General features: G+C 50.9%; 98 protein-coding genes and 1 tRNA gene (1 of these 99 cut by a window edge). 41 read left to right on the top strand and 58 right to left on the bottom strand.

Annotated elements, in window-relative coordinates:
* The 6 genes from H7U12_RS07910 to H7U12_RS07885 all read left to right on the top strand — a co-directional run.
* Positions 1–180: the 3' end of an ABC transporter permease gene (locus H7U12_RS07910; protein WP_186635577.1), read on the top strand. Its footprint begins 2,232 nt before the window's first position; 180 of the gene's 2,412 nt are visible here — the last part of the coding sequence; its start codon lies beyond the left edge, outside the window; its stop codon occupies positions 178–180.
* A gap of 309 nt (positions 181–489) precedes the next feature.
* Positions 490–1,377 (top strand): STAS domain-containing protein, encoded by an 888-nt coding sequence (locus H7U12_RS07905; protein WP_186635574.1) that lies wholly within the window; start codon positions 490–492, stop codon positions 1,375–1,377.
* 15 nt (positions 1,378–1,392) lie between these two features.
* Positions 1,393–1,791, top strand: coding sequence for an STAS domain-containing protein (locus tag H7U12_RS07900; RefSeq protein ID WP_186635571.1), 399 nt, complete (start codon positions 1,393–1,395; stop codon positions 1,789–1,791).
* On the top strand, positions 1,775–2,188 hold the full coding sequence (locus H7U12_RS07895) for an anti-sigma regulatory factor (protein WP_186635568.1): 414 nt from the start codon (positions 1,775–1,777) through the stop codon (positions 2,186–2,188). Before H7U12_RS07900 ends, H7U12_RS07895 begins: the two co-directional genes overlap by 17 nt.
* A complete protein-coding gene (locus H7U12_RS07890) occupies positions 2,178–3,221 on the top strand; it encodes an ATP-binding protein (RefSeq protein ID WP_186635565.1) in 1,044 nt (347 codons plus the stop codon). The genes H7U12_RS07895 and H7U12_RS07890 overlap by 11 nt, the downstream gene beginning before the upstream one ends.
* Before the next feature lie 7 nt (positions 3,222–3,228).
* Positions 3,229–4,593 (top strand): sensor histidine kinase, encoded by a 1,365-nt coding sequence (locus tag H7U12_RS07885; protein ID WP_186635562.1) that lies wholly within the window; start codon positions 3,229–3,231, stop codon positions 4,591–4,593.
* 70 nt (positions 4,594–4,663) lie between these two features.
* On the opposite strand, the gene H7U12_RS07880 is transcribed toward H7U12_RS07885, so the two are convergent.
* Positions 4,664–5,086: a response regulator gene (locus H7U12_RS07880; protein ID WP_186635559.1), complete on the bottom strand. Its 423-nt coding sequence runs from the start codon at positions 5,084–5,086 to the stop codon at positions 4,664–4,666.
* A gap of 493 nt (positions 5,087–5,579) precedes the next feature.
* Here H7U12_RS07880 and H7U12_RS07875 point away from each other — a divergent pair, with 493 nt between their 5' ends.
* Positions 5,580–5,984, top strand: coding sequence for a hypothetical protein (locus H7U12_RS07875; protein ID WP_186635556.1), 405 nt, complete (start codon positions 5,580–5,582; stop codon positions 5,982–5,984).
* Positions 5,985–6,028: 44 nt separating this feature from the next.
* Here H7U12_RS07875 and H7U12_RS07870 read toward each other — a convergent pair whose 3' ends face one another.
* The gene (locus tag H7U12_RS07870) at positions 6,029–6,322 is read right to left on the bottom strand and encodes a hypothetical protein (protein WP_186635553.1); all 294 of its coding nucleotides are present in this window, start codon (positions 6,320–6,322) and stop codon (positions 6,029–6,031) included.
* A 190-nt stretch (positions 6,323–6,512) separates the two neighbouring features.
* On the opposite strand from H7U12_RS07870, the gene H7U12_RS07865 reads away from it, so the two are divergent.
* The 3 genes from H7U12_RS07865 (at position 6,513) to H7U12_RS07860 (ending at position 8,446) form a co-directional block, all read left to right on the top strand.
* Positions 6,513–6,686, top strand: a complete 174-nt coding sequence (locus H7U12_RS07865; RefSeq protein WP_186635550.1) for a hypothetical protein — start codon at positions 6,513–6,515, stop codon at positions 6,684–6,686.
* Positions 6,687–7,323: 637 nt separating this feature from the next.
* Positions 7,324–7,452 (top strand): hypothetical protein, encoded by a 129-nt coding sequence (locus tag H7U12_RS22795; protein ID WP_255897315.1) that lies wholly within the window; start codon positions 7,324–7,326, stop codon positions 7,450–7,452.
* Between the two features lie 325 nt (positions 7,453–7,777).
* Positions 7,778–8,446 carry a hypothetical protein gene (locus tag H7U12_RS07860; RefSeq protein ID WP_186635547.1) on the top strand — a complete coding sequence of 223 codons (669 nt, stop codon included), beginning with the start codon at positions 7,778–7,780 and terminating at the stop codon, positions 8,444–8,446.
* Positions 8,447–8,509: 63 nt separating this feature from the next.
* Here H7U12_RS07860 and H7U12_RS07855 read toward each other — a convergent pair whose 3' ends face one another.
* The 4 genes from H7U12_RS07855 to H7U12_RS07840 form a co-directional block, all read right to left on the bottom strand.
* Entirely contained in the window at positions 8,510–9,034 is a 525-nt protein-coding gene (locus H7U12_RS07855) for a GyrI-like domain-containing protein (protein WP_186635545.1), read from the bottom strand.
* A gap of 126 nt (positions 9,035–9,160) precedes the next feature.
* Positions 9,161–10,927 (bottom strand): ABC transporter ATP-binding protein, encoded by a 1,767-nt coding sequence (locus H7U12_RS07850; protein ID WP_186635542.1) that lies wholly within the window; start codon positions 10,925–10,927, stop codon positions 9,161–9,163.
* 327 nt (positions 10,928–11,254) lie between these two features.
* Complete coding sequence (gene truA, locus H7U12_RS07845) at positions 11,255–12,055, bottom strand: tRNA pseudouridine(38-40) synthase TruA (protein WP_186635539.1); 801 nt, start codon at positions 12,053–12,055, stop codon at positions 11,255–11,257.
* Between the two features lie 163 nt (positions 12,056–12,218).
* Positions 12,219–12,674 carry a hypothetical protein gene (locus H7U12_RS07840; RefSeq protein WP_186635536.1) on the bottom strand — a complete coding sequence of 152 codons (456 nt, stop codon included), beginning with the start codon at positions 12,672–12,674 and terminating at the stop codon, positions 12,219–12,221.
* Between the two features lie 260 nt (positions 12,675–12,934).
* On the opposite strand from H7U12_RS07840, the gene H7U12_RS07835 reads away from it, so the two are divergent.
* On the top strand, positions 12,935–13,411 hold the full coding sequence (locus tag H7U12_RS07835; RefSeq protein ID WP_186635533.1) for a DUF4293 domain-containing protein: 477 nt from the start codon (positions 12,935–12,937) through the stop codon (positions 13,409–13,411).
* Positions 13,412–13,639: 228 nt separating this feature from the next.
* Here H7U12_RS07835 and H7U12_RS07830 read toward each other — a convergent pair whose 3' ends face one another.
* From H7U12_RS07830 to H7U12_RS07805, 6 genes are all read right to left on the bottom strand, one after another.
* Positions 13,640–14,329, bottom strand: coding sequence for a DUF4476 domain-containing protein (locus H7U12_RS07830; protein WP_186635530.1), 690 nt, complete (start codon positions 14,327–14,329; stop codon positions 13,640–13,642).
* Between the two features lie 149 nt (positions 14,330–14,478).
* Entirely contained in the window at positions 14,479–15,648 is a 1,170-nt protein-coding gene (locus tag H7U12_RS07825; protein WP_186635829.1) for an AIR synthase related protein, read from the bottom strand.
* A 286-nt stretch (positions 15,649–15,934) separates the two neighbouring features.
* Positions 15,935–17,854, bottom strand: coding sequence for an OmpA family protein (locus tag H7U12_RS07820; RefSeq protein ID WP_241749223.1), 1,920 nt, complete (start codon positions 17,852–17,854; stop codon positions 15,935–15,937).
* Positions 17,855–17,869: 15 nt separating this feature from the next.
* Complete coding sequence (locus tag H7U12_RS07815; protein ID WP_186635527.1) at positions 17,870–18,361, bottom strand: hypothetical protein; 492 nt, start codon at positions 18,359–18,361, stop codon at positions 17,870–17,872.
* 436 nt (positions 18,362–18,797) lie between these two features.
* Positions 18,798–19,604 (bottom strand): (Fe-S)-binding protein, encoded by an 807-nt coding sequence (locus tag H7U12_RS07810; protein ID WP_241749222.1) that lies wholly within the window; start codon positions 19,602–19,604, stop codon positions 18,798–18,800.
* A 97-nt stretch (positions 19,605–19,701) separates the two neighbouring features.
* Complete coding sequence (locus tag H7U12_RS07805; protein ID WP_186635524.1) at positions 19,702–21,054, bottom strand: 4Fe-4S dicluster domain-containing protein; 1,353 nt, start codon at positions 21,052–21,054, stop codon at positions 19,702–19,704.
* Between the two features lie 183 nt (positions 21,055–21,237).
* Here H7U12_RS07805 and H7U12_RS07800 point away from each other — a divergent pair.
* The 4 genes from H7U12_RS07800 to H7U12_RS07785 all read left to right on the top strand — a co-directional run bounded on the left by H7U12_RS07800 (position 21,238) and on the right by H7U12_RS07785 (position 28,215).
* Positions 21,238–21,313, top strand: a tRNA-Phe gene (locus tag H7U12_RS07800).
* A 220-nt stretch (positions 21,314–21,533) separates the two neighbouring features.
* Positions 21,534–22,640: a Fic family protein gene (locus H7U12_RS07795; protein ID WP_186635521.1), complete on the top strand. Its 1,107-nt coding sequence runs from the start codon at positions 21,534–21,536 to the stop codon at positions 22,638–22,640.
* 323 nt (positions 22,641–22,963) lie between these two features.
* Positions 22,964–23,830, top strand: a complete 867-nt coding sequence (locus H7U12_RS07790) for a DUF5694 domain-containing protein (RefSeq protein WP_186635519.1) — start codon at positions 22,964–22,966, stop codon at positions 23,828–23,830.
* A 104-nt stretch (positions 23,831–23,934) separates the two neighbouring features.
* On the top strand, positions 23,935–28,215 hold the full coding sequence (locus tag H7U12_RS07785; RefSeq protein WP_186635516.1) for a sacsin N-terminal ATP-binding-like domain-containing protein: 4,281 nt from the start codon (positions 23,935–23,937) through the stop codon (positions 28,213–28,215).
* Positions 28,216–28,529: 314 nt separating this feature from the next.
* Here H7U12_RS07785 and H7U12_RS07780 read toward each other — a convergent pair whose 3' ends face one another.
* The 10 genes from H7U12_RS07780 to H7U12_RS07735 form a co-directional block, all read right to left on the bottom strand.
* The gene (locus tag H7U12_RS07780; RefSeq protein ID WP_186635513.1) at positions 28,530–29,639 is read right to left on the bottom strand and encodes a response regulator; all 1,110 of its coding nucleotides are present in this window, start codon (positions 29,637–29,639) and stop codon (positions 28,530–28,532) included.
* Positions 29,632–31,836, bottom strand: a complete 2,205-nt coding sequence (locus H7U12_RS07775; RefSeq protein ID WP_186635512.1) for a sensor histidine kinase — start codon at positions 31,834–31,836, stop codon at positions 29,632–29,634. The genes H7U12_RS07780 and H7U12_RS07775 overlap by 8 nt, the downstream gene beginning before the upstream one ends.
* Positions 31,837–31,927: 91 nt before the next feature.
* Positions 31,928–32,695, bottom strand: a complete 768-nt coding sequence (locus H7U12_RS22865; RefSeq protein WP_186635509.1) for a DUF3883 domain-containing protein — start codon at positions 32,693–32,695, stop codon at positions 31,928–31,930.
* Between the two features lie 75 nt (positions 32,696–32,770).
* Complete coding sequence (locus tag H7U12_RS07765) at positions 32,771–35,236, bottom strand: AIPR family protein (protein WP_186635506.1); 2,466 nt, start codon at positions 35,234–35,236, stop codon at positions 32,771–32,773.
* Position 35,237: 1 nt separating this feature from the next.
* Entirely contained in the window at positions 35,238–36,233 is a 996-nt protein-coding gene (locus H7U12_RS07760; RefSeq protein WP_186635503.1) for a PD-(D/E)XK motif protein, read from the bottom strand.
* Entirely contained in the window at positions 36,226–39,123 is a 2,898-nt protein-coding gene (locus tag H7U12_RS07755; RefSeq protein ID WP_186635500.1) for a Z1 domain-containing protein, read from the bottom strand. Before H7U12_RS07755 ends, H7U12_RS07760 begins: the two co-directional genes overlap by 8 nt.
* Before the next feature lie 33 nt (positions 39,124–39,156).
* Entirely contained in the window at positions 39,157–40,626 is a 1,470-nt protein-coding gene (locus H7U12_RS07750) for an ATP-binding protein (protein ID WP_186635497.1), read from the bottom strand.
* Positions 40,626–42,272: a DNA cytosine methyltransferase gene (locus H7U12_RS07745; protein ID WP_186635494.1), complete on the bottom strand. Its 1,647-nt coding sequence runs from the start codon at positions 42,270–42,272 to the stop codon at positions 40,626–40,628. Before H7U12_RS07745 ends, H7U12_RS07750 begins: the two co-directional genes overlap by 1 nt.
* A complete protein-coding gene (locus H7U12_RS07740) occupies positions 42,245–42,679 on the bottom strand; it encodes a very short patch repair endonuclease (protein WP_186635491.1) in 435 nt (144 codons plus the stop codon). The genes H7U12_RS07745 and H7U12_RS07740 overlap by 28 nt, the downstream gene beginning before the upstream one ends.
* 28 nt (positions 42,680–42,707) lie before the next feature.
* Entirely contained in the window at positions 42,708–43,850 is a 1,143-nt protein-coding gene (locus tag H7U12_RS07735) for a putative sensor domain DACNV-containing protein (RefSeq protein WP_186635488.1), read from the bottom strand.
* A 399-nt stretch (positions 43,851–44,249) separates the two neighbouring features.
* On the opposite strand from H7U12_RS07735, the gene H7U12_RS07730 reads away from it, so the two are divergent.
* Positions 44,250–45,116: a DNA/RNA non-specific endonuclease gene (locus tag H7U12_RS07730; protein ID WP_255897308.1), complete on the top strand. Its 867-nt coding sequence runs from the start codon at positions 44,250–44,252 to the stop codon at positions 45,114–45,116.
* A 149-nt stretch (positions 45,117–45,265) separates the two neighbouring features.
* A complete protein-coding gene (locus tag H7U12_RS07725; protein ID WP_186635485.1) occupies positions 45,266–45,661 on the top strand; it encodes a nuclease A inhibitor family protein in 396 nt (131 codons plus the stop codon).
* A gap of 1 nt (position 45,662) precedes the next feature.
* Here H7U12_RS07725 and H7U12_RS07720 read toward each other — a convergent pair whose 3' ends face one another.
* Positions 45,663–45,938, bottom strand: coding sequence for a hypothetical protein (locus H7U12_RS07720; protein ID WP_186635482.1), 276 nt, complete (start codon positions 45,936–45,938; stop codon positions 45,663–45,665).
* A 439-nt stretch (positions 45,939–46,377) separates the two neighbouring features.
* Positions 46,378–47,511: a tetratricopeptide repeat protein gene (locus tag H7U12_RS22860; protein WP_186635479.1), complete on the bottom strand. Its 1,134-nt coding sequence runs from the start codon at positions 47,509–47,511 to the stop codon at positions 46,378–46,380.
* A 236-nt stretch (positions 47,512–47,747) separates the two neighbouring features.
* Between H7U12_RS22860 and H7U12_RS07710 the strand changes: the two genes are divergently transcribed.
* The 5 genes from H7U12_RS07710 (at position 47,748) to H7U12_RS07690 (ending at position 50,946) form a co-directional block, all read left to right on the top strand.
* A complete protein-coding gene (locus H7U12_RS07710) occupies positions 47,748–48,119 on the top strand; it encodes a phage holin family protein (protein WP_186635476.1) in 372 nt (123 codons plus the stop codon).
* A 14-nt stretch (positions 48,120–48,133) separates the two neighbouring features.
* Positions 48,134–48,790: a hypothetical protein gene (locus H7U12_RS07705; RefSeq protein WP_186635474.1), complete on the top strand. Its 657-nt coding sequence runs from the start codon at positions 48,134–48,136 to the stop codon at positions 48,788–48,790.
* A complete protein-coding gene (locus H7U12_RS07700; RefSeq protein ID WP_186635471.1) occupies positions 48,750–49,529 on the top strand; it encodes a geranylgeranylglyceryl/heptaprenylglyceryl phosphate synthase in 780 nt (259 codons plus the stop codon). The genes H7U12_RS07705 and H7U12_RS07700 overlap by 41 nt, the downstream gene beginning before the upstream one ends.
* 412 nt (positions 49,530–49,941) lie before the next feature.
* Positions 49,942–50,346: a nucleoside diphosphate kinase regulator gene (rnk, locus tag H7U12_RS07695; protein ID WP_186635468.1), complete on the top strand. Its 405-nt coding sequence runs from the start codon at positions 49,942–49,944 to the stop codon at positions 50,344–50,346.
* A gap of 156 nt (positions 50,347–50,502) precedes the next feature.
* Entirely contained in the window at positions 50,503–50,946 is a 444-nt protein-coding gene (locus tag H7U12_RS07690; protein ID WP_186635465.1) for an STAS/SEC14 domain-containing protein, read from the top strand.
* Positions 50,947–51,083: 137 nt separating this feature from the next.
* On the opposite strand, the gene H7U12_RS07685 is transcribed toward H7U12_RS07690, so the two are convergent.
* The 7 genes from H7U12_RS07685 to panC all read right to left on the bottom strand — a co-directional run bounded on the left by H7U12_RS07685 (position 51,084) and on the right by panC (position 57,133).
* Positions 51,084–52,004, bottom strand: coding sequence for a helix-turn-helix domain-containing protein (locus H7U12_RS07685; RefSeq protein ID WP_123126937.1), 921 nt, complete (start codon positions 52,002–52,004; stop codon positions 51,084–51,086).
* A gap of 168 nt (positions 52,005–52,172) precedes the next feature.
* Positions 52,173–53,312, bottom strand: a complete 1,140-nt coding sequence (locus tag H7U12_RS07680; protein WP_186635462.1) for an acyl-CoA dehydrogenase — start codon at positions 53,310–53,312, stop codon at positions 52,173–52,175.
* 223 nt (positions 53,313–53,535) lie between these two features.
* On the bottom strand, positions 53,536–54,216 hold the full coding sequence (locus tag H7U12_RS07675) for a zinc metallopeptidase (protein WP_241749220.1): 681 nt from the start codon (positions 54,214–54,216) through the stop codon (positions 53,536–53,538).
* A 19-nt stretch (positions 54,217–54,235) separates the two neighbouring features.
* Positions 54,236–54,727 carry a D-glycero-beta-D-manno-heptose 1-phosphate adenylyltransferase gene (gene rfaE2 / locus H7U12_RS07670; protein ID WP_186635458.1) on the bottom strand — a complete coding sequence of 164 codons (492 nt, stop codon included), beginning with the start codon at positions 54,725–54,727 and terminating at the stop codon, positions 54,236–54,238.
* A gap of 113 nt (positions 54,728–54,840) precedes the next feature.
* Positions 54,841–55,857 (bottom strand): lysylphosphatidylglycerol synthase transmembrane domain-containing protein, encoded by a 1,017-nt coding sequence (locus H7U12_RS07665; RefSeq protein ID WP_186635454.1) that lies wholly within the window; start codon positions 55,855–55,857, stop codon positions 54,841–54,843.
* Positions 55,858–55,869: 12 nt separating this feature from the next.
* Positions 55,870–56,217 carry an aspartate 1-decarboxylase gene (panD, locus tag H7U12_RS07660; RefSeq protein ID WP_186635451.1) on the bottom strand — a complete coding sequence of 116 codons (348 nt, stop codon included), beginning with the start codon at positions 56,215–56,217 and terminating at the stop codon, positions 55,870–55,872.
* Positions 56,218–56,293: 76 nt separating this feature from the next.
* Entirely contained in the window at positions 56,294–57,133 is an 840-nt protein-coding gene (panC, locus tag H7U12_RS07655; RefSeq protein ID WP_186635448.1) for a pantoate--beta-alanine ligase, read from the bottom strand.
* Between the two features lie 142 nt (positions 57,134–57,275).
* Here panC and H7U12_RS07650 point away from each other — a divergent pair, with 142 nt between their 5' ends.
* From H7U12_RS07650 to H7U12_RS07630, 5 genes are all read left to right on the top strand, one after another.
* Positions 57,276–58,088 carry a glycogen/starch synthase gene (locus H7U12_RS07650; RefSeq protein WP_186635444.1) on the top strand — a complete coding sequence of 271 codons (813 nt, stop codon included), beginning with the start codon at positions 57,276–57,278 and terminating at the stop codon, positions 58,086–58,088.
* Positions 58,072–59,481, top strand: a complete 1,410-nt coding sequence (locus H7U12_RS07645) for a DUF4270 family protein (protein ID WP_186635441.1) — start codon at positions 58,072–58,074, stop codon at positions 59,479–59,481. Before H7U12_RS07650 ends, H7U12_RS07645 begins: the two co-directional genes overlap by 17 nt.
* Positions 59,482–59,542: 61 nt before the next feature.
* Positions 59,543–61,381, top strand: a complete 1,839-nt coding sequence (glmS, locus tag H7U12_RS07640; protein WP_186635438.1) for a glutamine--fructose-6-phosphate transaminase (isomerizing) — start codon at positions 59,543–59,545, stop codon at positions 61,379–61,381.
* Between the two features lie 579 nt (positions 61,382–61,960).
* A complete protein-coding gene (locus H7U12_RS07635) occupies positions 61,961–63,961 on the top strand; it encodes a DUF1800 domain-containing protein (RefSeq protein WP_186635435.1) in 2,001 nt (666 codons plus the stop codon).
* A 25-nt stretch (positions 63,962–63,986) separates the two neighbouring features.
* Positions 63,987–65,252 (top strand): DUF1501 domain-containing protein, encoded by a 1,266-nt coding sequence (locus H7U12_RS07630; RefSeq protein WP_186635432.1) that lies wholly within the window; start codon positions 63,987–63,989, stop codon positions 65,250–65,252.
* Positions 65,253–65,689: 437 nt separating this feature from the next.
* Here H7U12_RS07630 and H7U12_RS07625 read toward each other — a convergent pair whose 3' ends face one another.
* A complete protein-coding gene (locus H7U12_RS07625; protein WP_186635429.1) occupies positions 65,690–66,103 on the bottom strand; it encodes a hypothetical protein in 414 nt (137 codons plus the stop codon).
* A 48-nt stretch (positions 66,104–66,151) separates the two neighbouring features.
* On the opposite strand from H7U12_RS07625, the gene H7U12_RS07620 reads away from it, so the two are divergent.
* Positions 66,152–66,535: a RidA family protein gene (locus H7U12_RS07620; protein WP_186635427.1), complete on the top strand. Its 384-nt coding sequence runs from the start codon at positions 66,152–66,154 to the stop codon at positions 66,533–66,535.
* A gap of 99 nt (positions 66,536–66,634) precedes the next feature.
* Here the strand turns inward: H7U12_RS07620 and H7U12_RS07615 are convergent, their stop codons facing one another.
* Positions 66,635–67,627: a YihY/virulence factor BrkB family protein gene (locus H7U12_RS07615; protein ID WP_241749218.1), complete on the bottom strand. Its 993-nt coding sequence runs from the start codon at positions 67,625–67,627 to the stop codon at positions 66,635–66,637.
* Between the two features lie 186 nt (positions 67,628–67,813).
* Between H7U12_RS07615 and gltX the strand changes: the two genes are divergently transcribed.
* From gltX to H7U12_RS07600, 3 genes are all read left to right on the top strand, one after another.
* Positions 67,814–69,352, top strand: coding sequence for a glutamate--tRNA ligase (gltX, locus tag H7U12_RS07610; RefSeq protein ID WP_186635424.1), 1,539 nt, complete (start codon positions 67,814–67,816; stop codon positions 69,350–69,352).
* Positions 69,353–69,564: 212 nt separating this feature from the next.
* Complete coding sequence (locus H7U12_RS07605; protein ID WP_186635421.1) at positions 69,565–69,930, top strand: hypothetical protein; 366 nt, start codon at positions 69,565–69,567, stop codon at positions 69,928–69,930.
* A gap of 14 nt (positions 69,931–69,944) precedes the next feature.
* Positions 69,945–70,706 (top strand): TIGR00266 family protein, encoded by a 762-nt coding sequence (locus tag H7U12_RS07600; RefSeq protein WP_186635418.1) that lies wholly within the window; start codon positions 69,945–69,947, stop codon positions 70,704–70,706.
* A 368-nt stretch (positions 70,707–71,074) separates the two neighbouring features.
* Here the strand turns inward: H7U12_RS07600 and H7U12_RS07595 are convergent, their stop codons facing one another.
* Both H7U12_RS07595 and lptB read right to left on the bottom strand, forming a co-directional pair.
* A complete protein-coding gene (locus H7U12_RS07595; protein ID WP_186635415.1) occupies positions 71,075–72,562 on the bottom strand; it encodes a GH3 auxin-responsive promoter family protein in 1,488 nt (495 codons plus the stop codon).
* A gap of 304 nt (positions 72,563–72,866) precedes the next feature.
* Positions 72,867–73,598 carry an LPS export ABC transporter ATP-binding protein gene (gene lptB / locus H7U12_RS07590; RefSeq protein WP_186635413.1) on the bottom strand — a complete coding sequence of 244 codons (732 nt, stop codon included), beginning with the start codon at positions 73,596–73,598 and terminating at the stop codon, positions 72,867–72,869.
* Between the two features lie 182 nt (positions 73,599–73,780).
* Between lptB and H7U12_RS07585 the strand changes: the two genes are divergently transcribed.
* Positions 73,781–74,539: a glycoside hydrolase family 25 protein gene (locus H7U12_RS07585; protein WP_186635410.1), complete on the top strand. Its 759-nt coding sequence runs from the start codon at positions 73,781–73,783 to the stop codon at positions 74,537–74,539.
* 95 nt (positions 74,540–74,634) lie between these two features.
* Here H7U12_RS07585 and H7U12_RS07580 read toward each other — a convergent pair whose 3' ends face one another.
* The 3 genes from H7U12_RS07580 to recJ form a co-directional block, all read right to left on the bottom strand.
* Positions 74,635–75,006: a spore germination protein GerW family protein gene (locus H7U12_RS07580; RefSeq protein WP_186635407.1), complete on the bottom strand. Its 372-nt coding sequence runs from the start codon at positions 75,004–75,006 to the stop codon at positions 74,635–74,637.
* 166 nt (positions 75,007–75,172) lie between these two features.
* Positions 75,173–78,106 (bottom strand): S9 family peptidase, encoded by a 2,934-nt coding sequence (locus tag H7U12_RS07575; protein WP_186635404.1) that lies wholly within the window; start codon positions 78,104–78,106, stop codon positions 75,173–75,175.
* 709 nt (positions 78,107–78,815) lie between these two features.
* Positions 78,816–80,522: a single-stranded-DNA-specific exonuclease RecJ gene (gene recJ, locus H7U12_RS07570; RefSeq protein WP_186635401.1), complete on the bottom strand. Its 1,707-nt coding sequence runs from the start codon at positions 80,520–80,522 to the stop codon at positions 78,816–78,818.
* 336 nt (positions 80,523–80,858) lie between these two features.
* Here recJ and H7U12_RS07565 point away from each other — a divergent pair, with 336 nt between their 5' ends.
* Positions 80,859–81,296, top strand: coding sequence for a PH domain-containing protein (locus H7U12_RS07565; RefSeq protein ID WP_186635398.1), 438 nt, complete (start codon positions 80,859–80,861; stop codon positions 81,294–81,296).
* Positions 81,297–81,379: 83 nt separating this feature from the next.
* Here H7U12_RS07565 and H7U12_RS07560 read toward each other — a convergent pair whose 3' ends face one another.
* The 10 genes from H7U12_RS07560 to H7U12_RS07515 form a co-directional block, all read right to left on the bottom strand.
* Positions 81,380–83,200 (bottom strand): tetratricopeptide repeat protein, encoded by a 1,821-nt coding sequence (locus H7U12_RS07560; RefSeq protein ID WP_186635395.1) that lies wholly within the window; start codon positions 83,198–83,200, stop codon positions 81,380–81,382.
* 161 nt (positions 83,201–83,361) lie between these two features.
* A complete protein-coding gene (locus H7U12_RS07555) occupies positions 83,362–85,467 on the bottom strand; it encodes a peptidylprolyl isomerase (protein ID WP_186635392.1) in 2,106 nt (701 codons plus the stop codon).
* Between the two features lie 83 nt (positions 85,468–85,550).
* On the bottom strand, positions 85,551–86,816 hold the full coding sequence (locus H7U12_RS07550) for a hemolysin family protein (RefSeq protein ID WP_186635388.1): 1,266 nt from the start codon (positions 86,814–86,816) through the stop codon (positions 85,551–85,553).
* Positions 86,817–86,829: 13 nt separating this feature from the next.
* Positions 86,830–86,988: a hypothetical protein gene (locus H7U12_RS07545; protein WP_186635385.1), complete on the bottom strand. Its 159-nt coding sequence runs from the start codon at positions 86,986–86,988 to the stop codon at positions 86,830–86,832.
* A complete protein-coding gene (lptC, locus tag H7U12_RS07540) occupies positions 86,985–87,551 on the bottom strand; it encodes an LPS export ABC transporter periplasmic protein LptC (protein WP_186635383.1) in 567 nt (188 codons plus the stop codon). Before lptC ends, H7U12_RS07545 begins: the two co-directional genes overlap by 4 nt.
* Before the next feature lie 98 nt (positions 87,552–87,649).
* Positions 87,650–88,990, bottom strand: a complete 1,341-nt coding sequence (locus H7U12_RS07535) for a hypothetical protein (RefSeq protein ID WP_186635380.1) — start codon at positions 88,988–88,990, stop codon at positions 87,650–87,652.
* Positions 88,983–89,699, bottom strand: coding sequence for a type III pantothenate kinase (locus H7U12_RS07530; protein ID WP_186635377.1), 717 nt, complete (start codon positions 89,697–89,699; stop codon positions 88,983–88,985). The genes H7U12_RS07535 and H7U12_RS07530 overlap by 8 nt, the downstream gene beginning before the upstream one ends.
* A 15-nt stretch (positions 89,700–89,714) precedes the next feature.
* Complete coding sequence (locus tag H7U12_RS07525; protein ID WP_186635373.1) at positions 89,715–91,565, bottom strand: pseudouridine synthase; 1,851 nt, start codon at positions 91,563–91,565, stop codon at positions 89,715–89,717.
* Positions 91,566–91,618: 53 nt separating this feature from the next.
* Positions 91,619–92,182 (bottom strand): SMC-Scp complex subunit ScpB, encoded by a 564-nt coding sequence (gene scpB / locus H7U12_RS07520; RefSeq protein ID WP_186635370.1) that lies wholly within the window; start codon positions 92,180–92,182, stop codon positions 91,619–91,621.
* 16 nt (positions 92,183–92,198) lie between these two features.
* Entirely contained in the window at positions 92,199–92,582 is a 384-nt protein-coding gene (locus H7U12_RS07515; RefSeq protein ID WP_186635367.1) for a TraR/DksA family transcriptional regulator, read from the bottom strand.
* A 310-nt stretch (positions 92,583–92,892) separates the two neighbouring features.
* On the opposite strand from H7U12_RS07515, the gene H7U12_RS07510 reads away from it, so the two are divergent.
* A complete protein-coding gene (locus H7U12_RS07510) occupies positions 92,893–93,426 on the top strand; it encodes a DUF3575 domain-containing protein (protein ID WP_186635364.1) in 534 nt (177 codons plus the stop codon).
* Positions 93,427–93,688: 262 nt separating this feature from the next.
* On the opposite strand, the gene ribH is transcribed toward H7U12_RS07510, so the two are convergent.
* The 3 genes from ribH to pdhA form a co-directional block, all read right to left on the bottom strand.
* Positions 93,689–94,171: a 6,7-dimethyl-8-ribityllumazine synthase gene (gene ribH / locus H7U12_RS07505; protein ID WP_186635361.1), complete on the bottom strand. Its 483-nt coding sequence runs from the start codon at positions 94,169–94,171 to the stop codon at positions 93,689–93,691.
* Positions 94,172–94,333: 162 nt separating this feature from the next.
* Positions 94,334–95,056, bottom strand: a complete 723-nt coding sequence (locus H7U12_RS07500; RefSeq protein WP_186635358.1) for a tetratricopeptide repeat protein — start codon at positions 95,054–95,056, stop codon at positions 94,334–94,336.
* Positions 95,057–95,152: 96 nt separating this feature from the next.
* Positions 95,153–96,199: a pyruvate dehydrogenase (acetyl-transferring) E1 component subunit alpha gene (pdhA, locus tag H7U12_RS07495; RefSeq protein WP_186635355.1), complete on the bottom strand. Its 1,047-nt coding sequence runs from the start codon at positions 96,197–96,199 to the stop codon at positions 95,153–95,155.
* Positions 96,200–96,339: 140 nt separating this feature from the next.
* On the opposite strand from pdhA, the gene recF reads away from it, so the two are divergent.
* From recF to H7U12_RS07475, 4 genes are all read left to right on the top strand, one after another.
* Positions 96,340–97,458, top strand: coding sequence for a DNA replication/repair protein RecF (gene recF, locus H7U12_RS07490; RefSeq protein WP_186635352.1), 1,119 nt, complete (start codon positions 96,340–96,342; stop codon positions 97,456–97,458).
* A gap of 487 nt (positions 97,459–97,945) precedes the next feature.
* The gene (locus tag H7U12_RS07485; protein ID WP_241749215.1) at positions 97,946–98,272 is read left to right on the top strand and encodes a DUF721 domain-containing protein; all 327 of its coding nucleotides are present in this window, start codon (positions 97,946–97,948) and stop codon (positions 98,270–98,272) included.
* 55 nt (positions 98,273–98,327) lie between these two features.
* Complete coding sequence (locus tag H7U12_RS07480; protein ID WP_186635349.1) at positions 98,328–98,861, top strand: hypothetical protein; 534 nt, start codon at positions 98,328–98,330, stop codon at positions 98,859–98,861.
* 71 nt (positions 98,862–98,932) lie between these two features.
* The gene (locus H7U12_RS07475) at positions 98,933–99,508 is read left to right on the top strand and encodes an acyl-CoA thioesterase (RefSeq protein WP_186635346.1); all 576 of its coding nucleotides are present in this window, start codon (positions 98,933–98,935) and stop codon (positions 99,506–99,508) included.
* A 60-nt stretch (positions 99,509–99,568) separates the two neighbouring features.
* Here the strand turns inward: H7U12_RS07475 and cls are convergent, their stop codons facing one another.
* The 7 genes from cls to H7U12_RS07440 all read right to left on the bottom strand — a co-directional run bounded on the left by cls (position 99,569) and on the right by H7U12_RS07440 (position 109,329).
* On the bottom strand, positions 99,569–101,041 hold the full coding sequence (cls, locus tag H7U12_RS07470) for a cardiolipin synthase (RefSeq protein WP_255897302.1): 1,473 nt from the start codon (positions 101,039–101,041) through the stop codon (positions 99,569–99,571).
* Positions 101,042–101,146: 105 nt separating this feature from the next.
* Positions 101,147–102,199 (bottom strand): metal-dependent hydrolase, encoded by a 1,053-nt coding sequence (locus H7U12_RS07465; protein ID WP_186635343.1) that lies wholly within the window; start codon positions 102,197–102,199, stop codon positions 101,147–101,149.
* Between the two features lie 477 nt (positions 102,200–102,676).
* Positions 102,677–103,369 (bottom strand): ABC transporter ATP-binding protein, encoded by a 693-nt coding sequence (locus tag H7U12_RS07460; protein WP_186635340.1) that lies wholly within the window; start codon positions 103,367–103,369, stop codon positions 102,677–102,679.
* A 38-nt stretch (positions 103,370–103,407) separates the two neighbouring features.
* Positions 103,408–104,895 carry a DUF5687 family protein gene (locus H7U12_RS07455; RefSeq protein WP_186635337.1) on the bottom strand — a complete coding sequence of 496 codons (1,488 nt, stop codon included), beginning with the start codon at positions 104,893–104,895 and terminating at the stop codon, positions 103,408–103,410.
* Between the two features lie 823 nt (positions 104,896–105,718).
* Positions 105,719–106,357 (bottom strand): hypothetical protein, encoded by a 639-nt coding sequence (locus tag H7U12_RS07450; RefSeq protein ID WP_186635334.1) that lies wholly within the window; start codon positions 106,355–106,357, stop codon positions 105,719–105,721.
* The gene (locus H7U12_RS07445) at positions 106,341–106,829 is read right to left on the bottom strand and encodes an RNA polymerase sigma factor (protein WP_255897301.1); all 489 of its coding nucleotides are present in this window, start codon (positions 106,827–106,829) and stop codon (positions 106,341–106,343) included. Before H7U12_RS07445 ends, H7U12_RS07450 begins: the two co-directional genes overlap by 17 nt.
* Positions 106,830–107,904: 1,075 nt before the next feature.
* Positions 107,905–109,329, bottom strand: a complete 1,425-nt coding sequence (locus H7U12_RS07440; protein WP_186635328.1) for a Glu/Leu/Phe/Val family dehydrogenase — start codon at positions 109,327–109,329, stop codon at positions 107,905–107,907.
* A 226-nt stretch (positions 109,330–109,555) separates the two neighbouring features.
* Here H7U12_RS07440 and H7U12_RS07435 point away from each other — a divergent pair, with 226 nt between their 5' ends.
* The 3 genes from H7U12_RS07435 (at position 109,556) to H7U12_RS07425 (ending at position 115,064) form a co-directional block, all read left to right on the top strand.
* Positions 109,556–110,932, top strand: coding sequence for a M20/M25/M40 family metallo-hydrolase (locus H7U12_RS07435; protein WP_206683896.1), 1,377 nt, complete (start codon positions 109,556–109,558; stop codon positions 110,930–110,932).
* A gap of 166 nt (positions 110,933–111,098) precedes the next feature.
* Positions 111,099–112,451: an HTTM domain-containing protein gene (locus H7U12_RS07430; protein WP_186635325.1), complete on the top strand. Its 1,353-nt coding sequence runs from the start codon at positions 111,099–111,101 to the stop codon at positions 112,449–112,451.
* A 297-nt stretch (positions 112,452–112,748) separates the two neighbouring features.
* Positions 112,749–115,064, top strand: coding sequence for a patatin-like phospholipase family protein (locus H7U12_RS07425; protein ID WP_186635322.1), 2,316 nt, complete (start codon positions 112,749–112,751; stop codon positions 115,062–115,064).
* Positions 115,065–115,343 lie beyond the last annotated feature (279 nt).

Raw genomic sequence — 115,343 nt, 5'->3', positions numbered from 1 at the left:
CCTATTTCCTACTATTTCATGGACAAATGGCTGCAGGATTTCACGTACCGCATCAACATTGGGTACTGGGTGTTTCTGGCGGCGGGCGCGTTAACCCTGCTGATTGCCTTGACCACGGTAAGCGTACAGGCGCTGCGGGCCGCGTTCTCTAACCCGGTGCGGGCCCTCAAAACCGAGTAGGCCCCGCACCAGGCGTTTTGGGGCTCTTTTCCCAGAAACGGCCTTGAAACGGACGCGGGGTGCTGACCGCCTGCTTTTTCTCTTCCAGACAACTTCTAATCTGCTCCCCGCCGGTGTTCCGGCGGGGATTTTTCATGCACGCATTACGGGGTAAAAATGCGCTTAACGTAAAAACAACTTATGAATTCACCAGTATCGCCACATTATTTCTTACTTTTACCGCGTGCCTCGTACCCTCTCGTTTTTGGGTTGTTTTCTTAAAAAGAGGCAAAAAACGTAATCTGTCTTCTAAACCTGACAACTCCCTCTATGAACAAAGAAAGCGCCGCTGCCCTGAAAGGAAAGAAAAAACAAATACTGGAGAATTGGATGGCCAATCAGCTGAAAGACGCGGCCCTTCGGGATGATCTCATGAGTGTTTCAGAGTTGCAGCAGCAATCAGAAGAATTCCTTTCCACGTTACTCAAAGCCTTTGCCTCTCCCAATGCGGAAGACACAGACTCTGCCGGATATGAATCCATCCACGACATCCTGAGCGAAATCTCCATTACCAGAGCCCGCCAGGGATTCTCTCCCCGTGAAACCAGCGCCTACATCCTCAGCCTGAAAGAGGTATTGAGCCAGGTACTGGAAGACCGCTTCAAAGACGAGACCGCCATTCTGTACCGCGAGATCATCTCCATGAACAAGATCATGGACAGCCTGAGCCTGGTTACCATGGAAACGTACATCAAAGGCCGCGAGGAAGTGATCCTGCGCCAGACCAATGAAATGAGCGAGATCTCCACGCCGGTAATCCGCGTGTGGGAAGGTATTCTGGCCTTGCCCATCATTGGTACCCTGGACAGCGCCCGCACCCAGGTGGTGATGGAAGCGTTGCTGGAGGAGATTGTGGCCACCGGCAGCCGCATTGCCATTCTGGACATCTCCGGCGTGCCCACCGTTGACTCACTGGTAGCCCAGCATTTGATTAAAACCGTAAGTGCCGCCCGCCTGATGGGGGCCGAGTGCATCATCAGCGGCATCCGCGCCGAGATTGCCCAGACCATTGTGCACCTGGGCATTGACCTGACCAACATCTACACCAAAGCCACCCTGGCCAGCGCCCTGAAGATGTCTTTCTCTATGCTGAGCATCCAGGTGTCAAAAGCGGCCCAGAACGGCCCGGTAGGTTCTAAACAAAACTTCGGGTTTTAATTACGTAACGCTGCCATGGAAAGAATTCCTATTTTAAAAATGGGCCCCTTCCTGCTGGTTACCATCCAAGTGGATTTGTATGACCGGCTGGCCCTCACCCTGGAAAACGACCTCATCAACATGGTGAGCAAGACCGAAGCCAAAGGGGTATTGATTGATATTTCTGCCGTAAGTATCGTGGACTCCTTCATGGGCCGCATCTTGGGCAACATTGCGTCTATGTCTAAAATCATGGATGCCGCCACCGTGGTGGTAGGCATGCAGCCAGCGGTAGCCATTACGCTGGTAGAACTGGGCCTTACCCTCTCGGGCGTACATACCGCCTTAGACGTGGAACAAGGCATGGAACTCCTGCGCACAAAAATTGGCCAACTAGACACTGACGAAGAAGGCCTCTATGATAGTTATATCTAAAGAGAAGCTGACCATACAGAAAGAGCAGGACGTAGTTTTGTTCCGGAACCGGATAAAGGAACTGGCTACCAAGATTGGCATGAGCCTGGTGAACCAAACCAAGCTGATTACCGCAGCAAGTGAATTGGTCCGGAACATGCTGCGCTACGGCGGCGGCGGCATCACCCACCTGGAGATTGTGAGCAAGAACAGCATCCCGGGGGTACGCCTGATCTTTGTGGATGAAGGGCCCGGCATCAAAGACATAACTTTAGCGATGAAAGATGGTTATTCTACCGGAAAGAGTTTAGGCCTGGGCTTACCGGGGGCCAAGCGCCTCGTGAATGAGTTTGATCTCAAAAGCGAACCCGGTAAAGGCACCACGGTCACCATAATCCGGTGGAAAAATGGACTTTAATTTTTCAGAACATCAATCGTTCATACTCTCAGACCGCACGTTTCTAAACATCGTCCGGCGCGACATTGGGAAACTAGCCGAAGCAGCCGGTTTCACCGAAACAGAAGTGGGTCGGGTGAGCCTGGTAGTCACCGAGATGTCCACCAACCTGGTCAAGCATGCCGGCTCCCAGGGCGGTGAGCTTCTGGTGAAAACCATTTGCCAGGAAAACGGGGTAACCTGCGGCATTGAGCTGCTCTGCCTGGACAACGGCCCCGGCATGAGCGATCCGCAGCGCATGATGGAAGACGGCGTCTCTACCTTCGGGAGCATGGGACAAGGTTTGGGAGCCATCAAGCGCCAGTCAGACTTCTTTGACATCTATTCGCAACGCGGGGTGGGTACGGTGATCCTGTCCCACATTTACCGGAAAGGCAAAGCTCCCAAATCGGCGGCCCGAAGTGAGCAGAGGTTTCAGATTGGCAGCGTATTAGTGCCCAAACCCGGTGAAAAGGTAAGCGGTGACGGCTGGGGCCTGCGTTTGTCGCACCAAGGCGCCTACCTGCTGGTGCTGGACGGGCTAGGCCACGGAGAACACGCCCATGACGCGGCCCGGGTGGCGCTACAGGCCTTTGGGCAACAGCCTAAACAAGTTCCTTCTGAGATGTTGCGAGGCATCCATAATACCATTAGAAGAACCCGGGGTGCTGTGGGGGCACTGGCCCACTGGAATGCCGAGGCCAGCACCTTGTCATTCTGCGGAATAGGCAACATTTCCGGCCGATTACTGGCCCCAGACAAGTCCAAGAGCCTACTTTCTTACAATGGTACGTTGGGCATGAGCGTGCCCAATACCATCAATGACCAACAATATTCCTGGGAACGCGGCAACCTAATGATCTTACACTCAGACGGTCTTAAAAGCCGGTGGGATTTAAGCAAGTACCCGGAACTGAGCAGGCATGATCCTACGTTGATAGCAGCAGTACTGTATAAAGACAATACCCGTACCACCGATGACACCTTGGTGGTAGTGGTACGCGCTACTGAATAAACCGGCCATGGATCAACCTATCACCACCATTAAGCTACAGAACGAACTGGATGTGGTACTCGCGTACAAGCGGGCCATGCAGCTTTCTGAGTTTTCTGGTATTCCTATCGCTTCGCAGACCAAGTTTGCCACTGCCGTGTCTGAGATTTGCCGCAATGTGCTGGAACACGTGGGAGACGGTACCATCCGGTTCAGCATGATAGAGAACCGGGGCATCCTGTCACTGGAGGCGTACGTGACCGACCGCGGCCGGGGCATTCCCAACGTGGAGGACCTCCTGGACAGAAAATACACCCCCTCGGGCGGCAAAGGCCAGGGCATTTACAGCTCCCGCAAGCTGGTGGACTTCTTCCATATTGAGAGCGATTTTGAGAAAGGAACCCGGGTGCGGCTGCAGAAGCGTATCCCGGGCAACCATCCGCCCATCAACAAAGCCATCATTCAGGGTTGGGCCGATTATTTCAACGTGGAGTCCGAGATTTCTCCTTACGCGGAGATCAAGCGGCAGAACATGCAGCTCATTGAGCTGATGGAGCAGCTACGGGTGCGCACCATTGAGGCCGAGTACCAACTGCAGGAAATTCAGCACCTGAACCAGGAGCTGCAAACCTCTAACCATGAGATCAACGTCCTCTTGCAGGAGCGGGAGAAAAAGAACCAGCAGCTGGAGAAGGTGAACAAGACCCTGGATGAGTTTGCCCACACCATCACCCATGACCTGAAAGCCCCCCTACAGAACATTCTGGGTTTAAGCGATGCCGTCACTGATTTTCTGCTGGAAGGCGAAATAGAAAGAGCCCAGGAAGTCATGCCTATGATTCAGCAGCAGACCCAACGGATGGAGCACCTCATCACCGATGTGCTGGCTTACTCCTTGACCGGGCGGCAGCAGGTCCAATCAAAACCGGTTTCCGTGGGGCAATTGGTCAACGCGGTCATCAGCACCCTCACCGTTCCGGAGGGCATCCGCATCCATGTTCCGGACAACCTGCCGGTGCTGGAAGCCGAGGAGATTTACCTGCAACAGGTGTTCGGTAACCTGTTGACCAACGCCATCAAGTACCATGACCAGCCCACCGGCAACATCTGGATCAAGGTGTCGCAGCAAGGCGGCTATTGGGAGTTTGTGGTGGAAGACGACGGCCCGGGCATTCCGGCCCAAAACCAGGAGAAGGTCTTTGAGCTGTTTGAAACGACTAGTGACGTAAACCACCCAGACAGCACCGGCATCGGGCTGGCCATTGTTAGAAAGATCATGCAGGAAAAGGAAGGACGCGTGTGGGTGAAATCCAACGGTCGCGGAACCGCCATGCACTTTACCTGGCCCTCAGTCGCAGACCCGTTGACCCAACTGGCAAGTTCCATCGTCTAACGGCATTTCCTTTTAAAACAGAAAGGCGCAGTAGATAACTGCGCCTTTCTGTTTTAAGAACTAAATTAACTTAGTGCTTCTGATAATAATCTATGAGAATCTCTTTCACGTCATTCTCCGTCAATGCCTTGGAGAAGTGTTTTTTCACCGAGGTGTACCCTTTCAGGCGCTCCAGGTCATAGAAACTCGCCGACGAAGTGAGCATGAGGATGATCATGCTGCCGTTCTCAAACAAAGCCTGGTTGTGGTACTCGTCCAGAAAGCTGAACCCATCCATGACCGGCATCTTGATGTCCAGGAAAATAAGGTCTGGGTACGCGACACCCTCCTGCGCTGATTTCTGGAGGTACTCCAGGGCCTCCGCTCCGTTTTTCTTGATCAGTACCTCCTTCGCTGCTCCCAGTTTCGTCAGCAAGCGTTTATTCACGAAATTGGTGGTGTCATCATCGTCTACCAACATGATCAAATCCAACGGCTCTAACTGGGTCTTCATGCAATAATATATCTTTGGGAAGTGGCTTAACTATTTTCCTTTAAACAATCGGCAAATATAGCAAAACTAAAGCAATTCTGTTTTTAACTTGTTTTACCAAACTTAAGTCCAATACTGCAACAAATCAAAAACGTTGGGGTTTGGGATAAATTAAATTAATTTTCAGCTAGTTAAGAACCAACTTTCTCCTCAAAGGTTTTGCCTGTGCCCAGGATTCTTGTGCCGTAGTTTTTGATGGTTCTCTCAAGGCAGAGAACATGGCGGTGATTAAACTGGAGAGACCTGTATCCTGTTTACGGGCCGTTTTGGGAAAACACGGCCTAAACCCAACCAGGCGCACCCAAGGCTTTCTGGCCGGCCCAAACCGGCTTTAACACAAAACCGGTGAATTGCGTATGAGGAGTTGGATTGACATCGCTCTCCTCGTACGGTTTCCCTTTGGTACAAAGATCTGGATGCACCCGTTTACCCGTATCTCTAAAACATTCTGAACATGGCCATAAATCTACAGCAAACCAGCGCCCGACTCAATTTCTACATGCGCATCAAAGAGCTGGATGTCTACCAACTCAGCGTGATGACCCAAACGCCTCCGGATGTGGTGGGCTGTATTCTACAAGGCGAAGATTACTGCATGGATGATCTGGTCGCGTTGCTCAAGCAATTGCCAGACCTTAACTCCAGGTGGGTCATCTACGGCGAAGGCAATGTGTTCAAAGCCGAAGGGAAAGAGGGAGAACACGCCCTGCCCAGCGGCCTGAAGAAAGATCGGTCTGCGTACCTGGCCGAGATGCAGGCGCTGCTGCACCAGCTGGAAGAGATAGAAAAACAGAAGCAACAGGAAAACCACCTGGATCAGTTGCGCAGCAAAATCAGGAACCTCACCAAACACATTTGATCCCGTTTCTGGCACAGTTTTGGCAAACTTGCCTCTAAACGATGTTACTCATGAACCGGCGTAGTGGAGGGAAGTCTGCTGGCCCCTTTGTCGGTGATATCGCGGTACAGCTGAAACCCAAACAGGCCCAGGGCCAACACGATGCAAAACAGCACCAGGAACTGCCTGGGCGTTTTGGGAGCCCTTTGCCCGGCGGGAGGCCGTTCCCCGGACAAGGCAACCGCCAACCCGAGGCTGGCCCATGCGGCAGCCGGCACAAATTCACGGGAGAGCACCTGCAGCAATGCCACCCCCAGAATGAGTGTGACCGCCAGTATCCGTCCGGTTTTAGTTTTCATGGAAATATTAGCTTGGGTGTACGCCCGGTTGAAAGCTTGGGTGTACGCCCGGTTGAAAGCTTGGGTGTACGCCCGGTTGAAGACAAATGTACGAGCTCACCCTGGGTTTTAGAATAAATTTGAAAAAGTAACGTGTTTAGGTAGGGGTAAGGCCCCATGTTTCAATCTTTATACTAGGAGGAAATAGATCATGGCACAACACCGTAAACTGGAATTGCCCAAGGAGTTGCACTACTGCAACCGCAACCGCTGGGGTTTTGTCTCCACCCATAACCCCCCGCTGGTGCTGCACCAAACCCTGCCACCAGTAGCTCCGCTCGCTGAAATCTATAACTTCTGCGGTTATACGTTTTCAGACAATTGATTTAACTCACGAAGTAGCTCCCCAAGCACTGCGCTGCCCATGGCACTGGTGCTTGGGTTTCTTTCCTCTCCCCTCTTTTCTGCACAGCGGCTATCCCCTACTCACCTGCCACCAGTAGGCTCCTTTTCTAGCCATGCTCTTTGCCCGCTCAGTTATAGCCAGCCCATTTCCAGTACTTTTCTCCGCGATGTCGCCACTTCGCTCCTAGTTCTTCATAAACAGGCCAATAATTGCACTTTATCAGGTATTTACTAGAGAATCCCAAAGCAGATAAGCTATAATAGTTTAAAGAACTTGAACGTGGCTGGGCAGTTCCCTCCCATTGCGGGCATCTTTTTTATAAAACTCAGAAAAAGCCTAAACAAAACCTCTACTTATCAGTTTAAACAGTAGCAAAATACGCCAAATAAGGCAATTACGGAATAATCAACTGAAACCAGAATATTAAGAATGCAATTTACTTCTGCTTTTCATACAGTAACCTGGGGCTCTATTTCCAAGTATAACTACTCTACAAACTCTTGAAGGAGAGGAGGTAGAGGATATGATGCAGAAATGGAGGCGAATTAAATTGGAACTGTATAATCTAAAGACGCAAGCTCGCAAGATTTTCAGACGTGGTTATGAAGACTTAACCATGTTGATTTACTACCATGACCTGAAAAAGCAGTTTCAGTTACTGATAGTGAACACGAACAATCTGCTGCTGCTGAAAAAAGAGATCACGAGAGCCGAAGCGTTCCGGATCATGAACACCCGCAGTTAACCGAAACTGTACCCCTACACGGGGATGATCTATAATAAATAAGGCGCAAGCCACGCGTAAACGAAAGGACCAGCCGCAGAAAGCTGGTCCTTCTTTTTTTGCAGAAAAAACAGTTACGTCCCTCTCCTCTCTGCCTCTGCCTTGATTCAAGCTTGCCTCCTTTAAGAATTCTTCATTAATATACCTTTTTCAAAATATATTCTAATTTCCTCCGTTACCTAGATGCTCTTATATAATTGTAATATCCTATATAGAAGACCTATATTTAAATCCCGTTATCAGTTAACCCACTGCCACCTATTTATTAATCTATAACTTAATCTCCATGAAAAAAACGTTGATTATTCTCTCTCTTTGCTGTATCTCGGTCTTAGTACAGGCTCAAGATTTTGGAAAAACCCTTATTACCGGATCTATTGGCTATTCTACCTATAAGGCTGAAAGTACTATTTCTTCAAACTCAGGTTCAGAAAACAGCAGATTTTCGTTCTATCCCAAGATTGGCTTCTTTGTAAGCCCCAGAGTAGCAGTTGGGCTTGCCGCCGGTTTAGAGACTTACTCGTCTCCTCAGAATGTAGGCATTATCGTAAATGGGCAATATGAATCAATTACGTTAGACCAGAAATCACGCTCCTATGATGTAGGGCCCTTTGTGCGTGTCTACCAGGCGCTGGGAAGCAAAGCCGCTTTCTTTGGTCAGGCAAATGCCTATTATAGATATGGCAAGTCAGAGTATGAGGATGCACCCAACGCCCCCGGCCTATCTTCCACTTCCAAAGGTGGCGGGGTAAATCTATCTCCGGGGTTTGTTTTCTTCCCAACCGATAAAATCGGGTTGGAATTTACGATGGGAACCATTGGCTACTCGCAATTAAAATCAGAATCAGAGGGATCAAGTGCAGAATACAAAAGCAAATCCTTTGACGCGAACCTTGGATTAAGCAGTGTGACGTTAGGCGTCTCCCTATATTTAGGCCGTACGGCAGCTGAGTAATTTTCTCCGCAGAGCTGCGTTTTGGGGCTGTATTCAGAAAAACGGCCTTAAAACGCAGCTCTGCTATTTACCAGCCAGCTCTACCTCAATGACGGCGGGCTTGCCTTCGGGGAAGCGCTCTACGTAGAACTCGCGCAGGGTAAGGTTCTGCTCCTTGGCGTAGTCAAACAGCTCCCCGTAAATGCGTTTCGGGGCGATGATGATGTTGGCGTCCACTTCTCCGCGCAGCACCTTTCTACCGGCCGGCACCACCCGTATGGTAAACCCGGCGGGCAAAGCACCCGTGGTGTCCTGCACGGCTACCCCAATGAAGGCTTTAATGGTTTTAGAATCCTTGCCGGGGTTGTTGTAATAAATACCCGCAAAATCGCCGGTGAGCTGCTTCTGCTCCACGGCTTTGCCGGTTTGCTGGTAAATCTGGCCCAATGCATCAGAGTTGGTGTTGCCTTCATAGTACTGGCCGGCAATGAAGAGCGGTGTGGAGACCGTTTGGGAGACTCTTACCTCGGCAAAGCCGCCCAGGAAAGTATAAATGACCAAGCCCACTCCCACTACTATCGCCAAGAAAATCAAAAACTTGTTGCGCATCTGGTTCTATCTTGTTGCTCTTAGAGCAGGCAAAGGTAGGGCACGTACGTTACAATGCCTTACCTGGGAAGTAAAATGTCGTTTCAGGGCTATTTTCATAGAAACAGCCCCAAAACAGAGATTCCGTTACACGAAGTTCTTGTACTGCATCTCGTGGAGTTGGGCGTAGTATCCGCCGCTCTGGATCAGTTCCTCGTGGCGGCCGCTTTCCTTGATCTCGCCGCGGTCCAGCACAATGATGTTATCGGCTTTCTGGATGGTGGAGAGGCGGTGGGCGATCACGATAGAAGTCCGGCCCTGCATCAGCTGCCCGATGGCGAACTGAATCAGTTCCTCGGTCTCAGAATCCACGCTGGAGGTAGCTTCGTCCAGGATGATGATCTTGGGATTGTACACCATGGCGCGCACAAACGAGATCAGCTGCCGCTGACCTACCGACAAAGTCGCGCCGCGCTCCATCACGTTGTAGTGCAGACCGCCGGGCAAACGCTCAATGAATTTATCGGCGCCTACCAGGCGGGCGGCTTCCCACATCTGGTCCTCGGTGATGTCTTTGTTGCCCAGGCTGATGTTATCGGCGATGGTGCCGGAGAACAGGAACACATCCTGGAGCACCACGCCAATCTGGCGGCGCAGCAAATCCAGGTCGTAGTCGCGCACATCGTGGCCGTCTACCCTAATGGTGCCTTTGTTGATCTCGTAGAAGCGGCTGAGCAGGTTGATGATGGACGTTTTACCGGCTCCCGTCGCGCCCACCAAGGCTACCGTCTGGCCGGCGTACACATCGAAGGAAACGCCGCGGAGCACCCAGTTTTCATCGTTGTAGGCAAACCAGACATCCTCAAACTGCACATCACCGCGCATTTCCTTGGGCGCGTAGGTGCCCGAGTCTGAGATCATCTCCTGACTTTCCAGCAGTTTCATGATCCGCTCAGAACTCACCACCCCCAATTGCAAGGTATTGAACCGATCGGCGATCTGCCGGATAGGCCGAAAGAACATGGCGATGTACATGATGAACGCGATGAGCGAGCCCAGCGTCACGGTGTCCTGGATCACGCCTTTGGCTCCGTACCACACCAGCAGACCCGTTCCTGCTGCGCCGATGACCTCGGCCACCGGAAAATAGATGGAGTAATACAGCACCGATTTAATGTTGGCGCGGGTGTGCTCCTTGTTGATGGCCTGGAACTTCTTCATCTCGCGCTCCTCGTTGTTGAAGATCTGCACCACCATCATGCCCGTGATGTGTTCCTGCACAAAGGCGTTGAGCTTGGCCACCGCGCCGCGCACCTCCTGGAACGAGGCCTTCACTTTCTCCTTGAAGATGTACGTGCTGATGATGAGCAGCGGGAACATGGAAAGGCTCACCAGCGTGAGTTTCCAGTCAATCCAGAACATGTAGCCCAGAATGAAAAGCAGTTGCAGCACATCACCAATCATGGCCGCCAAGCCTTCGGAGAACACATCGGAAAGGGTTTCCACGTCGCTCACGTTACGGGTCACCAGCGTCCCGATGGGCGTGCGGTCATAGAATTTGAGCCGCAGTTTGAGGATGTGTTCGTAGAGTTTCACCCGGATGTCGCGCACCACGTACTGGCCCAGCCACCCCGCAAAGTAGGTGTGGAAGTACGAGACCGCGGTATGGGCCACCAGCAGCACAATGAGCCAGATGAACATGCGGTTCACGCCTTGCCAGTCATACTGCAGAATCTGCTTGTCCACCATTTCCTGGATGAGGAACGGCCGGATGGTGGCCAGCACCGCCGAGGCCACCGTTAAAAAAATCACCAGATAGAATACCTTCTGGTACGGTTTCACAAACCGGAATATCTTCCGCAGCACCTCCCAGTCAAACGCGCTCCCGGTTTTGCTGCCTCCTATTTCACTCATGTATACAGATGTCGCTAATGATGAACTGTGCCGCTTTGCTATCTGCTAACGGATAACCAACCGATGCAGGTGCAGCCCAGCGCCTTCCCAAACTGTTTGGGGGCTAGATTTGGTAAAACGGCCAGTAAACGGCCTTTGTTTTGCCTTTGCAAAAGTACGCAATAAACCACGGAAAAAGGCACCTCCTTCGTTGCCTGACCCTTACCTCCAGCGCCCCTACAGGATACCGCCCTAACTCAATGGCAAGAGGGTTTGGATCAGCGCGAGGAAGAAACCTGTTTTCTCCCTGTTTTCTGGAAATCAGGCCCTAAACAAGACTGTCAGAAGTTAGTCGTTTTCCCGTGGAACCAAGGCGGCGGCCTCCTCAAACAGAACCAGCTGCTGCGCGAAGTACCCCTCAGGATATTCCACGCGGTGCAGGAACAGCCCCTCGGCGGGAGCCGCGCCGCTGGCCAGTTTGCGGTCCTGCCGCTCTATGGCTTCCCGGAACTGGCGTACGGTTAGCTTGCCCTTGCCCACATCCAGGAGCGTGCCCACCACTAAACGCACCATGCCGCGTAGAAACCGGTTGGCTTTGATGGTAAAGATCAATTGGTCTCCCTCCTCGCGCCAATATGCCTGGGTGATGGTGCAGCGGTAGTGCTTGGTGTCGCCTTTCACTTTGGAGAAGGTGGTAAAATCTTCCAGTTGCAGCAGCGCCTGCGCCGCCTCGTTCATGCGGGCCACATCGGGTTTGCGGGACAGGTAATAGGCGTGCCGGACCAGAAAAGGGTTCTTCTGCAGGCTGATGCGGTATTCATACGTGCGGGAGACGGCGTCAAAGCGGGTATGCGCCTCGGGCCCCACGGGCAGCACCTGACCTACCGCGATATCGGGCGGCAGAATTCGGTTGAGTTTATGCTGGATTTCATCGCCGGACAGCACCTGCGGCAACTCCACGTGCACCCACTGCTGGGTGGCGTGCACGCCGGTATCGGTGCGGCCGCTGCCTACCGTCTCCACCTGGGCCACCCTGAACACCTTCCGCAGGCAATCGTCCAGCACTTCCTGCACCGTGAGGGCATTGGGCTGCGTCTGCCACCCGTGGAACCGGGTGCCGTCATACGCCACTTCTAAAAAATACCGCATGGGGCAAAGATACGGAATTGCGCCCGTAGTCTCAGGCAATGTCTTTGGCAACAACGCTTGGGGCAGCTTTCCGCTTTGGGCCTGTTTTTAAAAAAAACAGGCCCAAAGCGGAAAGCTGCTTTAAACAAAGAAACGGCCTCCAAAGAGAGGCCGTTTTGTAAATCTAAAAGGGGTTGGCGAAGCTGTTGCCGTTGGTCACATTCCGTTCGGCTTGCCAGGCGGCCTGACGGGCGTCGCGCTGGCGTTCGTATTTTTCCTGGAGGGCCTGTTTGTCGTTTTCATAGTCCACTTTCAGTTTGGCCAGTTCCTGCTCAAAGCTGGAGGCGCTGTTGTTGGACTTGGCGAAATGGTCATTCAACCGATGCTGCCGCCGGTTGTATTCCTCTTTCAGGTTGGCCTGGTCGCGCTCGTATTTGGCTTTGGCCTTGGCCATGGCCTGCTGGTATTTCTCATCGCGGCGGGCGGCTTTGGCCAGTAGCTTGGTTCGCTTCTTTTCAGCTTTGACAGATTCTTTGTCTCGTACAACCACTTGGTAGTTGGTTTCGGCCGGTTTTGCCCAGGCTGCTTCACTTCCTAGTAACAGCAACCCAACTAAACTGAATAGTGCGAATCGTTTCATAATCTGGGGGTTTAGATATAGCTATGGTTTGCAACGTTCATGCCAACAGAGGCAATTTAGTTTCTTTGCCCAGATGTAAAAATATTTTCTTTGCACACTTGCCTGTGGAAAACCCCTCTGAACGTTTATAACTATTCAAAGCCGTTCTTCTTCAACATCTTACCAAACCACCTTCCGGCACAAACGAATGTGCCCTGCGCAGGTATAGGCGATAGAAAAGTTTTATGTAGTTTTGTAAAAGTTATAGAAACCAAACCGATATGATACAGAGAGTCCAGAGCGTTTTCCTGTTTTTGATTGTAGTTGCCATGGTGACCATGTTCTTCGTGCCGATCTGGGCCAAGACCAACCCCGCTGACAACCAGGAATACGCCTTAACCGCTTTTTCTTTAGCCCCTGTGAACGGAGCGGCAGACGCTGCCTCCACCAACACCATCTTCATCGCGATTCTGGCGGGTGCCGCCGCGCTGATTGCTCTCTATGAGATTTTCCAGTACAAAAGCCGCCTGACCCAGATGAAACTGGGTTTGCTGAACTCGCTGGTGATGGCCGCCTTGATGTTCTGCGCCTTCTACTTCTCTTCTTACGTGGGCGAAGACCTGGTGAAAACCCAAACCAGAGGCGAATACCTGACGGGCTTTTACCTGCCAGCCTTCGGCTTACTGATGAACGTGCTGGCTAACCGCTTCATCAAACGTGACGAGGACCTGGTTCGCTCCATGGACCGCCTACGTTAACAGTAGAAGACGCTAGATAGTAGATGTTAGATCATAGACGTTTGACATAAGACATTTACTTACCTGAGGTTAAGCTTTTCAATACCCTATACATGCCCATAAACAGAACGGCTCCGTTTTTCTAAACGGAGCCGTTCTGTTTATGGGCCTCTTTCCGGAAAAGGCCAGAAAACGCAGAGACATCGTCAAACATCTAATGTCTACAATCTAGCGTCTAACTTCCAGCGTCTACTTTATCTTATACAGGAAGTCCTGCAGCTCGCGGCGGTTGCTGCTGAATTCCAGGGCGTCTAGCACGCGGCTGAACCGGTTGCGGTCACACACATAATCATAGGCGAATTTGGCCAGTGCCACCCGTCGGTCTTCAAAGCTGAGGGCTTTCATGAGCAGGTACAAGTCATCACTCATGATGCCTCCGGCCAATTTTATTTCGCCCTTGGCGATTTCCAGCCGACGGTCATCAAAGCCTTCGTCTTTCATAAATCGGAGAACGCGGTCTACATCCTCCCCTTCCATCACGTACCGGCAGCTCTCGTTTCCGGTGGCGGGAGGTACCGCCCGGGCCAAAGGCACCTCGTCTACTTTGCGCAACACCAGCGGGAAAGTTCTATTGGGCACGGTAGGCACCAGTTCGTACACACTTTCAAAGCCGCTGTTTAGCACAATCTCAGCGGTAATGTTCTGGGCTCTCCTTCCCCGGCCCAACACCCGGAGGTGCAGAATATGGCGACCCGCCGGCAAGTCACCTACCGCTACCCTGGTTAAAGGAGCCGCATTGATCAGTCGGCCGCCAATGGTCAAGTGAAAGAATTCACCGCGCCGGGTTTCCACCAGCAGAGCGGCATCCAGCTTGGGCTGGGCGGGCAGCACCGGCACCAAGAAGAGCAAAAACAGACCGAGTAAATATAGACGTTTCATGATTGTATAGGATAAGAGACTAAAAGACCTTATTCCAATATTATGCCAAACCTATATTTAAAACAGAATTCCTCTCCTGTTTTGGGGCTGATTCTGACAAAACAGCCCTAAAACAGGAGAGGAATCCCTGATGCTACGCTGGCGGGTGGTTAGCCTTCGTAGTGATACTGCCCGTAGGGGCTCTGGATCGTCAATTCATTTTTCTCGCTGGCCTCTACCCGGCCAATGATCTGGGCATCCAGGTTGAACGACCGGCTGATGCTGATCAGGTCCTGCGCGATGGCCTCGGGTACGTACAGCTCCAGGCGGTGGCCCATGTTGAATACTTTGTACATCTCCTGCCAGCTGGTGTTGCTCTGCTCCTGAATAAGCCTGAACAGCGGCGGCACCGGCAACAGGTTGTCTTTGATGATATGAACGTTCTGGGTGAAGTGCAGCACCTTGGTCTGGGCTCCGCCGCTGCAATGCACCATGCCGTGCAATTGGCTGCGGTAGTCTTTCAAAATAGCCTGCACCAGCGGCGCGTACGTTCTGGTAGGCGACAAGACCAGTTTGCCCACGGTAAGGCCGGTCTCCTCGTTCACATCGGTGAGTTTACAGTTGCCGGAGTACACCAGGTCAGACGGAACGGCGGGGTCAAAGCTCTCAGGATAGCTCTTGGCCAGGTAATTGGCGAACACATCATGACGGGCCGAGGTTAAACCGTTGCTGCCCATGCCGCCGTTGTACTCGCTCTCGTAGGTGGTCTGGCCCGAAGAAGAAAAGCCCACAATCACATCACCGGGTTGGATGGTGTGGTTAGAGATGACTTCGCTGCGTTTCATGCGGGCGGTCACGGTGCTGTCCACGATGATAGTACGCACCAGATCGCCCACATCGGCGGTTTCGCCACCGGTGCTGTAGATCCCGATGCCGTTGTCACGGAGCATCTGCAAAACTTCCTCGGTACCGTTGATAATGGCGGCAATCACCTCGCCGGGTACCAGGTTCTTGTTTCTGCCTATGGTAGAAGACAGCAAAATATTATCCGTGGCCCCCACGCAGAGCAGGTCATCGGTGTTCATGACAATGGCGTCCTGGGCGATGCCTTTCCAGACGGAAATATCGCCAGTCTCGCGCCAGTACAGGTAGGCCAGCGCTGACTTGGTGCCGGCCCCGTCGGCGTGCATGATGTTGCAGAACTCGGGGTCCCCCACCAGCAGATCCGGGATGATTTTGCAGAATGCCTTGGGGAACAAGCCCTTGTCAATGTTCTTGATGGCATTGTGCACATCTTCTTTGGAGGCGGAGACGCCGCGCTGCAGATACCGGTTTTCCATGGTGGCCGTAAGTAAAGTGAGATCCCCTTTGGGGGCTGATTTCGCCAAAACAGCCCTAAAACGCTGCTCTAGTCTTTGATGAGGCAAAAATAAGAAAGCCTCCCGGTTCTGGGAGGCTTTTCTTTTGGTATTTCAAATTGAGTAGTGATCACAGGCTGTGGTCGCTGGCGCGAGCCTCCGGCTCGTGTCCGCACGCATTGCTGATTAGTGGTTGCTGAGACGAAAAAGAGGATCAGTTATCTTGCGGACACGAGCCAGAGGCTCGCGCCAGCGGTTCCACTTATGGTTATTCGTCAATGCGGGTCACCTTGAACTCGGTGCGGCGGTTTTGCTGGTGCTGGGCCTCGGTTTTGGCGTTGCGCACCACTGGCCTGGACTCACCATAACCGCGGGCCGTGATGCGTCTGGCGTCAATGCCTTTGGAGATGATGTAATCTACGGCACTCTGGGCCCGGCGCTGCGACAGGTCCTGGTTGTAGATGTCCTTACCGCGGCTATCGGTGTGGGAACTCAGCTCAATGGTGATGGTGGGGTTATCCACCAGGGTCTGCACCAACTTGTCCAGCTCCACGGCGGCATCCGGACGGATGTTGGCTTTGTCATAGTCGTAGAAGATGTTCTCCACCACAATGGCTTTGTTCTTCACGATTTTGGAGAGCGTGAGCGTTGTGGTGAGCCGAATATCGGTGACAGGTTTGGTCAGTTGGTCCTGCGGCGGGGTTTTGCCCTGCGTGATGACCGGCTGTCGGGCCGCAAAATAACCTGCCCGCTCCGCGATGACCGAGTACACGCTGGCGGTATCCAATTTGAAGGTGAAGTTCCCGCTGGCATCTGAGGTGGCATCGGCTACTTTCTGGCCTTGGGCGTTCTGCAGCGTCACCCGCGTGCCCAGCATAGGCGTGGTGGCGTTGGTTTTCTCGTTCCGCTCCAGCACCCGGCCATCCACGAAGAAGTTGACCAGTTTGGGCTGGCGTTTCACGAAGGAATACAGGTCATCGCCGCCTTGCCCGCCGGCGCGGTTAGAAGCGAAAAAGCCCTGGTCCTGCCCGGTGATCAGGATAGAAAAATCGTCACCGATAGAGTTGATGGGCGGGCCCATGTTGATCACCGAGTCGCCGTTGATCCGGAAGACATCCAAGCCACCCAAACCCGCGTGCCCGTCTGAGGCGATGTACAGCGTACCGTCGGCGGCCACGTACGGGAACGACTCATTGCCCGGCGTATTGATGGTGGAGCCCAGGTTCTCGGGGCGGGAGAAACGGCCGCCTTCGTCCAGCACGGTTTTCCAGATATCGCGCCCGCCCTGGCCACCGCGGCGGTCAGAGGAGAAGTACAGGGTGCGGCCATCGGGGGCAAACGCCGGCGAGGAATCCCAGGCCAGCGGATCGTTGAAACTCGCCAGGCGGGGCTCAGACCACTCGCCGGTCTTGTATTGAGAGATATAGAGGTCTACGTTGGCGGTGCCGTTCTTCTTGCCGGTATTGCTCCGGGCGAACACCATGGTGCGGCCTTCGTTCGTGAACGCCGGAGACGCATCGTGCACCTCGGGGGCGTTCAGCTGCGCCGAGAAAGGCCGCACAGGAGCGGCGGTGTTGCCGGTATCGGCTACGGGCACTACGTACAGGTTCAGGAAGCCCTCGCCGTTACCTTTGTATTTGATGTCTTCGCGGGAAGAGGAGAAAATCACCTCGTTGTTCAGAATGACCGGCGAAAACTCAGAGGCCGCGGTATTGGCCGCCGGCACCGGTTTCACGATCTTGTAAGTAGGGGTATTGGCAATGGAGGCTACCTGTTTCAGGTTCTCCACCTCGCGCTGGGCCAACCGGATGAAGTTCTTGTTGGAGGCTACCGCCAGGTAACTCTGCAGCTGCGTGGCGGCTTCTTCGTACTTGCCGTTGGCTTTAAGGGCCATGCCGTACCGGAACATGCTTTCCTCGCTCTTGCGGGCACTTAATGCGGCTTTGTAGAACTCCTCGGCCTGGGGCAGGCGGTTAGACAGACGGTACGCCTCGGCCAGCTTGAAATTCACCTCTGCCCCGGTGCGGCCTTTCTTCAAAGCCGCCTGGTAGTGGTCAATGGCCAATTGGTATTCTTCTTTCTCAAAGCTCTTATTGCCTTTTTGCACGGAGCTACGGAAAGGTCCGCAAGCCGTCACCGCCAAAGACAAGGCCACTCCCAGTACAAGGGTTCTGTTCTGTCGCATCATGTGCATTCGTACGCGTTATTGGCCCTGGAAATACCGAGCCAGCCAAGTATCTTTTGCCGGTTTGGGCCACTGTTCCTGCAGCGCCCCCACCGTTGGAATCAAAGTATCGAAATAAAGCGAGTCCGGGGATAAAGCCCCGGCCGCTACCTGGGCTTTCATTTCGGTCATCGGAACGGTTTGCACGCCCGCTTGCGTCTTGAAAGCCAGTTGAGTACGGTCAAATAATTGAACGTTGAACTCCTGCTCTAATTGCCTTAAGAAGGCGACTGATTTATCGATGGAACACCCACTGGCCGAGGCCACTTCTTCATTGGTGGCCAGAAACAGAAAGTGGTGTTCTTTGATGCTAAACGAGGCCTGTAAATCGCGTCCGTGGCTGCTCCACTCCGTTACGAAATCCTGTAACAGCTGGTTCATGCGCCCTTCTTCCTCTTCGGTAAGCGGACGGCTCATCTGGTACACCCACACCCGGCTATACGGCGGTAATTGTTCAAAAGGAACGTACATTTTTTGTAATATGCTAATTTTAATTAGACTTAGCTAGACGCAAGTATCGGGTATCAGGTAGCAAGACGCAAGCGAGCCTCTGTGTTTTCTCGCCGTTTTCCTGAAAACAGCCCCAAAACGGTTATCTCCCTACACCTTCTATCGGCCTTGTGCTTGTTGGTGATAACACCCACCAGGGCGGAAAGGCTAGTTTCCGTTTAGAGGCCGATTTCTGAAAAACGAGCCTGAAACGCTTTCCCCTGCTGCATCACCTCGTTACAGGGTAACTAGGCTACATTTCCAGATTTTGTAGCGACGTTACCCTGTAACGTCGTACGCATTACCCCTTAACCCGAGGCGATGGTGTTATAACTAACCACCACTTCCTCTGGCGCTTACAAACGCACACGCAACAAAAGAATCTTACTACGCGATACGTGCTACTTGCTACGCAAACTTAGGCGTTAATGCCCTCCGCTTGCGCGATGAGTTCGGCGATGTCAAACACCTGCACAGAGTCTTCTTTGTTCTGGCTTTTCACGCCATCGGCCATCATGGTCATGCAGAACGGGCAGGCAGAGGCAATGATGGTAGCCCCGGTGCCAATGGCTTCCTCGGCGCGCTCCACGTTGATGTCTTTGTTGCCCGGCTCCGGTTCTTTCCACATCTGGGCCCCTCCGGCACCGCAGCACAGACCGTTGGCGCGGCTGCGTTTCATCTCCACCAGATCAGCATCTAAGGCCGCCAATACCTCGCGAGGCGCTTCGTAGATGTTGTTGGCGCGGCCCAGGTAACAGGAGTCATGGAAGGTGATGCGCTTGCCTTTGAACTCGCCGCCGCCGGCAATCTTCACCTTGCCTTCGTTGATGAGGTTCTGCAAAAACGTGGAGTGGTGAATCACCTCGTAGTTTCCGCCCAGGGCCGGGTATTCGTTCTTGATGGTGTTGAAGCAATGCGGGCAGGCGGTCACAATGGTTTTCACCCCATAGCCGTCAAACGTGGCGATGTTGGTCATAGCCTGCATCTGGAACAGGAACTCGTTGCCAGCGCGCTTGGCGGGATCACCGGTGCAGGTTTCCTCCATGCCCAGCACGGCGTATTTGGTGCCCACGTGCTCCAGAATGCGCACGAAGGCGCGGGTAACGTTTTTATAGCGGTCGTCAAAAGCGCCGGCGCAGCCCACCCAGAACAATACTTCGGGGGTTTCGCCACGGGCAGCCAGATCGGCCATTACAGGAACTTGTATCTGTTTTTTCTCTGACATCTCAGGTAGGGTGCTAATTAGAACATGTGCTCATCTGCTAATTTATTCGGCATGCCGCACAAATACTAATGGGCGTTAGGTTAATTCTGTTTTGAGGCTAGTTTTTGGAACCGGTGTACAAATCATCGGCCCAGTTGAAACGGTCGCTCGGCGAGAAGGCCCACGGCGCGCCGTTGTTCTCAATGTTGTTGAACATGGTGTTCAACGAGGCCGGCGCCGCCGATTCTTCCAGCACCAAGTAGCGGCGCAGGTCAATGATGGTAGACAGCTGGTTGATGTTCACGGGGCAGGACTCCACGCAGGCGTTGCAGGTGGTGCAGGCCCACAGTTCCTCCGGGGTCACGTAGCCGCGAAGCAAGGTGCGTTCCTCGGTGGCTTTCACCCGTTCAGATTCCTCGGTGTACTTGGCCGGGTCAAAGATGAGCGGCGACTCGCCTTTCTCCTCCATCCGGTCACGGGTATCCATCACAATCTTGCGGGGCGAGAGCAGCTTGCCGGTAAGGTTGGCCGGGCACACGCTGGTACAGCGGCCGCACTCAGTGCAGGTGTACGAATCCAGTAGTTGCTTCCAGGTGAGGTCCTCCACGTCTTTGGCCCCAAATTTCTGCGGATCGGCTCCCTCTGGGGCGGGCGGCACCACGTAGCTGGGGTCCAGCATGGCTTTGATCTCGTGCGTGATGCTCTCCACGTTACTGAACTGGCCTTTCGGTTCCAGCTTGGAGTAGTACACGTTGGGGAAAGAGGTGATGATGTGGAAGTGCTTGGAGCTGGGCAGGTAGTTCATGAACGCCAGAATCCCTACAATGTGCACCCACCAGCCAACAGTGGCAATTACCTGCAAGGTGTTCACATCGCTCCCGAACAAATCTACCATCAGGCCACTGACCGGGAAAGCGCCCGGCAACTGATGTCCGCCCAATTGCGCCAGTTTCTGGTCGGCGATGTTGAAGGCGAACAAGGCTAGCATGAGCACGATCTCGGTAATCAGAATCACGTTCGCGTCCATCTTCGGCCAGGCGCGCATCTCGGGTCCGCGGGTGAGGCGCGGCACTTTGGTCAGGTTCCGACGGGCCAGGAAGATCACACAGGCGATGATCACCAGCAGCCCCAACACCTCGTTGATGGCCATGAGCACGCTGTACACCGGCCCCAGCACCCCCAGAATGCGGTGCGTCCCGAAGACGCCGTCAATCAGAATCTCAATCAACTCCACGTTAATCACGATGAATCCGATGTACACGAACAGGTGCAACACCGCCGGAAGCGGCCGCTTAAACATTTTTTGTTGGCCAAAAGCGACCAGCAAAAGGGTATTGATGCGCTCTGAAACATTACCGGAGATGGTCTTATCACGACCCATGTTGATGTTGCGCACAATCTTACGGATCTGCCACACAAACAGGCCGATACCTACCAACGCCACCAACAAAAAGAGTATATTACTGATCACAGAAAGGAAGTTTTAGACATGGAAACTGCTTCTACTACGAACGAATTTAACAAAGTATTCTGAAAAGGGCATAAAAGATTTTTTTGCGAGAAGTTTTGCAAATCCGCGCAGGCTCCTTACATTTGCATACTTTTTAACCAGAACGGCAGCGAAACACCTCCCGGAAAGGTTCTAAAAGATGCTGGTGATGTAGCTCAGTTGGTAGAGCAAAGGACTGAAAATCCTTGTGTCGTTGGTTCGATTCCAATCATCACCACCAGCAGAAAAGAGAATCCCGCTTCAGATACTGGAGCGGGATTTTTGTTTTGGGGGTGTTTTGGGGAAAGGAGGCTCAAAGGAGGAGTTACTACTTTGCCAGGAAAGGAGTGCCTAGTTTCATTGATCTTCTAACGGCACCATCGTGGTACACGTGTCAAGGTTCATGCACCATTGTGGTACACGAACCTTGACACGTGTACCATTTTTGTTATTTTTGTCTCATGACTGATGTAATTAGGGATTTAGAAGTAGACAAGCCTTATAACCACTTGCCTTTGTTACCACCTCCTGTTGAGCAAATGGAGTCTATTGCTATCTTAAAGCAAGAGAGCAAAGCGGCAGTAGCAGTGGCTGAGTTGAAAGGACTGGCTAAGACATTACCTAACCAGGGAATTCTTATCAATGCTATTGTCTTGAAAGAGGCTCAGGCCAGTTCTGAGATAGAGAATATCATCACCACCCATGATAGGCTTTATCAAGCCATAGCAGCTACATCGGTACAGCCAGATCCAGCTACCAAAGAAGTGCTGCGGTACCGCGAAGCGCTGTTACATGGGTTCAGGGAAATAAAAGAACGAGGATTCCTAAACACCAACAGCATCTGCCGAATACAGGCTATTCTGGAGGAAAATGAGGCTGGCATCCGCCAACTACCGGGCACCGCCCTTAAAAACGATGCCACCGGAACTACTATTTACACTCCTCCCGATGACAAAGAAGCACTCACAAAACTGATGCGGAACCTGGAGGAATACCTTAATGAGGGACCTGCGGATATCTCCCCTTTCATTAGAATGGCTATTCAGCATTATCAATTTGAGAGTATCCATCCGTTCTATGATGGCAACGGAAGAACAGGAAGAATTCTGAACGTGCTTTACCTCATATTGCATCAACAGCTGGACATTCCTATTCTCTTCCTGAGCGGCTACATCATTGCACATAAGGCCGCTTATTACCGGCTGCTGCAGGAGGTAAGAACAACGGGGAACTGGGAAGCTTGGATTCTATATATGTTACAAGCAACGGAGAAAACCGCCCGAAAAACCATTGAGCAAATCAACGCTATCCACCTATTATTTGAACAAATACAGCAGAAGGTAAAGCAAGAAGCGCCAAAGATTTACTCCAAAGATCTGATAGAACAGCTTTTTGTGCACCCTTACACAAAGATTGAATACATCACCAATGGTTTGAGCGTAGAACGGAAAGCAGCTTCCAGGTACTTAAAAACATTGCAGCAAACAGGAGTACTTTCCTTGAGAACAATTGGCAAGGAGAACATCTATATCAACGATGCACTGTATAGCATACTCCGTAATAGTTAGTAAGCTAAAGAATGTACATTAGCACCAGACTGCCTTATTTGTGGACGCACCTTTCACTATAACTGACGAAACTGCCTCCAGAAAGCTGCCGCTGAACTTTTCAGTTAGCAGAGCAAAGGACTGAAAACCCTTGTGTCATCGGCTTAATACCAATCACCACCACCATCAGAAAAGAGAATCCCGCTTCAGATATTGGAGCGGGATTCTTGTTTTTGGGGTGTTGTTGGAAAAAGAGCCTGAAAGCGATCTTCCTTTTCCTGCAGCAGCCTCCAACAAGGTTTGTCCTCCCGCTTGCTTGGGTTACCGAATAAAATATGGTAATTATGGGAAACCAATCTACCATGCGCCTCACCATTCTCTTCGCGCTCCTCGCCCTGGGGTTAGTCTTTTCTGCCGCCGCGCAAATCGGCAGAACTAAAATTGCTGTCATGGCCTCAGACCATCTGGCCCAGATCTACAGAAAAGACAATCCGCATACGGATGTACTCACCCCATCGGGCCAGAAGGCCATGAAGGAACTCACCGCTTTGGCGGCCAAATTCGCGCCCGATATGATTCTGGTGGAAGTGCTGCCCGAGCGACAGCAGGAGATAGACAGCCTGTACGCGCTCTACCGGCAAGACAAACTAAATCTGGAAACCTTGGAGAATGGCCGTAGCGAGGTATACCAGATTGCCTTCAGGCTGGGAAAACAACTGAACCTGAAACGCATTGTGTGCGCCAATGCCCCTGGCGGCACCTCGCAAAGCATTCTCGCCAACGGCGAAAACATAGAACTGTACCACAATGAAATAGCCGCCTTGCGTAAGGAAGTAAGCAAACTGAGCACCGGCTTGCAGAATGGCACACTTTCCCTCAAAGAGTATCAGGTTGCCTTGAACCAGCCCGCGCTCTACAACCTAGTTTACCGCGTGCGGTACATTGTGCCCGCCCGGGTGGTGAACGGCACCTTCAAAAACCCAGACGCCATGGTAGACACAGCCTTTGTGAACCCTAAGTACATTGGTGCCGAACTTACCTCGGTGTTCAAAAACCGCGACTACAAGATTTACTCCAACCTGGCCACCGCCCAACTCAAAGAGAAGCCCAAACGCATGCTCCTCCTTATAGGCGCCGCTCATATTGGCTCCCTGCACAGCATCCTGCAAGACGATGCCGCTTTTGAATTGGTGCCTGCGAATACATTTTAGGGGAAGAAGAAATAGTTATTTCTTCTTTATAGGCATCTTCTCAGATACATAGGTATTTCTATTAAACATCCTCTATATTTATTATTCATAATTAAAGATACACCATGACTCTCTCCTACACAGAAGCTGAACGAACTACAACCATATTCAATGCCCATCATAACTATTATCTGAATGTAGGAATAGAAACTATTAAGCAGCAGGCCGGACAGGTAGAGCAGGTAAGCGCTGATTACCAAGGGAGGGTGATCTATGAGCTCTTACAGAATGCTTTTGATAAGGCTGAGGGCAGGATTCTGGTAACTGCTAAAGATCATTGCCTCTATATAGCGAATGATGGCACACCTTTCACCTATCAGGTTGATTTTGATTATAAAACCGGAACTTCAAAAAGGGCAGATTTTCAGTCTCTATGTTCTATCTCCACTTCTACTAAATCAGCTGATACCAGCATTGGTAACAAAGGCGTGGGTTTTAAGTCTGCCTTTTCCATTGCCCGGGACAATTATGTACAGGTTCATACTCAAGGTGAAATAGTACAGGAAGCCGGTGATACTTGGCCTGCAAATATCAGCTTCCAGATTTATGACAGCTTTAAGGATCCTGAGAAGTTGCCGGAAACATTAACTATTGATATCCGGGAAACTATAAAGGAACAGATACAGGCTGTTCAGAAGGAAAATTCAGGAAGAGGTGTACCTGGTTTCTATTTCCCTATTCAGGAGCGGGAGCAGGATGACTACGTTCAATCGCTTTTTCAGAATGGATTTGTTACTATTATTCAGATCCCATTTGCGGTCAATAAGGAAGAAGAAGTAAAAAAGCTTTTTTCCGAAATAAAAGGAATTCATTTTGAGTTCGTTCAGCTGCGGATTACAAAACCCATTACTATTCACTTTCAATATGAAGAAAATGAAAACCTTAATTTTACAAAAAAGTCGGGGAGTTATGAAGGGGAAACAGCCATTGTAAAATGCTACTTAAAGGATGAAGTAAAACAGCTGGCAGCTAAAGCCGGCATTAACGTTTCTAACCCTCAGATTGCTTTTTACTTAAAACAACCAGAGCAATCAAAAGATAACGCAGGGGTCTTATACAATTACCTGCCAACAAAATTCCCTTCTCCATTTAAGAACGTAGATTTTCATGCCGATTTTCATACAACCGTAGACCGGACCGCAATTAATTTTAATGGCAACATTGGGGAGTATAATAAAGCGTTATTCAGGGCATGTCTGGAGCTTTACTTTTCCTACTTGAATGGCTATAACAAAAGTGGAACTGCCCCTCAGCTTAGATTAAAGTTTATAAAGGAGGTGAATTCTGCAGATACTATTCTGGCACCATTTAAATGGAGCTACTTGCAATTACATTCACCTTGGTCAGCATTTGATCATGTTAGAGACATTCTGCAAATCTGGAATCATAATTATGCCACTGGGAGTGATTTTCTGAGTTCATTAGCGAAAGAGTTTTTCCAAGAGTCCAGGACTAAAACAGAACATGATAATTTCTTTGGACATACTACTGCCTTCATTACGTATTTCAGCCGGGATGATGGTCAGGAGAGAAAATGGACAAATTACTTCTATACTGAATTCGCTCGGCAACTTAAAAAGAAAAATGCAGCCGTTATCTATGCTCACGATGGCCTAGGAATATCAGTTTCTGAAAGTATTGAGTTTATTTATAGGGAACAGAATGAAGAGTTGCAATCTTTTGTGCCTTCATTTGCAGGATTGAGCCTTATAAACTACAAGGTTGAAAATCAAGAATTAAGGCAGGATTTAGGAATCAGAGAGTTTAAAGATAGAAATGAAATCCTGAAACATTACCGGCAGGTTTCTCCTACCGGGCGGCACCATGGCCCTGAAAATCAAATAACAGAAGAACAACAGCGGGACTTACTTAGAAGCATTAGTACGTTGATGGGCAAAACAGGAGAAAATATTCTGCCTACCCACCGGTACAATAACTTTATCACGCGCAGAAACAGCGAAGACAACACAACGGCCAATCTGGCTGACTTTAGTTTATCTACCGTATTCCTGAAAACTATTTCAGGCAAGTATAAGCCCGCCCAGCTTTGCAGAGAGAAAGATCTGGACCTTTCTTTTCTTCCGGAGATGCCAAAAGGAATTAGCCAGAAGACCTTCCTTCAGTATTTAGGGGTATCCTTCCATACTTCTTACCGATTTGTTGATCTGTCTATCTGGGAGTCATTGAAAGAAGGTCTGGATTATATTCCTGCGTTATGGAAAGGGAGCAGTGGCAATCAGGAGGATCAGTTAAGACACTCTATGATTGTTGATGGTATCAGGGTGGTAGCAAATGACAAAGCCATTCCTCCGGCCCTGATCAATGACAATGAATATTCCTTTCTGGAAAAGCTGAGAATAGCTGAATTCAAAGATGATGCTCACTCACTGCTGATAAAGAAGTACAATGACTTTCCAAAAGAATATCTCCAACAACTGGTGACTATCTGCCAGAATAATCTGCACCGGCAAGAACAAATTATCCGGCTTTACCAGAAAATATTTGAGCCGTTAGCCAAAAGGCTTCAGAAGTACCTAGTATTCGGACAGAAAGAACTGGCATTTGTCTATCATACAGACTTTTATATTGTACAGAATGAGAGTGAGTTTAAGTTGGCCGCAAGTATTCCTGATCTGGACAAACCGGTACTGGCCTATCATAAAAGCAAAGTTGATCCGGAAGCCTACCATTTTAAAGGTAAGGTTTTGAAAATTACTGAAGCTGCTATTGTGGCCCATAATCAGGTAGATAAAACTGAACTCTATCTTCAGAAGCTTTTGCCCAAACTAGTGTATGTCCTGCTAGAAATCAGCCAGTCAACTTTATCTGAAACAGATTACTTTGAAGAACCGGAAAAAATTGCTGAACTATCCAAAAGGCTGCAACAGCTCAGGTTCTATGAGGCAGATAAACTAACCAGAGATATTCAGATAGGGAACATCTGTAAAACAGTAGAAAGAAGTTTTGACACTAATGAAGAGGCATTATTTCTTTCTAAAGGTCTACCTGTTCACCAGCAAGCCGAAGCTATTGCAAAAGGCGTTTTCAACAACACCCGGATAGCAAAAGCACTGGAACTCATTGTCTTTCATAAAGAGGAAGAGGTCCTCAGGGAAGAATATCAGGCGCAACTCAAGATTAATCAGGATATATTTAGGCGGTATTGGATCAGTGATTATGACACCAAGTTCAAAGCTTTCTCCAAAGAAATATTTTCTTATTTTAACCAGGAGCAGTTAGCAGAAGATAGCCGCTGGCATGTGTATAACGCAAACCACCAAAGTCGCTTTCTGGAATATGTCTTCCGCAGAGATTGTTTAAATGAATTGGAGTTGGTGATTCACAGAACCAAGGCAGAGTTTAGTGATGGTATTTTTGCAGACTTCAACCTTGACATTGATTTAGACTTATACCACGAACGTCTGGCGAAACTACGTTTAAGGCTAGAGCAAGCAGACCCAGAAACCAGTAAGGAGTTCCAGAGCCGCCTTCAGGCATTATTTGGTAAAATGGGCATAGCAAAGGACCTAGAGAGGCTGGAAGCAGATATTGAGCTGGCGTTCCCGGAGCAGGTAGCAAAACCATCATCTTCGGGTCAGCTGGCAGATGCAACCCGTGAAGTCTCTGTTCTTTCCCGGATTGAAAGGATATTTCAGGGCATGAGCCATCATCCGGCAAAAACATTGGCGGGTTTCCAGCCCAGCGCAGCTGTAAGCTCTTCAGAAATTCCGGTCAAAACAAAAAAAGTGATTTACAAAGGAAACTCCTTACCGGCAACTGATGCTGAAGTGACAGGAGCCAATGGTGAGGAAGAAGTTTTGGGCTATCTCATCAGATATTTTCTGCAAATGGAACAACCAGAGGACAGAAAGCATGCTATTAATGAAGTTTTCAACCTAATCTGTACTGTCTTAGGCAAAGACGAACCAGCTTTAGAGAAACATAGAAATTTATATCAGACCTGCCTCGATTATATAGAGGATGAAGTAGCACTTGCCAAAGCCCTTATTCCATTCTTCTACCTAACCCTGCACTATAAATTTGCTTTCACAGATCTGGTTGCCTGGCATGAAGGGCAGGCGGTTTTGGTAGAAGTAAAAACTACTCAAAACCCAAGGAATAATAATTTCAGGATCTCAGGGAGCGAGATCAATATTGCCAAATCAAGGAAAAATTACCTGATTGTTAGAGTAACACCTGACGAGATGATCTTTATGGGCAACCCCATTTATGGTGTGCTGAATAAAATTGAGGAAATACGGGGAGAAAACTTCAGAATTCAACCTTACGGCTACACTTTTGAATTTGATAAACAGATATTGATTGCGGATACAAGTTTTAACTGACAATGATATTCCTTCATATCCAGCCTACTACCTAGGATTTCATTATGAATCTAGCTTTGCCCCTAATTATCCTTCATATCCAGAGTTGCAAACCTCTTGAGTGGGTTTAGTTTGTTGTAATACCTACCTGTTTTCTGCTCCTTTTCTGTTAAAAATTAAAACTAAAATCATTAGCTATACTACTGACTTCAAGTTAATTGTCATGTCCAGCTACAGAGGTGTAGTTTGTAACTATACCTCTGTAGCTGGACATGACTCCTTTTGCATTAGATAGATCTTAAATTACAACAAATTAGGCCTTGTGTAAAAATAGTTTAACTGGTATGCTTTTTAAGCAGCTTGTCGAAATCGAAGTCAGGAGAACCTTGACGAGAATAGTAATAAGAGAATCGCGCAATTATATCCTTACCAAACGAAGATGTTACAGAAGCAATTTGACTATAAGCTTCAGCCCCTTCATGGGTTATAGTTTGAATATTTTGGAAGTTAATTAGTCCGCCATCAAAATAATTACAATCAGGCAAGAAATGATATTTATGCGCATAATTATTAGTAAAAATCTCTCTCAAAACTGCTTTAGCTTGTTCTCTTTTAGCATAGTCTTTAGCGTATTCATCTGGTTTAAGGTCAGGCTTAATAGGTCTTCTTAAAATATTTTTCTGATCTTCTATAAGCGGCGTATTAAGGGGTTCTATTCTCGCTAAAAGCACCTGCTTAGTCTTTCCAAAATGAGCCAAATCACAAGCTGGTGACAAAACAATAGAAAGCTCTTTATCTTTGTTCTCTAAAATGGAACCGGTGAAAATAAAAGGCTTTATAGGTGGTTTAATATATACTTCGGCAGGATTATAATTTACAAAGCTTCCCTTTTCATTAATTTCCAAATATTCAATTACATGAGTTAATGCATGTCGAAGTAAAGTTTTTTCATTTTTTTCATCCATCCAATATTCTAAAGTTCCAGATAGATGAGTCCAAAATACCTTGTCTAAATACTCTTGCAATATTCCCCGCTTCCCTAAAATTCTTGTCACTCCAGTTTTGAAGATATCAGCAAAGCTTTTTAATAGAATATTAAAATCCATTGATTTCTCGTAGACCTGAAAAAAGATGCTTTTGGGAATAGTTGGATCTAAATCTCCTACAAAGCCTGAATAAATAAAAATTGGGAAACGTTTTAAATCTACAATACTCCTGATTATTTCGTTTCCAGAGGCTTCCGAAGAAGTGTTATTTAAGCGTAAGTCCAAAATAGCACCATCAAAAGTATCTTCTGACACTGCCTTTAATGCATCTTCGAGATTATTAACTACTTCTGCTATAATCTTTACAGAACTTTTTTTATTAAAATTATCTATTGTATCCAGATAAGAGATCTTTTGAGGCTCCTCATTTTCAACAATCAAAATTTTTGCGTTATTCATCTATTTGTGTTTTTAAGGTAATTATAAAATGAACCCCATTGTCATCATATATTGCTGTTAACTTTCCATTATTTCTTGCCATTGCTTCACCTGCAATAGCCATTCCTAAGCCATGCCCTTGACCTGCTGGTTTAGAGGTAAAGCCTGGTTCAAATATTGATTCTTCCTCAATAAATTTCTTTTCTATTCCTGGACCGTTGTCCCTATAATGAATAGTAATCTCTTCATTATTATCGTTTTCTTGATTTATAGAAATTAGAATTCTTTTATCAGACTTCTGTTCAGGAGACAGCCAGTAAATACTATTATCTATAAGATTTATAAATGTAGCCAAGAAGTCCTCAGGCCAACCCTTTACTTTTAAGTTAGTATCTCCCTCTAGCCTCAGGGTAATATTACTTTCCTTTAGTTTACTTTCAAGAACTGCTTCTGCTTGCTTTATTGGATTAGCTAATAAAAAAAGATCCGCCTTTTTCCTTCTGTTAGCGGCTAATGGAGTTAACCTAGAAAATAAATTTAAGAAAACTTGAGCCTGCTCTTTAAGCAATAATAATCGATTAGAAATTTTATCAAGTAACTCTGGGGTTGGCTCTTGCTTCAACTCAGAAATCCAATCTATAATATTGGGTATTTGCCGAGAAATAAATCCAACAGGATTATTGCCTTCATGTAACACAACTTTCAAAATACTACCTAAAGTAGCTTGACCTTGATAATCTGCAATTGCTAATTTAACATCCTCTATTATTTTAGTCTTTTCATTCAAATTATTGTCAATTAAATTAAAAATGCGATTTTTAACATCATTATTGACCCCGATTTTATTCAGTTCCTTCTCTAAACTTACCTTTAAGTCAGAAGAATCTATAACTTTATCTAACTTAGAGGTTATATTACGCTTAGATTTAGCTTTGCCGGTTTTGATTTTAAATGAATACCTTATTCTTTCTAATGTATTAATTACCAATTTAGCTGTTTCAACGAGCCCCCAATAGTATTTATCTTCTTTTAAACCTTCTCTACTCGAACGCTCTACTAAATGTGATTTCTCTTCGGGTTCAATTTGTATAAATCCAATAACTTGGTTACTTCCTATATGAAAGGACGGATCTTGCACCCGAGCCCGGTCCAGTTCTAACCAATCATAACCTGGATCACCATGGGGCCTAATCCGGAACCCTTCTCTATATACCCCAATACCATTAACTTCGTCTAATAACTTACGAGCCTCATTTTTACCTAACCTGTTTCCTGTTTTTGGATCGGATAAACCCCTATTGATTAAGTTTTCAATTGCTTGGGGGTCTCTATCAAAAACTCTGAAATCGCAATAAATAACACCACAATTTTTTGCTCGAGGTGAAATCCGTGCTTCAAATTCAACTTTCTCATTAGGTATTCCTTTGATACTGTTATTTTCAAATAATAGAGTCCCCTTTCCTAATTCATCAATAGTTCCAGAAATTCTATAATCAAATAAATCTACAATTGGATACGGTTCAATCTTAATTAACCTATTATTATATTTCTCTACTGGAAAATCCTTAAATGAAAGGTTTATCTCGAAGTTTAATGTTTCTTTTTCATGGACTGGGGATAAAAGCTTTCTTAATTCATTTATTAAATTGTCAATTTGCCATTGATCCCATTCAATAAGTTTGCTTTCATTTCCTACAATTTCAAAGTGGGTTCCATTTGGTTTATTATCACGAGCTGCTTCTATCAAGATATCGATCTCATCTAAGTACTTATATTCGGGCTTCAGGTATTCATCCCAATCAATTAGTAAGGTTGTTGTTATTCCATCCTTTGTAGTTTCCATTAGTAGTTCATTACCCAAAATTGCAACAGCATATCTTCCAATTCCTTTTCTTCCCTGCATTGGCCGTTTCATGTATGGGCTAAACCTTCTTTCTTGTTTATCCTCAGTGGAAGGAACCATCCAGATGTTTGTAACTGTGTCAAAACTCATTCCATGCCCATTGTCAGTAAAATTTATAATTAAAGAGTTAGTTTCTCCCTCATTCTTAGCAGAGAATTCAATTGCTACTTTTTCAGCATCAGCATCATATGAGTTTTTCACTAATTCTACCAAAGCAGAATAAGAATCCTTTATTAAGCCCTCACCTATAGTAAAGACGTGACGTGCGGCAGGCCTGATTTTAAACTTACCAACAGCATTTGCATTTTCAATCATCTGATAATATAATTATTAAAGCCTTTACTCCTTGGGAAGGGAGGTTATAATACCAGCTTTATCATTAAAAGCTAATAGTACTATTCCGTACTTAAGAAGATATTAGTTTTAGTTCCTTAGGAGAAACTATCCATTGTATTTGTATAGAAGTATAAATACTTTTCTGTGATTTTAAGGCTATAAAAGGATTTTGAACAATAGTTACTTCCGGAGTTTTATTTAAATTTCTAATAAAAATTAAATAATAATGTTCCCCATTCTTTTTTGCAGTACTCCATTCTTTATTTGTAAAAACTAAACCACCATCTTCTCCTGAGAGACCTTTAACTTCTATAAATACCCTTTGAATATCATTCACAACTTCAAAATCATAACCACAGCCATTATCACGACAATCAATTAAAGTGCCTTCAAATGGCGAACTATCTGAATAAAAAAAATTTATAAAGAATTCCTCAGCCTTTTTACCTGTTGGCCCTCTAAGCACAAAGTTCTTCTCGATTTGTGATTCTTCCGGTATAACATTCAAAAGCTTTATCTTCTCGTCATCATCCGTTTGCCCAAAGAGTATATCAGAAATAATTAGTCTTACTTCAGATTCATCTAAATCCTGTAAGGCCTCAACCACCCGAACTCTTGAGGGTGAAAGCTTTCTTTGATACCACCCAACACGATGCCCATGTAGAGGGTCGAACTCGTCTCTCCAATTCTTAACTGTATGAGGGTTTACTTTTAGTTTTTCCCCTATTTTATTATGGGTTTCTGCTTGGTTTCCAAAACCAAGATTCTCATATGCTTTTTTATCAAATCTGGACAAATAATACGAAACAAATAAGCCAAGCTTATGATTTTCTTCCACTGAATTAATGAATTAAATAATGTCAGGATAATAAATTAATAATTTAATCACAGAATATTCAAATTGAAACTTATTCTATTTTCTCTTCCACCAAGCATTCTTTTTAGCTGCATAAGTATAACCGGGTAGTTCAACCGTACTCCAGTAACATATGGAAGTTTCCCATCGAGCATCCTCAGCTGTTCCTACTTCACTTGCAGCTACGCCAAACCCAAACCTTTTTACTTTGTTCATTATTTTTGAAACAAAACCTAGGTTCCGATCAGAAAGTGGCCGTTTACCCTCTGCTAGAAGCACAAGGAACTTGTACTCAGGGTCAGATAGCTTTCTATGCTTCTTTTCCCATTTCACAACTTCCTTAAGCTGATCGGTAGTAACTGCAGTTAAGGTTTTGGTAGCAGTTCCAGTTTCATCCGAGTATTCCTCCATATTCAGAAATAACTCCGGTGCTTCCTCTATCGCAAGGTCCAGAATCTTCTGTCCGTTACTTAATTCAGTATCACTGAATAGTTTCTTTCTTAGAACAGCAGAACTGATGGTAGTTGTCATGGTACGCTGGTAAGGAGATAACTTCCCGGTAGCTCTTCCCCATTCTTCGATATCTGCCCATGTTTTTGGGTGAACTGATTTCAATCTTTCCTGAAGAGCTATTACTTCTGCCTGCAAGGTATCTTCTTCCGTAAGTCGTACTCTTTTAGATCTCTTACTATCAGACTCCAGATCATACTTCAGGCTTTCAAGCGAAAGGTTAAAATCCTGCTGTTTAACCGCTTCCCAGCATTCCTCTTTTTTAGCATACTCTCCATAAAGTGAACCTGGAGCCTTTTTCTTAATGAAGGCTTCCATCTTCACCATTATCTCCCTCAGTTTCTCCTTCAGAGGCTCACTTATACCCTGAGCTTTCCAGATTTTGTAAAGATCCAGTTTGTAATTAAGCTTATACCCGAGCCAGGCCACTGTGTAGGGAACAGTTATATAGCGCATATCGCCAATGGAGTTAGGCTTTACCCCATACACCTTTTCAGCTGCCCTGAATAGGATAGCCTTTGCAATAGCATCTTCAAAATAGATGTTGTCTGGTTTACTGTCAAAATTGTAGTTGATAAACTGAACATAGTTTTTCTGGTTTCCCCTAACTACAAAATGTGGCCCCACTACCAGTTTTTTACCTTCATATACTTGTTGCCAGGAGTTCACATACTTGGCAATATCTTCTTTTGTTAAGACCTGCACTTTAGGGTTCTTCAGTTCAAAAGCCTTTCGTTTTGCCTGCGTGAACCCTTCTTTTAGAATTGCATTCTTATACTGCCCTCTGGCACGCTCGTAGAACCAACGCGTCTGTTGAGTTTTGCCCTGTATAGGTGGTGCCCAGATAGTGCGGGAAAGTTTTTCCAGCATAATATGGTTCTCACTATTAGAGCTGAGATCAGAAGCAGAAATCTTGTTCTGAGTATTGGCATACTCTGCAATTCTGGCTACCACATTGGTAAAGTTGGTTTTATTTTTTACCACAGAAAGCTTTACCTGCACAAATATCCTAGAGATATCTGCCTTGTCTTTTTTCCAGGTGTGGTAAATAGATGCCGTAGTCTGACCTCCGTTTACTATCTGCAGGTCCTTCACCCGGGCAATTGATTGCCCATAGCCGTCTGGGGAGGAGACTAGTTGCACTTCTTCTGCCGTAGCTGCCAAACCATTATTAAAGGCAAGAAACATATGTGATTCTTCCAGAATAGTTTTCCGGATGCCCTTATTTATTTTTCCGGAAAACTGCAGAAAAGACCTGACGTTCTGCTCTAAAAGGCGTGAACCAAACCTTTCATATATATTGACCAGTGCAGCTCCCGGAATAATAGCCAGATAGGACTGGTATTCCTCATTATCAGAGGGGGTAAAGATGCAAGGTATAGTATAACCGTCTGCCTGAAAATCTATCTCAATGGGTACATGCGCCTTTTCAGAGATGTTATATAAGTAATTTAGATCTATTACCCGAGAGTAAATCTTATACCCAGAAATAATCTGCTCCTGTAATGTTTCACCCGGATATACTCCGTCTGTTAAAATCATTACATTCACCCGCACAAGGTTATTCTTTAGCTCTTTAGACTCACTTAGAGTATGGGCTAAGTCAAATATCTCTGAGGCCTCTTCTATTTCCTGTACATACGTATTATACACTGCATTCCGGAAGAAGGCAGTGATTCTCTTTGCAGCTTTATCTACCTCCTCTTTAAAAGCTCTGGCAGGTTCATCTGTCCCTTTGAAAATAGTAATGAACAGATCCAGCGTCTCGTAGTTGTCAGAAAGAGCATAGCCATTAATCTTATGCTGAACACTACCGGCTTTGTTTACTTTTTCATCATAACAGGCTCGTGCATTCTCCGTTTCCCCAGCGTCTGCTAATAGACCAATTGCATATTGGGTAAAGATTTGCTCTAATGCACCACCATCATCTTCTGATAACTGTGTAGCCCTTATTTCCTGCTGAACGTTTGCACAAAATTTATTTAACTCCAGATTCTCCAGCGTTTCTGCCATGCTAGTTTAAGGTATTGAAGACCACCTGTTCATCTACCAGGTAATCACTATAATTACTTAATATGATTGAATATTTAATATCACCTACTCCTTCCCGTACTTCATTTTCCTGTATTCTGGGGAAGTCTCCTTTTACTTCGTAGAAAGATTCCTGCCGGACTTTATAACTCTTAATTGCATAAAGGTGCTGATGGCTTTGGTAATAGCCTGCCTGCAAAAGCTTTTCCTGAAATACAGTATATAAATTAAAATCATGGATTAGAAGCGCCTTTACAGATTCTACTAAACTGGACAGAGCTTCTCCTGCATTTTGCTGTACATCCAAAGACAAATGAAAAAGAAACAGATAATCTAATGTGGTGACATCCAGTTGTCTTTCACTGCTAATCTGAATCTTTTGATGGTTATTGCCTTTAGTGGTTTTCACTTCCAGAGCAGCACCACCATATTCAAAGTCCCTGACGGCAAGCTCTGGACCAACCCATGCCTGCAGACATTTAGCTTTGTCTTTAGCAACGTCAAGCCACTTTCTCAAAAAATATAGTTCTCCAAACAAACCCCTCTGGGCTTCCGGTGGCAAACCTTCTGAGGCTGCTTTTTCAAAAAGTGCCTGCCACTTATCTATTCTGTTCAGGAACTCCCGTGCAATGATGCCTTCGTTGTCTAAGTTGATGATATGCCTGATTATATCCAAAATAAGGCTATCAAAAATATCAGAGAACCTGTTATCCAGCAGAATCAGATTAAGAAAGCCTCTTGTGCTATGCTGTGAATCATCTACCTTTTCTAATCTCAACCCCCTCAGCTTCCGGTCAGAATTGATTTTGTTGATAACACTTATAGGTAGTCCCAAAATCAAACAGGACGAGTTCTCAGGTAATTTAATACCCAAGTAAAGGTCACAGTATGAGGATTCTGAATACCGGATTTTGGCTAGCCCGCTCAGAAAGTCGGGCTGCTTTTTTAGTTCGGTCCAGATTTCTTTTATCCTATTCATGCACTAACTCTTCTGCATCTAACTCCTCTGAGTAGTCATACTCTTGAATGAATTGCTCATTGACAGCGTATTCTATTTTTTCATCATTAGGTATATTAGGAAAGCTGATAGCAAACCCCATTATAGGCACATCTGAATAATTTCTTCTCTCAATGTTATACACTTTATTTTCAGGAGTACTGGTTTCAGACAACCACCGGTGTACCGGAGAACAATGTAACGGATATAAAAGCAGTAAACCTTTGGTAGAAGATCTGACTCTCTTTATTCTGAAGCCACTTGGCAGTGTCGGCTCATTTTTTTTCTTGTCCTGTTCCCAATCCTGCTTTGTGAGCTTCAAGGCATCTTCAATTTGCTGGTCTGATAGGTCAATTAATTCATGATTAGGAGAAATAATCATGGCTTTGTTGATAGAGTAGGTTTTAACAATCTCATCTGGCCGGGTAAGGCTGATACTCCGGTCGGTCATTCCAACCTTCTTAGTTTCATTGTTGATTTCAAATGGGTATGTATCTGATTCTTTTGCCGTCGAGTTCTGTATCAACACAATAGTCCAGTCAGTCAAATTATTTTGCCGTACCTGGGCCTGAATATAGTCAGCCATCTTTTGAACATCCAATACTTCCCGGCCAATACTATAACTATTGAGGAATTTGATAATCAGATTGCTATTGTTCTTTCCACTCCAGATGAAAGGCTGTGTTTTTACCTCATTATTCAAAGGCTGTTCTACTTGCTTACCAAGTGTGTTAATCAGTTCAACTGTTGCCTCATAATTACGCCTGAAGATATGCTGATCAATTTTAAGTTTATAGGTTTGCTCAAGCTCTCCCGAATAACTCAGCAACATGATCTGCTTGTGGCGGAATTTGTTTGCTGCTGTGATTTTCAAAGCTCCGGGATGTGTTCTAACTTTTAGCCCGTAATTTTTTGGCGTCTCATTAAGCAGGAACATATAATCAAAATCAGCCCGCATTTCCTCTGAAGCAATGGTGATATGCTCAAACCAATCAATAAGATCGCTGGTAGTAAACAGCCTGCACAGATCAGCGTACCCTGGTCTGTAACCAAACCATCGGCCCATCTGCATTAGGGTATCATACATCTTAGAGGCTCTCAGGTAATAGCTTACAGATAAACCCTCAAGCGTTAATCCTCTTGAAAGCTTATCACCCCCTACTGCAATCACCGACAGATAAGTACCCTGCTGCTCAGACATGAAGTAATCCAGAGGGGAAATATTATGATAGGATAAACCCGCTTCATTTTTGTCTCCATGAATAGCTCTTACATCTATTCTGGCACTGGCATTGAATAACTCATTTTCAATCTCACTCCAAGAAACAGGAACAATGCCTGGATCTTGGTAGATATGATCCTGCATCAGAATCAGGTTAGTCTTAGGCTCAAATTCAGTCTTCCAAGTTTCCCTTAATTCTTTAAGAATAGATCCCTGATTGAATTCGATCTGCTTTTGATAATGCTTTAGTTCAGCGTCTACCAGCATGGCAATTCTATCCTGCCAAACCACGTATCTGGAAACGTGAATAAGCATAGAATTATGAACATCAATCTGTTTTCTAACCCTCCTGGCTGCACAGGAAAGAACAAAACATTTTATAGCAAAACGCAGACTGGCAGGAAGCTCTTCCGGAAGTGGTGTATCCTTCTTGTGCTTATCAGGCACAAAAGCTTCATAATCAAAGACAGGGACGGCTATAGGTAAGGGTTCCTCTGCTGATTCTGAAGAGGAAGAAGCTGGCAATCCAAATACTTTTGTTGGGCCTATGTAATTAGATGGTGCCGGAATATTAACAATGAAATCTTTAGGAAATAGATCTTGGCCTACCGTAAACTCAAAATCCTTTATGGTCAGATTCAACCCTTTGGTGTCTTCCTCTGATAGTAAGGGAATAAAAATGTTGGCAAAAGGGGTTGCAGTATACCCAACATAGGCGCTTTGCTCAAACAAAGATAGCAGCGCCCGGATACTGCCATTAATAGTTGATACTTTTTTAGGATTAACATTAATGGAAGCATTGTCTGCCTCATCATCAATAAGCAGAAAGGGTAGCTCCCGTATAATAATGTTTCCTTCTGGTGTTTTATCTCCCCTGGTTGCAAGCCAGGCTACCAAGTTTTTCAGGATAGAGGCATTCTTTTTTATAACCAGGATAATAGGATCTGTTCCCCTGATATTCACTCCGGAAGCCTGTGCTACCGGACCTTTAAAATCACCGTTAAGCCTACTGGTGGTTAAAGCATGAGCAGGTAAATCTTTATTAAACAGACCCACCCCTATTCTATTACCGGCATTAGTAAAGTTCATGGCCGTCTGAGTATTAAATCCCAGAAAACCCTCATCAATCCTTACCTGTGTTTGACTTCTAAGACTATCATGAAGTCCTGCCAGGACAATAATTAACTTATATCCGGCATCAGCAGCTTTATTAATCAAACCGGTGTAGTTACTGGTTTTACCAGATTGTACCTGCCCTACTACCATTCCTCTTTTGTCCCAAGGTCCTTTGGTCTTCGGGTCAATAAGCCTGTCCAGAATATCGTCAGTTAGATTGTCCAGTTTGTTTAAAGTAGGTGGGGCTATTTTCTTCTGCTGAAACATCAGGTAACGATTCCAGAAATTCCATCTGATTTCTGATTTCTTATTTTTCAGCCACGGGACATACGTTTCTGTATCAGACAGAATTTTATAGGTATCAGAAAAAACTGAAAATTGGGCCTCCAAATATTTATATAATGTTTTTCTTTCTTCCTCTTCAATTTGAAAGATTTTCTGGACGTTATTTATGGCCTCATCAATGTCAGAAGCAGTGATAGTGGATTTACTCTGTAGTAAGGTTATACAAATTTGTTTTGCCTGCTCTAGCATAATAAAATATTGAATTAAATAGATTAAGAATTATTAGATAGACTCAATAAGTTGGGGATAAAGATTAAAAGGCTCCATGTTCAGGATCATCGTACGTGCCAGATCATCCTGTATGCCTTGTGATATGTAGGATGAATGTATAAGCTTCATCATACTTAGGAGCGCATCATGATTGACTCCTTCAAATGGCTGCCCTTGAATATCAGGCTGTTCGCTCTCCTTGATGGTAATGAGCGGAACGGGAACAGTTTCCTCTATAAGATTAAGTAATTTCTTTAGTTCAGAATTCTTTCCTGAAAACTGTGAAAGCAAATGAGAGACAAAAGGATGCTCCTGATTAATTTCATAGAATCGTTTGCCGTGCCGGAGCTTTTCCACCCAGACAGGCTGATACTGCGTTGAACCATATTTTCGCTGTAAAACTTTGCCTTTGTGTCTGTACACATCAACTGCCTGTGCTCTTATTTTACTAGCGTAGGCTTTCAATTGATCCCGAAGGATTAAAGGAGGTCTGGCTACTGACTTTTTGATGTCTATCTGCCAAGAGGCATCTAAATTATTTGGAAGATCAACTGAAATACGTGCCAATTTAAAATGCTCCTCTTTTCGGAACATACCCAACCAATCGCCAGCTAATAAAAGACGATCCTTGCGGTAGATATAGAAGCCTTGGTGAGCGTTCCAGCCTTTAGGACCTTCTGCTTCCCGGAATTTTGTATCAGTTAATTTGGACTTATGAGGAAGAACGTAACCACGTAACTTTACTTTCCCATTCTGAAGCGGATCTTCCGGAAATTTCTGGGTTGAAGGTTCACTCATCAGAAAAGGATCCCAAGGCTTTACTTCTCTTGTCTGGAACCAGATTTTAACTTTCTTACTTTCAATATATCTGTGAAAGATCATGGCTAGGTGCCTTTTCACATGATCCATGATCTGTAAGAACTTTTCCAAACCAACTTTATCGTCTGAATGGAGGGACTGAACAATTCTGTCAAGATTATTCCAAATAACAAAGGTTCCTGATGTCAGGCTGTTTATTTGTGACAAAACATCTTCACCCGGATCATACTTGATCAGGTTCCATTTACGAGCTTCTGCAACATAATCAAGATCCCAGGTCCAGTAAACTGGCGTAGAGTTCTTATATTTTGAAATGACTGTTAACTTCCGGCATTGAGAAAAGGATGCTGTTTTTAATCCAAGACCAAACCGCCCCAGATCCTGCGCAGCTCTTTCTTCATTAGGATTTTTTGATCCCGGCCGCATCGCTTTGATTAATTCCTCATTGTCCATCCCATGGCCATCATCTTTAATAGCCAGCCAGGTGGAAGCTCCTTTATAGTCAAAATCAATCCAAATATTTTTAGCGCCAGCAGAAATGGAGTTATCAATTATATCAGCAATAGCAGTTTCCAGATTATACCCAATGGCCCGGAAAGTTTCAATCATAGAAACTGCTTCAGGTTCTGCTGAAGCAGTTTCAAATTGAGTATAGTCAATCATCAGGAACGCTCCGCTACAAGTTCATCTTTAAACTGGACCTGAGCATCATGCTCTTTAACCTCTTGTTCCTCTATTTTCAGGAATAAATCTTTAACTATATCCCCAATCTGTTTAGCCAGATAAGGAGGAACAGCATTACCAACTTGATGAAATTGGCTGGTTCGCCCACCCCAGAAAAGATAATTATCTGGAAAGGTCTGTATTCTGGCTGCTTCACGTACCGTTAGGCTTCTGCATTGTTTTGGATCATAATGAATAAAGTAATGTCCATCTTTTGAGATGTGACTGGTAACTGTGGTGGCAGTATCATTAGGTAATTGCACTCTGAACCTATCTACAAACTTTCCTGTGCTCGCACTCTGATGATCAGGAAGAAGCTCTTTATCATACTTTGCATAATCTGCCAGACGCGGAAATTTGTTATTATGCTTTGAATACAGGCTGGCAAATAAGTAACGCTTTATGTCTTGTAATAAGTGGGACCGCGACTCATGATTCACCACCCCTCCTAACTTAGAGTCAGAGTACCATGCATAAAGAGGATGCTCCTTTGCAATTGTATCAGTGCATTCAATAAACTCTGCCCCAATACCATTTTCAAATAGAACCTTGTCGCTCAGTTCTTTTTCAACTCCAAATTCATTTTTGGCTAAAAGTTGCTCCCTGAATATTTTCACCTTTTCATTCCATAGCTCCTCAGCATCTTCCAGTTTCTCATACTTCCTTTTCTTCTTTCCATCAACCATTTCGCTTTCAACAAACTCTCTGCTGAGTGCGCTCCTTAAAGGTGGTAAATCACCTATGATAGATTTAAGAGTAATCTTGTCTGTTGCTTTTAAAGTCCTTGGCTTAATATTGATATCTTCCCTTATCCCGATTAAAATTACTCTGTGCCGCTTCTGAGGAATAGAATAGTTCTCTGCTTTAATCAAATAATCTTTATGATCCTTTATTTTAGTTTTTGCTAAAGAGTAAATGGTATACTTAGAAGAATTTGAACTTTCAAAAACAGAGGCTGGATCTTTGAGGTCTCTCAACATCCATTCAAAGACTTTCTCTCCGTTTACCTGCGCAGAGAGTAATCCTTTTACATTTTCCATAATAAAAACGGAAGGCTGGTGCTCAGCAATTATTCTTAGATACTCTTTGTATAAATATACCCTATGATCAGCTTCATGCACTCCCCCTACCCTAGATCTACCCACAAGGGAAAAGGCTTGACAGGGAGGCCCACCAATTAGAACCCAATGTTTATTATCTTTGCCAAGTGCATTCTTAATAAGCGCATCTACATATAAAGGAGGAATCTCTTTTGACCCTAACTCAATTCTACGCGCTTCAGCCTCTGCCTCTTTTGCTACTTCCCAGTATTGAGCATACAAATTCTTAAGCAACTTTTCACGCTTTTTAAGGCTTGGCTCTCTTAGAAGATTATAATACTCTTTTGGCACATCAAGACCATTATGTAAGAACTTCCTGTAAAAGCTTCTCAACTTTAGGGTAGTTTGTGCAACAGGGTCTTTCTCTATCGAGAGCTTTATATCAAAAAAATATTTATCATTATTCTTTACACTTGAAAAACCTTCACCTAATCCCCCAGGCCCTGCAAACAAATCAATTACCGGGATTGATTTAAACTCCTCCATAACTCCTCTTCTATCTTTACTAACGTTTCTTCTTTTGTCTTACTTTTCAATTCACACTCCCAAACAGTCAAGACTTTCCAACCCTGCTCTGCAAGCAGCTTTTCATTCTGAAGGTCTTTATTCTTATTAGTCAGAAGCTTATTGGCCCACCAGTCTGTTCTGGTTTTAGGTAACACAAAATATTTACAGCCGTCATGAGAATGCCAGAAGCAACCATGCACAAATATGACGGTCTTATATTTTGGCAATATTATATCCGGCTTCCCGGGAAGCTTTTTGTCATGCAATCGGTAACGGAACCCTTTTGAAAATAAGAACTTTCTGACCAGAACTTCAGGCTTTGTGTTCTTCCCTCTGATCCGGGACATATTAAAGCTCCGAACCTCTTTGCTATGCACATCAGCCATCCTTCTTGCTAAAGGTAAAAATACAAATCTACAACAGCAACGTATCTACCCGGTGCGCGTGGACCATGTTCTCGCAGGGTGACCAGCTGAAGATGGTGAAACGGCCATCCTGAGAGGCGACCAGGGCAATGGAATCTCGCTGGTCATGGACGAACTGGGCGGCGGAGAGGTGGCGAGTGCCGCCGTTCTGTGTGGGATGGAGGATGACCGGCTCGTTGCCCACCACCGGCTCGGTGAGCACAATCTGTTCGGCCAGTTCATTGCCGTCTGCCCGGATGATTTTGGCCCCGAAGGCCAGGAGCTCGTGCCGGTCGTTGATGATGGTGGCGCCGTCTACCGCGGTCAGGCCCGCCAGGCCGTCAATCTCGCGGCGCATGGCTCCCTGCCACAGGCTCAGGTCCTTGTTCTCCTTCTCTTGCTGGATCAGCTCGGTAAGGGCCGAGAAAGCCGGCGCGATGGCGTAGGGCAACGGATGGATGATGGATTGCTGCCACTTTTCAGAACCGGTGGGCACCACCAACAGCATGCCTCCGCGGCCGTGCGCCCGCATGGACACCGCCAACTGCACCAGCACGTTCACGGAATCATTCCAGGAGGCCGGCGCGGTGAAGCCCAGCATGGAGGAGACCACCGCCGGACAGTCTGGCAAGCTATCGCTGTCCTCGTCAATGATTTTCACCACATCGCCCTTGAGTACCGCCACGTTGGCAAATTTCCCGTAACCGGTAGACCGCCGGTGTTTGACTACCAGCAGCCCCGGTTCAGAGACATCCAGCACAAAGCAGAAACTGAGAATCTCGCGGGTGGTGCCCCACATGTACAGCTCGCCGTGCTCTTTCCAGACACCAATGTGAATCCCGGCCCGCTCTACGCCGGGCGCCAGCTTGGTGAGGTTGTGGGAGGTTAACGGCAGGCGCTGCGCGAACAGGAGCGGCTTGCCCGCTTGCTCCGGCGGCAGAAACGCCAGGGAGATTTTGGGCGATTGCCCTTCCTCTTTTCTGAGGCTCGCCCAGAAGGCCGCATCAATCAGCGCCTCTACCACTTTCATGGAAGGCGCGGGGGCCACGTTCAAAGCACCCTTCTGCCGCGCATCATTCTGATGTTGGGCAAAATGGCTTTCTATGGTAGCGGCAACGGTTCTGGCGGCCGCGTAAGTGGTTGTACGAGTCATCTATCGGGTTACTTGATCCATCAAAAAGCAGCGGCACGGCAATTCCCCCTGTTCTTTCTCCTGCAAGTTCTGCTGCCTTGCCTTCGCCTGTGTGAGGTGCCGCTGTTTTCAGATTCTAACTTACATTTAGTTTTGCGGAGTACAACCCCTTGAAATAAATTGTTTCAGAGACCTCCCCGAAACCAGCTTTACTCCTGAACAAGCCAGTATCCTGCGCGATACCTGTTCCCCAAGTAGCTGTTTTTCAGCCCGATTTCTAAAAACGGGTCTAAAACGGAACGTCAGGCGCGTGCTAACTCAGGGCAGCTTTCCGGGCAGATCGCCTAAAATATTCCTATCCTATTTCTTGAATAGAGACCCAGGGACCCTATCTTGCTATAAATAAGTAAATTCCTTTTCGTGAAAAACTTTTCCCGCTCTTTCCTGCTTCTCCTGATTCTGGGCTTTGGGGTTTCCTGCTCCGTAGAAGACGTGGCACCGGATGCCGAGCAAACCCCCACCGAAACCACCACTCCCACCCAGGACAACCACTTGGCCATGGGCAACCCCAGCGCCGCCGGTACCAGTTCCAGCAATTATTTGGTAAGCAAACCGCAGTACGTGCTCTCGTACAACAGCTTCCGGGGCACGCCTAACTGGGTAAGCTGGCACTTGAGCAGCGCCTGGATAGGCAGCACGCCGCGCCAGGATGATTTCAGGGCAGACAACACGTTGCCCGCGGCTTTTTACAAAGTACAGTCTTCTGACTACACCGGCAGCGGTTTTGACCGGGGACATAACTGCCCCTCGGCAGATCGCACGCTTTCCGAGGCCGACAATTCGGCCACGTTCCTGATGTCGAACATGATTCCGCAGGCCGGGCCCAACAATCAGCAAACCTGGGCCAATCTGGAGAACTACTGCCGCACTTTGGTTAATGCGGGCAATGAGCTGTACATCATCATGGGAAGCTACGGCAAAGGAGGCACCGGCAGTAACGGCTACAAAGAAACCATAGCGGCCGGCAAAGTAACCGTGCCCAACCGCATCTGGAAAGTGATTGTGGTGTTGCCCAATGGTACTGGTGATGTCAGCCGTGTGACCGCCAGCACCCGCGTTATTGCGGTGAACACGCCTAATACGACCAACATCAGCAGCAGCTGGAGCGCTTACCGCACCACCGTAGATGCCATAGAAGCCGCCACCGGGTATGACCTTCTTTCCAACGTGCCTGCGGCCATTCAAAACACCCTGGAGGCCCGCGTAGACAGCGCCCCTATTCAGTAGTTTCAGCAAGTATCAGCTGGGAAGAGAAACAAGGCAAACAAAGAAACCCCGGCTGCGTCTACAAAGGAGCGATCTCGGTCTTGTTTCTCTTCCTAGCGATTTCGATTTGCCGGCTAGTTTTACCCACATTTTCTGAAAATCCCCTCAAAATGGTTTCCTTACGTTCAGAATTGGAGCAAGCCGCGCAGGGCTTATTATTTGTCAGTGAAAGCGAGTTCCCGTTGGAGGTGTTCACCTTGCCGGCCGGGCTTTCCATTACCTCCGGAGCTGATTTCCTAAAGGCCTTCGGCGACAGCCGTCAGCCGGAGGTGGAGAAAGTGACGCTTGCTTACTTTTTCCGGAACATGGGGCGCATGTCTCCAGATCAGGACCCGGCTCAGCAAATCACCGCGCAACGGTTTGTGGCCCTGCAACAATGGCTGGAAACTAATCTACAAGAGGTGCGGGTGTACCGGGTGGGGCAAATACAGGTACAGACCTATGTGGTGGGGAAAGCCCCTGATGGCACCTGGCTAGGCTTGAAAACGACCTTAATTGAAACGTGACTTACTTTTCCTCGTGCAGCAGTTCCTGCACCAGTTTGTCCATGGAGGTGGTCTTCAGGTAAGGGTCCAGTTGCTCTTGCGTGGTGAACGTCCTGATCATGCCAATACTGTCACAATGCTCCAGTAGCCAGACCTCGGCGTAGAACGTACCCATAAAATATAAACTGATGTGGCACCAGCCTTTCAGGCGCGCATGCAGGTACCGACCGGTACTTTGCACGCATTTGATTTGTTCGGGTAGGGGTAACTGGCTAAATTCCTTCACTTGTATTTCCATCACTGCGTGGCCTTAATGTTCTCTCTTACGCTCCTAAACCCTGTTTTAGTGCTTAAGATACCCTTTTTTATTTTATCGCTGTCGGTTGGGCCGCCTATAAATCTGCCTTTTCAGGACCAGACAGCCCAGGTGACAACCACCTCAAACGCCCTGCGCCAGGCACAAGTACCTAGGTTCTCAGCGCTGGCGGTAGGCGCCCAAGACAGATCGGCTTCTCTTCCCGTCCTTTTATGCAGTTTCTTCAAACGAGGACATTCCGGCAAGAGTTTGATTCTGATTGCATTGTCTAATATAGTTCTTGTGAACGTTCTATTTTAGGGCCATTTTCCTGAAATCAATGCTTAAACGGAAGCCGCTTGAAACAGAAGACTGGCTAATCATCAAATACTCCTAATATCCAAAGCTACGCTGCCTTTTGAAGCTGCGTCCCGGCAAAGTTTTACCGGCTTTTCAGGCTTTTCTTTGACTTCAGCGTCTTAAGACCTAAACGGGCACACTGGTCTTTCACCTCGTCTACCGCCAGCGCAAATCCCAACTTGGCCGCTTTAGACAGCAATCTGCATCCGCTGGCGGAGTCGCCCTGGGCTAGTTTTATCTTGGCTTGCAGGTAGAACGCCTTGGCGTTGGAAGCATCCTGCCGAAGCGCCTGCTCGGTGTCTTGCCAGGCTTTCTTCCAGTCCTGCATCCTGAAATACGCGAAGGTGCGGTACAGCAGGGCCTCAGTGGCAAGGGCAGAGGAATCTGGGAGGTTCTGCAGGTAGTTGCTCAGGTCAGCGGCGGCCGCCGACCAGTTGTCTTCCCATTGCAGGTGCGCCAAGCCCCGGTCCAGATACGCTCCGGCCAGGTTCTGGTCCAGGGAGAGGGCTTTGTCCAGGTCCAGGATGGCTTTCAGGTAGTGCTTGGTTTGCAGGTACCCTTTGCCGCGGGCGGCGTACCAGGCGGCGGGCGGACTGGCGTTTTCCTGCAGGGCAACCGTGTAATCTTCTATCGCTCCGGCCGGGTTCTTCAGATAGCCCAGCCGCAGAGCCCCCCGCCGCACCCGCGCTTCTTCCAGTTTGGGTTTGTACTCCAGGGCCGTGGAGTACGCCTCGGCGGCTTTCTGCCAGAGGCGCTGCTGCTCGGCTTGCCGCGCCAGCGTCATGGCCCGGCCAGAGGCAATCTTGCCCCACCCCAGGTTAATGCCGATGATCAGCAGAATCGTCAGGATAATTCCGCCCAGGATAATCTGTAGATCGCGCCTAGAGAAATGGGTGTGTTGCTTGGGCCGCTGCCGGTAATGCCGCTCCGTAAATCCCGCCGGGTTGCGGGTGTGGTGGTAGCGCGGGGTGGCATAGGCTTGGGCCTGGCGGCGTTGCTGCTCATACTGCTGCTGCAAGTCAAAGGCGGCGCGGCGCCGGGGGTCAGACAGAACCTGATACGCGTCATTCACCTGCTTGAACCGCTCCTCCGCGTGGCTGTCATGCGGGTTCTTATCGGGGTGCCATTTCAGGGCCAGGCGCTTGTACGCCCGCTTGATCTCGGCGGAAGTGGCCGAGGACGAGACTCCTAAGATATGGTAGTAGTTCTTGCTCAAAGGGTATGGGCGCGCGTGGCTTCTGCAAAAATACGTGATTGCCCGCAGGGTGGGCACCTCCGCCCGCCGTTTTTGCCTTATTTTCTGAAAACGGCCCGCAAAACGGCGCAAGGTATCCTACCTTTTTGGTTATCCGTAAGATGTGTATATCCGTATGGATTTCTGAGGAAGATAAATTTGGTATATTTTCTTTCGATGTTCCGTATATCTCCTACGCACCATCAACTAAAAGACACATGGCCACCGAAGACAAAAGCAAAACTGATAGCATCATCGCAAACCTGATGGGGTACATAGATACCCGCATTGACCTGGTGAAACTGGACCTGCAAACCAAACTGAAAAGCATCTTTGTGAGCACCGTTCACGGGGTATTGCTGGGTCTGGTGGGCCTGATGGTGCTGCTGTTCCTCAACGTGTTTATTGCCCTGTTGTTGAACGACCTGCTGGACAGCCACTTTTGGGGCTTCGGGATTGTCACCCTTTTTTACCTTATCTTGCTCGTGATTCTGATCGTGGGGCTAGACAAGAAGGTGTTCCAGGGCATGGCCGACAAGGCGTTTCGGAACACGATCTATAAGACTGATGAATCTGACCAAACCATCTAACCATACCTGCTGCTATGAGCGAACTAAACAATCCGCTTTTTGATGACCCGCGCGAGTTTCTGGAACGTCAAAAGGAAGAATATAAAAATGCCTTACTCAGCGATGTCACTGACCTGAAAGACCAATCTCAGAAGATAGGGAAAAACCTGGCCATTGCCGGCGGTTTGGTGGCCGGCATCTATTTCCTGAGCAAAGCCTTCGGGAAGGGGAAAGACGCCCAGCCCAAGAAGAAAAAGAAAGGTAACCGGCTGGAGAACCCGGTCCGCTTCAAAGGGGCCGAGGACCGCGCCTGGATCTCTTCCATCCCTGAGGTGGAGGATGACGAGCCGCTTTACAGCGCCATTGAGCGCACGTACCCCGCCTTTTACCACCCCAACACCGGCACTGTAGCCGCCTCTCCGCGCCGGTACAAGACCAAAGAGGAAAGTTCTGGGCTGAAAGGGTTCTTCCAGTCAGATTTATTTAAGATATTGGAGCAACAGTTAGCGGCCCTGCTGATGGTGTACCTGACCAAACTGGTAGAGCAGCACCTCAACGCCCAACCTACGGCTGCGCAGCCCAATTTAACGCAACCGCTTCTGGTGGAAAGCACCACTGTTGAATACGAGTTACAGCCTGACCCAATCACGAATGCCCAGTCGCCTCAATCACCACCTCTTTCCAGCTTTTAACACCCCAGATACCGCCAACCGCCCCAAGCGATTGGCGGTACTTCTGGACCCAGACCACCTCACCGTTGCCCGCTGCCAGGAGATTCTGGCGCTGAGCCACCGGCATGAGGTGGATTTCTTTTTCATGGGCGGCAGTCTGATCTCCAACCCAGACCAGACCTCGTTTGTGAGCTACATCAAGCAGCACAGCTCCATTCCGGTGATTCTGTTCCCCAGCAGCGGCCTCTACATAGACGCCCAAGCCGATGGCATGCTGCTGCTCTCGCTCATCTCGGGCCGCAACCCCGATCTCTTGATTGGCCAGCACGTGGCGGCGGCTCCCCTGCTCAAGAGCAGCGGTCTGCCCCTCTACCCTACCGGCTACATGCTCATCGACTCCGGGCGCCAGACCACGGCCTCTTACATGAGCGGCACCACACCTATTCCGCATGATAAGCCCTCTATTGCCGCCTGCACCGCCCTGGCCGGCCAGATGCTGGGCTTGCAGTACATGTACCTGGACGGTGGCAGCGGTGCCATGTACCCCGTAAGCGCCGCCATGATTCAGGCGGTACGCCAGACAGTCTCCGTGCCCATTATTGTGGGCGGCGGCGTGAACACCGTGGAGAAAGCCGAGGCCGCCTGGAAAGCCGGCGCCGACATTTTGGTGGTGGGCAACCACATTGAGAAAAGCCCGCAGTTCATCTCAGAAGTAAGCGAAGTGAAGCAGCGGTTCAACGTGGTGCTGCCGCAGGAATAAGCGTCTGCTCAGGATTGCTCCCTAGTTTAAAATTGGCTATCTTTGGTATTCTACGTACCGCCGTGCTGCCCTATTGCAACATATCCTCTACCTTGGAAAAGCCTTTCACTGGCCTGGTAGCAGCATCGCATCATGCTTCTTTGCGTGATGTCCTGAACGGCTATTGCCTCTTCTTTTTTACGTCACCCAAGGCCTTTATTAAATAAGCCGGGTACAGCACCCGGCACCCTTCGTCGTCGCCATCAGGAGTTGAAGCTGGAAATCGTTCGCAAGAACCTTTCCTCCCTCATCTCCTGATGGCGTATTCTTTTTCTGGCTTACCCTGGGTTTCAGCAAGAGAGGCTCGCCGCTGAGATCAATCCGCGCAGAGCACCCACCGCTTTCATCAAAAATATTCTTAACCCCAACTCCTATGGAAACTGTTTTTCTAACCGAAAAAGACCATGAACGCCTGCACCTGCTGGTACAGGCCCAGCGCTCCTCCGGCGCCTCTGCCCACGTGGAAGATCTCTGCAAAGAACTCCGCACCGCGCAAATCATTCCTTCTGAGGAAGTTCCGGTAGATGTGGTCACCATGAATTCACTCGTGCGGCTGCGGGAGAAAAAAAGTGGCACGGTAATGGAACTAACCATCACTTACCCGAAAGACGCGAACGTAGCCGAACGCAAGATATCGGTGCTGGCTCCGGTAGGTACGGCCATTCTGGGCCGGAAAGTAGGGCAGGAAGTGGCCTGTGCGGCTCCCAGGGGCACGCTGACTTATGAGATTGAAGAAGTGATGTACCAGCCAGAGGCGGCCGGTGACTTTTACCTGTAACGGCCTTCCTGTTTCGGGGCTCTTTTCTGAAAACGAGCCCCGAAACAGGAAGGAGAAGCACCGCCGCTGGCAAGATGAAAGGAATGACCGCCGGCCAGACGCCTCACAAGCGCCTGGCCGGCGGCTGAACCAGGACGAGTCCTTAATTTTTATGCTATGAGATCAGAACTTGTGAATGCTTTTGGTCATGTGTATCTTCATATCTTGGTAGACTATGACAACCACTGGATTCAGGCTACCTGGCAAGGTTACTCCACGCCAGATACCGTTAAAGCCGGCATGGAAGCCTATACAGAAGCTCTGGAGGAAGCAAACTGCCACGCCATGCTCATTGACACCCGCGACATGGTGGGCTCCTGGAGCCACTCCCTGGAGTGGACGCTGGAGGAATGGGCTCCCAAGGCCGCGCGGGCGGGTCTCCAGTTCTACGCCCTGGTGGTGAAGCCTGAGACCTTTGCCGAGGCCACCGCCGATGCCTTTTACGCCAGCATAAAATCCTTTGAGGCCGAAGTCTTCTCAGATCTGGCCACGGCCCGCGCCTGGCTGCGGCAACGCCGGCTTAACCGCAGAAAAGCAGGCAGCTACCAGTTCAGCGTGTAAACACGCTTTATCTCTATAATTACTTTGGCGGATTGTCCATAAGTCCGAAATCTGTTTAGGGGCTCTTTTCTGGAAAAGAGCCCCTAAACAGAAAGGCCCGCTTGCGGCGGGCCTTTCCTTTTCCCTTATGGGGAACATTACACGTTCATAGAAGACTCCCGACGGCGCATTTTACCGGCCGGAATCCCGAACATCATCTTGAAACGACGGCAGAAGTACGCCGTGTCTTTGTACCCCACATCTTTCCCTATTTCGCGGATGCTTTTCTTGGTAGTGCGCAGCAAGAATACGGCCCGCTCCATGCGCTGGTATTCGATGTAGTCCTGCGGGTTGATACCAGTCAGCATTTTGAAGTACTGGCCCACATAGTCTTCAGAAACGTTGGCTACGTTGCTGAGCACTTTGTTAGACAAGTCGCCGCCCAGGTTCTCTTTGATATAGTTGAACAGGTCAATGAGGCGTGGATCTTTGAAGTACGTGCTGTTGGTAGCCAGCTGCTCCACAAACATCTTGTTCTTTAAGATATAACGGATCAGCTCCACCACCATCTGCTCAGTGTACAGGCTGATGATACGCTCCTTGCCCGGCAAGTCCTGCATGCTCTCCTCTACAATCTTAATCACCAACGTCGCCATTTTGTTGCTGGTGATCACGAACGCCGGCACCTCCAGGGAGGTGAAGAAGTTCACAGAGTCAAACACCTTGGCCTCAAAGCTCACGAAACTGTGGCTGTCATCGGCTTCGCCAATCAGGTCAAGGTCATTGTTGCTTTTGAAAAACTTGTCTTTGGTAGTAATATAGTCATCATTGGAGATGACCCTACTCTCGGTATCTCCATAATACAGCTTCGTACTCCGGCCACCCGGAATGAAGAGCAATTGCCCCTCTTCTGCCACTTGTTTATCGTCTCCGAAAGCGACAATCCCGTTGTGCACCAATAAGAGGTTGTTTCCAACATCATAGTAGTTGCGCACGGTGAGCGGCTGCTGCAACACCAGGTTTTTAGCCTTGATGTAGCGCACTTTCAGCGACTCAATTATTTTATTGTAATCTTCCATGTAAGGGAACTGATTAAAGGGTTTTAACTTATGTTGATTTTTTAAGTTGTCTGTCGGTTTAAAATTAGTACTTATCTTTTAAGTTATCAAACAAAAAAGCTATATATTTATAAACAGACAAATACTATATACTTAAAATCACCCTATAAACGTTATTTAACCCCTTTCCTATTTCAATATCTCCCTTGAGATTACTATTTTCTGAATCTCGGAAGTTCCCTCATAAATTTGCGTGATTTTGGCATCGCGCATCAGGCGCTCTACGTGGTATTCTTTCACAAACCCGTACCCGCCGTGGATCTGAACCGCTTCTACAGCGGTATCCATGGCTACTTTTGAGGCGAAAAGCTTCGCCATGGCGCCAGATTTAGAGTAATCGCGGTGGGCGTCTTTATCGGCGGCGGCCTGTAGGCACAGCAAGCGGGCGGCGTCAATGTTGGTGGCCATGTCGGCTAGCTTGAACTGGATGGCCTGGTGTTGCGAGATAGGCACGCCAAACGCTTTGCGCTCCTTAGAATACTTCAAGGCCAGTTCATATGCCCCGGAGGCAATGCCCAAGGCCTGGGAGGCAATCCCAATCCGGCCGCCATTCAGGGTAGACATGGCAAACTTGAACCCAAAGCCGTCTTCGCCGATGCGGTTCTCTTTGGGCACCTTCACATCGGTGAACATCAGTGAGTGCGTGTCTGACCCTCTAATGCCTAGTTTATTCTCCTTCGGCCCGATCTCAAACCCTGGCGTTTCTTTTTCCACGATCAGGGCGTTGATGCCCTTGTGCCGCAGCTCTGGGTTGGTCTGGGCGATGACCAAGTAAACCGATGCCGTGCTGCCGTTGGTGATCCAGTTCTTGGTGCCGTTCAGGAGGTAATGGTCGCCCATGTCCTCGGCGGTGGTGCGCTGCATGGTGGCGTCTGACCCGGCCTCAGGCTCAGAAAGGCAGAAAGCGCCAATGATCTCGCCGGAAGCCAGGCGCGGCAGGTATTTCTGCTTCTGCTCTTCGTTCCCGTATTTCTCCAACCCCCAGCACACGAGGGAGTTGTTCACAGACATGACCACCGAGGCCGAGGCATCTACTTTGGAGATCTCTTCCATGGCCAGTACATAAGAAACGGTGTCCATTCCGCCGCCGCCGTACTTAGGGTCCACCATCATGCCCAGGAAGCCCAGCTGGCCCATCATCTTGATCTGCTCAGTAGGGAATTTCTGATGTTCGTCCCGTTCAATAACGCCGGGCAACAGCTCATTCTGGGCAAAGTCGCGGGCAGCTTCCTGCACGGCTAAATGTTCTTCGGTTAATTTAAAGTCCATATTATACGTTTGTTATAGAATCACTTGGGTGTTGATTACACTACGCAAAAATAAGAAAGAAATAGTATGCTTGCATACTACTACAAATGAAACGTCTAGCAAAGCTAACAATTGTTAGCTTTTTATACTATTCCTGAATAACAGGTGAAAACGAAAAAGGATACACAAAAAAAGAGGGCGACCCACGTCGCCCTCTTTTTACATATAACTGACTGAAAAGTTTCTAGTCTCTGCGGCCCAATAGCATGGAAGCATAGTACAGGAGCGTGGCCAATGACCCGATGGCTGCTACCACGTACGTCATGGCGGCCCATTTCAAGGCGTCTTTGGCCATGCCGTGTTCCTGGGTAGTCACCACGCCCCGGGTATCCATCCAGGCCAGCGCGCGCTTGCTCGCGTCAAACTCCACGGGCAGCGTGATAAAGCTGAACAGCGTGGTCAAAGCGAACAGCAGCACCCCAATGGCCAACGGAATGGGCGTGGTCTGAATCAGCAACACGCCAATCAACAGAATCCACTGCATGTAACGGCTGGCCACACTTAACGCCGGCACCATGGCCGAACGGAACTTCAGGAAGGTATACGCCTTGGCGTGCTGCACCGCGTGACCGCACTCGTGCGCCGCCACGGCCGCCGCGGCAGCGCTCCGGCCTTCGTACACCGGCTCGCTCAGGTTCACGGTTTTGTCGGCGGGGTTGTAGTGGTCAGTCAGTCTACCGGGGGTAGAGATGACCCGCACATCGGTGATGCCGTTATCGGCCAACATCATTTCCGCGATCTCGCGGCCGCTCAGTCCAGACCGGAGCCCCAACTTGGAATACTTCTCAAACTTGCTTTTAAGCGTCCAACTGACCAATGCCGAGGCCAGCATCATCGCAATCATTATAATCCAAATACCACCCATTTCTTTTTCTCTTTTAAGGTTAACAGTGTTGGTCTCCCAGAATCTTACGCACCACCTGTGAAGTGGAATAGCCCTTCACCAGCGGAATTGTCTTCACGGCGCCTCCCCTGGCCAGCACCACGTCATGCCCCACAATGTTCTCGATGGCATAATCGTCGCCTTTCACCAGGATGTCTGGCCCTACCGCTTCTATTAACTCCCGCGGGGTTTCCTGGTCAAACAACACTAATGCATCTGTGAACCAAAAGGATGCCATAACCCTTATACGTGACATTTCGTCTTGCAATGGCCTGGACGGGCCTTTTAATCTACTGACAGATTGATCAGTATTCAGCCCCACCACCAGTTTGTCGCCCAGGAGCCGGGCCCGCTCCAGATAATCCACGTGCCCCATGTGCACAATATCAAAGCACCCGTTGGTGAACACAATTTTTTGACCCTGCGCCCGCCACTCCTCTACCTTAGACAGCAGCTGGGGAAGCGTCACAATTTTCTCTTGCGAAGGAAGCATATAGAATGAGTTGATAATGATACGGCAGACAAAGGTACCGCCCCGTTCACATGAGAACGCAGAAACTACCTTTCTGTTTTAAGACCGATTTCTAGAAAAGCGCCCCGAAACGCCTACGCGACCTGCTTGGCGGGTTCTTCTTCTTTGGACTGCGCCAGACTGGCGACCAGACTGATGCCGCCCATGAGCACCACCAGCAGGGCGCCGGTGGTATGGGTGATGAGCGCGTAGGCCATTCCCTTGTCTAAGGGCACGGCATAGAGGAGCAAGGCTGTTCTCACCAGAATATGGTACACCCCAATGCCTCCCTGCACCGGCGCCGACATACCCAGTCCGCCTACTACCAGGATAGCCAAGCCAGCTTGCCAGGTGAGATCCTCGGTGCCCGGTAGCGCAAAGAAGGCCAGGTAACTGGTAAGGTAATAAGTGAACCAGATGAAAAGCGTGTGAAAAATGAAGGCCCCTTTCTGCTCCATTTTAGCAATGCTGAAGATGCCCTGCCAAATGCCTCGGGCAAAATCACTCACCTTCCTGAAGATTACATTCTCCCGCAGCTTTGCTATATTCTTATAGGTATACCAAACTACCAGTCCGGTGCCTATCACCGCAATGGCTCCCAGCAGGTAGAGTGTCTGCAGGTTTTGCTGAATGCCCGTGAGCCGCTCAGAGAACAGGTCCAGAAAGAAATTCTGCAGGCGTTCAAACTCAAATAGAAGCGTAAGCGACATGCACAGGAGCAGCATCACCAGATCAATGACCCGCTCGGTGATCACCGTCCCCAACGAGACGTTGACCGGCACCCCTGAAGAGCGTCTCAGCCAGGTACACCGGATCACCTCCCCGGCGCGGGGCAAGACCACGTTCGCCAGATAGCCCACCATGAGCGCATGGTAGGTGTGCCTGACCTGCGGTGTGTAGCCCAGAGGCGCATACTGCATCCGCCAGCGAATGGCGCGGCTCACATACCCGGCCACCGAGAGAAGCAACGTGGCTCCTATCCAGACATAATTCGCCTGGGCAAGCTCTGCTTTCACCGCCGTGAAGTTGATGCTGCGCAACGCATAGGCCATCAAGAAAACCGATACCGCCAGGAGCAGCAGGTACTTAAGTACGTTTACGGTTTTCTTCATGCCTATCAGAGACTACACGAGCCGGTTGTGCTGATCCGGAAAAATAACGGTGGGTTCATGCGCACGGGCGTCCGCGAAATTGATGAGGGCGTAGGAGATGATGATGATGATATCCCCCACCTGCACCCGGCGGGCGGCAGGACCATTCAGGCAGATCATACCACTTCCCCTCTCTCCCTTGATGATATAGGTCTCAAACCGCTCGCCGTTGTTCACGTTCACGATCTGGACTTTCTCATGGGGAACCATGTTGGCCGCATCCAGTAGATCCTCGTCTATGGTAATGCTTCCCACGTAATGCAACTCGGCTTGTGTTACCTTAGCCCGGTGTATTTTGGATTTAAGAACTTCAATCTGCATCAAAATAATCTAAAAAACGCACAAAGTTAGAGATTATTTATGAGACAAGCAGATTGTTCTCCCGCTGCTTTTTGTTTTACAGCAGCATGTTGTCAATGAGCCGCACGTCGCCTAAGTAAGCAGCCAGGCAAAGGGCTGTCGGCACATCCTCGGTTACTTCGTCCAGGGGCTGCAGGGTCTGCGCATGCACCACCTCCAGGTATTCCAGCCTGATTTCCGAAAAAGAGGCCAAAAACGCCTCCGTCTGCTTTTTAGCCTCCGCTATTGGCGTGGTCTGCAGCTTGTCGTGCAGGAATTGCAACGATTCGTACAGCCGGGGCGCTATGGCCCGCTGCTCGGGGTTTAAGCGGCGGTTTCTGGAAGACATGGCCAAACCATCGGTTTCCCTGATGATGGGGTAGCACACCAGTTCCAGGTCAAAGCTAAGGTCCAGCACCAGCTGCTGGATGACGGCAAACTGCTGCAGGTCTTTCTGCCCGAAGTACGCCTGATGGGGTTTCACCAAATGAAACAGTTTACTCACCACCGTGGCTACCCCGTTGAAGTGTCCTGGGCGGTGCGCCCCTTCCATGACTCTTTCCAGATCCCCGAAATCAAAGGACAGCTTCGCCTTCTGGCGGTACATCTCCTCGGCCGTGGGCGCAAACAGAATATCGCATCCTTCCTGATCCAGCAATTGGGCATCTTTCTCCAGCAGCCGAGGGTAAAGGCGGTAATCTTCTGGGTTGTTGAACTGCACCGGATTTACAAAGACACTGCACACGGCTACGTCGTTCTGGCTTTTGGCGGCCTTGAGCAAGGTAAGATGGCCTTCATGCAAAGCTCCCATAGTAGGCACAAAACCAATGCGTTTGCCTTGCTGGCGAAGCATCTCGGTGTGCTGCCGGATATCAGATAAAGAAGAAAACTGCAACATGTAGGGCTGCGGATTTAATTATGTAGTGACAAAAGACGCCAAAGGTATGATTTAATTCAAATAAATTGAGAATCAGCTAATAATTGCTTAATTTTGCATCTCGCAATGACTGTTGCCTATTTACTTTTAATCACTCCAACCTATGTCCAAATTGAGAATCTTATACGCGGCCACTGAGATTGATCCCTTTCTGCAGACTACAAAAGTAGCGGAATTCCTGAGGATGTTGCCACAGGCGATGCAAGAGCGTGGGATGGAAGTCCGGATTTTCGTGCCTCGGTTTGGCTTGATCAACGAACGCAAGAACCGTTTACATGAGGTGGTGCGGCTTTCCGGCATTAATATTGCCGTGGGCGAAGAAGAGAAACCCTTGATTATCAAGGTTGCTTCTATCCCCAATGCCAAACTGCAGGTATATTTCATTGACAACGAAGACTATTTCCACCGCAAATCCGTTCTGGTGGACAAAGACAATAAATTTTACTCAGATAATGACGAGCGGGCCATCTTCTTCTGCAAAGGCGTGTTGGAGACGGTGAAAAAACTAGGCTGGGCGCCGGATATTGTACATTGCAATGACTGGATGACCAGCTTGATTCCGTTGTACCTGAAGAGCACCTACAAGAATGATCCAATTTTCAAAACGGCGAAATCGGTGTTTTCTGTGTACAACAGCGAGTTTACCCATAAATTTGAGGGCGATTTGCTAGAGAAAGCCAAGATGCTGGACATTGAAGATGAAATGCTGAGCAACCTTAGATCCGGTGACTTCGGCGCTTTCATCAAGATGGGCCTGCAGTACGCTGACATGGTCATCAAATCAAACGAGGATTTCAGCGATAACCTCAACGCGTTGTTTCAGGAGTATAACAACACCAAACAGATCAACACGATCAGTTCAGACGAAAACACCCTGGATTCTTACTTTAACTTGTATAATGAACTTGCGAATTAGTAAAGCAGCAGCTGTTCTCTTTATATCCTCTTTCTTTTTCGCTTCCTGCGAAGACCCAACGGCCATCGGGCTGGAGTTACAGGAACCAGGCACCCAGATTGGAACTTCATATACAGACACGGCAACCGTCAAAGCTTCTACTGTTTCGTTGAAAGACTCCATCCTTGGGTTGGGGGCTGCGCGCGTACAGGTGGGCAGAATCAATGAGGGCGTGTTTGGCACCGTAACGGCCAAAACCTACGCAGAATTTGCTCCGCTGTCTTATCCGGCCAATGCAGATTCTATTGACGTGTCCAGAGGCGCTGATTCATTGGTTATCAACCTGGACTATAACTATGCTTTCGGGGACACCACCAAGGCCATCCAGATGAATGTTCATCGGCTAACCCAGGCTTTCCGGGATGATGAGACCTATTACACGTATGAGGCATTAACTTATAATGACACGCCGGTAGGCTCCATCACGTTTAGCCCTCAGCCTAATACCACCTACAGAAGCACTACAGACACTACCCAGCGTGTTCCGGCCCTGATCAGGATCAAGGCAACTGGTTCCTTCGCGAACGAGGTACTTCAGGCGTTATCGCAATCCAGCAATACGCAGGCGTTTGCCAACATCATCAATGGCTTGGCTTTTGTACCGGCCAATGGCTCTGATGAGCAGGGAAGCATCATCGGGTTTCTGCCTACGTCTACCAATACGTCCATCACCCTGCACTACAAGTCGAAGAAGAACATAGCCAAGTCTACTACTATGCTTTTCACTGACCGGTATTACAACCACGTGACAGCAGACAGAACCGGCACGCCTTTTGCTTCACTGACGACCAACGGAAGTAGCATATCTTCTTCTAACACCGGTAACCGTACGTATTTGCAAGCGGGAGCCGGATTGGTGACGAAAATAGAGCTGCCCTACATTGCCCAGTTGCGCAAAACCGCTTCTGGCGGAGAAAAGAACCTGGCCATCAACAAAGCTGAATTGATTATTCCGGTACTTGAGTCAACAGTGCTTTCCAAGAAGGATTTTTCCTTGCTGCCTCCTGTTATTACCGTGGTGGAAGCTACGCCTTCTAACCGGATAGCATTGAACCCAGGGGGAATACCCAATGCATTAATGGCAGAAGGCTCCACCGCCCCGGCTACTCTTCAGTACAGAGGGGCAAAAGGAGGGTATGTCTATGTTGTGAACATCACCAGCTACATGCAAAACCTGCTTTACAACGTACGCGCCAACAACGGCCTTATTCTACTGCCTTCCAATGTGAGCAGTACTGCCTCTACGCCTACCAACTTTGCGCAGACTGTGAACCGGGTCATCTTGGAAGCGAACCAAAGTCCTAGCGCTGACCGTCGCATCAAGCTTAGACTCTTCTATTCAACGGCTCAGTAATACACAGCTTAATATTATCAATTACTTATATACCCTTAGCTAAACAGTAGATTACATCACTATGTGCGGAATTGTAGCGTATGTAGGGCAGAGAGAAGCCTGCCCCATTATCTTGAAAGGATTGAAGCGTTTAGAGTACCGGGGCTATGACAGCGCCGGAGTTGCTTTGCTAAACGGTGGTGATCTGAAAGTTTTTAAAAAGAAAGGCAAAGTTGCCGATCTGGAGGCACATATTGGTTCTCAGGACACCAGCAGTACCATTGGTATTGGCCATACCCGGTGGGCTACCCACGGCGAGCCGAACGATGCCAATGCGCACCCGCACTACTCCACCTCTAAGAAAATCGCGATTATCCATAATGGCATCATTGAGAACTATGCTTCCCTGAAGAAGCACTTGATCAACAAAGGCTACGAGTTCCACAGCGATACTGACTCTGAGGTTTTCGTTAACCTGATTGAGGATGTACAGAAGAACAGCAATGTTTCTCTGGCCGAGGCTGTACGTTTAGCGTTGCATGAAGTAGTAGGCGCGTACGCGATTGTGGTCATCTCCCACGACTCCCCGACCCAACTGGTAGCCGCCCGTAAGGGAAGCCCGCTGGTGATTGGGGTAGGCAAAGGGGAATACTTCCTGGCCTCAGATGCCTCTCCTATCATTGAGTACACCAATGAAGTGGTGTATGTGAATGACTATGAAATCGCCGTTATCAAAGATGGCGTGCTGGACATTCGTACCAAAGAAGACGTGGTGCAGACGCCTTACATCCAGAAACTGGAGTTGGAGTTGGAAGCCATTGAAAAAGGTGGTTACCCGCACTTCATGCTGAAAGAAATCTTTGAGCAACCTCGCTCTATTATGGACAGCATGCGTGGCCGTTTAGTGGCGGAGAACACGCAGTTGACCATGTCCAGCATCAGAGAGTATGCCACCCGTTTCAAAAACGCAGACCGCATCATTATTGTGGCTTGCGGAACGTCTTGGCACGCGGGTCTGGTAGCCGAGTACATGATTGAGGAGTTTGCCCGTATCCCGGTGGAGGTAGAATACGCCTCTGAGTTCCGGTACCGGAACCCGGTGATCCGGGAGGGAGACATTGTGGTGGCCATTTCCCAATCTGGGGAAACGGCTGATACCTTGGCGGCCCTGGAACTGGCAAAATCCAAAGGAGCCATGATCTTTGGGGTGTGTAACGTGGTAGGTTCTTCTATTGCGCGTGCCACCGATGCGGGTGCCTATACGCACGCCGGTCCGGAGATTGGGGTAGCCAGTACTAAAGCTTTCACGGCACAGGTGACCGTTCTGTCGCTCATCGCGATGATGATTGCGGAGATGCGCGGCACCATGGAGCTTTCCGCCCTGCGTCAGTTGATGCTGGAGATGGAGAAAATTCCGGCCAAGGTGGAGCAGGCGCTTCAACTGGACAAAGAAATCCAGGCGATTTCGGAGATCTTCAAAGACGCGACCAACTTCATCTACTTAGGACGCGGTTATAACTTCCCGGTAGCCCTGGAAGGTGCCTTGAAACTGAAGGAAATTTCCTACATCCACGCAGAAGGATATCCGGCGGCCGAAATGAAGCACGGACCTATCGCGTTGATCGATGAGAACATGCCGGTGGTGGTGATCGCTACCAAAGACAGCTCCTACGAGAAGATCGTTTCTAACGTACAGGAAGTAAGAGCCCGTAAAGGTAGAGTAATCGCGATTGTGACCGAAGGCGACACCGTGATCCCGCAGATGGCTGAATTCGTGATTGAGGTACCCAATACCCACGAAGCCTTGATGCCGTTGATCTCAGTTATTCCTTTGCAGTTATTGAGCTATCACATTGCCGTATTGCGCGGTTGCAACGTAGACCAGCCACGTAACCTGGCCAAGTCAGTGACGGTGGAGTAAGCGATACTCGCATATAAAATAAAAAAGGGAAGCCAATTGGCTTCCTTTTTTATTTTCCGTCTCTATACAAACGAAGGCAGCTTTCGTTTTTCACCTGTTTTCCGGAAACCAGCCCCAAAACAGATAACTCACAACAGCCTTTCCAAGAAGAGTTGCCGTCTCCAGAATAACTTCGTGCCGAACCATCGTCCATTAAAGCTATAACCGGTGCTTTCTCTGTTTTAGGTACGTTTTAAGAAAAGCACTCCTAAAACGACTGCTCTCATCATAGCGTAGGTTAACGCTACTTTGCGTCTCTTTCTAAGTACTCCTGCAACCATCCATATTTATAATATTTGCAGTCACAATAGAATATTTCCAACGCACGTTAAACTATTACCGTAAATTCACATCTATGAGAAGGAAGCAAGCCTTTGTGTCTTAGCCGCTTCTGGAAACTTCCTACCGGAGGTTCTTGAGACACTTTCTCTTTTGGAAAACAAGTTCTTGCAAGAAGACAGGAGTTTGGGTTTTAGGGCCCCTTTTCTAAAACTGATAGAAAACCACGGCCAACTTAGCGTAAAACGAATGACCACCCGTATGAAAAACCCTCGCAGACATCTGGGCCTGGCACTGGCTTTCATACTATCGTTTTTGCTGCTTTCCTCCTTCGGGCATACCGACCGGCCGGGGGAGAAGGTGGTAACTTTCCCTTACAAAAGAGCAGGATTGACGGAGAAGCAAGCTGCGGCCCATCTCCTCAGCCGCTTCACCTTTGGCGCCAAACCGGGGCAGGTAGAGGAAGTGGTGAAGCTAGGGCTGGAGAGATGGCTGGCGCAGCAACTGAAGGCCAGCTCCCCTGAGCCAGAGTTGGATCAGAAGTTAGCACCATACGGTTCGCTGAAGATGTCAAACGAGCAGATTTTGTACTACTTTCCGCAGAAAGGCCAGATTCTGAAGCGGGGCATGCAGGAAGGCGTTTTCCACCTGGACTCCCTCAAAGCTTCTGAATTGACCAAAGAAGGCCGCATTGCGCAACGCGAGAAGCTGGGTGCCTACATGCGGCAGAAAGGCTTCAAAACGCCCGGCGACTTGTACCAGGAGCTGATCGATCAGAAGATTCTGCGGGCCGCTTATGCAGAGAACCAGCTACAGGAGGTTTTGACCAGCTTTTGGTTTAATCACTTCAACGTATCGCTGACCAATAAGAACTGCGACATGTACATTCTGCCGTTTGAGCGGGACGTGATCCGGCCGAACGTGCTGGGCAAATTTGAGACTATTTTGCTGGCTACCGCCAAATCTCCGGCCATGCTGGCGTACCTGGACAATTTCAAAAGCGTCGCGGATAATGGCTCAAGTGCTTCCTCGGGGCAAAAGCAGAAGCTGCCCAGCAAGCTGGAGATACTTGCCGCAAGCCAACCTCAGGATACCACGTTGCAAAAAATGCAGGCAGCTCAGAAAAGTAAAACCGTCAGGAGAAAACAGGGCTTGAACGAGAACTACGCCCGCGAGATCATGGAACTGCACACCCTGGGCGTAGACGGCGGGTACACGCAGCAAGACGTAACCCAGGCGGCCCGCATCTTAACTGGCTGGACCATCAACCCAGACATGAAGCGCTACCTGGAGAACAACGCTTCCCCAGACCAGAACAAGACTCAGACCAAGAAAGGAGATATCACGGAAGGCGATTTCTACTTCGCGGCGAGCAAACACGACCAAGGCTCCAAAACAGTACTAGGCACCACCTTTCCGGCCGATGGCGGGTACGAAGAAGGCCTGCAACTCATCAAATTGCTGGCGCATCATCCGTCTACGGCCAAGTTCATCTCCACCAAGCTGGCCATCCGCTTCGTGAACGACACGCCGCCCAAAACTTTGATCGAGAAAATGGCCAAAACCTTCCGGGAGAAAGACGGTGACATCAGGGAAGTGTTGCTGACGATGGTGGCCGCGCCCGAGTTCTGGAGCAAGGAAGCCCTGCGGGAGAAAACGAAATCGCCGTTTGAGTTGGCCATCAGCTCCATCAGAAGCCTCAACGCGGAGATTCAGGAACCCAAGCAGCTGTACACCTGGATTACCAAAATGGGCGAGAAAATGTACTACTACCAGGCTCCCACCGGCTTCCCCGACAAAGGCGCTTATTGGATCAACACCGGCTCCCTGCTCAACCGCATGAACTTCGGGCTGGCGCTGGCCGCGCAGAAAATCAAAGGCATTTCCTTTGACCTGATGGCCTTGAACCAGAACCGAGAACCAGAGAGCGCTGAGGCTGCCTTACTCACCTACAGCCAGTTCCTGCTACCCGAACGCAATCTGGAAGCGACCATCAAGCGGCTAACACCCACGCTCAACGACCCCAACTTCGGGAAGAAAGTGGATGCCGCCGCCAATAAAAAGCCGGCTATCACGCCGCAGGAACCTCAGGAACAGGAAAATCAAATGAGCATGAGCCCAGCAGATAAAAAAGCCAGTGGCAAACCAGAGGCCGGCAAGAAACCGCAGGAAAGCACCATGGGTCTGAAAGGCGGCAACACGCCTATGCTGGCCCAGGTAGTAGGCATCATTATTGGTTCCCCTGAGTTTCAGCGCCGATAATCTAAAAACAGGCAAAAAACGCGTTATGACAACCAGAAGAGGATTTCTAAAATCAGGGGCTTTGGCGCTTTTCGCGGCGGGGTTGGGCGGCGTGCCTACCTTTCTGGCGCAGGCGGCCAATAGCAGTAAACTGGTGCTGCCCTACAAGAAAAATAAGATTCTGGTCTGCATCTTCCAGCGGGGCGCCATGGACGGCTTGATGGCCGTGACACCCTTCACTGACGAATTCCTGAAAGAGGCGAGGCCCAGCTTGTTCATGACCGCTGCCCAGTCCTCGGCTAACCCCTTGCTGGACCTGGACGGGCGTTTCGGGTTGCACCCGGCCATGAAGTCGTTTGAGCCGTTGTTTCGGGAGAAGCGGCTGGCCATTGTGCACGGCATGGGCTCACCCAACCCCACCCGCTCCCACTTTGACGCGCAGGACTACATGGAAACCGGCACACCCTTTGACAAAGGCACCGCCAGCGGCTGGCTCAACCGGGCCATCGGGTTGATGGGCCACGAAGCCACACCGTTTCAGGCCGTCAGCCTCACGTCGTCGCTACCCCGTTCCTTCTACGGGGACCATGCCGCCATCGCCATCAGCAACCTGCAGGATTTTGGCGTGCAGATGCGCGGAAACGAGAAAGGCGCCGCCCTGGCTTCCCGGAACTTCGAGGACCTATATGACCAAACTTCGTCTTCGCTGCTGAACAAAACCGGCAAAGAGAGCTTTGAGGCCGTGAAGATGCTGAACAAGATCGATTCCAAAAACTACATCCCCGCCAACAATGCCGTCTACCCGAACAGCGCCTTGGGCAAAGCCCTGAAGCAGATTGCCCAGATGATCAAAATGGACGTGGGCCTGGAAGTGGCGTTCGCGGAATCTGGCGGCTGGGACACGCACTACAACCAGGGCACGGCCAACGGCGCCTTCGCCCGCAACGTGAACGACCTGAGCCAGAGCATCACCGCCTTCTGGACCGATCTGGACGCCTACCAGGATGACGTGAACGTGATGACGATGACCGAGTTCGGCCGTACCGTGCACCAGAACGGCAGCAACGGCACCGATCATGGCCGCGGCTCCTGCCTGTTCGTTCTAGGAAATAACGTGAACGGCGGACTGGTACACGGCCACGTACCGCCACTGGCCAAAGAAAACCTGGAAGACGGCCGCGACCTACCCGTCACCACCGATTTCAGAAGCATTTTCAGCGAAGTAGCCGGCAAACACCTCAACATCAGAAATGACAAAGTGCTCTTCCCTGATTTCACGGGCGAAAAGATTGGCGTCATGCGCTCCAGCTGACTCGGTTCGTAACCCTTATCATCTACGGAAAACAGAAAGGACAGCCGTAAAGCTGTCCTTTCTGTTTTAAGGCTTGTTTTGGAAAACAGCCTGAAAACGACCTTACGTCTTTCTCCAACTACTTCCGCTGGCGCGAGCCTCTGGCTCGTGTCCGCACGCATTCCAGAGAGTATCTTGGTTCTGGCTTTTCAGAGCTTCGTCAGGCTGATTTATTACTATGATGTCTAAACCCACTCTGTCATCTTGGAAAGATCTTGTGGGCGAACTAGAAAGGCTGTGAAGCCGCGACTCTACCGCTTGCTCACAAGATCCTTTCAGGATGACAAAAAGGGGATCTGCAATGCGTGCGGACACGAGCGGGACGCTCGCGCCAGCGAAAAGATCAGTAAAAGCTATTCTGTTTTGAGGCCGTTTTCGCCAAAAGAGGCACTAAACGTTTACTTCTTACTCTTCACCAATTGGTAAAGCGATGCCAGGAAGACGAACGCCTTGTCTACGGGGCGGGCGGAATCTTCGCGGAGTGTGACTACTTCCAGAACCTCGCGGTTGATCAGGGGCTCGCCTATGAAACCCGCCAAGTGGAAGTTGAGCGGCGCATACGCCGAGGCAAACTCCGCTAGATTTACCTGGTTGGCGTTGAAGAACACGGTGAGTTTGTCGCCTTTGCCCTGCTGGTTGTACTGGGTCAGGCGTTCCGGTTGCTCGTGCAGAAGTAAATCGATGACCAGATCGGCCTGCGGAAGCCACGTTTTCAGTTCTGCCGGGTCCTGCAAATGAAGGTAGGCGCGGTTATAGAATTTCAGGCTTACCTCTGCCTCCTGCTCCTGGGTGGCTAAAACCAATGTGTTCATATTTCTGTACCTTTAAGCCTGTAAAGATACTGATTAACCCCTTTGTTTATGGCAACCAACCTCATAGAAAGCAAACAAGCGCCGGCTCCCATCGGGCCGTACAGCCAGGCCGTTCTGGCCGGCAACACTCTGTATGTCTCAGGGCAAATCGCGCTGGATCAGTCCACCGGCCAATTGGTGCAGGGCGACATCCAGACCGAAACGCATCAGGTCATGAAGAACCTCCAGTTCATTCTGCAAGAAGCGGGCATGGATTTCAGCCACGTGGTGAAGTGCAGCATCTTCGTGAAAGATCTCGGCAACTTCGTGGCCATCAACGAGACCTACGGCAGCTATTTCACCAGCAACCCGCCCGCCCGCGAAACCGTGGAGGTCAGCCGCCTGCCCAAAGACGTGAACGTGGAGATCTCCTGCATTGCGGTGAAGTGGTAATGATGTGAGAATGTGGAGATTTGAAGATGTGGAGATTAGGGAATTCTGCCAAACATTTTCCCATTTACACATCTTCAAATTTCCACATCTCCAAATCTATCAATCGTAATCCTCGCCCCTAGCCTTGGCCTCGTTAGGGCCGGGTTCATCGTTGAGGGGAGCGTGGCCGATTTCCTCTTCTTTGTTGACGACCCGTACGGCGTAGGTGGAGGGGTAAATGTTGGCACCGTAGCGGCGGGCGTACACCAGGGTGAACTGCGCGCCAAGGAAGATAATTTGAGAGGTATAGAATACCCAGGTGAGCACCACAATTACCGAGCCCGCGGCTCCGTAGATGCTGGCGAAGTTGCTGTTGCCCAGGTACAGCCCGATAATGGATTTGCCCAACGCGAACAGCAACGACGTTACAAGAGAGCCCACCCAAACATCGCCCCACCTGATTTTGGCATCGGGCAGGAATTTATAGATCAAGGCGAAAAGGAACGTTACCACCAGCGTGGAACCCACCAGGTTCGCCACTTGGGTGAGTTGCAGGATGGAAGGGTCTATCCGGTTGGTCAGGAAAGAAGTAATCGCGATGACCACCGCATGGATAACCAAACTCACCAGCAGCAGGAACACAATGGCCAGAATCAAAGCAAAGGACAACAGCCGGTCCCAGAGCAGTTTCAGGTACTCGTTGCGGGGCTTGGGTTTCACGCCCCATATCTGGTTCAAAGACTCCTGTAGAGACACAAACACCCCGGTAGCGCCAATGAGCAGGGTTGTCACGCCCACCACGGTGGCAAAGGTGAAGTCAGCGGAATGGTTGATATTCTCCACCATGTCCTGAATATCAGAGGCTCCCTTGCTGCCCAGCAGATCGCGCAATTGCTGGTACACCTGCCCGCGTACCGCCTCGCGGCCAAAGATGGCGCCTGCCGAGTTGATGATGATGATGAGAATAGGCGGAAGCGCGAAAATAGTGTAGTACGCCAGGGCGGCTCCTTTCTGGAAGGAGTTATTGTCTAGAAAGTCCAGCCACACTTCCACAATGATCCCCCACGCCTCTTTAAGCTTGTTTTTCAGCATGTAGTCGGTTTTCTTCCTCATACGCAGTTCTGGCGGCAGGTTTACAAACTTCTTGAGAAGCAGCCGTTTCAGGCAACAGAAATCCGCACCACCGCGCATCTTCCCCGTACAAGAATAATGGCGGCCGAGACAAGGTTTTAAAGGCAAAATTTCAAGAAAGACTTGAAATAGCGTACTTTTGCACCGCTATTGAAATACCTATATACCATGGAAAGAGAAGTACGAGTACGCTTTGCCCCTAGCCCTACCGGGCCGCTGCACATTGGCGGGGTACGCACAGCGCTGTATAATTATCTGTTCGCGAAGAAAATGGGCGGCAAAATGTTGCTGCGCATTGAAGATACTGACCAAACCCGCTTTGTGCCCGGCGCCGAGCAATACATCTTTGACTCTCTGGCCTGGTGCGGCATCACGCTGGACGAAAGCCCTATCCACGGCGGACCGCACGCGCCCTACCGCCAATCTGAGCGCAAGCCCATGTACATGGACTACGCCCTGCAACTGGTAAACGCCGGCCACGCGTATTACGCCTTTGACACCGCCGAGGAACTGGAGGAAATGCGTGAACGCCTCAAAGCTGCCAAAGTAGCCACCCCGCAGTACAACGCCATCACCCGCGCCACCATGAAGAACTCCCTCACCCTGCCCGAGGATGAGGTGAAGCGCCGGTTAGAAAGCGGTGACCCGTACGTGATTCGTCTCAAAGTACCTCGTAAAGAGGAAATCCGTCTGAAAGACATGATCAGAGGCTGGGTAATGGTGCATTCTTCGGCCATTGATGACAAAGTTCTGATGAAGTCCGATGGCATGCCGACCTATCACCTGGCCAACATCGTGGATGACCATTTGATGGAAATCACCCACGTGATCAGAGGCGAGGAGTGGTTGCCAAGCGCGCCGCTGCACGTGTTGCTGTACCGTTACTTCGGGTGGGAAGGCACCATGCCGGAGTTCGCGCACTTACCTCTGTTGCTGAAGCCAGACGGCAACGGCAAGCTGAGCAAGCGCGACGGCGATAAGTTAGGTTTCCCGGTATTCCCGCTGAACTGGGTTGATCCGGTAACCGGCGAAAAATCCAGCGGCTACCGCGAGGCGGGTTACCTGCCAGACGGTTTCGTGAACTTCCTGGCCTTTTTGGGCTGGAACCCGGGCACGCAGCAGGAAATCTTCTCCATGGAAGAACTCATTGAGGCCTTCAGCATCGAGCGCATCGGAAAATCCGGTACCCGTTTCGATATCCAGAAAGCCCGTTGGTACAATGAGCAGTACCTGCGCGCCAAACCAGACGCAGAACTAGCCCAGTATTTATTGGCCGCTTTACCAGAACAAGGCATTGAGTGCTCGCCAGAGCGCGCCGAGAAGATTGTGGGCCTCATGAAAGAACGCGTGACCTTCCCGCAGGATTTCTGGAAAGAAGCTGCTTATTTCTTTGTGGCACCCACGCAGTACAATGAGCAGGTAGCGGCCAAGAAATGGTCGGCGGCGGCGGCCGGTGCTTTTGAGCAGTTCAGAAATGAGCTGGCTTCTCTGCCAGAGTTCAACGCTGACTCGGTAAAAGCCCTGTTGCTGCAGATTCTGGAGCGCAACGGCCTGAAAATCGGACAAGTGATGCAGGCGCTCCGCATCGCGTTGACCGGCGTAGAAGCAGGTCCGGATCTGATGGCCATTATTGAGATCATCGGAAGAGAAGAAACTGAGAACCGTATTGACGCTGCTTTAACCAAACTGGCCCAATACGCCGCCTAAGCTTGCTAGCCGTTTTAAGGCTGTTTTAAGGAAAACAGGTTCAAAACAGGAGATCATATCAAACCTGATCCGCCGTGATAAACAAGTGCTTCTGCTTGCTTATCACGGCGGATTCTTTTTAATTCGTTTATCCTTCTTCGGGATTTCCCGTTTGTAGTAAGAGCAACTGACCGGGCGGCTTCGCGGTTTGCCCGGGCGTAAACCCTACGACTATGGCAAAGAAGAAATCTGATAAGGACAAACCAGAGAACAAGCCGGAGAAAAAAGCGAAAGTACACCCTGAACTGGAAGGCTTCGAGATCAAGATCAATCCCTTGGGGGATATTACCTCTAACTTCAACATTGACCAGCTCAATTCTTTCCTGGACCGCAACGTCTCAGACAAGAAACTGGTAGGCGACCAGGGCAAGAAGCGGGCCCAGGAAGAAGACGAGGAATTCCCTATTGAGGAAACCGTGGACGAGGAAGAGAACGAGGAGGATTTCTTCAAAAAGAGGGCATCTTTAGACGATGACGAGGACGACGATTTCTCTGAAAAAGGAGAGAAACCGGTGCCTCCCAAGCCGAAGAAAAAATAAACCTAACCTCTCATATGACATCCCACGAAGTAGATTACCGCATTCACGGCGCAGACATTCAGGTGCTGGAAGTAGAACTGGACCCGCAGGAAACCGTGATTGCCGAGGCCGGTGCCATGGTCTTCATGGAAGACGGCATCCAGTTTGAAACCAAAATGGGCGATGGCTCCAACCCTGCCTCGGGCTTTTTAGGCAAACTGGTGCAGATGGGCAGCCGCGCCATCACCGGCGAGTCACTGTTCATGACGCACTTCACTCACCGCGGGTACGGCAAAGCCAAAGTAGGCTTCTCGGCCCCTTATCCGGGCACCATCATGCCCATCAACCTGGCCGAGTTTCCGCAGGGTTTGGTGGTACAGAAAGACGGTTTCCTGGCCGCAGCCCTGGGCACCAGAATCGCCATGCACTTCAACCAGCGTTTGGGCGCGGGCTTCTTCGGGGGCGAGGGCTTCATCATGCAGCGCCTCACCGGCGATGGCCTGGCCTTCATCCACGCGGGCGGTACCGTCATTGAGCGGCACCTGCACAACGAGACCCTGCGCGTAGACACAGGCTGCGTAGTGGCCTATGAAAACGGAATCGACTTTGACATTCAGCGGGCAGGTGGCCTGCGCTCCATGGTTTTTGGGGGCGAAGGACTTTTCCTGGCCACCCTCAGGGGCACTGGCCGCGTCTGGATTCAGTCTATGCCGGTGAAGAAACTGATTCAGGCACTGATGCCGTACGGCGGAAACTCCAACAAAGAAGGTGGTTTACTGAGTAGCTTCCTGGAATAGAAGATGTTTTCCATACCATTTCACCAAAACACCGCTAAAGCGGTGTTTTGTGTTTTAGGCCTGTTTTAAAGAAAGTAGGTTCAAAATAGACAGCGTAGATTCTCCCCTTGAGGGGAGTTAGAGGGGTGTTTACACCCATCGAACACGCCTTGCGTAAGCTATCCACGATGCTACGCCTACGGCTCTTTCGGATTTGTAATCCGAAAGAGCCGGGAAAGGGATTTGTAATCCCCTACTTTTCCCCACGGCTCCCGGCGGATTACAAATCCGCTTCTCCTGAGTTCGGGATTTCAAATCCTGAACAGCTGCAGACAGCTATAGAAAAGGGCAACCACCAAGGATTGCCCCTACATGCAATTGTAAGGGTTTTACCGCAAGTTGTTCACCTCCAGAATCTCTTCCAGGTACTCGCGGTTGTTGGCTAGGCGCGGTACTTTGTGCTGACCGCCCATTTTGCCTTTGTGCTGGAGCCAGTTCAGGAAAGCGCCGGACGGAGCCACGGTAATGAGGGGCGGCTGCAGCGCCAGGTCTTTCTGACGTTTGGCATCGTAGTCTGAGTTGACAGTACGCAGGGTCTGGTCTAATACTTCGGAGAAATGCGCTAGGCTGGATGGTTGCTGGGAGAACTCGATGACCCATTGGTGCCCGCCTTTGCTCTTGCCCTCAAAGTACACCGGAGCGGCCGTGAAGTTGGTGATGGTGGCACCTGTGGCTTCGCAGGCTTTGGTAATGGCAGTCTCGGCGTTCTCCACCACTACCTCCTCGCCGAAGGCGTTGATGAAGTGCTTGGTGCGTCCGGAGATCTTGATGCGGTACGGGTCCAGCGACGTGAATTTAACGGTATCGCCAATTTTGTAGCGCCATAGCCCTGCATTGGTAGAGATGATAAGCGCATAGTTTTTGCCTAGTTCCACCTGGTCCAGGGTCAGCACCCGTGGGTTCTCCTGCTCGGTTTCTTCCATGGGGATGAACTCGTAGAAGACGCCGTAGTCCAGCATCAAAAGCATCTCGTCTTTGAGGCTGGGCTCATCCTGTATCCCGAAGAAGCCTTCTGAGGCGTTGTAAACCTCCAGGTAGTTCATCTTGTCTGACGGAATCAACTGCTTGAACAGCTCGCGGTACGGCCCGAATGCCACAGCGCCATGCGTGAATAGCTCCAGATTAGGCCATACTTCGGTGATGTCTTTGGCCCCGGTTTCCTCTAGAATGCGGTTTAACAGTACGTAGGTCCAGGTGGGCACGCCCGAAATGCTGGTCACGTTCTCTTTGACGGTGATCTCCACCATCTTTTCAATTTTCTCTTCCCACTTGTCCATGAGCGCTACCTTAAGCGGCGGTGTGCGCATGGCCTCGGCCCAGAGCGGCAAATTCTGCATGATCACCGCCGAGACATCGCCGCAGCGCGTTTCTGAGTTGAACTCGTTGGGATGGTGGCTGCCGCCAATGGAAAGCCCTTTGCCGGAGAAAATCTTGGACTCGGGATAATTGTTCACAAAGATGGAGAGCATGTCTTTGCCGCCCTTGTAATGACAGTCTTCCAGCGCCTCCGGAGTAACCGGAATGAACTTGCTGCGAGCGTTGGTAGTCCCAGAAGATTTGGCGAACCATTCCACTTTGCTGGGCCACAGCACATTCTGCTCGCCGCGCATCACGCGCTCAATGGACGGGTACAGGTCTTCATAGGCGCAGATGGGCACCCGCTCCTGAAACTCACGCACGCTCAACTTGTCTGAATAGCCGTACTTTTGGCCCCACTCGGTGTTTTTGGCCGTAGAGATGAGGTTGGAAAACAATTCGTTCTGCACATCATGCGGATACTTCCTGAAAAGGTCTATCTGGTGAATCCTCTTCTTCATTACCCACGTCACAAGCGAATTGATTATCTCCACGAATTAATTGTTGATTGTTAGTTGTTGATAGCCTAAAAGTATGAGCTTGTACTGTTATATAGCTTTTTGGTTTCCGATGATAGCAGTTAACCTTCTATAAACGTCCTTTCCTTCTCCCCCTTGTCATCCTGAAAGGATCTTGTGGGCGAACAAGAGAGCCGTCAGCTATGGAAAAACGCCTTCCCTTTTGTCACCCGCTTTTACAGCTGGCCCACAAGGTCCTTTCAGGATGACAAAAGAAAGTGTAGTTCTTAGAATAACTAACAATCAACTAAACTTTCCGCTTCAGCTCGAAGTGCTTGCCCAGGTACACGCGGCGCACCTGTTCATCGGCGGCGAGTTCTTCGGCGGTGCCGGCTTTCAGGATTTTGCCCTCAAACAGCAGGTAGGCGCGGTCTACGATGGAAAGGGTTTCGTTTACGTTGTGGTCGGTGATGAGGATCCCGATGTTCTTGGTCTTGAGCTTGGCCACAATGGTCTGGATTTCCTCTACCGCAATGGGGTCTACCCCGGCAAAAGGCTCATCCAGGAGCACAAACGACGGGTCTACGGCCAGGGCACGGGCAATCTCGGTACGGCGGCGTTCGCCCCCGGAGAGCACCACCCCCTTGTTTTTGCGCACGTGCGTGAGCGAGAATTCCTCCAGCAGTTCCTCCACCTTCTCGCGGCGCTCCTGCTTGGATTTATCCGTCATCTCCAGCACAGACATGATGTTCTCCTCCACGGTCAGGTCCCGGAACACCGATGCTTCCTGCGCCAGATAGCCTACGCCTTTCTTGGCCCGCCGGTACATGGGCAGTTCGGTGATGTCTTCCTGGTCCAGGTAAATACGCCCGGAATTGGGTTTCACCAGCCCCACAATCATGTAGAAAGAAGTGGTCTTGCCGGCCCCGTTGGGCCCCAGCAGCCCTACAATCTCGCCTTGGTTTACCTCCACGCTCACATCGTTTACAACCGTGCGAGACTTGTATTTTTTGAACAGGTTTTCAGAACGTAAAATCATTGCCTTAAAATTAAGGAATAAACCGCAGATGTGGTATGGTAACGCAAAAGAGCTTCGGCTACGTACATGCCGCGGGTAAGGTTATAGACGCAAGTATAAATTTTCAAACAAAGTGATTGATCTCTAGGGAGATTGCTTGCGGATGCTGTCTAATAGCTGTACCTTTTACTACTTTTTCACCCATGCGTTTCCCTGCTATGTTTTCCGTGTTGAGGAAAGCGGTCCGTCGCTCAGGAGTGGCGGCTGCCTTATGTACTTTCTGTGTAGCCTTGCTGAGTGCCGGCTCTAGCCCTTCTGCTTTCCTGCATGGCATTGATGTGTCCCGGTACCAGAAAGAGGTAGACTGGAAACATGTGAAGGAGTCCAACATCAACTTCGCGTTCATCAAAGCCACCGAAGGCGATTTCCTGAGAGATCCTTATTTTGCCCGCAACTGGGAGCACAGCCGCCAGCAGGGCATCAAACGCGGCGCATACCATTACTTTTTGCCCTGGGTAAGCGTTGACAAGCAACTGGAGCACTTCATCAATACGGTTTCCCTGGAGCCCGGCGATCTGGCTCCGGTGCTGGATGTGGAGACGTTCGCCCCAGATCTCCCGGATGCGCAGATCCGCAGTGACATCCGTCGCTGGCTTAGCGGCATTGAGAAGCATTACGGCGTGAAACCCATCATCTACACCTATCAGGCTTTCTATGACCGCAAACTGCGGGGCCATTTCCCGGGATATAACTTCTGGATTGCCCGTTACCAGAACGTAGAGCCTTCTACCCACGCCAACGACAAGATGGCTTTCTGGCAGTATTCTGAAAAAGGCACCGTAAAAGGCATTGACGCCCAGGTAGACGTGAACTGGTTCTACGGCGATTTAGAAGCCTTGAGCGCCTACTGCGTTCCGGCCACGTTGCCTGCGTCCAATGAGGTAATCGCCCAGACGAAGTAGTTTTTCCGCTCTTTTCCAGAAAACAGGCCTAAAACAGAGAACAAGACCAGCCTTGATCTGACCTAAGCTACCGCATAAGTCCTGGCTTGCGCAGGTTACTTTCTTCGCTTCGCCAGAAGCCAGCCTATGGCCAAACCCACAGCCGTTCCCAGGAGAAACGTCTGGGGCGACACTACCGGAATAAATCTGGTTTTCTTCTCCGTAATCTCAAACACCCCTTTGGGGATGGTGTATAAGCCCGCTCCGGCCCCGAAGCCTTCGCCTTCGGCGGATTCTGGTTCATGGGCGTTCTTCGCGCCTTGCCCAAAACCTCCGCCTAATCCTAACGCCAGCTGCGCCACCGGAATAATGGTTTTGCCCTGCGTTTCTATGGGTTCGCCAAAGATGTTCTTAATGGAAGCATTCCGGTTCAGGCTGCCCACGACCAAGGCACCTATGTTTTTATCTTCTGAGGAGGTAGGTTGCATATCCGATTCTTTTCTCCGCTTCTGTACCGAACTCTCCCCCGGAAAGTTGCCTCTTCCGCTACGGCGGCCCATGCAAACTTGAGTTCTCTCCATAAAAAACGCCCAGCCCCTTGGTTAAAGAGACTGGGCATTTTTGGGCCCTTTTCCGAAAAGAGGAATAAAACGACTACTTGATAGTAGCGGGCGGGGTAGCGGTGGCGGGAGCCGGTTGTTGGCCCGGCGTGGGCGTGGCAATAGCGGGTTCCTCAATCAGCTCCAGACCGTATTCCTTGCCTTTCACCAGGCTAGGAACGCCTTTCTTCATCCAGGTAGGTTCCGGGGCTCCTTTCAGGTAATGATCAAAGAACTGCGACATGCGCACCGAGAGGTCTTTGCGGTTCTTGCGCTGCATGAGGTTGTGGGCCTCGCCGTTGTACACCAACAGCCAGACCGGCTTGTTTAAACGGCGCAGCGCCATGAACATCTCAATGCCCTGGTACCACGGAACGGCACCGTCATTGTCGTTGGCCATCATCATCAGCGGGGTTTCTACCTTGGGCGCGAAGAACAACGGGGAGTTCTCGATGTACTGCATGGGCTTCTCCCACAGGGTACCGCCAATGCGGCTCTGGGTGCGCTCATACTGGAACTGACGGCTCATGCCGCTCTCCCACCGGATTCCGCCGTAGGCGCTGGTCATGTTGCTCACAGGCGCTCCGGCCATGGCGGCTTTGAACATATTGGTGCGCGTCACCAGGTAAGCCACCTGGTACCCGCCCCAGCTTTGCCCCTGTATGGCCATGTTCTTCTCGTCCACAAATCCTTTCGCTACCAGGCTCTGCACGCCCGGAATAATGCTGTGATACGCGCTCTCGCCGGGATAGCCGTCTTTGTAGATGATGTCCGGGACAAACACCAGGTAGCCCTGACTCACGAACAACGGAATGTTGATGGTAGAGGCGCTGGGAGCCGGAGCGCGGTAGTTGTGCAGCGTCTCGGCGTTGCGCTCATAGAAATACACCAGCATGGGGTATTTTTTCTTCGGATCGAAGTTCTCTGGCTTAAACAGCAGTCCTTCCAGCGGAACCCCGTCATCTGAGCGCCAGTCCACCAGTTCCACGCTGCCCCACAGGTACTCGCTCTGCTGCGGGTTGGCGTTGCTGATTTTCTGCGGCGTAGTGAAGTTGGTGTTGGTGACCCACAGATCAGAATACTCCTTGAAGCTGGCTTTCCGGAACACGAGGCGATCGCTGTTCTTGGCTTTTCTAACGCTTACGAAGCTATACGGCTCCATCGTGATTTTCTGCGGGGTTCCGGTTTTGGTCACGTAATCGGTGTAGAAACCGGCGTCTTTGGTCTTGAGGTTCAGGGTGCGCAGCAACAGTTTATCGTCTACCGGAACTACCCGCAAACTCGGGTCCAGGCTCAGGTAACGGAACTGCAGGTTGTTCTGGCGGCCGTAGCCATCGGTGATGTTCACCGCCGCGGCTTTTCCGGCGGGGTCCAGGCGCCAGATGTCGTAGCGGTCATTCACCAGCAGGTATTGGTCATCTTTGGTCCAGCCGGTTAAGCCGTAATCATCCGGAAGCGTGGGCATATCATTCTGCTCATCGTAAAAGGCGACTTTCAGCTTTTTGGTCAGGTTCACGGGAGTGGAGGCTTTCACGGACATCGTTTTCCAGGTGCTGTCTGAGGGCTCATACCAGTACAGGTATTTCCCGGCGGGCGAAAGCCGAGGGGTGCCGCGGGTGTCTTTCACGGCCAATTTCCGGCTACCGTCCTTCACGTCAATCAGCCAGGTATCCTGCCGCGAAGGCGTGTCATACCCCACGCTTAACAGGTAGTTCACGTTGCTGCTTCCCACGGCCACATCGGCGTTGCGGCTGGGGTTCAGGGCCACATCCGGAATCTCCAGGGTAGCCAGCTGCACCATTTTCTTGACTTTCAGGTCATATACCGCCAAGAACGAGCGCTTCTGCTCCCGCTCCAACTGCTTCAGCTGCATGGGTTGGATGAGCGGATCACGGTAGGTCCAGACATCCAGGCTCACTTTGTCCTCGTCTAGTTTGGTCGTGTCTTTCTCGTATTGGGTTGGTCTGGGAAACGTCCCAAAAAACAGGCGGTCACCTTTCTCGGAGAAGCCCAGCTGTGCGTGCTCGCTCACCATCCATTTCGCCGGCATGCCCTTGTAAGCGGTATCGGCGATGATGCGCGCGCGGTTGTCTTTGGCGGTCCAGTGCTGTAACTGGAAGTACCGAAGGTCTTTGCCCGTGCTGTCTTTGCTGGACACGAAGGCCAGTTGCTCCCCGTCTTTGTCAGACACCAGGTTTTTGTAGGTCACGCGCCCGCTGTCTAGCGGCATGGTTTTACGCGAAGCGGTGTTAAAGGCGAACACGCCACCTTTGCTCAATGAGTCTTTCGCGGCTTTCACGAAGAACAGGCGGTTGCCTTTGTCTGAGAACAGGAAATCGGTGACGCGGTCAAAACGGTACTCCTGCCCAGTGGGTAAATGGCGTAGCACCAGCTCCGTGGCCTCTTCTTTCTTACCCGCGCCTGCACCCGTGGCTCTGGCCGGGCTCTTGGTCGCGGCTGGAGCCGGAGTAGCAGTTTTCGTCTTACTGGTGTCTTTGGCCGCTTTGGTAGCCAGTTGAGCCTCTAAGTGGTAGGCCAGCCACTCGCCGCTTTGCTTGGGCAGTTTATAGGATTTCACCCGTGCCACGTACTGGGCGCTGCCTTTGCTCAGATCCAGAATCGCCAGGGAGTCTTTGGGCATTTCCTCGGGCTTTTTCTTCTTCAGCTTGGCCTGGCGGGTAGTGGCATAGGTAGGTTTCACCTGGAAAATCGCAAACCGGCTGTCTGTGGTGAAGGCACTGCGGTAGCCGCGCGGAAAAGTCTTGCCGGAGTTCTGGGCCAGATCCCGCAGGTGCAGCACGCCGTCGCCTTCCTGCGGATTCACGGCATAGAGCAGGTATTTCCCGTCGTTGGAAAGCGAGTCTGCCTCCACGCTTTTCCATGAGTCGTACACATCATGGGTTAACACTTTCTTGGCGGGCGCCTGCGCCTGCGCCGTGAATGCGCCTGCACTCAGCAAGAGCCCCGCCAAAAGGATTCTGGGTTTCATGATAAGGGAGAAGTTAGGTAGTGTAAGGAAGTCTAAAAATACACGATCTGCCTTTCACATGCGAACTTCTCCCCGGTTAATGCTGATTATGACCTGTTTTTAAGAAAATGGCCCTGAAACGACAACCCACCCCTAGCCCTCCAAGGAGGGGAACTCTCCCATAAACTATTCTCCTCCCCCACGCTCTCTCCCCCGTCCGCAGGACGATAAAGGTATTGCAACGGTTCCCAAGCCTTTACAGCGCAGGCAAGAACGTCGCCAGCAGCAACGGCTTACGCGGGCTATGAAACAGAAGGCTTTCACCAGGTGGTACCTTTTAGTGAAGAAAAGACTGTCTGAGCGTCAGCGAGTTTCTTTTCTTCATGATTCTTTTGGTTACTTTTCTCATCCAGGAGAAAAGTGACAAACGCGGGCAGACCGCGTCTGCAGCCACAAGGCTTGGCAACAAAGAAGTGGAGAGTAATGACGGATAGCTAACCGGAGCGGCAGTAGAGGTTGTTGGTGAGAACACCAACAACGGCGGGCGGAGTAATAGCTCGGAAATAAGGAAAGGCACGGAAGGAACTTCCGCGCCATAGAGGAATATGGAGAAGAAAAAGGCTCGGAAGTAAATCCGCGTCCTAGTGGGAGAAGACATGGGAACGGAAAAGGGCCACCACAAGGGATTACGCCTACATCTCAAAAAGCAATATATAAACCGTTCTGGGATTTAAGCAAAGCGGATGTCTTTGATGCGGAGCTGCAAGGTCACATTTCCCCGGAAAACGTTTTCCTCAATGCAATAGCAGACATCAAAGGGGATGCCTTTCTGGATGCGTGGGTAGTATTCGGCCATGCCGAAGGCGATGGCGTCAAAGAAGGTTTCGCCGTCTTGGGTGAGCCGAAGCTTGAGGTGCGCGTCTCCTACCACGCGGGCCGAGCCGGTGTCATACACGCAGGTGCTCATGAAGACGGGTGCCATGTTGCCGGGGCCGAACGGCTCCATCTGCTTTAAGATATTGAAGAACTTCTGGTTGATCTGGTGCAGCTCCAGAGGCATGTCAATCTCTACCATGGGCACCCGCTGCTCCTCCAGAATGGTTTCGGCCACGATTTGCTCAAAACGCTCCCGAAACGCTGGCACGTTCTCCACGGGCAGCGTGAGCCCGGCGGCGTACATGTGCCCACCAAACTGATCCAGCAGGTCAGAACAGGCCAGAATGGCCTGGTGTACGTCAAAACCATGCACGGAGCGCGCCGAGCCGGTAGCCTTTCCGTTGGACTCCGTCAGGATAATGGTGGGGCGGTAGTATTTCTCGATGCAGCGCGAGGCCACAATGCCCACCACGCCTTTGTGCCAGCTCTCTTTGTACAAGACCGTGGAGCAGGCGTTGCGCAGGAAGTCATCGTCTTCAATCATCTGCAAGGCCTCCTTAGTGATGCTGGTGTCGTGGCCGCGGCGCTCTGAGTTGGAGACGTTGATTTTTTGCACCTTGTCAAAGGCTTCTTCCTTGGTTTTGGCCAGCAGCATGGCCACGGACCGTTTGGCATCACCCATGCGGCCGGCGGCGTTGATACGCGGCGCAAACCCGAAAACAATCTGGGTGATGTCCAGTTCGCTGCGCAGTTCGGCCAGTTCCTTCAAGGCCTGCAAACCCGGACGCAGCACGCCGTTGTTCAAACGTTGTAACCCGTGGTAAGCCAGAATGCGGTTCTCGCCGGTGATGGGCACAATATCGGCGGCGATGCTCACCACTACCAGATCCAGAAGCTGGAACAGTGGTTCTTCGTCAAAGCCTTGCTGTTGGCAGAACGCCTGCATGAACTTGAAGCCCACGCCGCAGCCGGCCAGTTCTTTGTACGGGTACGGGCAATCGGCGCGTTTGGCGTCCAGCACGGCCACGGCCTGGGGCAACTCTTCATCGGGTAAATGGTGGTCGCAGATGATGAAGTCAATGCCTTTGGTAGTGGCGTACGCGATCTTGTCAATGGATTTCACGCCGCAGTCCAGGGAGATGATGAGGCTGTAGCCATTCTCCTGCGCCCAGTCAATGCCCTGGAACGAGACGCCGTAGCCCTCTGAGTAGCGGTCTGGGATGTAGTACTCAATCCGGTCCTGGAAATATGGCTGCAGGAAACCGTAGACCAAGGCCACCGAGGTGGTGCCGTCCACATCGTAATCGCCGTAGATCAGGATGCGCTCCTGGCGGTGCAGGGCATCGACTAACCGGTTCACGGCCTTGTCCATGTCCTTGAGCAGGAACGGGTCATGCAGGTTATCCAAAGACGGCCGGAAGAAGTATTTGGCCTCGTCAAAGGTGCAAATGTCGCGCTGGCAAAGGATAGACGCCAATGCATGCCCTATGTTCAGGCTATTGGCAATATTCTGTACTTTTGCGGCGTCCGGCGCGTCCTTTACTACCCATCGTTTCTGCATCGGCTGTTGCTGCGGCTTGGTCTGTGAAATGAGGTCACAAAAATACGAAATCTGAGAGAGAACCGGGCACTCCTTTTGCCACTTGGGTGTTTTTAACCCGCAGATCCTTTATACCAGCGTTATTCCCGTGAAAAGATTAAAAGCGATTTACCACAAATACAAAGACTACGGCCTGGTTGACGGCCTCATGTACCTGTCTTTCTTTCTGTTCCTGGCCATCCTGTTTATTTTCTTCCGAGATTGAGTTTTGGGGCCCTTTTACCGAAAATACCCGTAAAACTGGTATAGAAACGATGCTTCCTTTCGCTATCTTGATGAAGATCAACAGACAAAGCGATGGTTTCTCCTACGTTTCCTTCTTCCAAAAGCTGGGTGAGCACTTTGGCCATTTGGGGCACCACCGTGTTACTTACCGTGGTCTTGGTGCAGGAACTGCAAAGCTCCATGCCGCTCGCGGGGAAGATCGCCCTTGGGCTTTTCTGCCTGCTGATCAGCGGACTGCTGCTCTGGATGTGGTTTGCCACCTACTACCGAATCTCCGGCGAGACGCTGCATTTCAGGTGCGGACCGCTGCACGGCAACATCCCTATTCGGCAAATCAAAGGAGTGCAACAGAATCATTACCTCTGGTCGGGTTTCCGACCAGCGTTGGGCTTACAGGGCATGGTCATTCACTTCAACCGCTGGGACCAGATTTACCTGTCGCCGGCGGAGAAAGAATCGTTTCTGCGGGCCTTGCAGGAGGTGAACCCCGAGATAGAGGTGAAAGAATAAGCCTCGCTCTTACGCTCTTCCCATTGCACAGACTTTCTCTTCGCTTTAGGGCTCTTTTCTGAAAATCGGCTTCAAAACGCCACTTACACCTTATCACCCCTTAACTTGCGGAGGCGTTTGCGGGCTTCGGCCACGAACACGCTGCCGGGGTGTTTCACCAGCAACTGGTTGTAGAGCTCCTGGGCTTTTTCGGGCTGCTTCAGGTTTTCCTCGTTTAGTTTGGCCAAAAGGAACAGGGCATCGTCTGAGAGGATGTCGTATTTGGGGTTGTCAATGATGCGCTGCAGGTTCTGGGCGGCCTCGGCAAACTGGCCCATCTGCTGCTGTAGCTCGGCTTTCTGGAAATAGATTTCATCGGTGAGGCTGTGGCCGGGATACTTGGTGAGCAGTTGGTCCAAGGCGGCCAGGGCTTCGGGGTACTTGTGCTGAAATACCAGAAAGTCAATGGCGGCGTACTCCTTCAGGGCTGCCGCCGAGGTATCCATGCCGGTGTTGTCAATGATGAGCAAACTCAGGTCTAGGGCATCGTTCGCGATCTCGCGGCTGGTAGCCAGCTTCAGGATATCCAGGTGACTTTGCGCCAGCTCGAAATCGCCTTTGTAGTAGCTGAGGCGGGCGTTGCGGAGTTTGGCCTCGTAACCCAGCGGCTGCTCTTTGTGCGTTTTCTCCACCTGGCTGTAGAGCAGCGTACTTTCCCAGGGCTCGCCGCGCAGCAAATACACATCGGCCAGAATCAGCTTGGCCTCGGCAACCACGTTGGCTTTCGCCCGCGGCATGGCAATTACTTCCTGCAGGTTTTTCACGGCGGCGGGTTGGGCATCCAGATAGAAGGCCTGCAGTTCGCCCAGTTCTTTGATGACTTCGGCGGTGCGGTCATTGCGACCCAGTTCCTGCAACAGCGTTTCGTACTCCTGCGCCAGCAGCTTGATCTTCTCCTTGTCCAGCGGAAAGGTGTTCTTCACCTGCTCTTCGCGGGCCTGTATGATGCGCTGCCGCGCGATGGGGCACAGCTCGCCGGTGCGGTACTGTTCCATCACGTAGGTATAGCCTTCAATGGCGGTGGCGTAGTCTTTGTTGCGCAGGCTGATATCAGCGAGCGAAAGGACGCGGGCCCCTCCGCCCTGTGTGCGGCGGTCCAGGGCACGGGTCTGCATGAGGGCCGGCCCGAAGTCTTTGCGTTGCAGCAGCGTCCAGATCAGCAGTTCCTGCACGGGAGTGGCTTCTGGTTCGGCCTGTACGGCGGTCATGAGGCGCTGCTCCAGCAGGGTAAGGGATTCTTCGTCCCGAAGGGTGTTCTGCAGCAAGTTCTGGGCGTACGTGAGCGGCACGGCATTGTTTTTCACCTGGCGCAGCACTTCGTCTACCAGCAGGTCTGATTTGCGCTGATACGCATATAACTGGAGTAACTGCGGGGCAAACGTTTTCTCGCTGCCGCTGAGCTGCCGGGCTCGGAGGTACGCCTGCTCGGCGTAAGGCAACATATCGGCCTGCTGGAACGAGGTGGCCACGCCATACACGTTCTCTGGCGTGGTGGTCTGCACCACCTGGGCCCATTTCTTTTCTGCGGCGGCTGTGTTCCCGGAGGCTTGCAACACGCGGCCCTCATCTATGGCGTAGGCGGGCACGTCTGGGTATTTCTTCTGCGCCCGCTTCACCAGTTTATCGGCCTCTTTGTAGTTGCGCAGGCCCAGCAGGGTTTTAAGGTAATCTGGATACACCAGGCCAAACTGCACCTCCTGCTCCACCAGTTTGCTGAACAGGGCTTCGGCCTTGGCGTAGTCGTTCTGGCGCAGGTATTCTTTGGCTAGGGCCATCTGCTCCGGAATGCCCTGGGCGCTGCTCTGCGGCACCATGCCCAGACACCCGATGGTCAGTAGCCAAGTCAACAATAACGTTCTCTTCATGGTATTCTCCAGCTATATTCTCCCTTAACGTATTCTACGCCTGTTCAATATACTGTTTTAGTGCCGTTTTAAGAAAAACAACCCCTAAACGGAATTGGCTTAAAAGCAAAGAGCCGCGCTGGGTGGCGCGGCTCTTTGCAATATCTACGGGTTAACTGCTCTTAGAAGAACCGTACCCGGTTATCTTCAATCTTGGCGTTCTTACGCACAGCCTCATACAGGGCACCTTGCACACGACCCGCGCGGGTACCTTGCAACTGCTGCTTCACAGAAGCAACATCGGCTATCGGAGGCGCTGGGTTCAGGCTTACCAACTCTGCGATTACCACGCCACCTTCTCCGTCAATAGGAGCGGTACGCTGGCCAGGCTTCAGACCCAGGGTTTTTCCTACCACTACCGGCTCCAGACCTAAGCCCGGGATGTTAGCGGCACCTAAAGTGACATCATTGGCCGGACGAACAATGGCATCTGGACCGTATTTAGCGGCAATCTGCTCTAAAGAGCCAGAAGCAGAAGCTAACTTCTCTTTGATTTGCTTTGCTTTCAATTCATTGCGTACCAGTGCAGTCAGTTCATCGCGCACATCGGCTACTTTGGCGGTGCCTTTCTCACGCTTGCCGGTTAACACGGCTACTACGTACTGGTCATCCATGGTGATTACCGGAGAAACCGCACCTACTTTGGTGTCATCAGAGAAGGCCCAACGTACTAACTCACGCGCGTTCTGCAGGTTGTTTACAGAGCGGTCAGCGGTGGTGATGTTTCTAGCCTCGGCTTTCATCACGCCTTTCTCTTCGGCTACGGCCTTGTTGAAGGACTCCAGGTCTGAGCTGTTGGCGGCAATGGCACCGGCGCGGCCGAAAGCGAATTCGCGGGAATTGTCGCTTGGCGTCAAGGCGCGGCTCACCTGCGCTACCTGATAGGTTCTGGTAGTTTTAGGCTCGGTGATTTTCACGATGTGGTAGCCGTAATCTGTTTCTACCAGGTTAGGCAATAAACCGGCACCAGGGGCAGCGAATACTGCTTTCTCAAAAGAAGGCACCATGCGTCCTTCAGTGAACCATCCTAAGTCACCGCCTTGCGAGGCAGTTCCATCGGTACCGTGCTGGGCAGCCAACTGCGCGAAGTTCGCTCCACCTTTGATTTGGTTTAAGATGCCTTGAGCTTTGGCTTTCGCGGCGGCTTTGGCTTCTGGCGTGGTGTTGTCTGGCTTGATCAGGATGTGGCTGGCACGAACAGAAGCTTTTCCGCCGTCTTTCACGTCCATGATCTTGTACAGGCTGAAAGCTCCGTTCTGGGTGAAAGGACCGTACAGCTTGCCTTTCTCCAAGGTCTGGGTTTTCAGTTCTTCGGGCAGTTCGTTAGCCGGCACGTACGCCGGGTTGAACGGCGTTTCTGACTCGGCTTTCACAAACAGGGAGTCGTTCTCAGTCGTAGCGAAACGAGCGGCCAGTTCAGCGGTTTCTGTGCTGTAGTCGGCGCTGTCTTCTTTGGAGGCAGCTACGGGCACGGTTACGTACGTGATGGAACGGCCTTCTTCTACCTCAAATTTCTTTTTGTTGTTGTTCAGGTACTCGCTCAGTTGGTCGTCGGTTACTTTCACGGCTGAGTCAGCGATGCTGAAGTAAGGCACGAACAACGACTTGATGTTGGCTTTGGTATTTTGCTCAGCGTTGAAACGCTTGGCTTCCTCGGTGGTCACGTAGTTAGAGAACGTGAACAGGTTGTAGTATTTGTTACGAAGGCGATCAGTAGCCAAATCTGCTTCGTATTTACGCCAGGCGGCTTGTTGCTCCGGAGGCATGCTGCCCAGGTTACGCAACGTCTGCTTTACCTGCTCTACGTTGAACTGGCCCGTCTGCGGATCAGTGAACATCTGTCTCAGGGCAGGGTGCACGTTACGGCCTTGTACCATGTCTACCTGCTCATCGGCGGAAACGCCCAAACCTACTTTCTCAAACTCGTCTTCAAAGGCATACTTGAACACTAACTGGTTCCAGGTCTGCTCGCGCAGGGAAGCCAGCTCGGCTTCAGAGGGCTGGCGGCCGTACTGGTTGGCGTAGTTGTTCTTCGCCTCTTCAAACATGGCTTCAAATTCCTGCACAGACACTTCATGCCCGGCCACTTCTCCTACCACCATTTTGTTTCCGAACAACCGGGAATTTGGTCCCAGCAGGTCTCCCAACACAATGAAAATGAGCAAGCCAATAGCGATTGCGCCAATGGCGAACCCTGACTTCTCCCGAATCTTGTTAATTAATGCCATGTAAGTATTTGACGTATTTTAAGCGTTATGCAAAATAATCGCAATATGTGATAAAATCAAAATATAAGTGTCTACAGAGCAGGTTATTCTTCTGAAGCGGCTAACCTTACAGAAAGATGTACCGTATTGATGCGGTGCTCATCCATGGAAAGGATCCTGATCTCAAACGGAGGAACCACTACCACGTCGCCCGCTGAGGGTATTTCCTCCAGTACAGACAAGATAAAACCGCCTAAAGTTTCATAGTCGCCCTCGGGCAGGTTGAGGTTGTATTTCTCGTTGAGGTAATCAATCTCCTGGCGGGCGCTGAACAGATAAGACCCGGGCGTGGGCATCACCTGCTCCAGGAGGTCTTCCTCGTCATACTCATCGTTGATATCACCTAGAATTTCCTCCATCACGTCTTCCAGGGTCACAATGCCCGAGGTGCCACCAAACTCGTCCAGCACCAGTACAATGCTGCGATGCTCGGTGATGAATTTCACGAAAAGCTCACGAGCCAGCATGTTCTCGGGCACCGCTTCCATAGGGGTAAGCATCTCCTCTACCGTTGCCGGGTTGTTGAACAACGAGAACTGATGGCAGTAGCCCAGAATATGGTCCAGTGAGTCCTGGTAGATGAGAATCTTGGAGTGACCGGTCTCAATAAACGCCTGCCGCAGCACTTCCACGCCTTCGTCCAGCTCAATGGCATCTATCTCGGTGCGGGGCACCATGCACTCACGTACCTTTACCGTCTTGAATTCAAGCGCGTTGTTGAAGATCTTACTGTCTACCTCGCTGGTAGGGCTGAGCACCAGTTCATCCGGGCTTTGGATCTTTACGGCAAACGGCTGAAATGCCAGCGCATTGGACAGAACCTCGGCCCCGTTTTCGTCCTCTTTTTCAGAAAACTGCCCTAAAACGACCTGAGCTAACAAGGTAAGCGGATAGAGGAGTACGAAAAAGAAGGCCAGCAACGGCGCTACTCCCCTGAACAGGCGCATGGGCGAGATCAGGCTAGCCAGCATCCCTATGGCCAGGAACAGCACACCGATGAGGAGCACCGTCAAGATGCCGGCCAGCAGATGAGCTACTCCTGCCTGTAAGTAAGATTGCAGCGGAAGAGAGATGCTCCCAAAAGCACCCAGGCCCAGTAAAATAAGGCCAAGGCCGGTACCAAGCTGGGTGGAAACCAACACCTGCTTTTCACGGGACAGCAAGAAGCCCTGCACGGAATCTGGGTTCTCTGCCAGCTGTAACCGCATGTACGGTCGCCCTATGTGCCGCATGGCCACCTCTGCCACGCTGAAGACAGAAAGCAGCAGAAAGCCTGCCGCGGCAGTTATGTACAGAAAGACAGGGTCCATGCAGTTGGGGAAATCAAGGCTTTGCCTTGTTCATACGGAAAAGCATGAGAAAGATAATAGACAGCATGATGATCCAGTAACTTTCCACCACGCCATTCACAATGGATTGATGCACGCCAATCACCAGAAAAGCGACGGCCAGCGCCATGTAGATCGTTTGTTTTAGGGTCATTGCTTTAAGACGAAAGAACCGGAGAACTGCTTTAAGGTATAGTCAGAGAAATCTTGTTTGGCCGTGAGGCCCACGCCGGTCACTACTTCATCTACACTGGTAATCCGGACAAACTTGTCGGTGAAGATGGTTTGTTTCTGCCGCTCCCAGAAAAGTTCTTCGGTGTTCAGCTGCTCTTTCTTGACGATGTTCTTCACCACTACATCGTTGCGGGCAAAGTACTGGTCTTTGGCTTTGTCATAGCGGCCGTACTTGGCGGTGATGATGGTAGTAGGGGTTTCTTCTTCGTAGAAGGTGATGTACATGCCCTTGGAGTATACAATGTCTCCGTTCTGCAACTGTTGCTCCACCGGGGCACTCAGTTTCAGCTTCATCTTGGCGGAGTCGCTGTAAATGGTGACCTGGTTGTAGGTTTCAGAGGAAGGCCCATTGTACTGAATGGGTTTAATGTTCTCATCTGCGTTCTGGCAGCTCCAGCTGAACGTGCCCAGCAGGAACAGCAGCCAGAGAGGAGTTCTGAGGTTCCCGGCTTTCTTCAACAGTACGTGAGACAAATTACTCATTCCTTTAAACGGTTAGATACCAGACCCCAACATCATAGGTAGATGCAGGGGCCTGGTATCTGTTATCTTTTTCTAGCCTTTCGCAGAGAAGGTAGGGCTTAGTCGAACTTACGTTTGATGAACCAGCGGTTGTTGAAGGTCACGCCTACATTCACCCGCAGGTATTGTTCTTTCAGGCCGGTATCGGCTGCTTTCAGTTGCCCAATCGTAAAGCTGGTATTGAGTAGCGCCTGGGTATAATCTGGAGGTCTAACTCCTCTTCCCAAAGGAAGCGAGAAACCCCAGGTAAGCGCCATGTCTTTCAAATCATGGGCACTTGGAACCGTCTGGCCAGAGGCAATCGCGTTAATCTGGGTATTTCCATAGTATCCCCCAAACCGATAAGTGACTCTTTTGAAATAAGAACTCACCGATCCGGCATCAGGAGTGATCTCTGACCCTATCCCGATCCGGTACCCGTCGCCTAATTCCTGGCGGCCGGCGCCTTTCTCTAAACTGAAGCCCCTGAAATCTGATCCTTTGGTCTGGGTAAAATCTGCGCCCACAGTCCAGTTCTTGTTGTTATCATACGCCAGACCTACTTGCAGGATCTGCGGAACGGTGGTATGCCCTTCCAGGCTATCGGTGACAATACCGGAGATAAGCGACTCATCCAGATACCGGCGTTCCTGGGCTACCTGGCGGTCAGTGCTTAAGTTCGATTTTGCGGTATAAGAACCTCCAAAACTTAAGCTGGCCTTGTCACTGACTTTCTTCCGGTAGTGAACTCCTCCTTTGAAAAGAAGGCCAGCATACCTGGAGGTAGTGTGAATCAACGTTTTCTGCAACGCGCTGGTAGAGTCTTCTCTATCTACCAGAATGGTAGACTCCTGCCGGTCAATGGTTCCGAAAAGATAAGACCCAGATACCCCCGCCGTTAAGCCATTAGCGATCCGGAATCCGTGGGCAAAGAAGACCTCGTTGAGACCTCCGCTGCCGCTGTACTCACTGTAGGCGGTTACCGTGCTCTCCGCCCCGGTTACCGGCGCGGAAGCGATGGTGGTGAAGTTCACCCGGCTATACGGCCGCAACCCCAGCGAAGTGGTCCATCTACGGCTAATAGGCAAGGCCAGGGCGAGATAGCCCAGATTGGCGGTACCGTCTACCTGCGAGGTGTTTTTGTCAGACAAGCGCTTCAGTTCAGAAGCCACGGCGGCTTCAAACGTCACGGAGTTGTTATAGAAAAGCAGCGCAGGGTTGATATCATTGATAAGAGCCGCACTACCGCTCGCGACCCCCACTCCTCCCATGGCCGCACTACGGATGGAACTGGTGCCGTTCACCATGTCACCCACACCAAAACGGGAATAAGGAGAGTTGGAGAGCTGTTGCGCCTGAAGTTGTTGTGACCCTATTGCGAGACCAGAAATCAATAACAGTGCGCGGAGAGGCTTATACATTATACTCAAGTATTCGGTTTAACCCGATTAAAACCAATTCGGGAATGACAAAGATGCGTGCTTTTACTGTACTTTCAAAAAACGGGGCGTCACCGCCGCACAGAACAACCGTCAAGGGTTTGTATTGACGCTCATAATGTTGAATCATGCCTTCTGCCTCGGCCACTGCGCCGTAGAGAATTCCTCCTTTTATGGCATCGGCGGTTGTTTTGCCGGGCCGGGGCGGTAACTCGTAGCCTTCCAGCAAGGGTAGCTTTCCGGTGAAGGAATGCACCGCCTGGTACCGCATGGTGATTCCCGGGGAAATACTGCCGCCCTGAAAGGTACCATCGGCTTGCAGCAGGTCATAGGTAATGCAGGTTCCCGCGTCTATGATGAGGCAATGCCGGTCTTTGAACAGGTGCTGCGCCCCCACGGCGGCGGCCATGCGGTCTACTCCCAGCGTGTGCGGCGTGCCGTAGTGATTTTGCACCGGCACCGGTGTCTGGGCATTGAACAGAACTCGCTGCCCTGACACCGGGATGTGCTGCACCAATTCTGCCGATTCCTGACTTACGGAAGACATGATGGCGTTTTGCAGGGGAACTCCCGCCAGTTTCTCTCCCAAAGCGGGAAAGTCTGGACAGGTGAATTGCTGCACCAAAAGCCCGTCTTCAAAAAGACCGGCTTTGATGCGGGTGTTCCCGCGGTCTATCGCCAGATTCAGCATTTTATGAACGGCAGATTACATGAAATATTTCAGGCGCACGACTTCTTTTTCAGACAAGAAACGCCAGTTGCCTCTTGGCAGATCCTTTTTGGTAAGGCCGGCATATTGCACCCGGTCAAGCGTAACGACATCGTACCCCAGGTGTTCAAAAATGCGGCGTACAATGCGGTTACGGCCAATGTGAATCTCAATGCCCAGGAACTTATTGCTCTCCCCTAAAAGCGCCACTTCATCTACTTCGGCTTTGCCATCTTCCAGCATCAATCCTTCCTGAATCTGCTTCACGTGCTCTTGCGTGATGGGCTTGTCCAGTTCTACCTGGTAGATTTTGGAGATCTTGTTGGAAGGGTGCGTCAATTTCTGGGCCAGTTCACCGTCATTGGTGAACAGCAGCAAACCGGTGGTGTTTCTGTCCAGGCGACCCACCGGGAACAAACGCTCTTTGGAAGCATTCTTCACCAGGTCCATCACGGTTTTGCGGCCTTCAGGATCATCGGTGGTAGTCAGGAAGTCTTTTGGTTTGTTCAGCAGCACGTACACCGTTTTCTCGCGGCTCAGGGTTTTACGCCCGTACTGCACGGTATCCGTCGGCGCTACTTTGTAGCCCATCTCGGTCACTACCTGTCCGTTTACCTTGATTTCGCCAGCGGCGATGAGCTCATCGGCCTCACGGCGCGAGCAGATCCCGGCGTTGGCGATGTAGCGGTTCAGGCGCAGGTCTTCGTTGCCGTAGGAATCGTCTCTTTTCTTGCGGCGCTCTTCGTAGCGTTTCAGGTTGTAGAAAGGTGCTTCCTGCACTTCTTCGTCTGAACGGCCAAAACGGCCTTCTTTGAAGCCTTTGCTATCACCTCTGCCGGAGCGGTCGTTCCGGTCGTTGCGGTCGTTGCGGTCAGGGCGGGAAGTACCGCGCTCTGGCCGGTCATCACGTCTCTGGAAAGACGAAGAACGATCTTCGCGGCCCCGGTTTTCACGTGGAGCATTGCGGTCATACGGACGGTCACCTTCTCGGCGGGCCGGACGGTCTGTGCCGTTTTCGGGCCGATTTCCGGAAAACGGCCTGTTTTCGCGGGGAGTATCTGAACGTCTGTCCTCGCGGTTGAAGCCTCTGTCCTCGCGGCGGTCTCCGCCCCGGTTAAAGGTGCGTTCTTCTCTGTCGCCGCCTCTTTCTCTGCGGTCATCGCCGCCGCGGTTGAAGCCACGGTCATTGCGGTCAGAAGAAAAGCCTGGTTTCTGGAAACCTCCTTCACGGCGGTCACCACCACGGGCACCGCGGTTATCTTCTCTGTTTCCGCCGAAAGACGGACGGTCTGTACCTCGGCGCTCGCCGCCACGGTCGTCACGGTTCCCGAAAGAACGGCGCTCGCCGCCTCTTTCCTCACCACCCCGGGCCGGGCCTCTGCTGCCTTCGCGACGGTCCTGGAAAGAACCACTGCCTCGGCGATCATCTCTGCCTTCCCGGTTGAACCCGCCTTCTCTGGCTGGTCGGCGGTCTGAACGGTCATTTTCGCCGCGGGGGCGGAAGTCAGGGCGATCATTGCCTCTATCTGGTCTCTCAAAGCCACGGGCCGGACGGAAATCGCCGGGGCGGCGGTCATTCTCTCTTCTGGGCGCGCGTTCTCTGTTCTCGCGGTTGGTGTTGATATCGCCATCCCGGTCATCTTCGCGGCGCGGTCTCTCAGAGCGGTCGCGGTCACCAGAGGAAGGTCTGTCTGAATCTCTTTCTCGGTTGCGGAAGCCTCCTTCACGGTTACCGCCTTCTGGGCGGTCAAAGCGGGTGCCTCTGCCAAATACTTTTCTTTCGCCGCCGCGAGAATTATCCCGTGCGCGGTCGTTGCCTTCTTGAGGCGTATCTTCGTTTCTTGCCATGTTCTTGTGAAAAATTGCAGTATCGCTACTGTATAAAAGGATGTGATGCTAGATTAGAGATCGGCGGTCTCGCCGATGGTGTTCTCTTCCGGGGCCAGGTCTCTGAGCTGCGGAAGGTCTTTGAGGTGGTTGATGCCAAAGTACTCCATGAACTTCTGGCTGGTACCAAACAGGACGGGGCGCCCTATGGTGTTGGCTTTCCCTTTGATCTCCAGCAGACCTTTCTCCAGCAGCCGCTGGATGGCGTAGTCACAGCTGACGCCTCTGATCTGCTCTACCTGAGAACGGGTGATGGGTTGTTTGTAGGCGATGATGGCCAACGTCTCCAGTGCCGAAGCCGACAGCTTCTTCTTGGACTTATGCTTGAGTAAAATACTAACCGAGTCCTGATAGGCCGGCTTGGTCAAAAACTGATACCCCCCGCCAATGGCGTAGATCTGCAAGGCAAAGGCATCGGTAGAGAATTGAGCGTTTAACTGCTCAATTCCCTCCAATACATCACTTACGCTCACCTCAGTCACCAGCGCCTCGGAAAGGCATTTCTGCAGTTCCTCAATAGTCACCGGCGAGGTGGCACAAAAAATCAGCGCCTGAAGATGGTTCAGTAACAGGTTCAAATTGTCTGCGGTTTAATTAGTCGTTGCGGCTCATCTTGGCCTCAATGGTGTGCTGCGTGTGCGGCACCGCCTTTAAACGCTCCTTCGGGATCAATTTACCAGATTTGATGCACACCCCGTAGCTTCCGTTCTTGATGCGGATGAGGGCGTTCTCCAACTGCTGGATAAATTTCAACTGCCGGGAGGCGAGCTGGTTCAGGTTTTCTTTCTCCTGGGTATCGGCTCCGTCTTCCAGAACTTTGGAAGTAGAGGCCGTATTGTCAGTTCCAGAATCATTCCTGCGGCTCAAGGTTTCTTTGATGAAACCAACCTCTTTGCGGGCGTTATTTAGTTTCTCAATGATGATTTCCTGAAATTCGTTCAATTCCTCTTGGGAATACCGCTGTTTTTCTTCACTCATGGCTTTAGGGTTCGTAACGGTTATGGTATAGTTTGTTAGTATCCAATCTTAGACGGGCTGTTCACCGGAAGGTTTTTTCGCATAAAAGCACGGAGAATTTATACGTTCCTCTCAGGAATAAAAGCCTTGGCTAATTATTTTTTGCGCAAAAATACAGCTAATATTTCGGAAAACTAAATAGAGTAACAAAATGGCCGCTAAAACTTACAATTCTCTTAGTTTACAGCCCAGATTTTGGGTCTGATTCAGTTCTTAGATTTGTTGGCACCATTTATGGATAGACGCTCCAGAATCCTACCTGTTCCTTTATATGAAGAAGTTTTTTGCAGTGCTCGCCCTCTTTGCGGTGTTCCTTTTCCCCTCGCTGGTGCAGGCGCAACACGTCACCCTGAAGGCCAATATTTTAAGCCCGATTGTAAAAACCGGTTCTTTCTTTGCCGAGTACGCCTTTTCTCCGCAGATGAGCGCCCAAGTGGGTTTCTTCAAAACCGGCATGAACGTAAAAGACACCAGCTTTGACGGCTATGGCATCACGCCTGAGGTACGGTACTTCTTCTCCGGCAACGCGCCCAGTGGCTTCTATGGCGCTGGCTACCTCCGGTACCAGGACTTTGACCTCACCCGCGAAGAAGATAACGCCAGGGGCACGCTTACCTCGTTTGGCGGCGGGGCGCTGGTGGGCTACCAGTTGATCATGGGCAAGCACTTTGTAGTAGATGCCTTTGCGGGGCCGGGCTTCAACGCGGCCACGGTAAGCGGCGGAAACGAACAGAAAGACTTTGATTTGGGTACCTTCGGTGGATTCAGTCCCCGGGCGGGCCTAACGCTGGGTCTGGCGTTCTAATTGGGGCAGTATATAACTCTCCATTTTAAGCCTATTTTTTGAAAAATGGGCCTAAAACGCGCTCTAAATTACCAGAAAGAAACTTCGTTAAATAACAATCAGCAGAAAGGGCCACCCGTTAGTTCGGGTGGCCCTTTCTGCTGATTGTTGCCTATTGTCCTACATCTGTCCTAAGCACTTTCTGCTGGTCTCAAATCACCTTAAGTAAGAGCGATTCAACTTCTCAGCACATGATAGGAGCTTTCCAGACGCAGGAGAAGCTTTAGTTAACCCAGTTCAGCATCTGGATGGCGGTTGCGGCGGCTTCCACGCCTTTGTTGCCATGCTTGCCACCGGCGCGGTCCCAGGCCTGCTGCTCGTCATTGGTGGTCACCAACCCGAAGATCACCGGTTTGTTGAATTTAAGTCCTACCTGGGTCAGACCTTGAGCGACGGCGTGGCAGATGTAGTCATCGTGCTTGGTTTCGCCTTTGATGACCACGCCCAGGGCGATGACTGCGTCAATCTCGTTGCTTTGGGCCAGGAACTGCGCGCCCAGCGTCAACTCAAAGGAGCCGGGCACGGTGTTGCGGTAGATGTTCTCGGGTTTGGCGCCGTGCTGGATCAGGGTGTCATAGGCTCCTTTGCACAGGGTATCGGTGATCTCTTTGTTCCATTCGGCCACTACCAGGCCAAACTTTTTGCCGGAGATGTCTGGTAAGTTATCTGAGTTATAGGTACTGAGGTTTTTAAGGGCGCTTGCCATTGTTGCAGGTGTTTATAGATTGGGTTTGGGAGGAACGGGTTTTAGGCGCATTTTACCAAAAACAGCCCGGAAACGGTTCTACGCAAAATTGCATAAAAAAACAGAGCGGCTGCCGAATTTTATTTCAGCAGCCGCTCTGTGTTCAGGATCTTTTAAAGAGCCTTATTTTTTGGCTAATCCCTCGGCCCGTGCCTTGTATTTCTTGGCGTCGGGTACCTCTGGGCTCAGGGGATAATCAGTGATTACGCGGTCATATACTTCCACGGCTTCTGAGTACTGGTTGGCGGCTTCGTAGGCTACGGCAGCTTTCATCAGGTACTGCGGAGAGAAGAAGTCGTTGGCTTTGTGCTCGGCGGCTTTCTTGTACAGCGAAGCAGCTTCTTCTTTCTTGCCTAACTCCAGGTTGGCATCACCTTGCAGACTGTAAGCGCGGGCTTGCAGCAACAAGTCATCCGACTTGAATTCCTCCAGGTAGTTCAGCGCCTCCTGGTATTTGCCTTGCTTCAAAGAAACCACGCCAGCGTAGAAGTTGGCCAGTTTACCGGCTTTGGTGCTGCCGTACTCATCGGCTACCGCTTTGAAACCATCGTTTTGGCCATCGCCGTTCAGGGCTTTGCTCAGAGAATCAGCTTCTAAATAATATTCTGCCTGGAACATGGCAGCCAATGCCTCCTGGTTCTTGGTCTGCTGGTTCTGGTAATACAGGAACCCACCTACCACGGCGGCGGCAATAGCTACAAAAATCCCAATGAACAGGTTCTTGTTACGCTCCACAAAGTTCTCAGACTTCAACAGACGGTCGGCTAGCGCATCTGGGTTTTCCAATAGCTCGTACTCGCCTTCCCGCTTCAGTTCGTCTTCGCGCTTGATTGTGTTATTTGACATCAGTGAATATAATAATAAGATTTAGATGCTGTTCTTGAAAAAGCCTTGTCCGTTGAACCCCAATTTGTTGTGCGGGGTTCCCACGGCCTCGGTTTTTTAGTCCATCACGTACGGATAGTCTTTCTCTACGTAGATATCGGTGTATAATTCCTCTGGAGCAGGGTACGGAGACTTCTCGGCGAACTCCACAGATTCCTGTACCTGGGCCTTGATCTTGTTGTCAATCTCCTCCAGTTCCTGCTCAGTAGCGAACTTGTTCTCCAGGATGGTGAAACGCACACTCTCAATGGGGTCTTGGTTCCGGTAGCTTTCCAGCTCTTCTTTGGTGCGGTACTTAGCGGGGTCAGACATGGAGTGACCTTTGTAGCGGTAAGTCCGGAATTCCAGGAAGGTTGGGCCTTCACCGGCGCGGGCACGCTCAGCGGCGCGGGCTACGGCATCATGCACGTCTTCGCAACGCATGGCGTTCACGGCCTCAGACGGCATGTCATAAGACAAACCAAGTTTATACAGTTCGGTCACGTTAGACGTACGCTGCACCGAGGTACCCATGGCGTAGCCGTTGTTCTCCACCACAAAGATGGCGGGCAGTTTCCAGAGCATGGCCATGTTGAAGGCCTCGTGCAAGGCACCCTGGCGTACGGCACCGTCACCCATATAGGTGATGGACACATTGCCGGTCTTGTTGTATTTCTCGGCGAAGGCCAGACCAGCGCCAAGCGGAACCTGCGCGCCTACAATGCCGTGGCCACCCACGAAATTCACTTCTTTGTCGAAAATGTGCATGGAACCGCCTTTGCCTTTAGAGCAACCGGTGGCTTTGGCGTACAGCTCGGCCATCACGGCGTTAGGAGAAGTTCCTAATCCTAGCGGATGCGCGTGATCGCGGTACGCGGTGATCCATTTATCGTCTTTGGTGAGCGCGGTGATGGCACCGGCCGCACAGGCTTCCTGCCCGATGTAAAGGTGACAGAAACCTTTGATTTTCTGCTGGCCGTATAACTGACCGGCTTTCTCCTCAAATTTGCGCATGAGTTGCATCATCTCATACCAGCGCATGTAGGTCTCTTTTGAAAATGCTGGGGCAGCGGTTACCTTTGCCTTTTTCGCATCATTCGTCTTCGCTGCTTTCGTCTCTGCCATACTGTATGGGTATTGGTAAGGGTTAAGTCAAAAAATATCAGGACTTGCCAAACGGCTTTTTCAGAGTAGATTTAGCCCTGGTTTGGTCCTGTAAGGTATTCTAAACATGCGAAATTAAGTAAAAATCTGTAAACAAGTTCATGCTCCTCGAAAATCTACACGTCCTGCACTTCAAGAACTACGAGGAAGCCACCCTGCCTTTTTCTTCGCACATCAACTGTTTCATTGGCGACAACGGCAGCGGCAAAACCAACCTGCTGGATGCCATCCACTACCTGTCGCTCACCAAAAGCGCCTTTACCTCCTCAGACCTGCAGAACATCAAAGAGGGCGAGGACTATTTTATTGTACGAGGCCGGTTTAAAACCGAAGAGAAAATAAGTGCCGTTCAGTGTTATTTAAAGAACGGGCAGAAAAAGATTATCACCTTAAACAAAGCGCCTTACGAGCGGGTGAGCGAGCACGTGGGCAAGTTCCCGGTAGTCCTGATCTCTCCCTATGACACCGATCTGATCAGGGAAGGCAGCGAGGAGCGCCGTAAGTTCTTTGACTCCCTCATGGCCCAACTGGACCATTCTTACCTGGATCTGCTCATCCAATACACCTACGTGCTCAAACAGCGCAACTCGCTCCTGAAGCAGTTCTATGAGAAGAGCTACGTAGACAAAGAGTACCTGCAGATTCTGGACGAGCAGCTGATGCCCCTGGGCACCGAGCTGAGCATTAGGCGAGCCGCGTTTCTGGAAACCTTTGAACCCGTGTTCCAGCGCCATTACCGCCACCTCTCAGACTCGCACGAGGTGGTCACGCTGGCCTACCAGAGCCAACTGACACGCCAGAACTACGCCTATTTATTGGACCAGAGCCAACGCAAAGACCTGCTCCTACAACGCACCACCGTGGGCCCGCACAAAGATGATTTTGTGTTTCTGATGGACAGCAAGAGCGTGAAGAACTTCGGGTCGCAGGGGCAGCAGAAAAGTTATGTCATCGCGCTTAAGCTGGCGCAGTTTGAAGTGCTTTCTCAGAAAAACGGCCAAAAACCGCTTTTGCTCTTAGACGATATTTTTGACCGGCTGGATCAGAAACGCATTGAACAGCTCATGCAACTGGTCGCAAACAACACCTTCGGGCAGATCTTTTTGACGGACACGCACCTGGAGCGCACCGATAAAATCCTGCAACCCCTGTCCAATAACATCCGCCGGTTCAGAATCTCCGAAGGCACCGCCGAGACGATTGAAGAAGACGAAGAATAGTTCTTCGTTGCCCGTGATTAGTTGTCAGTGATTGGTTTGTTGGCCAATTGATTCTGAACCGCTCTTGAAGTTGTTGGTGATAACACCAACAACTGCGGGTGGCAGAGTAACAGCGGAGTCTTTAACGGTAGAATACCCCTGGCGCGAGACTTCAGTCTCGTGACTTGGGATGCTGCGAGTCTCCAGACTCGCCGGGAACCACCTTCCACGCCATTGAGACTACTCCCCCTTGTTGGTGTTCTCACCAACCAGCACCTTCACGGATCTTAAATAAAAATCTCCTGCATCACCGTAAAAAGAAGGGAAGTCTCGTATCAGGAGGAAGCGCTTTAGGCGTGTTTTCCGTAAAACAGGCTTAAAACAGGAAGTGCATAACTGGGCTGGTTCTGGGGATAACCGGGTGGGTAAATTCATCTGGCCCAAACCCCTCCAACCCGTGCACAATTGCAGTACCTTAGCAGCACAGCTCCACTAAAAATCAGCTCTTATGTCCCTGCGTCCGCTTAACCCCAGAAGTCCGTTCATGCGCAAAGCCGATACTATCTCCCTGAAAGACAGTATTGATGCCATGCTCAAAGCCTATAAACTGAACGGAAAACTGAGCGAGGTGCAGCTGGTGAGCTCCTGGGAAAAGATCATGGGCAAAGCCATCTCCATGAAAACGCAGGAAGTGTTTGTGCGCAACCGCAAACTGTACGTGCGCCTGACCTCGGCCCCACTTAAGCATGAACTCAACATGGCCAGAGGAAAAGTAATGGTCCTGATCAATGCCGAGATGGGCGAGCAGGTAGTAGACGACGTGATCTTCCTGTAGTTCCCTCTCTTTCCCTACTCCTTTCATTTGCACGCTCGCCTTTCTACGCATCCTAATGAAGAATCTGAAGTACGTGCTGGCAACGCTGGCGGCAGTTGTTTTCACGTGGCTTCTGCACGAGTTTGCCCACTGGACGATGGGTGAACTACTGGGCAACCCCATGACCCTGACGCTGAACAGCTCGTACCCAACCTCCGGGAGATACGCAGATGCCAGCCATTACAATCTCGTAAGCGCCGCCGGGCCTATGATCACGCTTCTGCAGGCATTCATCGTGTATCTGCTCCTGAAGAGAAAAGAGCTCCGCTGGCTCTTCCCGTTTCTGCTCACGTGCCTGTACATGCGGTTTCTGGCGGGTGCCATGAACATGATCAACCTCAATGACGAAGGAAGGATCAGCCACTCGTTAGGCTTGGGCACCTACACCCTGCCTTTGCTGGTCATCGGGATTCTGGGGTACCTCACCTATGCCACCTGCCAGACCAGAGGCTACAAAGCCCGGCTCACGGCCCTCACGTTCCTGCTGATCATGGTGTTCAGTTCAGGGCTTATTCTGGCAGACCAGGCCTGGAAACTGCACCTTCTGTAAAAGGTGGTACAACGCTGCATCAGTTTCTGACGTTTTAGCCTTATTTTCAGGAAAACAGCCCCAAAACCAGCATGCAGCCACCCAGACTTGAGCCCGATTTATTCCGTCCGGTTTCCCAATCCCGCACCACGCTCACTGAGCTCATGATTCCCAGCTACGCCAACTTCGGGGGGAAGATCCACGGGGGCATTCTGCTGTCGCTCATGGACAAAGTAGCGTATGCCTGCGCGGCCAAGCACGCGGGCAATTACTGCGTGACGGTGACGGTAGATGGCGTGCATTTCCTGCAGCCGGTGGAAGTGGGCGAGCTGGTGAGCCTGATGGCCTCGGTGAACTACGTGGGCAAAACCTCACTCATGGTGGGTATCAAAGTCATCGCGGAGAACGTGAAATCTGGCTTTGTGAAGCACACCAACACCTCGTACTTCACCATGGTGGCCAAAGGCGAAGACGACAAGCCCGCCAAAGTACCTGGCCTGCTCCTGGAAACCCCAGAGGATGCCCGCCGCTTTATTGAAGCCATCCAACGGAAAGAAATCAAGGTGCGGTCTGAGCAGGAGTTCAAGGAAATCAAGACCAACCTGGAGCTGCGCCAGAACATCTCGGCTTTGATGGGGCAACGCTGCCAGCTGGGCTTCGATCTGTAAGCTGTTTTAAGGCCATTTCGAGCAAAACAGGGCTAAAACGCATTCCTTATTCTTCGCTTTTTACAGCAGCGGCGAGAGCAGCCGGGCCAGTTTCTCGAAGAATTGTTTCACGTGTGACCGTTGCCGCCACTTTTCCAGGTCAATTTTATCGGCGTGCCGAAGGTCCTGGTAAAACAGGTCGCGGAGCTGCTGCGCGATGGCCGCTTCGTACACCACGGCGTTCACCTCAAAGTTCAGTTCAAAGCTGCGGTTGTCCATGTTGGCCGTACCCACCATGCTCACGGCTCCGTCAATCACCATGGTTTTGGAGTGGATGAAGCCTTTCTGGTACAGGTAAATCTCTACCCCGGCGTTGAGCATATCGTCATAATACGACCAGGCGGCCGCGTTCACCAGCGCCGAGTCTGAGATGCCCGGCACCAGCAACTTCACCTGTACGCCGCCCAAGGCCGCCACCGTGAGCGCCTGCAGAATGCTTTCGCCGGGAATGAAGTAGGGCGAGGTGATGAGCACTTCTTCCTGCGCCAGGTAAATGCCCTGCAGCATGGAGAACAGGATGGTGGGCATGGGCGAGTCTGGTCCGCTGGCCGCAATCTGCACCGGCGTGTTGGCGTTGGGAACGGGTTTGGCTACAAAATACTTTCTATTTGGGTGCAGCAGTTTGCCCGAGGCGAAGTTCCAGTCACAGAAGAAAAGGTACTGCAGGTAATACAGGCCGGGCCCGTCTATGCGCAGGTGCGTATCGCGCCAGTAGAGGCGCTTGGTCTCGGTGGGGGGATTGATGTAACGATCGGCCACGTTGATGCCGCCCACGAAGGCCGTCTTGGTGTCAATGAGGATGATCTTGCGGTGATTTCGGTAGTTGAGCCGGTTGGCCAGCAGCAGGAAATGGACCTTGTGGAACGGGAACGCCTCCACCCCCGCGGCCCGCAGCTCTTTCACGTAGTTCCCCCGGATGGAGCGGCTGCCGTAATCGTCGTAGATAAAGCGCACCTCCACCCCGGCCCGGGCTTTCTGGACCAGGATGTCTTTGATCTGGTTCCCGATGGTGTCGTTCTCCAGAATGTAGTACTCCAGGTGGATGTAGTGCTGGGCCCCGCTGAGCGCCTGCAAAACCTCGGGGAACTTCTCCTCGCCGTTGACCAGCAGTTTCACCCAGTTTCCGCCGGTCAGCGGACTGAGGCCGTCGTTGAGCAACAATTTCACCAGTTCCTGGAAGCCCTGCACCGTGCCGTCATGGGCCACCAGCATCTCTTCTGAATAGGTGTGCACGCGCTCCTCCAGTTCCTGCAGGAAAATCTCGTCCTCAATCAATTTCTTGGTGTAGATCTTCCGCTTCTTGTAATTGATTCCGAAGGAAAAGTAGATGAGGATGCCTGCCACCGGCACAAAGATGGCCAGCAGCAGGTACGCCAGCGTTTTAGACGTGGAACCCGTGTCATAGATGATGCGCAGGCACACCGCCACCAGCACCGTAAAGTACACGATGTTCCAGAGAAGCAGCCAGTCTACGCTATTCAGCAGGTACGTCACAGGTAATATGGTTCAGGTTTGTTACATGCTATTTCCAGCAAACTGGTGCCTGAAGCTTTCCTCCCCCACAATCCTCTTCCGCAGACTTCCGCCAGTCAGTTGCGTCTATTCTTCTTTATTCTCAGCCCAATGCCTTTCCTCCGGCTCCCCGAAGATAACTCGGTACATGTTCCGGAGGGTTTCCCGGGACCAGCCTTGCACGCGGCCGCGCTGCATGACCAGCTTGTTGTCTACGCCCGGCGGACTGAGGAAATAATGGAACGTGAACCGGGCATCGGGGTTTTGCCAGCCCTGCATCTGGCCGTAGCGGAGCACGTTGAACACTAGCGTATCATTCCAGCGCTCTACGGTGTAATAGCCCTTGGCGAACTTCTCCAGTTCCCGTACTTCCTCCTGGCTTACCGCCGAGGCCAACAGTTGCTGGTTCTTGGGGAAATACCGGAAATCGGTCACAAAACCCTCCGGCGCGAATGCGGAGCGATGACCTATCTGATATCCGTCCGGAGAAGCCGCCACGGCATACCAGAGAAACGTGTTGAACGGTGTAGGCGTGACGAAGAACTCTGAGTACGGTAGATTTTGCCGCGCCAGCGAGGCTTCCAGCTGGGTACTTACCTGCGCTTTGTTGTAACCGGCGAAAAGCAGGTACAGCCCGGCCGGCACCAAACCGGCTAGTGCCCACCGCCACCGGGCAGGCTTGGTTCTGCTCATGATCAGCAGCGCCAACGCCCCCAGAAGCGGCCAGAGGGTAAACAAAGGATCTGCCACGTACAGCAGGTGAAAGGAAAAACGCTGGTCACTGAACGGCTCCAGCAAACCGGTACCGTACGCGTTGCAGGTATCCAGCAGGTCATGCACCACCAGCTGGAGGGCAAAAAACAGGAAGAACTGAGCCCAGGGAATATGCCGGTCTTTGTACCACCTTCCCGCCAAAACCGTCAATAGCCCCGCCACCACGAAGGCAAATAGAAAGGAATGAGTACCTCCCCGGTGAACCAGCAGGTTATCGGCCGGAGAAAGCCACAAGGCGGCAATCACATCCAGATCGGGGAGATTCTGGGCGACGGCTCCCCAGAGCAGCGCCCGCTTGCCCAGTTTCCGGGAGAGCAGGAGTTCGCCAAGACAGGCCCCTAATGCAGCGTGGGTGAGTGAATCCATGGCTTCTTGTGTGGTATTCCTCTACGCACAGCCGCCTCAGGCGTTTTGCGGCTTCTTTCCTGAAAAGAGCCTTAAAACAGAAAACTGCTTAAATGCGCATGAGGAAGCGGGAACCTCCGCGCTCACTCAACCGCTGCTCAACATCAAAATCGCTTTACAGGCCTTGTTGATGTGCTCACTGAGCGACATCTGGCGCCATTCCGCTTGCTGGTGAAAACACGTTGCTGGTGAAAACACGCAGCAAGGGCAAACGTTTTTCGCTTAACCTTTCTGAACCAGGTGCGAAGGAGGTAGCGCTGCCAATCACACTCCTGTAAGAAAAGTTAATGGAAGAGTTTGCTGTAAAGCGAAAAGTCCCCGCGTTTTAGGGCTCCTTTCTTGAAAAAGACTCTAAAACGTGGGGACTCTCCGCTTCTTCTATATGTGGATTACTCCTCTTGCCAAGTACGTTTTTCCACAGAGATTACCCGTGGATAACTAGACGTTAAAGTAGCTTTCCAGCTGCTGGAGCGTGGTTTCGTTTGTTTTCATATCTTCTACCACCTGGCCCTTTTCCAGCAGCACAATGCGGTCGCAGACCTCAATCACGTGGCTCAGGTCGTGGCTGGAGATGAGCAGGGTCATGCCTTGGCGTTTCAGGTCTTTCAACAGGTTCTTGAGCCTGATCTGGGAGCTGGGGTCCAGATTGGCGAAGGGTTCATCCAGGATCAGAAGCTCGGGGTCAGACATGACGGCGGCGGCTACGCCCACTTTCTTCTGGTTTCCCTTGGAGAAGTCGCGGATGTACTTGCGCTGCTCCAGAATCTCGCCGTTGAAGAAATCCCGGAAGCGGTCCAGAAACGCCTGCACATCGCCGGGGGTTAAGCCGTTCAGCTTGCCGATGAAGGCGAAGTATTCCTCCGGCGTCAGGAAATCGATCAGGAAGCCTTCGTCCAGGTGCGAGCCGGTGTACTGTTTCCAGTCTTCGGTGGAGCGCACGTTCTCGCCCTTGCTGAACACCTCGCCCTTGGTAGGCCGGATCAGGTCCAAAATCATCCGGAAGAAGGTGGTCTTGCCGGCCCCGTTGTTGCCTACCAAACCAATGGTTTCGCCTTTCTGGACGGTCAGCCCCGGGATATTCACCACGGTAACGCCGTTGTAATTCTTTTGGAGGTCGCGTACTTCAATCATATCGTTTTGAGGCTATTTTTCAGAAATCGAGGTAAAAACTAAGCTTGCCGGAAACCGGCCGCAATGGCGTATTTCTCCTGCTGGAAGCGTTTCACCACCAGACCCAGCAGCTGTCTATGGAAAATGAACCCTAGGAGGCCGGTAAGCCCCATGGCGGCAACTCCCCACCATGGGTTGTCCATCAGCCCGAAGGGCAGGTAAATGAGGATGGGAATCAGGAGGGCGGGTAGCATCATGATGAACTGCGAGGCCCCTACGCCTTGCCAGTTAAAGGAAGCACTCTTGCTCAGATCGATCCGTTTTTTGTTGTAGGTGCTTAGATACAGCACCACAAAGGTGTTGATCCCGATGTTGTAGAGAAAGCACGCCGTGTTGATGAGCATGATCTTTCCGCCGATGTTGGGCATGAGGCCGTAGAGCAGCGTCACCAGGTAGGCGACCGTACAGGCAGGCACAAACAGCCAGAATTTCCCCAGGAAAAACGTGTACGGGCTCAGGCGCTTGGTGAGCAGAGCGTCAAAATGGGCGCTCTGCCAGCCGGGTACAAACTGCCCGTAGCTCAGCATCATGAAACCGGTCATGAAGATGCCCGGGAAGATGAGCATCGCAAAACCGTCGGTGTACATTTTGTTCGTGTAGAAGATGAACCCGTACGCCAGGAAGAAGATGGACATCATGGTGGTGGATTTCGGGCGTTTGTGGCGCATGATCAGTTTCAGTTCCAACCCGATCAAGGTGCCCAACTCCCCGAACCGCTGCAGGAATCCTATCTCAGCGGAGCCGTCTATTCTGGATTGTTTCCGGACGCGCATTTCCTCTGGATAGGTGTGCGCCACCAGAAAACGGTAATTGATCAGGTACACTCCCACCAGCACCAATAACGGTACCAGCACCCACACCGGGTTCTGCCCCATGGCCTGGAAGAACGCCCCGGAGGCTGTTCCCAACGAAATGTAGTTCAGGTAATCTAGCGTGGCTAAGGCTACCACCGCCAGCAGGAAACCCACGGTTACCAACGGCTTCTCCGCCAGTTGACGCTTGAAGTACAGCGTCAGGAAGTTGTTGACCAGTGTGAGCAGGAAAAGCCCCGCCACCCAGCTCCAGGCACCTCCCAATCCGTACACCTCGGGCAGCATTTTGAGCGCATACGGGATGAAGAGCAGCAAGGGCAGAAAGTTGAACATGCTGGTAATGGATTTCCAGAGCACGAAATGCACGAGCTTTCCTTTGCCCACCGGCAGATGCAGGTACGGCTGAATGCTCAGGACCGGCAGTTCCTGCATGACAAACCGCATACCCAGATCCAGGAGGAAATAATAGAGCATCACCCCGTTGATGACCGCCACCGGATCTTTCCCCGGCAAGCCCCATTCTATGATTTTGTCCAGGAATACACTCAGCAACACCACATACAGCAGCATGAGAAGCATAAAGAAACCCAGCACCAGATTCACGGCCAGGTTCTTCTGCCAGACACTGGAACGGGTAGACTCTTTCCATTGGTGAGATAGTAGTAATCTAATCATAGAGATAGGACGATAAGAAAGCCTGTTTGACAAATTAGTCTCCCAAACTGCTTACTTCTTACAACTTTAGGCAAGTTTTTCTACGGATGGCGGCGATCAAGCTGAAACGCAGAAGCAAGCGTAGATTAGGTTGTTGGTGAGAACACCAACAACGGCACAGATGAGTTGGCAGATTGGTAGATTATCTAAAGAAGGTAAAATGTAGGGCCCCTTTTGTAAGGGCTTTCTTCTATGGGTGCCGTTTTGCGGAGAGAAACAGAGACAAGGCATGCCTTGTCTCTACATGATCAGATATCAGGAGCGCCAAAATTAGCAGGTGTAAACATTCGCCTTCAAAGGGAACACTGCTTTCATTCATCTTATCCACACGGCAGTTTTAAACTACCAGTCATGTTGAGTCCAAGTCACAGTCTTGAACCATGGGTAGAGTAACCTACCCTTCCGAGGAGGGGAATAAAGTTCTACAAATCCGAGGAGGGAAATAAGGCTTTGCTGAAAAGCTCCCCTCCTTGGCTAAGGAGGGGCTGGGGGTGGTTCGCTGCCTCAATTGGTAGGAACTTCCACTAAACGCACCAAAACCAGCCTTTCGGGAGAGCGCCTTTGTTTTAGACCTGGTGCCGCGTAGGCGGCAGGCCTGCTGGCCAAGGCTAAAACAACAGCCCGAACCCGGAAGGCGGGGCCTCGCGGCCGTGAGCGCACGGAGCCCAGCTATGAAACAGCCCAGCTTATGCACCTACGCAAACTGCAGCCTTCCGCCAGAACAAGCAAACTACGTGCACACTTATAAATTCTGGAAAATCGATTAAAGCTTGGGAAGAAACCTTTACGCTGCTATCTCCAAACTCTCCAACTCACAATACGCCCCTTTCAGCGCTTTGAGATGGTCGCCAAACATTTGCTTGATGTACCACTTCAGGAAGAAGTAGCCCAGCACCGCCCCGATGAAAAAGCCGAAGGTCAGGCGCGGGTACATCTGCTCCCAGGGCAGATGGGACAGGTTGAGGCCTTTGACTAGTTTCAAATACCCCAGTTGGCCGACAGCCAACCCGATGGGCGCTAGCAGCATATTGGTCCAGAAGTACAGTCTGGTGAGCCCGGTGAGCATTTCAATGAGGTTGCTCAGCGTGGCCCGCAGGTTTTCAGTGGTCACGTTCAGGTTCTTCACATACGACAGCCTTGCCCAGAAATAACCTAGAAACGGCAGACACACCACCATGACTACCATGCACAGCACCAGAAATACCGAGTCTTCCCGAAAGAGAACCGCTCCAACGCCTGCCAGCAGAATGGTAACCACCTGCAAGATCATCTCGAAATAGATGTTCCGCTTGAGCTTGGTCAAGGCGTTCTCGGTCCGGACTTTCAATAAGCCTGCAATCTGGTGCTCGGTCACCTGGTGCGCCGCCGCCGCTTGGGCTGCGTACACCTTCCAGGTATCTTTGAGGCTATCTAATTTCATCATACACCGGGGTTAACAGCTTCTCTAGTTTCGCTTTGATGCGGTTCAACTTCACGCCTACATTTGATTTGGTGATTCCTATGATCTCGGCCATCTCGTCGTAGCTTCTATCTTCTAAGTACAGCATCACAATGGCCTTTTCTACCTGAGAGAGCTGGTCAATGGCGGCGTAGAGGTATTTGATCTTCAATTCATACTCGGCGGAGGTATCTGGCGCGGCCGGAATCTGCAGGTCCATGTCAGAGAGGGAACCGTGGAAGGGACGGCGGCTTTCTTTCCGGAAACTAGAGACGGCGGTGTTCAGGGCCACCCGGTACATCCAGGTACTTACCTTGGATTCGTGCTTAAACGTAGGATAGGACCTCCAAAGTTGCAGGACTATTTCCTGAAACAGGTCTTTCCGCTCCTCGGGGTCCCGGCAGTACATGCTGCACACCTTATGGATCAAGGCTTGATCCTGGGCAATGAGCTTCACAAATTCTGCGCGTAAGGCCGGATTCTCCAACGTAGTACGTAAAGGTTTGAGGTATTAGTAGTCGCTACCGGGGGGAAATTACACTTTCTACCTGAAATAACGTCTCTTGTCCTCTTTTAGACGTTTTGAGGCAGTTTTAGAGAAAATAGGCCAAAAATAGCATGTGAATGTTCCTTCAATCAGAGAGGTAATTCAGGTTGTTGGTGAGAACACCAACAACGGCGGATGAGTTGGTAGATTATTTCAGATATTACAATGTAGGGGCACCTCTTGTGGGTATGTTTTTGCAGGTAATCACCGGCAGTTGCGGAGGGCACGCAGGAGACAAGGCATGCCTTGTCTCTACATTCAGCAAATAGTAGGAGCGCCAAGACTGGCAGGTGTAAACATTCTCCTTTTGCCTTTATAAAGGGAACACTGCTTTCATTCTTCTTATTCTCACGGAGGTTTCAAACTGCCAGTCATTTTGGGTCCAAGTCACAGACTTAAGCCCTGGGTAGAGTAACCCACCCCTACCCCCTCCGAGGAGGGGAATAAAGTTCTGCAGATCCGAGGAGGGAAATAAGGCTTTGCTGGAAAGCTCCCCTCCTTGGCTAAGGAGGGGTTGGGGGTGGTTTGCTGCCTCAATTGGTAGGGACTACTGCTAAACGCACCAGTTCCAGCCTTTCGGGTGAGCGCCTAAGCAGGTTCCGGTGCCGCAGGCATTGCGACTGCAAGGAGCAAAGGAAGCTGGTACAGCGCGAGCCCGGAAGGCGGGGCCTCGCGGCCGTGAGCGCACGGAGGGAAACCATGAAACAGCCAAGAGCATGCATCCACACCAACAGCGGCCCTCGGCCAGCACAAGCAAACTGCATTCCCAAGGTATAAACAGCCTTCCGCCAGCAAAAGCAAACCGCATGCCTCACGCCAACAGCAGCCCTTCGCCAGCATAAACGGACTACATACTTCATAAAAACAACATCCACGGAACCTACAAACACCGCAAGAAAAAACGAAACGCCTCACCTAAACCTCGGTAAAGCGTTCCGTTTTCGAGCTTGTTTTGCCAAAAAGGCCTTGAAACAGCCAATCTCCATCACGGGAAAATACCCAGGGACTGGTAGCTCACGCCAATCTTCTCAATGGCAGTGTAGAACCCGGCGGTACGCAGATCCGTGATGCCTTTGATCTGGTGGGTCACTTCGCGCATCTCCTGGTAGGCGGTGATCATGGTGTCTTCCAGGCCGGAGTACACTAGGTCGCGTTCATCGGCCCCGTGGATGATGAGGAGCTTTTCCTCCGCGGAAAGGCTTTTGCCCGTGGTTTGCTCAATGGTGTTCACCAGACGTTTCAGGCTGGCCTCCTCGGCGCGTTTGCCCATCCGCCCGAAGCGTACGTTGGAAAGGTTCTTGAGCCACTCAAAGTACGAGACCGTCACCCCGCCGGCGTTCAGGTAAAGGTCGGGCAGGATCACGACGCCGCGGGCATGGAGCACGCGCTCGGCCTCCTGTGTAATGGGACCGTTGGCACCTTCGGCAATGATCTTGGCTTTGATGTGCTCGGCGTTGCCGCTGTGAATCTGGTTTTCCAGCGCGGCCGGCAGCAGCACGTCGCAGTCATATTCCAGCATCTCAATGGAGTTCGCGATGAAGGTGCCGCCCGGGTGGCCCTCAAAGCTGGTGTTTTGCTTCCGATAATAGAAAATGCTGTCTATGTCTAGTCCGTCTGGGTTGTAGATACCGCCTTCGCGCTCGGCTACGCCAATGATGATGGCGCCGTCTTGCTGCAGGAACTTACCGGCGTGGTAACCCACGTTCCCGATTCCCTGGAGGATGATGCGTTTCCCAGCCACGCCGCTGGAGAGCCCCAGGGGTTTCAGTACCGCCGGGTCCTGCAGGGCCTCGCGCAACCCGAAGAAAATCCCAAGACCTGTCGCCTCGGCCCGACCTCTGATCCCGCCTTGGCCCACCGGCTTTCCGGTCACGCAGCCCAGCGCGTTGGTCTCACCAAATTTGAAGGTATGGTAGGTATCGGCAATCCAAGCCATCTCGCGTCCGCTGGTTCCGTAATCGGGTGCAGGCACGTCAACGGCCGGGCCAATCAGGTTCTTTTTGATGAGTTCCGAGGCAAAGCGCCGGGTCACCCGCTCCAAGGTCTCCACGGAAGACGTTCTGGGGTTGATCTTCACGCCTCCCTTGGCTCCCCCGAAAGGGACATCTACCACGGCGCATTTGAAGGTCATCAGGGTAGCCAACGCCACTACTTCGTCTTCGTCCACGTGCATGCTGTACCTGATACCGCCTTTCGTAGGCAATTTATGCTGGCTGTGCTGGGCTCTTATTCCTTCAAACACCTGCACCTGCCCATCTACCTCTACCGGGAAGTTCACTTTGTACACGCTGTTGCAGATTTTGATCTGCGACAGAATACCGGAGTGGAGTTTGGAGTGCTGGGCAGCCTGGTCATAGTAGTAATGGACACTGTTCAAAAATTCTTTGCCGGGTGACACGGATTGACTCATAGTTTCTGCAGTTGGTGGTTCAAGTAAAACGTACTAACCCCGCTTCACGTTGCTTCCCGCCCAATTGTTCCACGGAGAACATTTTCAACCTTCTGTTTATCAGCTACTTTCCAAAAGCGAGGCTTAAAACCCATTTTTCCTCCCTGATCTGCCCGCTGTATTGGTTTCTGCCAATTATTCCGGAAATTACGAGTCTGATTACACCAACAACCCCAGATTTCTATTTATGTTTCCTCCTGTTTCCTCGTTTGCCCGCAAAAGCGCCGTGGCGTTGGGCTTACTTTTTTCCCCCATTCTTTTACCCGCCCAGAACATTGTCAGAGTAGACCCTGTGATCAAAACCATGACCGAGCAGGTCTCGGCTCAGGAATTGGAGCGCCTGGTGCGCGGTCTGGTGAGCTTTGAGACCCGCCACTCGCTCAGTTCGGTCAAAGACAAGAAAAAAGGCATTGGCGCCGCCCGCAACTGGGCTGAGGCCGAACTGAAGAAAGCCGCCGCCACCTCGGGCGGGCGCATGACCGTGACTCAGGACAAATACATCGTGAAAGCCGATGGCCGTCGCGTACCGCAGGACACCGAGTTCGCCAACGTGATGGCCACCCTCAAAGGTACAGATCCCACTGATGACCGCGTGTTCCTTGTGAGCGGCCACATAGACAGCCGCAACACCGACATCATGGACGTGACCGGCAAAGCGCCCGGCGCCAACGATGACGGCTCCGGTACCGCCGCCGTCATTGAGCTGGCCCGCGTCATGGCCAGGCAGCAGTTCCCGGCCACCATCATCTTTGTGTGCGTGCAGGGCGAAGAGCAAGGTTTGTACGGAGCCAAGCATCTGGCCGAGCGGGCCAAGAAAGAAAACTGGAACCTGGTGGCCATGCTCAACAATGACATGATCGGGAACTCCTTCTCAGACGAAACCAACCTGAAAGACAACACCCGCGTGCGGATTTTCTCGGAAGGCGTACCTGCGTTTGAAACCCCGGAGATGACCGCGCTACGCAAAAGCATTGGTGGCGAGAACGACAGCCGTAGCCGCCAGCTGGCCCGCTACATGAAAGAAATGACCAGCCGCTACGTGCCGCAACTGGAAGTGGTCCTGAACTACCGCACTGACCGTTTCCTGCGCGGCGGCGACCACACGCCATTCAGCCAGGCGGGTTTCACGGCCATAAGGGTGTGTGAGATGAACGAGAATTACCAATACCAGCACCAGAACGTGCGCACCGAGAAAGGCATCGCCTACGGCGATTTCCCGGAGCACGTAGACTTTGAGTACGTCCGCAAGAACACCGTCATGAACCTGGCTACCCTGTCTAACCTGGCCCTGGCGCCTTACTCCCCGGAGGAAGTGGGCGTGGTCACCAGCAACCTCACGAACCAGACCGAGCTGCGCTGGAACGCTCCGGCCAAAGGAGAGAAACCGGCCGGTTACTACGTGCTTATGCGGGATACCTCGGCGCCTATGTGGGAAAAGAAAATCTACGTGGAAGGCACTACCACTACCCTGCCGTACTCCAAAGACAACTACTTCTTTGCCGTGCAGGCCGTAGACGCCGAAGGCCACGAGAGCTTACCCGTGATGCCGAAACCTCTTCGGTAAGTTATTTTAGGCCTTCTTTTCAGAAAACGTAGTGAAAACAAGCCCGGCGGTCTGTACTGCCGGGCTTGTTTCTCTTAGAGGTAGCACCCATTCACAGGCAGAATCGTACGCTTCTCAGGGTGAAAACCGCTTGCCCTATTTCAGTCCTTTGCACTACCTTTAATCTATGCTCTCCAGTACCCTTACGGCTTCCAAACCCTCTTTCCTGACGTGGCTGCGCCAGCCGGTAGACAATGCTCCTTTGATTGTCTTCCGGTGGATATTTGGGCTGCTGCTGTTCCTGGAATCGGGTGGGGCCATTGCCACGGGCTGGGTGAAGAAGAACCTGATAGACCCCACGGTCTTGTTCCCGTTCATCGGGTTTGAATGGCTGAAGCCGCTTCCCGGCAACGGCATGTACTTTTATTACGGGGTTATGGCCTTGCTGGGCTTGCTGGTCATGGTGGGGCTCTTTTACCGGGCCAGCATCACGGCGTTCACTTTCCTGTGGTGGGGCGCGTACCTCATGCAGAAGACCAGCTACAACAACCACTATTACCTCTTGCTGGTGCTCTGTTTCCTGATGCTGCTGATGCCCGCCCACGCGTACGCCTCCCTTGACGTGAAACGGAAACCGGCGTTACGGTCGCTTTCTTGCCCGCGCTGGTGTCTTCTCCTCTTTGTGGCCCAGATGACCATTGTCTACACCTACGCAGCGATCGCCAAGGTCAATGCCGACTGGCTGGCGGGGATTCCGGTGCGGGTGTGGTTTGCGAACAAGAGCCATTTCTGGCTGATTGGCGGGCTGTTGCAGCAGGCGTGGTTTCAGCAACTGGTGGTATACGGCGGTATTTTCTTCGATCTTCTAATTGGCCCGCTGCTGCTGTGGTCCCGCACCAGAAAGTGGGCGTTCCTGCTGGCTATTTTCTTCCACGGGTTCAACTCGGCGGTCTTCCATATAGGCATTTTCCCGTACCTGGCGCTGGGGTTGTGCGTCTTCTTTTTCCCACCCGAAACCATCCGGCGGAAATTCCTGCGCCACAAACCGGCTCTCTCCGCAGTTCCTACCCCCGCCCCGGTGCTGCATATGGGAGAAAAGAGCTTGCTGCTGCTGCTGACCGCCCATCTGGTGGTACAGGTAATTTTGCCCATGCGGCAATGGTGGTTCCCCGGCAATACCAACTGGACCGAGGAAGGGCACCGGATGTCCTGGCACATGATGCTGCGCACCAAGTCTGGAGCGGCCTACTACAGGGTGGAAGCCGATGGAAACGTCTTTGAGGAGTTCCCGGAAAAGCATCTCACCCCCAAGCAGGCCCGCACCGTAGCCACGCATCCAGACCTCATCTGGCAGTACAGCCAGTTTTTGGCCCGTAAATACTGGCAGCTGGGGTACAAAGAGGTCAAAGTATTCGCGCTTACCCAGGTGAGCCTCAACAGCCGTCCCTACCAAGCTCTGGTAGATTCTACCGTGAACCTGGCCGCCGTTCCGTGGCAGCCGCACACGCCCTCTCCCTGGGTAGTGCCTTTACAGGAGTAGAAGCCGCCTTTGCCCCATTCTCAGAAGAAAAAAACTCTGCTGTTGAGGGGCGGCAGCCCTTCTGTTGCCAGCAGGCAGAAACATAGCCCATATTTCTGCTGCCCTGGAACGGAAACAATCTACTTTCCTTCTAACCTTTTTCTGTGATTTTAGTAAGTGCACCTAAGCGGCTTTGTTGATGGCTTTTAAGCCTTTCCCAGTACTTCCTTTCTCTAGCAGAGTTATTCATTACTTTGTGGCCAAGGCATACCTAAGCACAGGCAATTCGCCCTTTTATTTCATTTTTAGCTGTTTTATATGCCTAAACTCTTATCTCACTTAAGGGTACTTCTCGTTTTCATATTGCTTCTTTCTGGCGAGACCTCGGCGCAGAAGGTGGGCCTGGTATTGAGTGGCGGCGGCGCCAAAGGATTGGCGCACGTGGGCGTCTTGAAGGTGCTGGAGAAAAACAACATCCCCATAGATTACATTGTAGGCACCAGCATGGGTGCCGTGGTGGGGTCACTGTACTCGGCGGGTTTCTCGCCGCAGGACATAGAAGACCTGGTCTTGTCGCCTAAGTTCCAGTACTGGGTCTCTGGCCGGCAACTGGAAGACCACGCCTTCAACTACTTCAGCCTGGACCCTTCGCCGGCCGCCTTGCGGCTCCCACTCACCCTCCAGTCCAGCCTGAAAGTACAGACCACCGGTGGCCTCATCAGTGATGTGAACCTCAACTATGCATTGGCTTCCACGCTGGCGGCCGGGGGTGCTATTGCGGAGTATGACTTTAATAAGCTGTTTGTGCCGTTCAGGGCTCTTACCGCCGAGATCTTCACCCGGCAGCAGATTGTGCAGCGCAGCGGGTCTTTAGCCGATGCCGTCCGGAACTCCATGGCGGTGCCGCTGGCCTTCCGCCCCATCCGGCAGTCAGACGGGCGTTATCTGTTTGACGGCGGGCTCTTCAACAACTTCCCCACCGATGTCATGCGCACGGAGTTCAAGCCGGATGTGATTATTGGCGTGAACGTGGGCGATGTCTCCTATAAGAAGTACCCCAAAGAGAAGGACGATGAATTGCTGGGCAGTTCGCTCATTTTCCTGAGTTTTGACGTGGCCGATACCCTGGCCGTGGGACCCAACGGCGTGCTCATCCAACCTGATCTGGAAGGCTTTGGCACCACAGATTTCGCTAAGGTGAAAGAATTGATTGACCTGGGTGTGAAGTCTGCCGAAGGAAAATTGCCCCTCCTGAAAGAGCGCATCACCCGCCAGGCAGACTCTGTGCAGTTGGCCCACCGGCGTACGGCTTTCCAGAGCCAGGCCCCGCCGCCGCGTTTTGCCCGGGTTCAGGTAAAAGGCCTCAAAGAAAACCAAAACACCTACGTGAGCAAGTTCTTTCTGCGCAAAGGTGACAACTACACCATAGATGACATTGAGGAAGGCTATTACCGCCTGGCAGCCAATGATTTCTTCAGGGGCATTTACCCGCGCATCCAGTTTGACAGCACCGCCGGCGGCTACGTGCTCAACATTGATGCGCAGCAAAGCAACAACGCCACCGCTGAGGTGGGGGCTGTCTTCAGCACCCGCCCGGTAGACAACCTGTACGTGGGCCTGGAGTACCGCTACCTCAACCGTCTGCTGTACACCATGGGCCTCAACGCCAACTTAGGCAGGTTCTATTCGGCCGGTCAGTTTGGTTTGCGGGTGAATGTGCCGGCCCGGCTGCCGTTCTACATTGAACCCTCCGTGATGTACAGCAGCCTTAACTACCAGGGCACCAAAACTTTCCTGGACCGAGACGCGGCCAGCACCCAGGTGCGGCAACGTGATTTCAAGGTAGGTCTGCAAGCCGGGTTCAGTCACAACTTCAGAAGCAGGTTTGTGGTAGACGGCTCGTATTTCTCCAATGAAGACGAGTATGCCAACGTGGAAAATGTCTCCTCGGATGACGTGCTGGACGAAACCGATTTTGTAGGCCTCACCACGGCGCTGCGCTTTGAGCGGAACTCCCTGAACCGGAAAATGTACTCTACCCGAGGTCACCGGGCGGTACTGGGTTTTAGGGCCGTTATGGGAGAAGAAGCCTATAAACCCGGCTCCACCTCTCTGCGCCCCGATGCCCGAACCGTTGACCACAAATGGGTGCAGTTCTCCGCTACCTATGAAGGCTACTACCCCTTCAACAATGACAAAAGCAGTTGGGGTTACTTCTTTGAGGGCATGGTGAGTACGCAGGGGCTTTTCTCCAATTACCGGTCCTCGCTCACTTCGGCACCCACGTTCTCGCCCCTGCCCGACTCCCGTACCCTATTCCTGGATACGTACCGCGCCACCCGATACGCAGCCGCCGGATTGCGCTACTCCCAGAACCTGTTCACCAAATTTGAATGGCGCACCGAGGCCTTCGTGCACCTCAGACACCGGCCGCTAGAGGAAGGAGACCTGCAGCAAGCCGTCAGAGCCAGCGGATTTGACCGGCCCCGCCTCACCGCCAGTACCGGCCTGATCATGCAATTGCCCATCGGGCCGGCGGCCCTGCACTTCATTCACTATGACAATGATGAGAACCGCTGGGGCGTCTTCGGGCACGTAGGATTTCTGCTGTTCCGGCCGCGCACGTTGCAGTAACAGGATCTCACGTCCGGAGAGAATAGCCATCTTAGGAAATCACCTTAGGTTGAGGGAACTAGCATTCCCGCCCCAAAAAAGAATCCCGTTTACTGCCCTTTTTTGGAAAAGAGGCGGTAAACGGGATTCTGCTTTTTATTAATCTTTCGGTGACAACCAATCGCGCAAAGCAGCGATGCTTAGATGGGTTTGACTTGGCAGATCAATGTCAGGAAAGTAACGGCCTGGCCTTAGCCGGTTTTAGGCTTGATTTTATGAAAATGGGCTCAAAACAGGACC

Source organism: Rufibacter sediminis, assembly GCF_014269285.1.
Lineage (GTDB): Bacteria > Bacteroidota > Bacteroidia > Cytophagales > Hymenobacteraceae > Nibribacter > Nibribacter sediminis.
This window is presented reverse-complemented; position numbering and strand designations above follow the sequence as displayed.

Coding starts and splice junctions, on each gene's coding strand:
- H7U12_RS07905 (WP_186635574.1), top strand. CDS start 490: ATGAACAAAGAAAGCGCCGCTGCCCTGAAAGGAAAGAAAAAACAAATA.
- H7U12_RS07900 (WP_186635571.1), top strand. CDS start 1,393: ATGGAAAGAATTCCTATTTTAAAAATGGGCCCCTTCCTGCTGGTTACC.
- H7U12_RS07895 (WP_186635568.1), top strand. CDS start 1,775: ATGATAGTTATATCTAAAGAGAAGCTGACCATACAGAAAGAGCAGGAC.
- H7U12_RS07890 (WP_186635565.1), top strand. CDS start 2,178: ATGGACTTTAATTTTTCAGAACATCAATCGTTCATACTCTCAGACCGC.
- H7U12_RS07885 (WP_186635562.1), top strand. CDS start 3,229: ATGGATCAACCTATCACCACCATTAAGCTACAGAACGAACTGGATGTG.
- H7U12_RS07880 (WP_186635559.1), bottom strand. CDS start 5,086: ATGAAGACCCAGTTAGAGCCGTTGGATTTGATCATGTTGGTAGACGAT.
- H7U12_RS07875 (WP_186635556.1), top strand. CDS start 5,580: ATGGCCATAAATCTACAGCAAACCAGCGCCCGACTCAATTTCTACATG.
- H7U12_RS07870 (WP_186635553.1), bottom strand. CDS start 6,322: ATGAAAACTAAAACCGGACGGATACTGGCGGTCACACTCATTCTGGGG.
- H7U12_RS07865 (WP_186635550.1), top strand. CDS start 6,513: ATGGCACAACACCGTAAACTGGAATTGCCCAAGGAGTTGCACTACTGC.
- H7U12_RS22795 (WP_255897315.1), top strand. CDS start 7,324: ATGTTGATTTACTACCATGACCTGAAAAAGCAGTTTCAGTTACTGATA.
- H7U12_RS07860 (WP_186635547.1), top strand. CDS start 7,778: ATGAAAAAAACGTTGATTATTCTCTCTCTTTGCTGTATCTCGGTCTTA.
- H7U12_RS07855 (WP_186635545.1), bottom strand. CDS start 9,034: ATGCGCAACAAGTTTTTGATTTTCTTGGCGATAGTAGTGGGAGTGGGC.
- H7U12_RS07850 (WP_186635542.1), bottom strand. CDS start 10,927: ATGAGTGAAATAGGAGGCAGCAAAACCGGGAGCGCGTTTGACTGGGAG.
- truA (WP_186635539.1), bottom strand. CDS start 12,055: ATGCGGTATTTTTTAGAAGTGGCGTATGACGGCACCCGGTTCCACGGG.
- H7U12_RS07840 (WP_186635536.1), bottom strand. CDS start 12,674: ATGAAACGATTCGCACTATTCAGTTTAGTTGGGTTGCTGTTACTAGGA.
- H7U12_RS07835 (WP_186635533.1), top strand. CDS start 12,935: ATGATACAGAGAGTCCAGAGCGTTTTCCTGTTTTTGATTGTAGTTGCC.
- H7U12_RS07830 (WP_186635530.1), bottom strand. CDS start 14,329: ATGAAACGTCTATATTTACTCGGTCTGTTTTTGCTCTTCTTGGTGCCG.
- H7U12_RS07825 (WP_186635829.1), bottom strand. CDS start 15,648: ATGGAAAACCGGTATCTGCAGCGCGGCGTCTCCGCCTCCAAAGAAGAT.
- H7U12_RS07820 (WP_241749223.1), bottom strand. CDS start 17,854: ATGATGCGACAGAACAGAACCCTTGTACTGGGAGTGGCCTTGTCTTTG.
- H7U12_RS07815 (WP_186635527.1), bottom strand. CDS start 18,361: ATGTACGTTCCTTTTGAACAATTACCGCCGTATAGCCGGGTGTGGGTG.
- H7U12_RS07810 (WP_241749222.1), bottom strand. CDS start 19,604: ATGTCAGAGAAAAAACAGATACAAGTTCCTGTAATGGCCGATCTGGCT.
- H7U12_RS07795 (WP_186635521.1), top strand. CDS start 21,534: ATGACTGATGTAATTAGGGATTTAGAAGTAGACAAGCCTTATAACCAC.
- H7U12_RS07790 (WP_186635519.1), top strand. CDS start 22,964: ATGGGAAACCAATCTACCATGCGCCTCACCATTCTCTTCGCGCTCCTC.
- H7U12_RS07785 (WP_186635516.1), top strand. CDS start 23,935: ATGACTCTCTCCTACACAGAAGCTGAACGAACTACAACCATATTCAAT.
- H7U12_RS07780 (WP_186635513.1), bottom strand. CDS start 29,639: ATGAATAACGCAAAAATTTTGATTGTTGAAAATGAGGAGCCTCAAAAG.
- H7U12_RS07775 (WP_186635512.1), bottom strand. CDS start 31,836: ATGATTGAAAATGCAAATGCTGTTGGTAAGTTTAAAATCAGGCCTGCC.
- H7U12_RS07765 (WP_186635506.1), bottom strand. CDS start 35,236: ATGGCAGAAACGCTGGAGAATCTGGAGTTAAATAAATTTTGTGCAAAC.
- H7U12_RS07760 (WP_186635503.1), bottom strand. CDS start 36,233: ATGAATAGGATAAAAGAAATCTGGACCGAACTAAAAAAGCAGCCCGAC.
- H7U12_RS07755 (WP_186635500.1), bottom strand. CDS start 39,123: ATGCTAGAGCAGGCAAAACAAATTTGTATAACCTTACTACAGAGTAAA.
- H7U12_RS07750 (WP_186635497.1), bottom strand. CDS start 40,626: ATGATTGACTATACTCAATTTGAAACTGCTTCAGCAGAACCTGAAGCA.
- H7U12_RS07745 (WP_186635494.1), bottom strand. CDS start 42,272: ATGGAGGAGTTTAAATCAATCCCGGTAATTGATTTGTTTGCAGGGCCT.
- H7U12_RS07740 (WP_186635491.1), bottom strand. CDS start 42,679: ATGGCTGATGTGCATAGCAAAGAGGTTCGGAGCTTTAATATGTCCCGG.
- H7U12_RS07735 (WP_186635488.1), bottom strand. CDS start 43,850: ATGACTCGTACAACCACTTACGCGGCCGCCAGAACCGTTGCCGCTACC.
- H7U12_RS07725 (WP_186635485.1), top strand. CDS start 45,266: ATGGTTTCCTTACGTTCAGAATTGGAGCAAGCCGCGCAGGGCTTATTA.
- H7U12_RS07720 (WP_186635482.1), bottom strand. CDS start 45,938: ATGGAAATACAAGTGAAGGAATTTAGCCAGTTACCCCTACCCGAACAA.
- H7U12_RS07710 (WP_186635476.1), top strand. CDS start 47,748: ATGGCCACCGAAGACAAAAGCAAAACTGATAGCATCATCGCAAACCTG.
- H7U12_RS07705 (WP_186635474.1), top strand. CDS start 48,134: ATGAGCGAACTAAACAATCCGCTTTTTGATGACCCGCGCGAGTTTCTG.
- H7U12_RS07700 (WP_186635471.1), top strand. CDS start 48,750: ATGCCCAGTCGCCTCAATCACCACCTCTTTCCAGCTTTTAACACCCCA.
- rnk (WP_186635468.1), top strand. CDS start 49,942: ATGGAAACTGTTTTTCTAACCGAAAAAGACCATGAACGCCTGCACCTG.
- H7U12_RS07690 (WP_186635465.1), top strand. CDS start 50,503: ATGAGATCAGAACTTGTGAATGCTTTTGGTCATGTGTATCTTCATATC.
- H7U12_RS07685 (WP_123126937.1), bottom strand. CDS start 52,004: ATGGAAGATTACAATAAAATAATTGAGTCGCTGAAAGTGCGCTACATC.
- H7U12_RS07680 (WP_186635462.1), bottom strand. CDS start 53,312: ATGGACTTTAAATTAACCGAAGAACATTTAGCCGTGCAGGAAGCTGCC.
- H7U12_RS07675 (WP_241749220.1), bottom strand. CDS start 54,216: ATGGGTGGTATTTGGATTATAATGATTGCGATGATGCTGGCCTCGGCA.
- rfaE2 (WP_186635458.1), bottom strand. CDS start 54,727: ATGCTTCCTTCGCAAGAGAAAATTGTGACGCTTCCCCAGCTGCTGTCT.
- H7U12_RS07665 (WP_186635454.1), bottom strand. CDS start 55,857: ATGAAGAAAACCGTAAACGTACTTAAGTACCTGCTGCTCCTGGCGGTA.
- panD (WP_186635451.1), bottom strand. CDS start 56,217: ATGCAGATTGAAGTTCTTAAATCCAAAATACACCGGGCTAAGGTAACA.
- panC (WP_186635448.1), bottom strand. CDS start 57,133: ATGTTGCAGTTTTCTTCTTTATCTGATATCCGGCAGCACACCGAGATG.
- H7U12_RS07650 (WP_186635444.1), top strand. CDS start 57,276: ATGTCCAAATTGAGAATCTTATACGCGGCCACTGAGATTGATCCCTTT.
- H7U12_RS07645 (WP_186635441.1), top strand. CDS start 58,072: ATGAACTTGCGAATTAGTAAAGCAGCAGCTGTTCTCTTTATATCCTCT.
- glmS (WP_186635438.1), top strand. CDS start 59,543: ATGTGCGGAATTGTAGCGTATGTAGGGCAGAGAGAAGCCTGCCCCATT.
- H7U12_RS07635 (WP_186635435.1), top strand. CDS start 61,961: ATGAAAAACCCTCGCAGACATCTGGGCCTGGCACTGGCTTTCATACTA.
- H7U12_RS07630 (WP_186635432.1), top strand. CDS start 63,987: ATGACAACCAGAAGAGGATTTCTAAAATCAGGGGCTTTGGCGCTTTTC.
- H7U12_RS07625 (WP_186635429.1), bottom strand. CDS start 66,103: ATGAACACATTGGTTTTAGCCACCCAGGAGCAGGAGGCAGAGGTAAGC.
- H7U12_RS07620 (WP_186635427.1), top strand. CDS start 66,152: ATGGCAACCAACCTCATAGAAAGCAAACAAGCGCCGGCTCCCATCGGG.
- H7U12_RS07615 (WP_241749218.1), bottom strand. CDS start 67,627: ATGAGGAAGAAAACCGACTACATGCTGAAAAACAAGCTTAAAGAGGCG.
- gltX (WP_186635424.1), top strand. CDS start 67,814: ATGGAAAGAGAAGTACGAGTACGCTTTGCCCCTAGCCCTACCGGGCCG.
- H7U12_RS07605 (WP_186635421.1), top strand. CDS start 69,565: ATGGCAAAGAAGAAATCTGATAAGGACAAACCAGAGAACAAGCCGGAG.
- H7U12_RS07600 (WP_186635418.1), top strand. CDS start 69,945: ATGACATCCCACGAAGTAGATTACCGCATTCACGGCGCAGACATTCAG.
- H7U12_RS07595 (WP_186635415.1), bottom strand. CDS start 72,562: ATGAAGAAGAGGATTCACCAGATAGACCTTTTCAGGAAGTATCCGCAT.
- lptB (WP_186635413.1), bottom strand. CDS start 73,598: ATGATTTTACGTTCTGAAAACCTGTTCAAAAAATACAAGTCTCGCACG.
- H7U12_RS07585 (WP_186635410.1), top strand. CDS start 73,781: ATGCGTTTCCCTGCTATGTTTTCCGTGTTGAGGAAAGCGGTCCGTCGC.
- H7U12_RS07580 (WP_186635407.1), bottom strand. CDS start 75,006: ATGCAACCTACCTCCTCAGAAGATAAAAACATAGGTGCCTTGGTCGTG.
- H7U12_RS07575 (WP_186635404.1), bottom strand. CDS start 78,106: ATGAAACCCAGAATCCTTTTGGCGGGGCTCTTGCTGAGTGCAGGCGCA.
- recJ (WP_186635401.1), bottom strand. CDS start 80,522: ATGCAGAAACGATGGGTAGTAAAGGACGCGCCGGACGCCGCAAAAGTA.
- H7U12_RS07565 (WP_186635398.1), top strand. CDS start 80,859: ATGGTTTCTCCTACGTTTCCTTCTTCCAAAAGCTGGGTGAGCACTTTG.
- H7U12_RS07560 (WP_186635395.1), bottom strand. CDS start 83,200: ATGAAGAGAACGTTATTGTTGACTTGGCTACTGACCATCGGGTGTCTG.
- H7U12_RS07555 (WP_186635392.1), bottom strand. CDS start 85,467: ATGGCATTAATTAACAAGATTCGGGAGAAGTCAGGGTTCGCCATTGGC.
- H7U12_RS07550 (WP_186635388.1), bottom strand. CDS start 86,816: ATGGACCCTGTCTTTCTGTACATAACTGCCGCGGCAGGCTTTCTGCTG.
- H7U12_RS07545 (WP_186635385.1), bottom strand. CDS start 86,988: ATGACCCTAAAACAAACGATCTACATGGCGCTGGCCGTCGCTTTTCTG.
- lptC (WP_186635383.1), bottom strand. CDS start 87,551: ATGAGTAATTTGTCTCACGTACTGTTGAAGAAAGCCGGGAACCTCAGA.
- H7U12_RS07535 (WP_186635380.1), bottom strand. CDS start 88,990: ATGTATAAGCCTCTCCGCGCACTGTTATTGATTTCTGGTCTCGCAATA.
- H7U12_RS07530 (WP_186635377.1), bottom strand. CDS start 89,699: ATGCTGAATCTGGCGATAGACCGCGGGAACACCCGCATCAAAGCCGGT.
- H7U12_RS07525 (WP_186635373.1), bottom strand. CDS start 91,565: ATGGCAAGAAACGAAGATACGCCTCAAGAAGGCAACGACCGCGCACGG.
- H7U12_RS07515 (WP_186635367.1), bottom strand. CDS start 92,582: ATGAGTGAAGAAAAACAGCGGTATTCCCAAGAGGAATTGAACGAATTT.
- H7U12_RS07510 (WP_186635364.1), top strand. CDS start 92,893: ATGAAGAAGTTTTTTGCAGTGCTCGCCCTCTTTGCGGTGTTCCTTTTC.
- ribH (WP_186635361.1), bottom strand. CDS start 94,171: ATGGCAAGCGCCCTTAAAAACCTCAGTACCTATAACTCAGATAACTTA.
- H7U12_RS07500 (WP_186635358.1), bottom strand. CDS start 95,056: ATGTCAAATAACACAATCAAGCGCGAAGACGAACTGAAGCGGGAAGGC.
- pdhA (WP_186635355.1), bottom strand. CDS start 96,199: ATGGCAGAGACGAAAGCAGCGAAGACGAATGATGCGAAAAAGGCAAAG.
- recF (WP_186635352.1), top strand. CDS start 96,340: ATGCTCCTCGAAAATCTACACGTCCTGCACTTCAAGAACTACGAGGAA.
- H7U12_RS07485 (WP_241749215.1), top strand. CDS start 97,946: ATGTCCCTGCGTCCGCTTAACCCCAGAAGTCCGTTCATGCGCAAAGCC.
- H7U12_RS07480 (WP_186635349.1), top strand. CDS start 98,328: ATGAAGAATCTGAAGTACGTGCTGGCAACGCTGGCGGCAGTTGTTTTC.
- H7U12_RS07475 (WP_186635346.1), top strand. CDS start 98,933: ATGCAGCCACCCAGACTTGAGCCCGATTTATTCCGTCCGGTTTCCCAA.
- H7U12_RS07465 (WP_186635343.1), bottom strand. CDS start 102,199: ATGGATTCACTCACCCACGCTGCATTAGGGGCCTGTCTTGGCGAACTC.
- H7U12_RS07460 (WP_186635340.1), bottom strand. CDS start 103,369: ATGATTGAAGTACGCGACCTCCAAAAGAATTACAACGGCGTTACCGTG.
- H7U12_RS07455 (WP_186635337.1), bottom strand. CDS start 104,895: ATGATTAGATTACTACTATCTCACCAATGGAAAGAGTCTACCCGTTCC.
- H7U12_RS07450 (WP_186635334.1), bottom strand. CDS start 106,357: ATGATGAAATTAGATAGCCTCAAAGATACCTGGAAGGTGTACGCAGCC.
- H7U12_RS07440 (WP_186635328.1), bottom strand. CDS start 109,329: ATGAGTCAATCCGTGTCACCCGGCAAAGAATTTTTGAACAGTGTCCAT.
- H7U12_RS07435 (WP_206683896.1), top strand. CDS start 109,556: ATGTTTCCTCCTGTTTCCTCGTTTGCCCGCAAAAGCGCCGTGGCGTTG.
- H7U12_RS07430 (WP_186635325.1), top strand. CDS start 111,099: ATGCTCTCCAGTACCCTTACGGCTTCCAAACCCTCTTTCCTGACGTGG.
- H7U12_RS07425 (WP_186635322.1), top strand. CDS start 112,749: ATGCCTAAACTCTTATCTCACTTAAGGGTACTTCTCGTTTTCATATTG.